103 protein-coding genes and 3 pseudogenes (2 of these 106 only partly in view) are annotated in these 115,343 nt (G+C 70.4%); 31 read left to right on the top strand and 75 right to left on the bottom strand.

Annotation, left to right across the window (positions count from 1 at the left end):
• Window positions 1-314: the 5' portion of a tRNA pseudouridine(55) synthase TruB gene (gene truB, locus SALPAC6_RS0111770; RefSeq protein ID WP_026189581.1), read on the bottom strand. It extends 622 nt beyond the left edge of the window; only the first 314 of its 936 coding nucleotides appear in the window; the start codon lies at window positions 312-314; the stop codon falls past the left edge of the window.
• A gap of 83 nt (window positions 315-397) precedes the next feature.
• On the opposite strand from truB, the gene SALPAC6_RS0111775 reads away from it, so the two are divergent.
• Window positions 398-712 (top strand): hypothetical protein, encoded by a 315-nt coding sequence (locus SALPAC6_RS0111775; RefSeq protein ID WP_018253618.1) that lies wholly within the window; start codon window positions 398-400, stop codon window positions 710-712.
• Window positions 713-783: 71 nt separating this feature from the next.
• Here the strand turns inward: SALPAC6_RS0111775 and SALPAC6_RS0111780 are convergent, their stop codons facing one another.
• The 11 genes from SALPAC6_RS0111780 to rimP form a co-directional block, all read right to left on the bottom strand.
• Window positions 784-2,112, bottom strand: a complete 1,329-nt coding sequence (locus tag SALPAC6_RS0111780; RefSeq protein ID WP_018253619.1) for an MATE family efflux transporter — start codon at window positions 2,110-2,112, stop codon at window positions 784-786.
• Window positions 2,113-2,240: 128 nt separating this feature from the next.
• A complete protein-coding gene (locus tag SALPAC6_RS30125) occupies window positions 2,241-2,378 on the bottom strand; it encodes a hypothetical protein (RefSeq protein ID WP_018253620.1) in 138 nt (45 codons plus the stop codon).
• A gap of 225 nt (window positions 2,379-2,603) precedes the next feature.
• On the bottom strand, window positions 2,604-2,813 hold the full coding sequence (locus SALPAC6_RS0111790) for a DUF6186 family protein (protein ID WP_018253621.1): 210 nt from the start codon (window positions 2,811-2,813) through the stop codon (window positions 2,604-2,606).
• Window positions 2,813-3,220 (bottom strand): hypothetical protein, encoded by a 408-nt coding sequence (locus SALPAC6_RS0111795; protein ID WP_018253622.1) that lies wholly within the window; start codon window positions 3,218-3,220, stop codon window positions 2,813-2,815. The genes SALPAC6_RS0111790 and SALPAC6_RS0111795 overlap by 1 nt, the downstream gene beginning before the upstream one ends.
• A 121-nt stretch (window positions 3,221-3,341) precedes the next feature.
• Complete coding sequence (locus tag SALPAC6_RS0111800; protein ID WP_018253623.1) at window positions 3,342-4,382, bottom strand: DHH family phosphoesterase; 1,041 nt, start codon at window positions 4,380-4,382, stop codon at window positions 3,342-3,344.
• Window positions 4,379-4,849 (bottom strand): 30S ribosome-binding factor RbfA, encoded by a 471-nt coding sequence (gene rbfA, locus SALPAC6_RS0111805; RefSeq protein WP_018253624.1) that lies wholly within the window; start codon window positions 4,847-4,849, stop codon window positions 4,379-4,381. Before rbfA ends, SALPAC6_RS0111800 begins: the two co-directional genes overlap by 4 nt.
• A 156-nt stretch (window positions 4,850-5,005) precedes the next feature.
• A complete protein-coding gene (locus tag SALPAC6_RS0111810) occupies window positions 5,006-5,299 on the bottom strand; it encodes a DUF503 domain-containing protein (protein WP_018253625.1) in 294 nt (97 codons plus the stop codon).
• Window positions 5,300-5,385: 86 nt separating this feature from the next.
• Window positions 5,386-8,385 (bottom strand): translation initiation factor IF-2, encoded by a 3,000-nt coding sequence (gene infB / locus SALPAC6_RS0111815; protein ID WP_018253626.1) that lies wholly within the window; start codon window positions 8,383-8,385, stop codon window positions 5,386-5,388.
• A gap of 93 nt (window positions 8,386-8,478) precedes the next feature.
• Window positions 8,479-8,811, bottom strand: coding sequence for a YlxR family protein (locus SALPAC6_RS27630; RefSeq protein ID WP_026189583.1), 333 nt, complete (start codon window positions 8,809-8,811; stop codon window positions 8,479-8,481).
• A gap of 15 nt (window positions 8,812-8,826) precedes the next feature.
• A complete protein-coding gene (gene nusA / locus SALPAC6_RS0111825; RefSeq protein ID WP_018253628.1) occupies window positions 8,827-9,870 on the bottom strand; it encodes a transcription termination factor NusA in 1,044 nt (347 codons plus the stop codon).
• A complete protein-coding gene (gene rimP, locus SALPAC6_RS0111830; RefSeq protein ID WP_018253629.1) occupies window positions 9,867-10,523 on the bottom strand; it encodes a ribosome maturation factor RimP in 657 nt (218 codons plus the stop codon). The genes nusA and rimP overlap by 4 nt, the downstream gene beginning before the upstream one ends.
• Window positions 10,524-10,761: 238 nt before the next feature.
• Between rimP and SALPAC6_RS0111835 the strand changes: the two genes are divergently transcribed.
• The 3 genes from SALPAC6_RS0111835 to SALPAC6_RS0111845 all read left to right on the top strand — a co-directional run bounded on the left by SALPAC6_RS0111835 (window position 10,762) and on the right by SALPAC6_RS0111845 (window position 12,180).
• Window positions 10,762-11,196 carry a hypothetical protein gene (locus SALPAC6_RS0111835; protein ID WP_018253630.1) on the top strand — a complete coding sequence of 145 codons (435 nt, stop codon included), beginning with the start codon at window positions 10,762-10,764 and terminating at the stop codon, window positions 11,194-11,196.
• The gene (locus SALPAC6_RS0111840; protein WP_018253631.1) at window positions 11,193-11,636 is read left to right on the top strand and encodes a ferritin-like domain-containing protein; all 444 of its coding nucleotides are present in this window, start codon (window positions 11,193-11,195) and stop codon (window positions 11,634-11,636) included. Before SALPAC6_RS0111835 ends, SALPAC6_RS0111840 begins: the two co-directional genes overlap by 4 nt.
• Before the next feature lie 73 nt (window positions 11,637-11,709).
• Complete coding sequence (locus tag SALPAC6_RS0111845) at window positions 11,710-12,180, top strand: nitroreductase family deazaflavin-dependent oxidoreductase (RefSeq protein ID WP_018253632.1); 471 nt, start codon at window positions 11,710-11,712, stop codon at window positions 12,178-12,180.
• A gap of 12 nt (window positions 12,181-12,192) precedes the next feature.
• On the opposite strand, the gene SALPAC6_RS0111850 is transcribed toward SALPAC6_RS0111845, so the two are convergent.
• From SALPAC6_RS0111850 to pcaF, 5 genes are all read right to left on the bottom strand, one after another.
• Window positions 12,193-12,906 (bottom strand): VIT1/CCC1 transporter family protein, encoded by a 714-nt coding sequence (locus SALPAC6_RS0111850; protein WP_018253633.1) that lies wholly within the window; start codon window positions 12,904-12,906, stop codon window positions 12,193-12,195.
• On the bottom strand, window positions 12,903-13,760 hold the full coding sequence (gene map, locus SALPAC6_RS0111855; RefSeq protein ID WP_026189585.1) for a type I methionyl aminopeptidase: 858 nt from the start codon (window positions 13,758-13,760) through the stop codon (window positions 12,903-12,905). Before map ends, SALPAC6_RS0111850 begins: the two co-directional genes overlap by 4 nt.
• Window positions 13,761-14,092: 332 nt before the next feature.
• Window positions 14,093-16,255, bottom strand: a complete 2,163-nt coding sequence (locus SALPAC6_RS0111860; protein ID WP_018253634.1) for a putative bifunctional diguanylate cyclase/phosphodiesterase — start codon at window positions 16,253-16,255, stop codon at window positions 14,093-14,095.
• Window positions 16,256-16,260: 5 nt separating this feature from the next.
• On the bottom strand, window positions 16,261-17,079 hold the full coding sequence (locus tag SALPAC6_RS0111865; protein WP_018253635.1) for an SAM-dependent methyltransferase: 819 nt from the start codon (window positions 17,077-17,079) through the stop codon (window positions 16,261-16,263).
• Between the two features lie 158 nt (window positions 17,080-17,237).
• A complete protein-coding gene (pcaF, locus tag SALPAC6_RS0111870) occupies window positions 17,238-18,443 on the bottom strand; it encodes a 3-oxoadipyl-CoA thiolase (protein ID WP_018253636.1) in 1,206 nt (401 codons plus the stop codon).
• 318 nt (window positions 18,444-18,761) lie between these two features.
• Here pcaF and SALPAC6_RS0111880 point away from each other — a divergent pair, with 318 nt between their 5' ends.
• Complete coding sequence (locus SALPAC6_RS0111880; protein WP_018253638.1) at window positions 18,762-20,069, top strand: dicarboxylate/amino acid:cation symporter; 1,308 nt, start codon at window positions 18,762-18,764, stop codon at window positions 20,067-20,069.
• Between the two features lie 125 nt (window positions 20,070-20,194).
• Here the strand turns inward: SALPAC6_RS0111880 and SALPAC6_RS0111885 are convergent, their stop codons facing one another.
• Window positions 20,195-23,809: an ATP-binding cassette domain-containing protein gene (locus SALPAC6_RS0111885; protein ID WP_018253639.1), complete on the bottom strand. Its 3,615-nt coding sequence runs from the start codon at window positions 23,807-23,809 to the stop codon at window positions 20,195-20,197.
• Between the two features lie 523 nt (window positions 23,810-24,332).
• Here SALPAC6_RS0111885 and SALPAC6_RS0111890 point away from each other — a divergent pair.
• A complete protein-coding gene (locus tag SALPAC6_RS0111890; protein ID WP_026189586.1) occupies window positions 24,333-24,914 on the top strand; it encodes a hypothetical protein in 582 nt (193 codons plus the stop codon).
• A gap of 107 nt (window positions 24,915-25,021) precedes the next feature.
• Here the strand turns inward: SALPAC6_RS0111890 and SALPAC6_RS0111895 are convergent, their stop codons facing one another.
• Together SALPAC6_RS0111895 and SALPAC6_RS0111900 are read right to left on the bottom strand one after the other, a co-directional pair.
• Window positions 25,022-25,531 carry a DinB family protein gene (locus tag SALPAC6_RS0111895; RefSeq protein WP_223874223.1) on the bottom strand — a complete coding sequence of 170 codons (510 nt, stop codon included), beginning with the start codon at window positions 25,529-25,531 and terminating at the stop codon, window positions 25,022-25,024.
• A 166-nt stretch (window positions 25,532-25,697) separates the two neighbouring features.
• A complete protein-coding gene (locus SALPAC6_RS0111900; RefSeq protein WP_025620241.1) occupies window positions 25,698-26,345 on the bottom strand; it encodes a maleylpyruvate isomerase family mycothiol-dependent enzyme in 648 nt (215 codons plus the stop codon).
• A gap of 424 nt (window positions 26,346-26,769) precedes the next feature.
• On the opposite strand from SALPAC6_RS0111900, the gene SALPAC6_RS0111905 reads away from it, so the two are divergent.
• Window positions 26,770-27,762, top strand: a complete 993-nt coding sequence (locus SALPAC6_RS0111905) for a MerR family transcriptional regulator (RefSeq protein WP_018253644.1) — start codon at window positions 26,770-26,772, stop codon at window positions 27,760-27,762.
• Window positions 27,763-27,845: 83 nt separating this feature from the next.
• On the opposite strand, the gene SALPAC6_RS0111910 is transcribed toward SALPAC6_RS0111905, so the two are convergent.
• The 6 genes from SALPAC6_RS0111910 to SALPAC6_RS0111935 form a co-directional block, all read right to left on the bottom strand.
• Window positions 27,846-28,685: a GNAT family N-acetyltransferase gene (locus SALPAC6_RS0111910; protein WP_018253645.1), complete on the bottom strand. Its 840-nt coding sequence runs from the start codon at window positions 28,683-28,685 to the stop codon at window positions 27,846-27,848.
• 157 nt (window positions 28,686-28,842) lie between these two features.
• The gene (gene ispG, locus SALPAC6_RS0111915) at window positions 28,843-30,015 is read right to left on the bottom strand and encodes a flavodoxin-dependent (E)-4-hydroxy-3-methylbut-2-enyl-diphosphate synthase (RefSeq protein ID WP_018253646.1); all 1,173 of its coding nucleotides are present in this window, start codon (window positions 30,013-30,015) and stop codon (window positions 28,843-28,845) included.
• 9 nt (window positions 30,016-30,024) lie between these two features.
• Window positions 30,025-31,275, bottom strand: coding sequence for a M50 family metallopeptidase (locus tag SALPAC6_RS0111920; protein WP_018253647.1), 1,251 nt, complete (start codon window positions 31,273-31,275; stop codon window positions 30,025-30,027).
• On the bottom strand, window positions 31,275-32,486 hold the full coding sequence (dxr, locus tag SALPAC6_RS0111925; protein ID WP_026189588.1) for a 1-deoxy-D-xylulose-5-phosphate reductoisomerase: 1,212 nt from the start codon (window positions 32,484-32,486) through the stop codon (window positions 31,275-31,277). The genes SALPAC6_RS0111920 and dxr overlap by 1 nt, the downstream gene beginning before the upstream one ends.
• A 99-nt stretch (window positions 32,487-32,585) precedes the next feature.
• Window positions 32,586-32,810, bottom strand: a complete 225-nt coding sequence (locus SALPAC6_RS0111930) for a DUF397 domain-containing protein (RefSeq protein WP_018253649.1) — start codon at window positions 32,808-32,810, stop codon at window positions 32,586-32,588.
• Between the two features lie 4 nt (window positions 32,811-32,814).
• Entirely contained in the window at window positions 32,815-33,696 is an 882-nt protein-coding gene (locus tag SALPAC6_RS0111935; protein ID WP_026189589.1) for a helix-turn-helix domain-containing protein, read from the bottom strand.
• Between the two features lie 253 nt (window positions 33,697-33,949).
• Here SALPAC6_RS0111935 and SALPAC6_RS30130 point away from each other — a divergent pair, with 253 nt between their 5' ends.
• The 4 genes from SALPAC6_RS30130 to SALPAC6_RS0111955 all read left to right on the top strand — a co-directional run bounded on the left by SALPAC6_RS30130 (window position 33,950) and on the right by SALPAC6_RS0111955 (window position 35,365).
• The gene (locus SALPAC6_RS30130) at window positions 33,950-34,153 is read left to right on the top strand and encodes a hypothetical protein (RefSeq protein ID WP_018253651.1); all 204 of its coding nucleotides are present in this window, start codon (window positions 33,950-33,952) and stop codon (window positions 34,151-34,153) included.
• A gap of 5 nt (window positions 34,154-34,158) precedes the next feature.
• Window positions 34,159-34,425 carry a hypothetical protein gene (locus tag SALPAC6_RS0111945; RefSeq protein WP_018253652.1) on the top strand — a complete coding sequence of 89 codons (267 nt, stop codon included), beginning with the start codon at window positions 34,159-34,161 and terminating at the stop codon, window positions 34,423-34,425.
• Between the two features lie 291 nt (window positions 34,426-34,716).
• The gene (locus tag SALPAC6_RS0111950) at window positions 34,717-34,956 is read left to right on the top strand and encodes a DUF6289 family protein (RefSeq protein ID WP_018253653.1); all 240 of its coding nucleotides are present in this window, start codon (window positions 34,717-34,719) and stop codon (window positions 34,954-34,956) included.
• Window positions 34,957-34,978: 22 nt separating this feature from the next.
• Complete coding sequence (locus SALPAC6_RS0111955; protein WP_018253654.1) at window positions 34,979-35,365, top strand: VOC family protein; 387 nt, start codon at window positions 34,979-34,981, stop codon at window positions 35,363-35,365.
• Between the two features lie 104 nt (window positions 35,366-35,469).
• Here the strand turns inward: SALPAC6_RS0111955 and SALPAC6_RS0111960 are convergent, their stop codons facing one another.
• Entirely contained in the window at window positions 35,470-36,174 is a 705-nt protein-coding gene (locus SALPAC6_RS0111960) for a carbon-nitrogen hydrolase family protein (protein WP_018253655.1), read from the bottom strand.
• A 20-nt stretch (window positions 36,175-36,194) separates the two neighbouring features.
• Complete coding sequence (locus SALPAC6_RS0111965; protein WP_020493576.1) at window positions 36,195-36,923, bottom strand: Clp protease N-terminal domain-containing protein; 729 nt, start codon at window positions 36,921-36,923, stop codon at window positions 36,195-36,197.
• Between the two features lie 140 nt (window positions 36,924-37,063).
• Here SALPAC6_RS0111965 and SALPAC6_RS0111970 point away from each other — a divergent pair, with 140 nt between their 5' ends.
• The 6 genes from SALPAC6_RS0111970 to SALPAC6_RS0111995 all read left to right on the top strand — a co-directional run bounded on the left by SALPAC6_RS0111970 (window position 37,064) and on the right by SALPAC6_RS0111995 (window position 42,637).
• Window positions 37,064-37,588: a PadR family transcriptional regulator gene (locus SALPAC6_RS0111970; RefSeq protein WP_018253657.1), complete on the top strand. Its 525-nt coding sequence runs from the start codon at window positions 37,064-37,066 to the stop codon at window positions 37,586-37,588.
• On the top strand, window positions 37,585-38,313 hold the full coding sequence (locus tag SALPAC6_RS0111975; RefSeq protein WP_018253658.1) for an ABC transporter ATP-binding protein: 729 nt from the start codon (window positions 37,585-37,587) through the stop codon (window positions 38,311-38,313). The genes SALPAC6_RS0111970 and SALPAC6_RS0111975 overlap by 4 nt, the downstream gene beginning before the upstream one ends.
• Complete coding sequence (locus tag SALPAC6_RS0111980; RefSeq protein WP_018253659.1) at window positions 38,310-40,523, top strand: ABC transporter permease; 2,214 nt, start codon at window positions 38,310-38,312, stop codon at window positions 40,521-40,523. Before SALPAC6_RS0111975 ends, SALPAC6_RS0111980 begins: the two co-directional genes overlap by 4 nt.
• 166 nt (window positions 40,524-40,689) lie before the next feature.
• Entirely contained in the window at window positions 40,690-41,964 is a 1,275-nt protein-coding gene (locus tag SALPAC6_RS0111985; RefSeq protein ID WP_018253660.1) for a cytochrome P450, read from the top strand.
• Between the two features lie 11 nt (window positions 41,965-41,975).
• Complete coding sequence (locus tag SALPAC6_RS0111990) at window positions 41,976-42,182, top strand: (4Fe-4S)-binding protein (protein WP_018253661.1); 207 nt, start codon at window positions 41,976-41,978, stop codon at window positions 42,180-42,182.
• 68 nt (window positions 42,183-42,250) lie between these two features.
• Window positions 42,251-42,637: a GntR family transcriptional regulator gene (locus SALPAC6_RS0111995; RefSeq protein WP_223874221.1), complete on the top strand. Its 387-nt coding sequence runs from the start codon at window positions 42,251-42,253 to the stop codon at window positions 42,635-42,637.
• 610 nt (window positions 42,638-43,247) lie between these two features.
• On the opposite strand, the gene SALPAC6_RS29385 is transcribed toward SALPAC6_RS0111995, so the two are convergent.
• Window positions 43,248-43,706 (bottom strand): hypothetical protein, encoded by a 459-nt coding sequence (locus SALPAC6_RS29385; RefSeq protein ID WP_162561477.1) that lies wholly within the window; start codon window positions 43,704-43,706, stop codon window positions 43,248-43,250.
• Between the two features lie 297 nt (window positions 43,707-44,003).
• Here SALPAC6_RS29385 and SALPAC6_RS0112005 point away from each other — a divergent pair, with 297 nt between their 5' ends.
• Window positions 44,004-44,240: a hypothetical protein gene (locus tag SALPAC6_RS0112005; RefSeq protein ID WP_018253663.1), complete on the top strand. Its 237-nt coding sequence runs from the start codon at window positions 44,004-44,006 to the stop codon at window positions 44,238-44,240.
• A gap of 60 nt (window positions 44,241-44,300) precedes the next feature.
• On the opposite strand, the gene SALPAC6_RS0112010 is transcribed toward SALPAC6_RS0112005, so the two are convergent.
• A complete protein-coding gene (locus SALPAC6_RS0112010; protein WP_026189591.1) occupies window positions 44,301-45,497 on the bottom strand; it encodes a helix-turn-helix domain-containing protein in 1,197 nt (398 codons plus the stop codon).
• A 180-nt stretch (window positions 45,498-45,677) separates the two neighbouring features.
• On the opposite strand from SALPAC6_RS0112010, the gene SALPAC6_RS27645 reads away from it, so the two are divergent.
• Window positions 45,678-45,944, top strand: a complete 267-nt coding sequence (locus tag SALPAC6_RS27645) for a hypothetical protein (protein ID WP_018253665.1) — start codon at window positions 45,678-45,680, stop codon at window positions 45,942-45,944.
• A 34-nt stretch (window positions 45,945-45,978) separates the two neighbouring features.
• Here the strand turns inward: SALPAC6_RS27645 and SALPAC6_RS27650 are convergent.
• A pseudogene (locus SALPAC6_RS27650) lies at window positions 45,979-46,209 on the bottom strand (tyrosine-type recombinase/integrase); the annotation flags it as partial.
• Between SALPAC6_RS27650 and SALPAC6_RS29390 the strand changes: the two are divergent.
• Entirely contained in the window at window positions 46,108-46,323 is a 216-nt protein-coding gene (locus SALPAC6_RS29390; RefSeq protein ID WP_162561478.1) for a hypothetical protein, read from the top strand. The pseudogene SALPAC6_RS27650 and the gene SALPAC6_RS29390 sit on opposite strands and share 102 nt — an antisense overlap.
• 323 nt (window positions 46,324-46,646) lie before the next feature.
• On the opposite strand, the gene SALPAC6_RS0112025 is transcribed toward SALPAC6_RS29390, so the two are convergent.
• Together SALPAC6_RS0112025 and SALPAC6_RS0112030 are read right to left on the bottom strand one after the other, a co-directional pair.
• Window positions 46,647-47,066 (bottom strand): Imm10 family immunity protein, encoded by a 420-nt coding sequence (locus tag SALPAC6_RS0112025; protein ID WP_223874222.1) that lies wholly within the window; start codon window positions 47,064-47,066, stop codon window positions 46,647-46,649.
• Between the two features lie 2 nt (window positions 47,067-47,068).
• Entirely contained in the window at window positions 47,069-54,934 is a 7,866-nt protein-coding gene (locus SALPAC6_RS0112030) for an RHS repeat-associated core domain-containing protein (protein WP_018253668.1), read from the bottom strand.
• Window positions 54,935-55,371: 437 nt separating this feature from the next.
• Here SALPAC6_RS0112030 and SALPAC6_RS0112035 point away from each other — a divergent pair, with 437 nt between their 5' ends.
• Both SALPAC6_RS0112035 and SALPAC6_RS25815 read left to right on the top strand, forming a co-directional pair.
• Complete coding sequence (locus SALPAC6_RS0112035; RefSeq protein ID WP_018253669.1) at window positions 55,372-58,506, top strand: DNRLRE domain-containing protein; 3,135 nt, start codon at window positions 55,372-55,374, stop codon at window positions 58,504-58,506.
• 123 nt (window positions 58,507-58,629) lie between these two features.
• A pseudogene (locus SALPAC6_RS25815) lies at window positions 58,630-60,256 on the top strand (phytoene desaturase family protein).
• A gap of 93 nt (window positions 60,257-60,349) precedes the next feature.
• Here SALPAC6_RS25815 and SALPAC6_RS0112045 read toward each other — a convergent pair.
• Window positions 60,350-61,939: a Rieske 2Fe-2S domain-containing protein gene (locus SALPAC6_RS0112045; protein WP_026189592.1), complete on the bottom strand. Its 1,590-nt coding sequence runs from the start codon at window positions 61,937-61,939 to the stop codon at window positions 60,350-60,352.
• A gap of 187 nt (window positions 61,940-62,126) precedes the next feature.
• Between SALPAC6_RS0112045 and SALPAC6_RS27655 the strand changes: the two genes are divergently transcribed.
• Complete coding sequence (locus SALPAC6_RS27655; protein ID WP_080636034.1) at window positions 62,127-62,399, top strand: DUF2631 domain-containing protein; 273 nt, start codon at window positions 62,127-62,129, stop codon at window positions 62,397-62,399.
• 92 nt (window positions 62,400-62,491) lie between these two features.
• On the opposite strand, the gene SALPAC6_RS27660 is transcribed toward SALPAC6_RS27655, so the two are convergent.
• The 8 genes from SALPAC6_RS27660 to SALPAC6_RS0112090 form a co-directional block, all read right to left on the bottom strand.
• Window positions 62,492-63,670, bottom strand: coding sequence for a DivIVA domain-containing protein (locus SALPAC6_RS27660; RefSeq protein ID WP_026189594.1), 1,179 nt, complete (start codon window positions 63,668-63,670; stop codon window positions 62,492-62,494).
• 51 nt (window positions 63,671-63,721) lie between these two features.
• Window positions 63,722-64,840 carry a 23S rRNA (adenine(2503)-C(2))-methyltransferase RlmN gene (rlmN, locus tag SALPAC6_RS0112060; protein ID WP_018253674.1) on the bottom strand — a complete coding sequence of 373 codons (1,119 nt, stop codon included), beginning with the start codon at window positions 64,838-64,840 and terminating at the stop codon, window positions 63,722-63,724.
• Window positions 64,841-64,968: 128 nt separating this feature from the next.
• Entirely contained in the window at window positions 64,969-66,285 is a 1,317-nt protein-coding gene (locus SALPAC6_RS0112065; RefSeq protein WP_018253675.1) for a phosphatidate cytidylyltransferase, read from the bottom strand.
• A 305-nt stretch (window positions 66,286-66,590) separates the two neighbouring features.
• Complete coding sequence (gene frr, locus SALPAC6_RS0112070; protein ID WP_018253676.1) at window positions 66,591-67,148, bottom strand: ribosome recycling factor; 558 nt, start codon at window positions 67,146-67,148, stop codon at window positions 66,591-66,593.
• A gap of 68 nt (window positions 67,149-67,216) precedes the next feature.
• Window positions 67,217-67,984: a UMP kinase gene (gene pyrH / locus SALPAC6_RS0112075; protein WP_033661548.1), complete on the bottom strand. Its 768-nt coding sequence runs from the start codon at window positions 67,982-67,984 to the stop codon at window positions 67,217-67,219.
• A 152-nt stretch (window positions 67,985-68,136) separates the two neighbouring features.
• A complete protein-coding gene (gene tsf, locus SALPAC6_RS0112080) occupies window positions 68,137-68,964 on the bottom strand; it encodes a translation elongation factor Ts (RefSeq protein WP_018253678.1) in 828 nt (275 codons plus the stop codon).
• A gap of 90 nt (window positions 68,965-69,054) precedes the next feature.
• Complete coding sequence (gene rpsB / locus SALPAC6_RS0112085) at window positions 69,055-69,921, bottom strand: 30S ribosomal protein S2 (protein WP_018253679.1); 867 nt, start codon at window positions 69,919-69,921, stop codon at window positions 69,055-69,057.
• A 434-nt stretch (window positions 69,922-70,355) separates the two neighbouring features.
• Window positions 70,356-71,306 carry a hypothetical protein gene (locus SALPAC6_RS0112090; RefSeq protein ID WP_026189595.1) on the bottom strand — a complete coding sequence of 317 codons (951 nt, stop codon included), beginning with the start codon at window positions 71,304-71,306 and terminating at the stop codon, window positions 70,356-70,358.
• Window positions 71,307-71,627: 321 nt separating this feature from the next.
• Here SALPAC6_RS0112090 and SALPAC6_RS0112095 point away from each other — a divergent pair, with 321 nt between their 5' ends.
• The 4 genes from SALPAC6_RS0112095 to SALPAC6_RS0112110 all read left to right on the top strand — a co-directional run bounded on the left by SALPAC6_RS0112095 (window position 71,628) and on the right by SALPAC6_RS0112110 (window position 75,917).
• Complete coding sequence (locus SALPAC6_RS0112095) at window positions 71,628-71,984, top strand: YraN family protein (RefSeq protein WP_018253680.1); 357 nt, start codon at window positions 71,628-71,630, stop codon at window positions 71,982-71,984.
• Window positions 71,985-71,999: 15 nt separating this feature from the next.
• Window positions 72,000-73,520: a YifB family Mg chelatase-like AAA ATPase gene (locus SALPAC6_RS0112100; RefSeq protein ID WP_018253681.1), complete on the top strand. Its 1,521-nt coding sequence runs from the start codon at window positions 72,000-72,002 to the stop codon at window positions 73,518-73,520.
• A 19-nt stretch (window positions 73,521-73,539) separates the two neighbouring features.
• The gene (locus SALPAC6_RS0112105; protein WP_018253682.1) at window positions 73,540-74,862 is read left to right on the top strand and encodes a DNA-processing protein DprA; all 1,323 of its coding nucleotides are present in this window, start codon (window positions 73,540-73,542) and stop codon (window positions 74,860-74,862) included.
• Window positions 74,863-74,939: 77 nt separating this feature from the next.
• Window positions 74,940-75,917 carry a tyrosine recombinase XerC gene (locus SALPAC6_RS0112110; RefSeq protein ID WP_018253683.1) on the top strand — a complete coding sequence of 326 codons (978 nt, stop codon included), beginning with the start codon at window positions 74,940-74,942 and terminating at the stop codon, window positions 75,915-75,917.
• A 150-nt stretch (window positions 75,918-76,067) separates the two neighbouring features.
• On the opposite strand, the gene SALPAC6_RS0112115 is transcribed toward SALPAC6_RS0112110, so the two are convergent.
• From SALPAC6_RS0112115 to ftsY, 21 genes and pseudogenes are all read right to left on the bottom strand, one after another.
• On the bottom strand, window positions 76,068-77,309 hold the full coding sequence (locus SALPAC6_RS0112115) for a nucleoside hydrolase (protein WP_018253684.1): 1,242 nt from the start codon (window positions 77,307-77,309) through the stop codon (window positions 76,068-76,070).
• A gap of 619 nt (window positions 77,310-77,928) precedes the next feature.
• Window positions 77,929-79,771 (bottom strand): annotated as a pseudogene (locus SALPAC6_RS25830) (LamG domain-containing protein); the annotation flags it as partial.
• 326 nt (window positions 79,772-80,097) lie between these two features.
• The gene (locus SALPAC6_RS0112125) at window positions 80,098-80,646 is read right to left on the bottom strand and encodes a M23 family metallopeptidase (protein ID WP_026189596.1); all 549 of its coding nucleotides are present in this window, start codon (window positions 80,644-80,646) and stop codon (window positions 80,098-80,100) included.
• Between the two features lie 216 nt (window positions 80,647-80,862).
• Window positions 80,863-81,186: a DUF2469 domain-containing protein gene (locus tag SALPAC6_RS0112130; RefSeq protein WP_018218957.1), complete on the bottom strand. Its 324-nt coding sequence runs from the start codon at window positions 81,184-81,186 to the stop codon at window positions 80,863-80,865.
• Window positions 81,183-81,995 (bottom strand): ribonuclease HII, encoded by an 813-nt coding sequence (locus SALPAC6_RS0112135; protein ID WP_018253687.1) that lies wholly within the window; start codon window positions 81,993-81,995, stop codon window positions 81,183-81,185. Before SALPAC6_RS0112135 ends, SALPAC6_RS0112130 begins: the two co-directional genes overlap by 4 nt.
• Before the next feature lie 165 nt (window positions 81,996-82,160).
• Window positions 82,161-82,802 carry a signal peptidase I gene (gene lepB / locus SALPAC6_RS0112140; RefSeq protein ID WP_018253688.1) on the bottom strand — a complete coding sequence of 214 codons (642 nt, stop codon included), beginning with the start codon at window positions 82,800-82,802 and terminating at the stop codon, window positions 82,161-82,163.
• A 10-nt stretch (window positions 82,803-82,812) separates the two neighbouring features.
• Complete coding sequence (lepB, locus tag SALPAC6_RS0112145; protein ID WP_026189597.1) at window positions 82,813-83,685, bottom strand: signal peptidase I; 873 nt, start codon at window positions 83,683-83,685, stop codon at window positions 82,813-82,815.
• A gap of 178 nt (window positions 83,686-83,863) precedes the next feature.
• Window positions 83,864-84,220: a 50S ribosomal protein L19 gene (gene rplS / locus SALPAC6_RS0112150; RefSeq protein WP_011905211.1), complete on the bottom strand. Its 357-nt coding sequence runs from the start codon at window positions 84,218-84,220 to the stop codon at window positions 83,864-83,866.
• 142 nt (window positions 84,221-84,362) lie between these two features.
• The gene (gene trmD, locus SALPAC6_RS0112155) at window positions 84,363-85,136 is read right to left on the bottom strand and encodes a tRNA (guanosine(37)-N1)-methyltransferase TrmD (protein ID WP_018253690.1); all 774 of its coding nucleotides are present in this window, start codon (window positions 85,134-85,136) and stop codon (window positions 84,363-84,365) included.
• Between the two features lie 124 nt (window positions 85,137-85,260).
• Window positions 85,261-85,803 carry a ribosome maturation factor RimM gene (gene rimM / locus SALPAC6_RS0112160; RefSeq protein ID WP_018253691.1) on the bottom strand — a complete coding sequence of 181 codons (543 nt, stop codon included), beginning with the start codon at window positions 85,801-85,803 and terminating at the stop codon, window positions 85,261-85,263.
• The gene (locus tag SALPAC6_RS0112165; protein ID WP_011905208.1) at window positions 85,803-86,063 is read right to left on the bottom strand and encodes an RNA-binding protein; all 261 of its coding nucleotides are present in this window, start codon (window positions 86,061-86,063) and stop codon (window positions 85,803-85,805) included. Before SALPAC6_RS0112165 ends, rimM begins: the two co-directional genes overlap by 1 nt.
• On the bottom strand, window positions 86,038-86,481 hold the full coding sequence (rpsP, locus tag SALPAC6_RS0112170) for a 30S ribosomal protein S16 (RefSeq protein WP_018253692.1): 444 nt from the start codon (window positions 86,479-86,481) through the stop codon (window positions 86,038-86,040). The genes SALPAC6_RS0112165 and rpsP overlap by 26 nt, the downstream gene beginning before the upstream one ends.
• Window positions 86,482-86,804: 323 nt before the next feature.
• On the bottom strand, window positions 86,805-87,452 hold the full coding sequence (locus SALPAC6_RS0112175; RefSeq protein WP_026189598.1) for a DUF402 domain-containing protein: 648 nt from the start codon (window positions 87,450-87,452) through the stop codon (window positions 86,805-86,807).
• 186 nt (window positions 87,453-87,638) lie between these two features.
• Window positions 87,639-89,045, bottom strand: a complete 1,407-nt coding sequence (gene proS / locus SALPAC6_RS0112180) for a proline--tRNA ligase (RefSeq protein WP_018253694.1) — start codon at window positions 89,043-89,045, stop codon at window positions 87,639-87,641.
• A gap of 134 nt (window positions 89,046-89,179) precedes the next feature.
• On the bottom strand, window positions 89,180-90,259 hold the full coding sequence (locus SALPAC6_RS0112185; protein ID WP_018253695.1) for an amidohydrolase family protein: 1,080 nt from the start codon (window positions 90,257-90,259) through the stop codon (window positions 89,180-89,182).
• 137 nt (window positions 90,260-90,396) lie between these two features.
• Window positions 90,397-91,941, bottom strand: a complete 1,545-nt coding sequence (gene ffh / locus SALPAC6_RS0112195; protein ID WP_018253696.1) for a signal recognition particle protein — start codon at window positions 91,939-91,941, stop codon at window positions 90,397-90,399.
• 166 nt (window positions 91,942-92,107) lie between these two features.
• Window positions 92,108-94,402 carry a [protein-PII] uridylyltransferase gene (locus tag SALPAC6_RS0112200; RefSeq protein WP_018253697.1) on the bottom strand — a complete coding sequence of 765 codons (2,295 nt, stop codon included), beginning with the start codon at window positions 94,400-94,402 and terminating at the stop codon, window positions 92,108-92,110.
• 27 nt (window positions 94,403-94,429) lie between these two features.
• Entirely contained in the window at window positions 94,430-94,768 is a 339-nt protein-coding gene (locus SALPAC6_RS0112205) for a P-II family nitrogen regulator (RefSeq protein ID WP_018253698.1), read from the bottom strand.
• Between the two features lie 60 nt (window positions 94,769-94,828).
• Entirely contained in the window at window positions 94,829-96,202 is a 1,374-nt protein-coding gene (locus tag SALPAC6_RS0112210) for an ammonium transporter (protein ID WP_018253699.1), read from the bottom strand.
• A 194-nt stretch (window positions 96,203-96,396) separates the two neighbouring features.
• On the bottom strand, window positions 96,397-97,254 hold the full coding sequence (locus tag SALPAC6_RS0112215) for an aminoglycoside phosphotransferase family protein (protein WP_018253700.1): 858 nt from the start codon (window positions 97,252-97,254) through the stop codon (window positions 96,397-96,399).
• Window positions 97,255-97,264: 10 nt separating this feature from the next.
• Window positions 97,265-98,464 carry a signal recognition particle-docking protein FtsY gene (ftsY, locus tag SALPAC6_RS0112220; protein WP_018253701.1) on the bottom strand — a complete coding sequence of 400 codons (1,200 nt, stop codon included), beginning with the start codon at window positions 98,462-98,464 and terminating at the stop codon, window positions 97,265-97,267.
• Between the two features lie 143 nt (window positions 98,465-98,607).
• On the opposite strand from ftsY, the gene SALPAC6_RS0112225 reads away from it, so the two are divergent.
• A complete protein-coding gene (locus SALPAC6_RS0112225) occupies window positions 98,608-100,344 on the top strand; it encodes an alkaline phosphatase D family protein (protein WP_018253702.1) in 1,737 nt (578 codons plus the stop codon).
• Window positions 100,345-100,416: 72 nt separating this feature from the next.
• The gene (locus SALPAC6_RS0112230) at window positions 100,417-100,944 is read left to right on the top strand and encodes a DinB family protein (protein ID WP_018253703.1); all 528 of its coding nucleotides are present in this window, start codon (window positions 100,417-100,419) and stop codon (window positions 100,942-100,944) included.
• A gap of 3 nt (window positions 100,945-100,947) precedes the next feature.
• Here the strand turns inward: SALPAC6_RS0112230 and SALPAC6_RS0112235 are convergent, their stop codons facing one another.
• The 3 genes from SALPAC6_RS0112235 to SALPAC6_RS0112245 form a co-directional block, all read right to left on the bottom strand.
• Window positions 100,948-101,571, bottom strand: coding sequence for an HAD family hydrolase (locus SALPAC6_RS0112235; protein WP_018253704.1), 624 nt, complete (start codon window positions 101,569-101,571; stop codon window positions 100,948-100,950).
• On the bottom strand, window positions 101,568-105,164 hold the full coding sequence (gene smc / locus SALPAC6_RS0112240) for a chromosome segregation protein SMC (RefSeq protein WP_018253705.1): 3,597 nt from the start codon (window positions 105,162-105,164) through the stop codon (window positions 101,568-101,570). The genes SALPAC6_RS0112235 and smc overlap by 4 nt, the downstream gene beginning before the upstream one ends.
• A 391-nt stretch (window positions 105,165-105,555) precedes the next feature.
• Window positions 105,556-105,750: a hypothetical protein gene (locus tag SALPAC6_RS0112245; protein ID WP_012181397.1), complete on the bottom strand. Its 195-nt coding sequence runs from the start codon at window positions 105,748-105,750 to the stop codon at window positions 105,556-105,558.
• A gap of 373 nt (window positions 105,751-106,123) precedes the next feature.
• Between SALPAC6_RS0112245 and SALPAC6_RS0112250 the strand changes: the two genes are divergently transcribed.
• Complete coding sequence (locus SALPAC6_RS0112250) at window positions 106,124-107,551, top strand: CAP domain-containing protein (RefSeq protein WP_033666355.1); 1,428 nt, start codon at window positions 106,124-106,126, stop codon at window positions 107,549-107,551.
• A gap of 82 nt (window positions 107,552-107,633) precedes the next feature.
• Here SALPAC6_RS0112250 and mutM read toward each other — a convergent pair whose 3' ends face one another.
• The 8 genes from mutM to rsmD all read right to left on the bottom strand — a co-directional run bounded on the left by mutM (window position 107,634) and on the right by rsmD (window position 112,983).
• Window positions 107,634-108,497 (bottom strand): bifunctional DNA-formamidopyrimidine glycosylase/DNA-(apurinic or apyrimidinic site) lyase, encoded by an 864-nt coding sequence (gene mutM / locus SALPAC6_RS0112255; protein ID WP_018253707.1) that lies wholly within the window; start codon window positions 108,495-108,497, stop codon window positions 107,634-107,636.
• Window positions 108,490-109,248, bottom strand: coding sequence for a ribonuclease III (rnc, locus tag SALPAC6_RS0112260; protein ID WP_018253708.1), 759 nt, complete (start codon window positions 109,246-109,248; stop codon window positions 108,490-108,492). The genes mutM and rnc overlap by 8 nt, the downstream gene beginning before the upstream one ends.
• On the bottom strand, window positions 109,245-110,225 hold the full coding sequence (locus tag SALPAC6_RS0112265; RefSeq protein ID WP_018253709.1) for a fatty acid synthesis plsX protein: 981 nt from the start codon (window positions 110,223-110,225) through the stop codon (window positions 109,245-109,247). The genes rnc and SALPAC6_RS0112265 overlap by 4 nt, the downstream gene beginning before the upstream one ends.
• Window positions 110,226-110,339: 114 nt before the next feature.
• A complete protein-coding gene (rpmF, locus tag SALPAC6_RS0112270) occupies window positions 110,340-110,513 on the bottom strand; it encodes a 50S ribosomal protein L32 (protein WP_012181392.1) in 174 nt (57 codons plus the stop codon).
• Between the two features lie 5 nt (window positions 110,514-110,518).
• Entirely contained in the window at window positions 110,519-111,082 is a 564-nt protein-coding gene (locus SALPAC6_RS0112275) for a YceD family protein (protein ID WP_026189600.1), read from the bottom strand.
• A gap of 146 nt (window positions 111,083-111,228) precedes the next feature.
• Window positions 111,229-111,726, bottom strand: coding sequence for an SPFH domain-containing protein (locus SALPAC6_RS0112280; RefSeq protein WP_018253711.1), 498 nt, complete (start codon window positions 111,724-111,726; stop codon window positions 111,229-111,231).
• A gap of 208 nt (window positions 111,727-111,934) precedes the next feature.
• Complete coding sequence (gene coaD, locus SALPAC6_RS0112285) at window positions 111,935-112,423, bottom strand: pantetheine-phosphate adenylyltransferase (RefSeq protein ID WP_018218927.1); 489 nt, start codon at window positions 112,421-112,423, stop codon at window positions 111,935-111,937.
• The gene (gene rsmD, locus SALPAC6_RS0112290) at window positions 112,420-112,983 is read right to left on the bottom strand and encodes a 16S rRNA (guanine(966)-N(2))-methyltransferase RsmD (RefSeq protein WP_026189601.1); all 564 of its coding nucleotides are present in this window, start codon (window positions 112,981-112,983) and stop codon (window positions 112,420-112,422) included. Before rsmD ends, coaD begins: the two co-directional genes overlap by 4 nt.
• 336 nt (window positions 112,984-113,319) lie before the next feature.
• Between rsmD and SALPAC6_RS0112295 the strand changes: the two genes are divergently transcribed.
• Window positions 113,320-114,519, top strand: coding sequence for a hypothetical protein (locus SALPAC6_RS0112295; protein WP_026189602.1), 1,200 nt, complete (start codon window positions 113,320-113,322; stop codon window positions 114,517-114,519).
• A 137-nt stretch (window positions 114,520-114,656) separates the two neighbouring features.
• Here SALPAC6_RS0112295 and recG read toward each other — a convergent pair whose 3' ends face one another.
• Window positions 114,657-115,343, bottom strand: the end of a protein-coding gene (gene recG, locus SALPAC6_RS0112300; protein ID WP_018253713.1) for an ATP-dependent DNA helicase RecG. Its footprint extends 1,515 nt past the window's final position; 687 of the gene's 2,202 nt are visible here — the last part of the coding sequence; the start codon falls outside the window, past its right edge — the gene reads right to left on this strand; its stop codon occupies window positions 114,657-114,659.

Below are 115,343 nucleotides of genomic sequence, written 5' to 3' on the forward strand. Positions count from 1 at the left end.
ATGACATCCCCCTCGGCGTCGTCGGTGACCGTCGCCTGCCCCAGTCGAATCGTGGCGGTGTAGCTCTTGCCGGCCCCGATGACGTAGGTCAGCAGCCGGGTTGCTCGGCCCACGCCGACGACCAGGACCCCGGTCGCCATCGGATCGAGCGTGCCACCGTGCCCGACCCGCCGGGTCCGGGCCAGCCGGCGCACCCGCGCCACCACGTCGTGCGATGTCATGCCGCCCGGCTTGTCGACCACGATCAGTCCGTCTGCGCTCACGACCGCCAAGCCTGCCAGACGGGCTGGCTCGGCCGGCACCGGGACGCCCACCTGGCCAACCAGACCGCCCACCTCCACCACACATGGACGCCGGCTGCTACCAATGGGCTGATCAACCACGGGAGGGTTAGGCAATGTCGCGCCAGCGTCAGGATCAGGACCAGCAGCGGTCTCCCCGACTGCACCAACCGGAGCAGCCGCCCAGCCTCCCCGCCTGGATGCTCGACCCACCGCCCCCGCGGCGAACGGCCGGGGATCGGATCGTCGAAGTGCTGCTCACGCTCCCGGGCGCCGCCGCCCTACGCCGGCGGTGGCAGGTGTGGCAGGGCCGACGTCGGCTGTACCAACGCTTCCCGAACACGATGAAGGTGGCCGGCTTCATCGTCTCCTTCGCCGTGACCCTGGGGCTGGTGATGGCCGTGTACGTCCTGCTACCCAGGTTGTCCTGACCCGAGTGGTGAGCCGCACGGGCCGGCGGTTGGGCCTGTCCGACGGGCCCGGCCCGGAGCACGCCGGCGACTCAGGTCCGGGTGGCGCCGACGACCGCCCAGCGACCGGAGCGCAACCGCAGCAGCAGGGCGAACAGCCGGAGCACCACAAAGAACGTGAGTCCCGCCCAGATCCCACCGAGTCCGAGGTCCAGTCCGTACGCCAGCCAGATGGCCGGCAGAAATCCCCCCAACGTCGCCACGATCGTGAGATTCCGCAGGTAGCGGATGTCCCCCGCGCCGATCAACACTCCGTCCAGGGCGAAGACAACGCCCGCCAGCGGCAGCATCGCGGCGAACCAGGGCCAGGCCACCATCGCCTCCTCGCGGACCTGCCCGTCGGCGCTGAACCAGCCCGGGATCACTCCGGCGCCGGCGGCGAAGACCAGCGCGAACGCCACGCCGCAGCCGGCGCCGAGCCACCCGATCCGGCGGGCCAGTCCGCGGGCGCCGGCCGCGTCGTCGGCCCCCAACGCGGCGCCGACGAGGGCCTGCGCGGCGATGGCGAGCGCGTCGAGCACCAGGGCGGTGAAGAACCAGAGTTGCAGGACGATCTGGTGGGCGCCGACCGCCGCCGCGCCGAAGCGGGCAGCCACCGCGGTGGCGGAGAGAAAGCTCGCCTGGAAGGCGACGCCGCGGATGAGCAGGTCCCGGCTTAGCACAAGCTGCAGGGCGAGGACCCGGGGCCGGGGGCGGAGGGCCACCCGCTCGGAGACCAGCGCCCCGGCGAAGAGCGCACCGGAGATCGTCTGCGCCACGACGTTGGCCACCGCCGATCCGGGCAGGCCGAGCCCGACGGGGTAGACCAGCACCGGGCAGAGCACCGCGGAGAGCAGGCTCGGGCCGAGCACGAACCACAGCGGCCGACGGGTGTCCTGGACGCCCCGCAGCCAACCGTTGCCAGCAGCGGCGAGAAGCAGCCCGGGTGCGCCGAGCGCCGCGATCCGCAGCCACTGTGCGGCGGCCTCCGCCACGTCGTTGTCCGCCCCGACGAGGGTACGGGCGAGCACGCCGCCGCCGGCCTGCATGCCGACCGCGACGAAGACCCCTACCGCGAGCGCGAGCCAGGAGGCCTGGACCCCCTCGGCAACGGCGGCGGTGCGGTCGCCGGCCCCGAACCGCCGGGCGGAGCGTCCGGTGGTGCCGTACGCGACCACCGTGCCCAGCCAGGCGATGAGCGTCAGCACGGTGCCACCGATCGCCAACGCGGCGAGCGGAACCCGGCCGAGGTGTCCCACCACCGCCGTGTCCACCAGCACATACAGCGGCTCGGCGGCGAGCACCACGAGGGCGGGCAGGGCCAGCGCGGCGATCCTGCGGGGCGGGGCGGAGCGGGATGCGGTGGCAGTCGGCGAGTTCATCGTCGTCGACCCTGACACGGACCCCGTAAGGACTTCAACCCCGATTCGCCACTTACCAACGACTACCGGTGCCGGACGACGGGCGGCCAGCGCCGCCCGTCGGGGAGGGCGTCAGCCGATCGGCGACGTCACTGGCGCGTGTCCATCGACGTCTGCAGCGCACGGCGCAGCTGCTCACGCGCCTCGTCAGCGGTGTCGGGCTTGGGCTTGTTCGACATGGGAACCCCTTCCAGGGCGCGAGCCACCAAGGCAGTGGTGGAACTCATGGGCAAGGTCTGCCACCCGCGGGCGTCCGGGGTCGCCGGAGCAGCACACGGAGCAGTGAGCCCGGGTCGGTCCGACCCTGGAGAGCAGCGACGCCGGGTACGGGCCCACCGCTCACGACCAGCACCGTCAGCACGGCATCGGTCAATACCCAAGCTATCGTTCAGGTCTGCCCACCGCGGGCTGTTCCCACCATCCGGGCGGAGCCACAGCGCGACGACGGCACCTCAACGCGCCAGGAAGTGCCAGCCCAGCCACCACCAGAAGCCGAAGACCCCGATCCGGCCGACCGGCACCGAGCCGACCTCGTACCGCATCACGTACGCGCAGACCTCACCCAGGGTGGGGATCCGGGACCCCTCCCGGCGGGCCGCCAACTCCACGGCGACGAAGAGCGCCACCGCCACCAGGAACCCGCCGATCGCCAGTGTCCGCATCATCGCCGCACCAACCCCCAGAACGCAGACAACCAGGCCAGCCAACCCGCTGAGCGGATCACCCCGTCCTCCAGCAGTGGATCCGCCAGCCGGGAGAAGGTCGGGAACTCGTCACCCGCTGCGGCCACGAAGGTCGCCCCCTCGAAGACCACAAACACCACCACCGGCAACGTCCACCACACCACGCCCTGGTCCAGCCGAACCGGTGCGGGCCGCCGGGGCACCCGGTTACCCAGGCCAAGCCAGATCAGGACACCACCGGTGCCGAGCGTCCACAGATTCGCCTCAATCGAAAAGGACGGAAACCGGCCACCCACCAACGACAGGCAGACGAGCACCGGCACGGCGACAGCGGGACGATCCCAGGCGCGCGGCGCCTCGATTGTCATGTCACGGGGCTGTTCCATGCCGCAATTCTGCCCACCGCCACCAACGGCGGGAAGACCGAACCCCCGTAAGCTGACCCTGATCTTTGTCGACAGATCATCAGCCGAAAGGCCAGGTGACAGCTAACCGAAGGGCCGACCCTCAACCGCCCGTCGGGGCGAGCAACGCCCCGGTCAACTCCCGCCGGATGGCCTCCACCACCTCGTCAACGCTGCCCCGGCCGGTGAAGCCGGCGGCGAGCCGGTGCCCGCCGCCGCCCAACGCCATCGCCACCCGGCTCACGTCCACCGCGCCCTTGCTCCGCAACGACACCGCCCACTCGCCATCGGCGGTCTGCTTCACCACGCAGCTCACGTCGGCCTCCGCCGTGCACCGCACCGAATCGATCAGCGCCTCCAGCACGTACGCGGGCTGCCCGTGCCGGGCCAGGTCCTCCTGGGTCGCCCAGGTCCACACCAGGCCGTGACCATCCGCCGCGGCGGGCTCCAGCCGGGCCCGACCGACCACCTCGGCGTAGAGCCGCACAGCACCGAACGGGCGGGTGTCCAAGACGCGACGAGAGATCTCACCGGGGTGGATGCCCGTGGCCAGTAGCCGGGCCGCGAACCGGTGCACCGCCGGCGTGGTGGCCGCGAACCGGAACGAGCCGGTGTCGGTGGTCAACGCCACGTAGAGACACTCCGCGATCTCCGCGTCGAGCGGCACCCCCAGCCGGTCAAGTAGCTCATCCACGAGTACCGAGGTCGCCGCCGCCCGCGGGTCGATCAGATTGATCGCACCGAAGCCGGGGTTCGACGCATGGTGGTCGAGCACCACCGTGCTGCCGGCGGTCGTCAGCCGGTCAGCCAACTCCCCCAACCGAGACTCGCTCGCCGCGTCGAAGCTGATCAAAAGGTCCGGATCGGCGACCACCTCCGCCGCCGGGACCAGCAGCTGCTCACCGGGCAGCCCGCGCAACGGCTCCGGGAGCTGCGGCGGGCCGGGAAAGGTGGCCTGCACCTGTCGCAGACCGAGCCGATGCAGGCCGAGCGCGAAGCCGAGCATGCTGCCGAGCGCGTCGCCGTCCGGGTTCACGTGACAGACCAGCAGCACCCGCCCCGCGGCCGGCACTGCACGGACCGCGGCCACCGCCGCCGCCCAGTCGGCCTCCACCGGCGCGGACCCGGCGGCGGAATCGCTCACCGTTGGTCCCCGCCCGGCCGCGACACCTCATCCTCGACGGCCTCGGACTCCTCCTCCAGCCGGTACGGCTGGGCCTCACCCGCATACTCGGCCCGGGTGGCGAGGCGCTGCACCTCGGCATCCGCGTGGCGCGCCTGGGCGAGCAGGTCGTCAATGTGCTTGACCTGGTCCTGCACGTCGTCCAGGACAAAGGTCAGCGTCGGCGAGTGACGCAGCCCCAGCGCCTTCCCGACGGTGCTGCGCACCATACCTTTGGCGCTCTCCAACGCCGCGGCAGTGCTCGCCTGGGCAGCCGCGTCACCGAGCACCGTGTAGAAGACCGTGGCCTCGCGGAGGTCGGCGGTGATCCGCGCGTCCGTGATGGTGATCATGCCAAGCCGCGGATCCTTGATCTGACTACGCACCACCGACGCCACCAGCTCACGCACCCGCTCCGCGTGCCGGCGCACCTTGGCCGGATCCGACATCTCGCCACCTCCAGGCGTACCGCTCCCGGCCGTTGGGCACCTGGAGCGCCCAAGCCGCCGGCCAACACCACGAACACTACCCGCGCCGCCGGTCCACCCCGTACGCGGCCGGTGCGATGACCGCCCACGGGGCAGCCCCGCAGCGGCGTCAGTGGATCAGTCGTCCGCGCCGTACAGCCGCCGACGCACCGACAGGAGTTCCACCTCAGGACGGGCGGCGACCAGGCGCTCACACGAGTCGAGCACCTCGCGTACGTGGGCCGCCGTCGCGGAGACCACCGCGACGCCAATCTCCGCCCGCCCGTGCAGGGCGAGCGCACCCATCTCGGCGGCGGAGACCTCGACGCGGCGCAGCGCCGCCACAATCGGTCGAACGTAGGACCTCTTGGCCTTCAACGACCGGGAGTCGCCCGGCAGCAGAAGGTCGAATACCGCAGTTCCGGTGTACATCGTCCCGGAGACTACGGACGAACCCGGACATGATCAAGGGGTTTACGCAGCATGGCGTAAACCCCTTGATCTGTGTCCCTACCGGATCAGGCGCGCGCCTTCTCCCGCATCTCGAAGGTCTCGATCACATCGCCGACCTGGACGTTGTTGTAACCGCCCAGGGTCAGACCACACTCGAAGCCCTCGCGTACCTCGGTCGCGTCGTCCTTGAACCGCTTGAGCGAGCCGATGGTGAGGTTGTCCGCCACCACCGCGCCGTCGCGCAGCAGCCGAGCCTTGGCGTTGCGCCGAAGCAGGCCCGACCGGACGATACAGCCGGAGATGTTGCCGACCTTGGACGAACGGAACACCTCGCGGACCTCCGCGGTGCCCAGCTCGACCTCCTCGTACTCCGGCTTGAGCAGGCCCTTGAGCGCCGCCTCGATCTCCTCGATGGCCTGGTAGATGACGGTGTAGTACCGAATCTCCACGCCCTCGCGGTCGGCCATCTCGCGGACCTTGTTGGCGGCCCGCACGTTGAAGCCGATGATCGTGACCGCCTCCGACGAGGCGCTCGCGAGCATGACGTCGCTCTCGGTGATCGCCCCAACGCCCCGGTGGATGATCCGTAGCTGGACCTCCTCGGGGATGTCGAGGTTGAACAGGGCATCCTCGAGCGCTTCCACGGAACCGGAGACGTCGCCCTTGAGCACCAGGTTGAGCGAGGTCTTCTCGCCCGCCTTGAGCTGCTCCATGAGCGTCTCGAGGGTGGCCCGGCCACGGGAGTTGGCGAAGGCCGCCGCCCGCCGCCGCGCCTGCCGCTGCTCGGCGATCTGCCGCACGGTGCGGTCGTCCTCGGCGGCCAGGAACGTGTCGCCCGCCCCGGGCACCGCGGTCAGACCCAGCACCAGCACGGGACGAGACGGACCCGCCTCGGCGACCTGGTTGCCGTTCTCGTCGAGCATCGCCCGAACCCGGCCGTGCGCCCCACCGGCGACGATCGAGTCGCCCGCCCGCAGGGTGCCCTTCTGCACCAGCACCGTCGCCACCGCGCCCCGGCCCTTGTCCAGGTGCGCCTCGATCGCCACACCCTGCGCCGGGCCGTCCGTCGGAGCGGTCAGCTCCAGCGACGCGTCCGCGGTCAGCAGGACCGCCTCGAGCAGGCTGTCGATCCCGGTACCCGGCTTGGCCGCCACGTTGACAAACATGGTGTCGCCGCCGTACTCCTCGGCGACCAGTCCGTACTCGGTCAGCTGCTGGCGGACCTTGTCCGGGTTGGCATCCGGCTTGTCGACCTTGTTGACCGCCACCACGATCGGCACGTCGGCCGCCTTGGCGTGGTTCAACGCCTCGATCGTCTGCGGCATCACCCCGTCGTCGGCCGCGACGACCAGGATCACGATGTCGGTGACCTGGGCACCACGGGCACGCATGGCGGTGAACGCCTCGTGACCGGGGGTGTCGATGAAGGTGATCGCCCGGTCCTGGTCCTCGTGTGGGACGTGGACCTGGTAGGCGCCGATGTGCTGGGTGATGCCACCCGCCTCGCCGGCCACCACGTTCGCCTTCCGGATCGCGTCCAGAAGCTTCGTCTTACCGTGGTCGACGTGACCCATGACGGTCACCACCGGCGGCCGGCTGACCAGACGGTCCTCCGCCACCTCGGCGTCCAGGTCGATGTTGAACTGCGCGAGCAGCTCGCGGTCTTCGTCCTCCGGGCTGACGATCTGGACGGCGAAGCCCAGGTGCTCACCCAGGAGCAGCAGGGTGTCATCGGAGCAGGACTGGGTCGCGGTCACCATCTCGCCCAGGTTGAACATCTCCTGGACCAGCGAACCCGGGTTGGCGTTGATCTTGTCGGCGAAGTCCGACAGCGAGGCGCCTCGGGACAACCGGACGGTCTGACCCTGCCCCCGGGGCGCGCCCGAGGACATGGTCGGAGCCGACAGGTTGTCGAACTCCTGTCTGCGCTGCTTCTTCGACTTGCGACCGCGGGTCGGCCGGCCACCGGGACGCCCGAAGGCACCCGCGGCACCACCACCGCGGCCACGGCCACCGCCACCGGGACGGCCACCGCCGGGGCCGCCGCGGAAACCACCGCCGCCACCACCGGGGCCGCCACCGGGGCCGCCACGGAAGCCACCGCCACCACCGCCGCCACCGCCGGGGCTGCCGCGGAAACCACCGCCGCCGCCACCGCCGCGGAAGCCACCGCCGCCACCGCCACCGGGGCGGCCGGCGCCGGAACCGGGACGACCGGAACCAGGACCGCCGGGGCGGCCGGGACGCTGGCTTGGCATGGAGGCCGGGCTGGGCCGCGGCGGCATGGACGCCGGGCTCGGCCGCGGCGGCATCGAGGCCGGGCTCGGCCGCGGACCACCCGCACCGGCGGCCGGGGGACGCTGCTGGCCGCCCTGAATACCGAACGGGTTGTTACCGGCGCCACGCGCCGGCGGACGACCGCCGGACCGGGGGCCGGGGCCCGGAGTGGGCCCGCCGGACCGTCCGGCGGCCGGAGATCCGGGCCGGGGCGGCATCGTGCCGGGACCGGGGCGGGGACCCGGACGCGGACCACCCTCGGTGGGCGGCTCCCGCCGGACGTTCTCCCGCTGCTGCTGCCGGGCAGCCTGCGCGGCCTTGACCGCGGCCTCCTGCTCGGCCTTCAACGCGGCGGCACGCGCCTCGGCGGCCGCCACCTCGATGTCGTGGGCGCTCGCCGGCTTGGCGGCCGGTGTCGCGGACTGCGGCGGACCCGGAACCGGACCCTTGGGTTTCGGGCCGGGCGTCGGGGCACCCGGCCGCCGCGGCGGCATGGGCTTGGCCGTGACGCGGGGTCCGCCCGGGGGCGGACCCGGGGTCGGGGTCCGGGAAGGGGTCGGAGTCGGGGTCGGGGTCGGGGTCGCCGGGGTCGCCGCCGCCGGAGCCGCCGGCGCGGGCGAGCCGGCGTTGTTGACGAACGCGTTACGCAGCCGTCGGGCGACCGGCGCCTCGACGGTGCTGGACGCGGACTTCACGAACTCGCCCATCTCCTTGAGCTTGGCGAGAACGGTCTTGCTTTCGACCCCGAGCTCCTTGGCGAGCTCGTGTACGCGGGCCTTTCCTGCCACTGCACTCCTCATTCCGAGGTCGTGCGGGCAGCACCCGCAGCGACCTCACTCGTGCACTTGAAGCCTGGTCATTTCTGCGACTTCATCGTGTGCTCATGTCGGTCGTCCTACCTTGCTAGCGACCCGCGTCCGGTCGGGTTGGCCGGACGTCGTGGCTGGCGCATCGATATGCTTCGCAAGCTCACCGTGGTCGGGGACCCCGGTGACGCGCAGCGCCCGCCCGAAAGCACGACGCCGCACCGCCTGCGTAAGGCAGGCCGGATCTGGGTGCACGTGCGCCCCCCGACCCGGCAACCTGCGGGCCGGGTCGGGACGAAGGCTGTGACCAGCCCCATCACCCACCGCGACAACCCGCAGCAGTTCCTTGGTTGACGCTCGAGACCGGCAACCCACACAGGTGCGCTCCGGCAGCGCGCGTCGTACCACTGGGAAAGTCTACCCCTAGCCCCCGGAGATCGCGCGGCCCGGCTCCGGGACGTGATCGGCGTCGGCGGCGCCCGCCGGGCGTGCCGGCTCGACGTCGGAGCGAATGTCAATCCGCCAACCGGTCAATCGTGCGGCAAGCCGGGCATTCTGCCCCTCTCGCCCAATAGCCAGTGAAAGTTGGAAATCCGGCACCGTCACCCGGGCGGTACGGGAAGCCAGATCAACCACCTCCACCCGGAGGGCCTTAGCTGGCGAGAGTGCGTTACCGACGAAGGCCGCCGGATCCTCAGACCAGTCAATAATGTCGATTTTCTCCCCATGCAGCTCGCCCATGACCGCCCGCACCCGCTGCCCCATCGGCCCGATGCAGGCGCCCTTGGCGTTCACCCCCGCCGTGGTGGAGCGGACAGCGATCTTCGTACGGTGACCTGCCTCACGCGCGATCGCGGTGATCTCGACCGTGCCGTCGGCGATCTCCGGCACCTCGAGGGCGAAGAGCTTCTTCACCAACGCCGGGTGCGAGCGGGACAGGGTCACCTGCGGACCACGCACGCCCTTGGCCACGTGCACCACGACGCAGCGCACCCGCTCGCCGTGCGCGTACTGCTCACCGGGGACCTGCTCGGACTGGGGCAGCACCCCCTCCAGCTTGCCCAGGTCCACACTGACGATGCCCTTCTCGGCACGCGCCTCGTGCGCCTGGACCACCCCGGTCACCAGGTCCCCGTCCCGGCCCACGTACTCGCCGAAGTGCACCTCGTCGGTGGCCTCCCGCAGCCGCTGAAGAATCACCTGCTTGGCGGTCATCGCCGCGATCCGACCGAAGTCGTGCGGGGTGTCGTCCCACTCCCGCACGACACCGCCGTCGGGCTCCACCTCCTGCGCGAAGACCAGGGCCGCGCCCGTCTTACGGTCGATCTCCACCCGTGCGTGTAGCTGCGCACCCTCGGTGTGCCGGTACGCGGTCAGCAGCGCGGTCTCGATCGCCGCGAGAATCGTGTCGAACGGGATCTCCCGCTCACGCTCCAGTGCGCGCAGCGCCGCGAGGTCGATGTTCACCTCTCCTCGCCCTCCACATCATCGTCGTCGTCGAAATCGCCGGCCTCGTCGGCGCCGTCAGCGCCATCCGCCTCGCCGGGGCGGGTGAACTCGACCTGCACCCGTCCTGGGCCCAACTCGGCGTAGCGCCACCCCGCCCGACCGGCGTCGGTCTCCAACACCACCTGCTCGTCGTCCGCCTCGACCACCCGACCGGTGACCTGGCGGTCACCAGCGTCCGCCCGCACCGCGACCCGGACCAGGCGGCCGGTGTTGCGCCGCCAGTGCCGGGGGAGGGTGAGCGGACGGGACACGCCCGGCGAGCTGATCTCGAGCTGGTACTCCCCGGCAACCAGGTCCCCGTGCGCCTCCTCGGCCGCGTCCAGGGCGGCGGAGACAGCCCGCGAGACCTCGGCGACGGCGTCCAGGTCGATCCCGCCGTCGGCGTCAACAATCACCTGCACCACGTGGCGCCGGCCGGCCCGGGAGACCGACAGCTCCTCCAGGTCGTATCCGGCCTCGCCGACAACTGGTTCGACCACCTCGTGCAGCCGGGCCCGCCGGCTGGCGAGATCACCGCCACGGCTGACCCGACCGGCGCCGCGCTGGCCGCCCGTATGCCGCGGTCGCCCCGTCGGCCCGGTGGGCCTGGTGGCCCGGCCACGCTGGCTCATCTAGCGCCCCTATCTGCTGTTGGCGGCGCCCGGTCGGTCGCCATAGCTACACGCCACCGGGGCGGACGCGCCGGTGGTTGCGCAGAGCGTAACGCGCCGTCCGCCAGTCGGATGGGCCGGCGCACCGACTCCGGCCTCCGCGGAGGTGGCCGGCATGGTGTTGACTTGGGCGGTGATAGGCAAAATGACGCAGCGGGACCCGCTTCCGGACGGAACAATGAGACATTCCCGACGAAGAGTGCTACGAGTAGGTGCCCTCCTGGCCCTCGGCGGCACCGTTCCCTCACTCACCGGCTGTGAGCCGTTCAACCGGGAACCGCCCCCACCCGACCCACTCGCCCCCATGGTGGACGAGGCGCTCGCGCTCGCCGCGGCCTACCGGGACGCCGCCACGACGCACCCCACGCTGGCCAGCCGACTGACGCCGATCACCGAAGCACACGCTGCGCACGCGGCGGAGCTGGCCCGGATCACCAAGGTAGCCCTACCGTCGGCCACCCCGACCGCCAGCACCCCCGCCGACTCCGACGCGACACTCACCGGGCTCCGCGAACTCGAGCGGGCGGCCGGCGAGTCGGCCACCCAGGCCTGCCTGGCCGCACCGGCCGAGCGGGCCGCGCTGCTCGCCAGCATCGCCGCCGCCCGCGCCAGCCACCTGGAGGCGCTGCAGTGAACACCCGCACCCCGGGCGCACGCTCCGCCCACGCCGCGGCCCTGACCGCCGAATACGCCGCCATCTGGGCCTACGGCCCGATCGGGGTACGCCTGACCGGTCCCGCCCAGGAGGCGGCCCGCGACGCCGAGGCGACACACCGGCGCCGCCGAGACACGCTGGTGCTGCGCCTCACCGACGCTGGCGACAGCCTCCCGGCCGACCAGGCCGGCTACGCCCTGCCGTTCCCCGTCACCGACGAGCCGAGCGCCCTCCGGCTCGCCGTTGAGGTCGAGGAACGTACGGCGGGGTTCTGGCAGGCGGCGGTGGCCGCCACCAGCGGTGCCGAACGCGAACGTGCGCTCGCGGCGCTGGTTGACTGCGCGGTGCGGGCAACCCGCTGGCGGGCAACCGCGGGGATCACCCCCCTGACCACGCCCTTCCCCGGAAGGACTGCCTGACCCGTTCGTCGACGGGTCGCCGACCATGGGGCCGGAGCATCAAACCGGGCCGCAGGTCGGCAGAATATTCCCCATGTCCATTCTGGGTTCCCTCACCCGCCGGGTCGGCCACCACCGCTGGTTCGGCACCGCCGCCCGGCTCCTCGTCCCAGTTGACCGCGCGGTCGGGCGACTCAGCCGCGGGCGAATAATCGCCCTCGGGCTCCTCCCGTCGCTGGTCATCACCACGACCGGCCGTCGCTCCGGCAAGCCCCGCAGCAACCCCCTGCTGTACGTGCCGGACGGGGACGGCTACGTGGTGGTCGGGTCGAACTGGGGACAGACCCACCAGCCCGCGTGGGCGTTGAACCTGCTCGCCACCCCCCATGCCGAGGTGGACATCAAGGGGCACCGGTTTTCGGTACGCGCCGACACGCCCGAGGGCGCCGAGCGAGACCGACTCTGGCAGTTGCTGGTGACCGAGTGGCCGGCCTACCAGACCTACGTGCAGCGGGCCGGCGACCGCAAAATCCACATCTTCCGGCTGGTGCCCGTCGCTGGGTAACCGGAACTCTTCCTACAACCCACCCTGGATACCGATCAGGGCGCCGATGCCGTAGGTCGCGGCGGCGGCGAGGCCACCGAGCAGCAGCTGACGCAGGCCCGCCGCCCACCAGCGCCGGCTGGTGAACCGGGCGACGATCGCGCCGGCCAGGAAGAGGCCGAGGCCGCCGACGCCGAGCGCCAGCCAGAGACTGGTGCTGCCGACCAGGTAGGGCAGCAGGGGCACCAGGGCGCCGACGGAGAAGCAGACAACCGACGAGATCGCCGCCACCCAGGGGCTCGGCTGGTCGTCCGGGTTGACGCCCAGCTCCTCCCGGACGTGCACCCGCAGGGCCTCCTCGGGATCGCGCCGCACCACCTCCGCGACCTGTGTCGCGAGCTCCCGGGGCAGGCCGCGGGCCACCCAGGTGTCCGCCAGTTCGCGCGCCTCCGCCTCGGGATGCCGTTCCAGCTCCCGCCGCTCCTTGGCCACCTCCGCGGCGACCTGTTCGTTGGCCGACCGAACGCTGGTGTATTCCCCCAGCCCCATGGAGATGGCGCCGGCAACCAGGCCGGCGGTGCCGGTGAGGAGCACGGCCCGCGCCGACACCCCGCCACCGCCCACCCCCGCGATCAGGGCGATGTTGGTGACCAGTCCGTCCATCGCCCCGAACACCGCGGGGCGCAGCCAGCCGCCGGAGAGGTCCGGGTGGTGTGCCTCCCGCAGCGCCGCCGGGGTCTCGGTCACGGCAGGGTGAGAATCTCGTAGCCGTCGTCGGTCACGAGGATCGTGTGCTCGAACTGGGCGGTCCACTTCCGGTCCTTGGTCACCACAGTCCAGCCGTCATCCCACATGTCGTACTGGTAGGTACCGAGGGTGATCATCGGCTCGATGGTGAAGGTCATGCCGGGCTCCATCACATCGGTGGGCCGAGGGCTGTCGTAGTGCGGCACATAGAGCCCGCTGTGAAACGCCTCGCCGATGCCGTGCCCGGTGAAGTCACGCACCACGCCGTAGCCGAAACGCTTCGCGTACGACTCGATCACCCGACCGATCACGTTGATCTGCCGACCGGGCGCGACCGCCCGAATGCCTCGCATCGTCGCCTTGTGGGTCCGCTCGACCAGCAACCGGACCTCCTCGCTCACCTCACCCACGCAGAAGGTGGCATCGGTGTCGCCGTGCACCCCGTCGAGGAAGGCGGTGACATCGACGTTGATGATGTCACCGTCCTGAAGGACCGTCGAGTCGGGGATGCCGTGGCAGATCACCTCGTTCAGGCTGGTGCAGCAGGACTTGGGGAACCCCCGGTAGCCCAGCGTCGACGGGTAGGCGCCGTGGTCACAGAGGAACTCGTGCACCACCTTGTCGATCTCGTCGGTGGAGACGCCCGGCTTGCAGTGCTCGCCCGCGAGCGCAATGGCCTGCGCCGCCAACCGCCCGGCGGCCCGCATCCGCTCGATGGTCTCCGGAGTCTGCACATGTGACCCACGCCATTGTGTGGGCTCCTTCTTGCCCACGTACTCGGGTCGGGGAATGTGAGCAGGCACCTGCCGCCAGGGAGTGAGCGTGCCGGGGGTCAATGGCGCACGGACGGTCATGGCGCAAGCCTAGCGCCGCGACATCGCTTCGCGCCCATCGCGCCCCGGGCCGCCGCGGACGAGCACGCGCCGCCCGAAATGAGTTGCCGCACCGCCCGACCCGGCCGCATCCTGACTGCGGTGACCAGGCCCGATCCGGACGGGTCAGCGCCGGGCGACTCGGCAACGCCCGGCGGAGCGGTGGCGCGGAATCCGACCTCTCTCTCACGTACGGTGATCCGCCGTACCCGACGGGTTCCGCGCCGCCGCTCCCCCGCCCCGCGCCGCCGCCTCCCCGCCCACGCCGCACCGCCGGCCCACGGCGGCGAACACTCGGTTGGCGGGAAGTGCCCTCAGGTGCCCTGCCCCCGGAGCCGGGCCGTGATCTCACCCGCCGGCCCCGGCGCGCCGAACCAGTAGCCCTGCCCGGTGTCGCACCGCAGTGCCCGCAGCCGCTCGGCCTGCACCCCGGTCTCCACCGCCTCCGCGGTGATCGACAACCCGAGCGCCCGCGCCAGCCGCACCAGGGCGTCCACGATCTGCTCGTCCCGATGGCCGGCAGCCCGCTCTGTTCCGCCCTCGCGCAGCCCTTCCACGAACGGACCCGCCAACTTCAGCGACCGGATCGGCAACCGGCGCAGATACGCCAGATTCGAGTAGCCGGTGCCGAAGTCATCGATTGCCAGCCCCACCCCCAGCCCGGCGATCCGGTGCAACGCCCGCAGCGGCTCCCCCGCGGTACCCATCACGGCGCTCTCGGTCAGCTCCAGCTGCAGGAGCTCGGCGGGGAGACCACTGTCGGTCAACGCCTCCGCCACCGTGTCCACGATGCCGGGCTGTTCCACCTGACGCGCGGCGAGGTTGACGCTGACGACCAGTCGAGCCTCCGGAACCTCGCGTCGCCAGGCGTCGGCATCCCGGCACGCCTGGCGCAGCACCCACTCCCCGAGTTGGACGATCAACCCGGTCTCCTCGGCCAGCCCGATGAACCGGGCCGGGCCGAGCCGGCCCAGCTTGGGGTGCTGCCAGCGGACGAGCGCCTCCACGGCCAGCATCGAGCCGTCCCGCAGGGAGACGATCGGCTGGTAGTCCAGCACGAACTCACCCCGCTCCAAGGCAGCCGGCAGCCCGGCCGCCAACGTGGATCGGGCGATCTCGCGCGCGCTTCGCTCCCGGTCCCAGATCGCCCACCGACCACGCCCCTCGGCCTTGGCCCAGTACAGCGTGGTGTCGGCCGCCTTCATCAGCTCCGACGGGTCGGTCGTGTGCACCGGGCACTCGACGATGCCGACGCTCGCCGAGACCATGAGCTGGTGGTCACCGATCCGAATCGGTGCGGCAACGGCCGCGAGTGCGGCCTCCGCGACCCGCACCACGTCATCGAGGGACTCCCCGTCGTCAACCAGGATGACGAACTCGTCGCCCCCCATCCGGGCCACCAGGTGCCCGCATCCGGCGACGCAGTCCGACAGCCGGTCGGCGATCACCACGAGCAGTTGGTCGCCCAGATCGTGACCGAGGCTGTCGTTGACCGCCTTGAACCCGTCCAGATCCAGGAAGCAGACCCCGACCGGGCGGCCGGCATCGGCGTTGTCGAAGACCACCCCGAGGGTCTCGAAGAAGAGGGTCCGGTTGGGCAGTCCGGTGAGCGGGTCGTGCAGTGCCTGAAACCGAAGCCGCTGCTGGAGCTCGTAACGCTCGGTGATGTCCTCGACCACCGCGACGGTGAACCGGGGACGGCCGTCGTCATACCGGACCAACGACACCGCCAGGTCGGTCCAGACGGCCGTGCCGTCCTTGCGGTAGTACCGCTTCTCGAGCCGGACGGAGTCCCGCCTGCCCTCGACGATCTCCTGGTACATCTCCCAGATCCCGGCCGCGTCGTCGGGGTGGTACAGCGACGACACGTTGCGCCGCCGCAGTTCCTCGATCGTGTAGCCGAGCATGTCGGCGAAGACCTGATTGACGTCGACGATCTGGCCATCGACCAGGCCAATGCCGATACCGATGGCGGCACCGGAGAAGACCGCGCGGAACCGGGCCTCGCTGTCCCGCAACGCCTGCTCCACCTCGTCCCGCGCCTGCCAGGCCGAGCGGGCGATCCGCTCCTGTTGGGCGAAGGTACGGTCCCGCAGCGCGCCGGCGAATCCGGCTGCCAGCGCGCCCTGCAACGCCGCGACCCGGGTCACCACCTCCTCCGTACCGACCAGGTCGGGCAGCACCCGGGCGAGGAACCGGTCACCGAGCGCCCGGACCGACCAGTCGAGCACCGCCGGCTCGGTCAGGTGCGCCTCGGCCAGCGCCTGGCCGACCTGGGCCGCGGGCTGGGACGAGAAGGGCTCGGCGCGCAGCGCCTGGGCCAGCCGGACGGTGTGCAGGTGCAACAGCCGCTGGGTCTCCTCGGCGCTGAACGGGACGAAGCCGAGCCGGCGTACGGCGCGGGCCCACTCGGCCGCGTACCCCTGGGCGCCGGCCTGGCTGCGGTCGCGCCCTCCGGACTCCAGGACGACGGCCACCGCGATCAGCCGACCGATTGGTCGTGCCGGGCAACCCCGCCGAAGGCGCCGAACTGCGCCGGATTGTCGTCCACATCGGAGGCAGAGTCCGGCCGCCACAACGGCATGTGGACCACCCCCGGCTCCAGGAGGGTCCAGTCCCCGAAGAAGCCGGTGATCTCGGCACGGGAGCGCAGGGTGATCTCGGTGTCGGTACGCGCCGACAACCGCTGGGCATCGAGCATCTCCCGCGGCTGGTCCTCGAATGTGGAGTGTGAGATCACCAGGCAGCTTCCGGGCGCGGCGGCGGCCCGGAGCGTGGCGAGGAGATCGCCCGGGCGATCGACGTCGCCGATGAAGTGCACCACCCCGGCGAGCAGGATGCCCAGCGGCCGGTCGAAGTCCAGTAGGTTCAGCGCCCGTGCCCGCGCCAGGATGTGCTCGGGATCGCGCAGGTCGGCGTGGATCACCCCGGTCTGGTCGTTACCCACCAGCAGGTCCCGGCTGTGCGCCACCGCGACCGGGTCGATGTCGACGTAGACGATCCGGGCGTTGGGGTTGACCGACTGGGCCACCTCGTGCACGTTCCCGACGGTCGGGATGCCGGAGCCGATGTCGAGGAACTGGTCGATGCCGTCGTGCAGCAGCACCCGGACCGCGCGGCGGAGAAACTCGCGGCCGGCGCGCATGGTGCCGGCGAGGTTCGGCGTCATGCTGGCGATCTGCTCGGCGAGCTGCCGATCGATCTCGAAATTGTGGGCTCCGCCGAGAAAGTAGTCATACACCCGCGCCGCGCTCGGGCGAGAAAGGTCGATCTCGGCGGGAAGTCCGTCCTGCTTCTGCACAGTGCTATACCCCAAGTCCTCGCCACGGTGCGGGAGGGACCGGTGTCGCGACGCATGCGGACACGCGGAGGCCACCGGCCGACCCGCGGATCGTTTAGATGCAGACAACTGTAGGCGTGCGTCAGCCTGGGCGGGAGGGCGCAGGAGGGGGCCACTGATCACCCCACGGACTCCAACAGCAGCGAGATGCCCTGGCCCACCCCGACACACATGGTGGCCAGCGCCCGCCGGCCGCCCCGGCGACGCAGTTCCAGCGCCGCGGTCAACGCCAGCCGGGCCCCACTCGCGCCGAGCGGATGCCCCAACGCGATCGCGCCCCCGTTGGGGTTGACATGCTCGGCGTCCGCCGGCAGACCCAGTTCCCGCAGGACCGCCACCGCCTGCGCGGCGAACGCCTCGTTCAGCTCGACCACGTCCAGGTCGCCCACCCCCAGGCCGAGCCGGTCGAGGAGCCGGCGGGTGGCGGGCACCGGACCGACGCCCATCACCCGCGGCGGCACACCGGCCGCAGCGGAGCCGACGACCCGGGCCAACGGGGTCAGGTCGTACCGCGTCAGTGCTGCCTCGGAGGCCACCAGCAGCGCCACCGCGCCGTCGTTGACGCCGGAGGAGTTACCGGCGGTAATCGTGCCCCCCGCCCGGAACGGGGTGGGCAACGCGGCCAGCTTCGCCAGCGACGTCTCCCGCGGATGTTCGTCAACCTCGACCAGCGTGGTCCCCCGCCGGCCGGCCGGAGCCGACACCGGCACGATCTCCTCAGCGAGCCGACCGTCGGCCTGGGCCCTGGCCGCGCGCTGCTGGGAGCGGTACGCGAACTCGTCCTGGGCAGCGCGCGCGACGCCGTACTCGGCGGCCACGTTCTCCGCGGTCTCCGGCATCGAGTCGATGCCCCACCCCTGCTCCAGCAACGGGTTGACCAGCCGCCAACCGATGGTGGTGTCGTAGACCTCCGCGTTACGGGAGAACGCGGTCTCGGCCTTGGGCAGTACGAACGGTGCCCGGCTCATGCTCTCGACCCCGCCGGCCAGCACCAGATCGGCCTCGCCGGCGACGATGGAGCGGGCGGCGAGGGCGAGGGCGTCCAGGCCGGAGCCGCAGAGCCGGTTGACCGTGCTGCCGGGCACCTGCTCGGGCAGCCCGCCGAGCAGCGCCGCCATCCGGGCCACGTTGCGGTTGTCCTCACCGGCCTGGTTCGCGCAGCCGAGGAGCACGTCGTCGGTCCGGGCCCAGTCCACCGTCGGATACCGGGCGACCAGCTCCCGGATCACGTGCGCGGCCAGGTCGTCGGGGCGGACGCCGGCGAGCGCCCCGGCATACCTCCCGATCGGGGTACGGACACCAGCCACCAGATATGCCACCGTCATCGCGAGTCCTTCGGGGGTGGGAAGGTCGGGGGGTGGAACGGACCCGGATCCGGGCGACGCTCCGGCGTCAGGATATCGACGCCCGGACCGGCGGGGTTGACGGTGCAGGCGCCCGAGCCACCTTAGTGGGGAGCGTCACCAGCCCGCTGCTCCCCAGACAGCGGAGAGCCCTGTAACGTCATCCGGCAATGACCAACGTCTGGAATCTCACCGTGCGCTTGTACGTCGACCTTCGACGGCAGGCCAGCGGTATCTGTCCGGCGCGGCCGCTCCGCTGACGCCGCCCGTACTTTTTCGTTTTCCAGACTTGGACCTTTCATGCGCAAGATCCCTTTTTCCGTGCAGATTCTGCTCGGCCTCGCCCTCGGTGTGGCCCTCGGCTACCTCGCCCGGGCCGGTGAGCTGACCTGGCTGGCCAGCGGCCTCGACATCGTCGGTGGCCTCTTCGTCCAGCTACTCAAGCTCGCCGTGCCACCCCTGGTCTTCACCGCCATCGTGATCAGCGTGGTCAGTCTGCGGGGCGTGGCCAACGCCGCCCGGCTGGCGCTACGCACACTGCTCTGGTTTGGTGCCACCGCGCTCATCGCGGTCAGCATCGGCATCGGCCTCGGTCTCCTCACCAACCCCGGCCAGGGGGTCACCCTGGACCTGGCCGACGCCACCGCCCCGACCAGGACCGGCTCCTGGACCGACTTCCTCACCGGCATCGTCCCGACCAACCCGGTCGGCGCGTTCGTCGAGGGCAACGTCCTCCAGATCGTCTTCCTCGCCCTCGTCATCGGCGCGGCGGCCCTGCTGGTCGGCCCGCCCGCCGAGCCGTTCGTCGAGCTCAACCGAGCCCTACTGGAGATCGTCCAGAAGGCGTTGTGGTGGGTGATCCGGCTCGCCCCGATCGGGACCCTGGGCCTGATCGGCAAAGCCGTCGCCACCTACGGCTGGGACCTGCTGGCCCCGCTGGCCCGCTTCACCACCGCCGTCTACGTCGGCTGCGCGATCGTGCTGTTCGTGGTCTACCCGCTGTTGCTGCTCGGCGCCGGCCGACTCAACCCGCTGCGCTTCTTCGCCGGTGCCGGACCGGCGATCCAGCTGGCCTTCGTCTCCCGCTCCTCGGTCGGCACCATGCCGGTGACCCAGCGCGCGGTCGAGCGGCTGGGGGTCCCCCGCGAGTACGCCTCGTTCGCGGTCCCGTTCGGCGCCACCACGAAGATGGACGGCTGCGCGGCGATCTACCCGGCCCTGGCCGCCATCTTCGTGGCGCAGGTCTTCGGGGTGGAGCTGGGCGTCACCGACTACCTGCTGATCGCCTTCGTCTCCGTGGTCGGCTCGGCGGCGACCGCCGGGCTCACCGGCGCGATCGTCATGCTGACGCTGACGCTGAGCACGCTCGGCCTGCCGCTGGCCGGCGCGGGCCTGCTGCTGGCCATCGACCCCATCCTGGACATGGTCCGCACCGCGACCAACGTCGCCGGGCAGGCCCTCGTGCCGACGATCGTGGCGGCCCGGGAGGGCACCCTCGACCGGACCGCGTACGACTCGGCCGGCCGGCGGAGCCTGGTTGACGAGGACCCGGTGGAGCGCGATTCCTGGCCCGGCCAGCGCGAAGAGCCGGCCCTGGCTCCCGCCTGAGCGGATCCCCCGCCCGGCCCCGCCCCGGTACTGGGGGCGGGGCCGGCGTCGGTGCTGGGGCGGGGGCCGACGTCGGTCCCGACCGACCCGACCGGCACCCCGCGCCCCAGCACCGGGGCTTCCCGTCAGCCGGCCAGGTGCGACCACTGGGCCGCCAGCTCACACCAGCGGCCCTGGGCGGCCACCCGGCCGTCGTCCAGCACCAGGACGTGGTCGGCGCGGAGCAGCGCCGCCCGTTTCGAGGTCGACCCCAGCACCGTGACCCCGTGCCGTCGCAGCGCCGCCCAGAGCGCCAGCTCCGTGGTGACATCCAACGCGGAGGAGACGTCGTCGGCGACCAGCAGCTCGGTCCGCGGGGCGAGCGCACGGGCCAGCGCGAGCCGCTGCAGCTGCCCGCCCGAGAGCCGGGTGCCCTTGTGCCCGATGACCAGCCCGAGACCGGCTCCGGAGGCCGCCAGGTCCGGCTCGAGCTGGGCGGTGGACGCCGCCGCGGCGGCGTCGGCCGGATAGCCGAGGGTGATGTTGTCGGCGACCGTCCCGGAGAGCACCCGGGGCTGCTGACCGACGTAGCCGACCTGGTGCGGGCGGAGAAACAGCTCCGGCTCGGTCACCGGCACGCCGTTCCACATCAGCCGGCCGGTGTGCGGCACGATCCCGGCGAGGGCCCGCAGCAGCGACGACTTGCCCGAACCGACCGGACCGACCACCAGGACGAGCTGGCCGCGTTCGATCGTCAGGTCGACATCGCGGACCGCCGCCACCCCGTCCGCGTGCCGGACCCCGAACCCGGCCAACTCGAGCCGACGCAGCGGGTGCCGCGCCGGCGCCGGCGGCACCGGAGCGGTACCGGCCGCCGGGTCGACCCCCGGCAGCGCCGCCGAGTACGCCGGCGCCCCGGTCATCGCCACCGTCCGCTGGGTCCATACCCGAGCCGACGGCACCTGGGAGAGCAGCGACGCCGCGGTCCAGGCGATCCAGCGCGCCGCGACGAGCGTGGAGACGGCGACCAGGGTCGCGCCGGCCGACAGAACACCGGCCAGGAACAGCGCCCACGCACCGATCGGTAGCAGCCCGCTGACCAACGACGGCGTGGAGCGGGACCACACCTGGGTGGTGATCTCCCGACGCTGGCGCTCGCTCCGGATGGCATCCAGGTCGGCGAGATGGTCGAGCACCGGCCCGGTCGCGCCGGCCAGCTTCACCGTCCGCGCGGCGGAGAGCCCGGAGACCAACGCGGTCGCGTACGCGGCCCGCGCCGTCACCGTCCCCCGTGCGCTGCGCTCCAGGGCCGGGCCGAACAAGGCGGCCACCAGCGCGGACACCACCATCGTCCCGAGGAAGAAGAGTCCGGGTACGACGCTGCCGGAGATCACGGTCATCGCCACCAGCAGGACCAGGCCGAAGAACTGGTCCACCATGTTGTCGGCGAGCTCCACGACCCGTTCGGTGTCACCGCCCTGGGCGACCACCTCGGCGGGGGTGTAGCCGCTGACCCGCCGGTGCCCGGTCTGCCCATGCACCAGCCGAAGGTTGATCCGCAGCATCTGTCGCACCCACCAGTTCTGGAACCACAGCGCCGAATACCAGTGGATGGGCAGCGTGACCAGCAGCCCGGCCGCGATGCCGAGCGCCGGCAGCAACGGCTCACCGACGCCGTCGACCACATCCGCCCAGAGCCACGGCAGCACCGGGCCGTCCAGGCCGACCAACACCAGCACCACGAAGGGTGCCATGGCCGCCAGCCCGTACCGTGGGTCGTTGCCGAGCAGCCGGAAGACCTCCCGCAGCGTTCGACCAAGGGACGCCACTGGTGGGGGCGAGGTATCCCCAGCCGCCGGCCGGCGTTCCTCGGCCGACGGCGAGACGTCCACGGGGACCGGCGCCGTGGACGTCGCCGGGGCGGGTTCGGGCCCGGCGTCCGGCTCCGGCCCGTCCAGCAGCCCAACGCCGACGCCGACGCCGACGCCGCTACCGCTGGTGGGGCCGGGACCACCACCGCCGATGCCGACCTGAACGGGCGCGTGGACGCCGGTGCTGACGGGGGTGCCGGCCGGGGTGACAGCGTCGCTGATCACGCCGTCGCTGATGGCCAGCAGTTCAGCGAAACGACCCGACTCCCGCAGCGGCCCGGCCTCCAGTACCGCGCCGTCGGCCAGCACCACCACCTCGTCGCAGTGCCGGACCGAGGAGAGCCGGTGCGCGATGACGATGCCGATCCGGTCGCGCAGCAGCCGTTCGGTGGCCGCCTGCACCCGCGCCTCGGTGACCGGGTCGAGCCGGGCGGTCGCCTCGTCCAGGATCACCACGTGCGGGTCCCGCACCAGAATCCGGGCGAACGCGACCAGTTGCTCCTGTCCGGCCGAGAGGACGTGCCCGCCCTCACCGAGCCGGGTCCGCAGCCCGTCGGGGAGTTCGGTGGCCCAGCCGTCGAGGCCCAGTTCGCGCAGGGCGTCGGCGGCGGCGTCGAGCAGGTCCGGGTCGAAGAGGGCGATGTTCTCGGCGAGGGTGCCGGCCAGGATCTCGGTACGCTGTGGCACCACCGCCACCCATTGGCGCAGCTTCTCGACATCGATGTCGCGCAGATCGCGGCCGCCGAGCAGGACCGTCCCGGCCGGCACATCGACCGCCCGGGTGAGCACCTTCGCCAGCGTGGACTTACCCGAACCGGTCCGGCCGACCAGGGCGTACGAACGGCCACGGGTGAAGGTGAGGTGGATGTCGCGCAGGGCCGGCCCACCGCTGCCCTCGGCCACCGGGTACTGGAAGGTCAGACCCCGCACCGCCAGCTCGCCGTCGACCGGCGTCAGCCCGCCCACCGGCTCCTGCGGAGAACCCGCCAGCAGCCCTACGCGACCCCAGGCACCGAGCATGTACTGGATCTCCGGCACCAGCCGGCTGACGTGCTCGACGGTCACGCCGAAAGCGACGGCGAGCAGCCACACGGCGGTCAGCCGGGCGCTGTCCACCCACCCGTTGGCCAGCGCCCAGGCTCCCGCGAGCACCACCGCGGCGATCCCGACGCTGGTGACGCCGACCGCGGTGGTGGCGACCCGGGTCGACATCCGCCACACCGGCATCGCCCGGGCGAGCACGGCCGCCGCCCGGGTGGCCCAGAGCCGCAACACGTACGGCTGGGCGAGGCTGGTCCGCACGTCATCCTGGCCGTGGACGGCCTCCTCCATCACCGCAGCCAGGTCGGACCAGGCCGCTTCCTCGGCCATCCGGGCCGGAACAATGCGGGCGGTGGTCCGGCGCAGGCCGACGGCGAGGACACCGACGAGCAGCAGCATGGTCAGCCCGGCCGGCCACCAGACACCTAGTGCGACGACCGCGGAGAACAGGCCCGCGGTCAGCATCTGGGCGATGCGGATACCCTGCGATCGGACCCCGGCGGCTACGTCATAGACGTCGCCGTCGATCCGGTCAAGCAGCTCGCCAACCGGTGTCGCCTCCAAGGTGGGCAGGTCCTGCCCGAAGGCGACCCGGCAGAGCCGGCGCCGGACGGCGGCGGACCAGTCGGCGGACACCCCGGCCAGCACCAGATCGACCACGAGAGCACTGATCACGGCGGCGATCAGCGCCACCGCGAGCAGGGCGAAGGCACCCACTGAGCGGTGCACCAGAACCGGCCCGGCCAACGCGGCGGCAGCGGCCTGACCGCTGGCGCCGAGCAGAACCAGGATGCCCACGATCGTCATGCGGCGGGGCGCGGTGGCCCACAGGTCACGGAGCAGGCGCACGGGAAACCCTTACGACGAGCGGCGTTGGAACGCCCAGCCTCGCCCGGCGGGGACCCGTCGCTCAACGCATTTTGGCCCTGCCGACCGGGCGCACCCCGTCGGGACGCCAGCCAAGCTGACTGCGAGTACCGGATTGGCAGCAGACCGCGCTGCGCGTTGTCTGGGGCTCTTCAGCGCACAGTTCACTGGTGTCCGATTGATGCCCGCTTGCGGTGTGACCGCAGGCATCGTGGTGGTGGAATCCCGGCGGGCGTGGGGGCGTTACACCCTGCGTACGGCCGTGGAGGTGCCCCCGCGTGAGCGGGTGACGCCGGGTGCGGGTCGCCGGGAATGGTGGTGGCCGGTCGGTCGTTACATCTGGACCCGGCGTTGTGCGTGTGCCCCTGGTGAGGCCCCGCGGTCGCCGCCCTCTTTTTCTTGTGATCTTTTGAGCGCCGGACGGTGCTTGCACCCCTTTTGCCGCCTGACCCCCCTGGGGGCGTGTGTGTGGGGTGTCGACCCCCGAATGGAGCATCCCCCCATGATTAACATGATTCTGCGTCGTAGTGTGCTTGGTGTTGCTGGTCTGGCCCTGTCCACCGGTGTCGTCGCCGGCCCGCTGGCCACCCTCGCCGACAGCGTCCCCACCCCCGCGGCTGCTGCTGTGGTGGCGGAGAAGCCGGACAGTGGCACGCTGATCCCGCACGGCACTCAGGGTGAGCAGTCGCGCATCGAGCTGGGCGAGGAGCAGACCGGCAACGTGAAGGCCATCATCGAGGCGACGAAGAACGCCGACATGGACGAGCGGGCCGCTGTGGTGGCGATCGCTACCAGTTTGCAGGAGTCGAAGTTGGAGAACCTGGGTCACCTGGGTGACCGCAATGACCACGACTCGCAGGGCCTGTTCCAGCAGCGCCCGTCGTCTGGTTGGGGCACGGTGGAGCAGATCACCGACCCCGAATACTCCACCACCGCGTTCCTGGACGGTTTGAAGCAGGTTGAGGGCTGGCAGGACATGCCGTTGACCGAGGCCGCGCAGACGGTGCAGGTGTCGGCGTACCCGTTCCACTACGCCCAGTGGGAGACCCAGGCCGCCGACCTCGTCGCCGAGCACTGGACCAGCTGACCCACCGCAGATAAGACCTAACCCACACAAGGGGGAAAGAAGCTGTTGGCCGGCACCCGAAACCGGGTGCCGGCCAACAGCCGTCTCCGGCTGGCCTGGACACCTAACTACTGCCCTCTGCGCCCATCGATGCGCTCGCGAAGCAGGTCGGCGTGGCCCAGGTGGCGGGCGTACTCCTCGATCAGGTGGACCAGGACTTCCCGTAGCTCCACATCGTCTGCTCCCCGGGCGTCCAGCTCCGTTCGCGCGACGAACTCGTCAGCGGCATCGCACTGCCGCTGCCACTCCTGGAATGCCGCCTCGACGTCGGAGTCCGTGGGCACCGGAAAGGTGAACTCTTCGCTGTGCACCCCGTTGGGGCGGAAGGGGCGCGGACCGCTGTCGCCCTGCATCACCCGCTGGAACCACCCGTGCTCGACCGCGGCCAGGTGCCGGACGAGCCCCAGCAGCGTCAGCTCCGACGGAGGCACCACGGGGTTCGCAAGCTGCTCCGGTGTCAGCCCCGCGCACTTGAGCCGCAGCGTCTGCCGCTGAAAGTTCAGATAGCGGAGGAGCACGTCTCGCTCGCCGTGGACGGTGCCCTGGTCCCGCGGGTCCTGTGCGGGCGAGACGAACATGTTCTGCCAGCCGAAGCCCTTGCCCTCCCATTGATCACTCACGAATGAAGTCTGCTCGACTGGGCCGGGGCCAGGCAACAGCGCCCACAGGGCTCGCCGGGGATGGCCAGCCCTGGAGTGCCGAGCGCTCGCCTTCGGCCCGGCGTGATCGCGGGCGCCATCTGGGTCACCGTCCGGAGGTGACGCGCTCGATGAGGGTCGCGGCCCCGGGCCCGGTGAGCTCGTCGGGTGCAACCGGCCGACCGGAGACCGCCAGCAGGAGGGAGAGAGCCGCACCCCGCACCTCGGGCCCGACTCCACTGTCCACGGCAGCATCGGAGCTGACCAGTCGCAGCCCACTCGCACGCTCCTTGCCGCCGCCCAGCTGCACCGTCGTGCGTAGTTGGAAGGTCAGCGCCGCCGCCACCTGCTCGACCGGGTATTCACCGCGAAGCCCAACTGCCCGTCGGATGTCCTCGCCGTGCACGAATGCCTCGACGAGGCGGGTGACGATCGCGGCCGGTGGGGTGCTGGTGCGGGTCACGACCGCGCGGAGGGCGGCGAGGGTGTCCACCGGGTCCTCGCGCCGTTCGCGGGCGAGCCCCACCGCATTCTGGCGGTCGAAATCGAAGCGGGCGGTGACCATGTCTCGGACGAAGCGGAGCCGCGTCGTCTTCGCGGTGTCGACCAGGTGCGCCACGACGTCGTGGACGTCCCACCCGGGGCAGGCGGTCGGGGCAGCCCACTGCTCAGGCCCCAGGGTCTCGAGGCTGCGCACGAGAGCCGCGCGTTCGTGGTGAATGACAGTCCACACCGCAGCATGCCGGCTATTCATGGCGCCACCCAAGCAGCAGGGGCTGACACTGCCGGGTGGGCCGGCGGAGTGTCAGATCTCGTCACAAAGGTGGGTCCGTTCTGCGGATGATCCTTCCACAACTCACCGTGTTGGCCGTGCACCATCACCGGCCTGATGTCCTCGCCGAGCTCGAGCTCGGGACGTGGGCGCCGGTCACGAACGCTCAGGGAAACCACCACTCTCCCCGTCCACATCCTGGTACCCCGCGTGGAAGCGCCCGTCGTGAGAGCCTGCAGTCCCGCCCACCGCTGCCGGGGTTCGCCGGACGCGTCGGCGATCTCGGTCAACAGACGGTGGCGGGCTGGATCAGCACCTCGTCGGGGGGCTGGTCGACCGGGGGCCGTCGGCGGGTACTGGACCAAAACTTGCGTCTCAAGCTGCTGGAGGTTGCAAGGTGAGCCTCATGGACATGAACAAGCTGTACCCAATCGGGGATGTCGCCCGGCGGACCGGCCTGAGCATCAGCGCCGTCCGGTACTACGCGGACGTCGGTGTCGTCACGCCCTCCGCTAGTACCGCGGCCGGCCACCGCCTGTACGACGTGTCGGCCATCGCTCGGCTGGAACTGGTCCGGACGCTACGGGAGCTCGGTGCCGGCCTGGGCGAAATCCGGCGGGTGCTGGCCGGTGAGGCGACGTTGCGCGAGTTGGCCGCCACCCACCTGGCCCTGTTGGAGCGACAGGAGGCGGGGCTGCGCAGGCGTCGCGCGGTGCTGTCGACGATCCTCAAACAGGACTCCACGGCCGAGCAGGTATTGCTGATGCACAAGCTGGTCGGACTGTCGGACGAGGAGCGCCACCAGTTGATAGACGAGTTCTGGACCGAGGTCTGCACCGATTGGGAGCCGCCGGAACGGATGACTGAGTGGTGGCGGGCGGCGCGGCCGGAACTGCCCGACTATCCCGCCACAGCCCAGTTGGAGGCGTGGATCGAGCTGGCCGAGCTGGTCCAGGACAACGAGGCGCGGCAGGCCGTACGCCGTCAGCTGTACGAGGCATGCACCACCGGGGCCGGGCCGCTGATGACCTCGTCGCCGATGCTGGACAGCCTGGAGGCGGCCACGCCGATCAGCCAGGCCGCGATGGACGCGTCGCGAGAGCAGGTGCCACCGGACTCGCCACGGGGGCGGGAGATCGCCGACCAATGGATCGGGTGGTTGACCGGCGTCTTCGCAACGTCAGACAGCCCCGGGTCACCCGACACTCCTGAGTTCCGGATCCAGGCGGCTGACCACATGCTGGCGGGCGCGGAGTGGGACCGCACACCGCCCCAGCCGGAGGGACCGTTCGACCGGTACATGGCGTTGGTCACGACCGTGAACAACGCGCCGCAGGAGCAGTTCCCGTGGGAGTGGCTAGCCGCGGCACTGCGCGCATCCGCCCTGCCTCCTCGCTGACGCTTCGCGGCGCAGGGTCGTGCCGGTATTCAGCCGGAGCTGCCGGCGGGGGCTGATCCAGCGGCTGGCTGCGGGTTACTCGCTCAGAACAAGACGGTGGCCAGGGTGCCCACCGGGCGGAAGCCGCAGCGCTCGTAGACCCGCCGGGCGGCCCGGTTGAAGTCGTTGACGTAGAGGCTCACCGTGGGCGCGCAGCGGTGGAGCGCGTCCCGGACGACGGCGGCCATCGCCGCCGCCGCGATCCCCCGGCCCCGCCACTCGGGGGCCACCCAGACCCCCTGCACCTGGGCGGTGCGCCGGGTCACCACCGCCAGCTCGGCCTTGAAGACGACCTCGCCGTCAATGAAACGGACGTATGCCCGACCGGCCCGAACCAGGTCCTGGACCCGACGGTAGTAGCCGCGCCCGGCGTCCTCGGCCAGCGGCGAGACACCGACCTCCTCGGTGTACATGGCCACGGCGGCCGGGAAGAGCCGGTCCACCTCGCCGCGGCGTACGTGACGCACCTGCGGGTCCGGGGCCACGGCGGGCACGGTGTCGGTGGCGAGCAACGGCTGGTTGGGGCGGACATCGCGGGCCGGGCCCCAGGTCGAGCCGAGCCGCTCCCAGAGGCCGAGCACCGCGTCGGCCCGGCCGACGATCGACGAGCAGAGCCGCTCCTGCCCGGCGAGCAGGTCGGCGTAGGCGGCGATGGCCGGCTCGGTCGCGAGCACCGGGGTGAGGTTGCCGCCCAGCCAACAGACGGATTCCAGGCTTCGACGGGGACCGTAGCCGAGGACCCGTCCCTCGGACCGCCACCAGCCGAGCCCGCGCGTGGCGACCCGCTCGGCGACCTGTGCGCCCGCATACGGGTCGAGGTCGAGCAGCTGCTCGACTGCGCGACGCTCCGATTCCCCGAGTTGCCGTACCGGCGTCGTCAGCACGGTTTTCAGCCTGCCAGATCAGCGAAGCCGGCGTGAGCCGACCGGCCTACTCGACGGTCCACCGACGGGCTGCGCTTCTCTTCCGCGTGTCGCCCCGGCTGCTGCCGAACGCCGGAGAGCGGAATGCGGACTCCGCTCCCAGCCGATCCCGGTGGGGTCAGTGCACGGTCACGGTGGCGCCGCCGGCCAGGCTCCGCAGTTCCTCGGGGAGCTCGGCACCCATCTCCTCGGCGAGGCGGAGCGCCTCCTCGATGAGGGTCTCCACGATCTGGCCCTCCGGGACGGTCTTGATGACCTGGCCCTTGACGAAGATCTGGCCCTTGCCGTTGCCGGAGGCCACCCCCAGGTCGGCCTCCCGGGCCTCACCGGGGCCGTTGACGACACAGCCCATCACGGCGACCCGCAGCGGCACCGGCAGGCCCTCCAGACCGGCCGTAACCTCCTCGGCGAGCTTGTACACGTCGACCTGGGCCCGGCCGCAGGACGGGCAGGAGACGATCTCCAGACCGCGCTCGCGCAGGCCGAGGGACTCCAGGATCGCGGCGCCGACCTTGATCTCCTCCACCGGTGGGGCGGAGAGCGACACCCGGATGGTGTCGCCGATCCCCTCGGCGAGCAGCGCGCCGAAGGCCACCGCCGACTTGATGGTGCCCTGGAACGCCGGCCCGGCCTCGGTGACCCCGAGGTGCAGCGGGTAGTCGCACGCCTCGGCGAGCTGCCGGTAGGCCCGGACCATCACCACCGGGTCGTTGTGCTTCACCGAGATCTTGATGTCCCGGAAGCCGTGCTCCTCGAAGAGCGAGCACTCCCAGAGCGCCGACTCAACCAGCGCCTCCGCGGTCGCCTTGCCGTGCTTGGCCAGCAGTCGCTTGTCCAGCGAGCCGGCGTTCACACCGATCCGGATCGGTACGCCCGCGTCGCCGGCGGCCTTCGCGATCTCCTTGACCTTGTCGTCGAACTGCCGGATGTTGCCCGGGTTCACCCGCACCGCCGCGCAGCCGGCCTCGATCGCGGCGAAGACGTACCGGGGCTGGAAGTGGATGTCGGCGATCACCGGAAGCTGCGACTTGCGGGCGATCGCCGGCAACGCCTCGACGTCGTCCTGACTGGGTACGGCGACCCGGACGATCTGGCAACCGGCGGCGGTCAGCTCGGCGATCTGCTGGAGCGTGGCGTTCACGTCGGCGGTGAGCGTGGTGGTCATCGACTGCACCGACACCGGTGCGCCCCCACCGACCGGCACCGAACCGACCATGATCTTGCGGCTCGCGCGACGGGGCGCGAGCGGCGGCGGCGGTACGGCGGGGATACCGAGACTGACAGCGGTCACTTCAGGCACTCACCTTGTGAAGAGCGTGATCGGATTGACGACGTCCGCGGTGATGGTCAGCAACGTGAACGCGCCACCGATCAGGATCACCGCGTACGTCACGGGCATCAGCTTGAGATAGTCGACCCGGCCCGGGTCGGGGCGGCGCAGCCCGGCGTAGACCCAGGAGCGGGCCCGCTCGAACCAAGCGATGGCGATGTGGCCGCCGTCCAACGGCAGCAACGGCAGCAGGTTGAACACGCCGATGAAGAAGTTCAGCGAGACGAAGAGCATGAAGAAGAGCAGCCAGGCGTCATTCTCCACCGCCTCGCCGCCGATCCGGCTCGCGCCGACCACGCTGATCGGGGTGTCCACCTCCCGCTCGCCACCGGTGATCGCCGTCCAGAGCGCCGGGACCTTCTGCGGAATCCGCTTCATCGCCTCGTACGTGTTCACCGCCATGGTGCCGGTGAACTCGGCGGTGCCGCCGATGGCGCCGATCGGGCCGTACTCGATCCGGCTGGGGGTGCTGGGGATGAGCCCGACACCGAGCGCGGCGACCGGCCCGACGGTGCCCTCCGGGTCGTCCAGCGGCGGGCGTTGGGTCTGCCCGAGCGTCACGGTCGTGCTGCCCGGCTGGTCGTCGCGCAGGTACTCGACCTGCGCCGGCTGCCCCGGCTGCTGGGCGCGCAGGGCGACGAGCAGGTCACCGTAACTGGTGACGGGGGTGCCGTTGACCGCGGTGATCTGGTCGCCGTCGCGCAGCTCGCCCTGCGCGGCCGGGCTGGCCGGGTCGGCGTCGGTGCAGGCGCGGGCCTCGTTCTCCGGGACGACGCAGCTGGCGAGCTGGATGACCGCCGGCTCCTGCCGGACCTGCGCCAGGGTGCTCGGGAAGTTCGGGTTGGGCAGACCGGCGGTGATCGCGATGATCCAGAGCGCGATCAGGGCCAGCGCGAAGTGCGTGATCGAGCCGGCGGACATCACGATCGTCCGCTTCCAGACCGGGAACCGCCACATCGCCCGCGGCTGGTCGGCCGGGTCGACATCGTCGTCCTGCGGGGTCATCCCGACGATCTTGCAGAAGCCGCCGAGCGGGATGCCCTTGAGGCCGTACTCCGTCTCGCCCCGCCTGAACGACCAGAGGGTCGGGCCGAAGCCGACGAAGTAGCGGGTCACCTTCATGCCGAAGGCCTTCGCCGTCAGCAGGTGCCCCGCTTCGTGCAGACTCACCGAGATCAGGATGGCGAGGGCGAAGAGCGTCACCCCGAGCAGGTAGGCCATCAAGTTCCTTCCACTGACTTCTCGATGATTGTCTGCGCGTGCCCGCGCGCCCACGACTCGGCCGCGAGCACGTCCTCGACGGTACCTGGTTCACCGAAGTCAGGAGCCTCGGCCAGCACCTGCTCCAAGGTGTCGACGATGCCGAGGAAGGGCAGCCGTCCGGCGACGAACGCCGCGACGCACTCCTCGTTGGCCGCGTTGTAGATCGCCGGGCGGCAGCACCCGGCCTCGCCGGCCGCCTTGGCGAGCGCGACCGCCGGGAAGGCCACGTCGTCCAGCGGCGCGAACTCCCAGGTGTGGCTGGTCGTCCAGTCAACGGCGGGGGCAGCGTCGGCGACCCGGTCCGGCCAGCCGAGGCCGAACGCGATCGGCAACCGCATGTCCGGCGGACTGGCCTGGGCGATGGTGGAGCCGTCCACGAACTCGACCATCGAATGGATCACCGAGGTCGGGTGGACCAGCACGGTGATGTCGGCGTACGGCACGTCGAAGAGCTCGTGCGCCTCGATCACCTCCAGCGCCTTGTTGACCATCGTGGCGGAGTTGATCGTGACGACCGGCCCCATGTTCCAGGTCGGGTGGGCGAGCGCCTGCTCCGGTGTGACCTGGGTCAACTCGTCGCGCCGCCGCCCCCGGAACGGGCCGCCGCTGGCGGTGACGAGCAACCGGCGCACCTCGGGGCGGGACCCGGAACGCAGACACTGGGCGAGCGCGGTGTGCTCGGAGTCGACCGGGACGATCTGCCCCGGCCGGGTCACCGCGGCCCGCACCAGGGGGCCGCCGGCGACCAGCGACTCCTTGTTGGCCAGGGCCAGGGTCCGCCCGGCACGCAGCGCGGCCAGGGTCGGCGCGAGCCCGAGCGAGCCGACCACGCCGTTGAGCACCACGTCGCTTCGCCACTGGGCCAACTCGGTCATCGCGTCCGGCCCGGCGATGATCTTCGGCAGCTTGACCTCGCCCCGGGACCAGCCGCGGCGGCTCGCCTCCGCATAGAAGGCGAGCTGGAGATCCTGTGCGGCGGACGCCCGCGCCACGCCGACCGCCTCCACGCCGAACTCAAGGGCCTGCGCGGCGAGCAACCCGACGTTGCCGCCGCCGGCGCCGAGCGCCGCCACCCGGAACCGGTCCGGGTTACGGCGCACGATGTCGATGGCCTGGGTGCCGATCGAACCGGTGGAGCCGAGCAACACGACGTCGCGGGGAGAAGTCACCCCGCCATTGTTCCCCAGCCGGTTCGGCGCTCGCCGGGAGCCTCAGCCGACGCGCCGAAGGCCGGTGCCGGCACCTCGCCGACACCGGCCAACCGCAGCTCAGAGCTGGTGGTCCCGCTCCCCACTCGGGACGGCGGCGACGAACCGGGCCCAGGCCGCCGAGCCGAAGCTCAGCGCCGGCCCCGGCCGATCCTTGCTGTCCCGTACCCCGACGACGCCATCCCGCGCGCCAACGACGCCGTCTCCGGTGCCGGCCGGGGCAGCGAACGCCGCCACCTCGACGCAGTCACCCTCGCCACCGGATCGGGACGACTTACGCCACACCCCGTCATGCCTCATCGGTCATCTCCCTCGCAATCGCCGCGATCAACTCACGGGACTCGTCAACACCCCGCGTTCGCTCGCTGAGCGAGCGCCAGGTGTCCTCGTAGGTCTGGATCTCGTGGGCCTTGTCCAGGTAGACCGCCCCGCACGGCCCGTCCGTGTAGATGGTGGTCGGCTCCGGCTCCCGCACGTCGGTCGGGAACTCCAGCATGGTGAAGGTGCCCGCCTGCGCCCAGCGGAACACCCCGGCGCTCAGCGGCAGCACCCGGAGGCCGACGTTGTGTCGCTCCCCGCTGACGAGTAGCGCCTCGAGTTGGCGCACCATCGCCGACCGGTCGCGCAACGGCCGCCGCAGCACCGCCTCGTTCAGCACCACCTCAAGCTGGGGCGCCCGCGGGATCGCCCGAACCAGCAGTCGCTGCCGGTGCAGCCGGACCTCCACCTTCGCCTGGCGCTCCGCCGCACTGAGCTGCGGATGATCGGTGGCGATCACCTCGGTCATGTACTCCACGGTCTGCAACAGACCAGGAATCAGGTTCACCTCATATTTTCGGATCCGGGTCGCGGCGGCTTCCAGGCCGACGTACAGCTTGAACCAGTCCTTGATCGCCGAACCGTAGCTGTGCCACCAGCCGTGGGCCTTGGTCTCCCGGGCCAGCGCCCGCATCGTCTCGATCGTCTCCCGGGCCGCCCCGTAGACCCGGCACATGGCCTCCACATCGTTGGGGTGCATGGGGACCTGGCCGGTCTCGTACCGCCAGATCCGGGGCGCCGACCACTCCAGTTCCTTCGCGGCGGCCGACACCGTGACATACGCGTTTTCTCGAAGCTCTCTCAGATATCTCCCGAGTTGCCTACGCGGAACGGTGCTCCCCGAGTCCTCCACGCCATCTCCTTTACTGTCGTCGCGTTAGGCACCTCATCCCTTGGTCCGCATCCTCCCGCGAGACATTGCCATCAATCCAGGGTTGCAATAAATCTTGTCTGAGACCGGCCACATATCGGCAGCGGTCGCCCCGGGGCGGGCACCCTCCCCCCACCTCATCCAGGTGCCCGCCCCGGCCTTGACAGCAACCAGAAGGAGCACCCGTGAACGCCATCGACGACGGTTCGGCCACACACCCGAAGGCGGCCCGAAGATGATCTACCTGAGCCAGGGCCGGCTGCGCGCGAACCAGGTCCGGAGTGTCCCCGCGAACACCGAGGCAGAGCGGATCCGGCAGGCCCTGCGCCAGTGGCAGTCCCGACACACCGACTGCTGCCACCACACCGACGCGCCGCGCACTCGCCGGGTGGGCAACACCAGCACGCACCGCACCCCCGGCACGGCCAACAGCGGGTAGCGCCGATGGCCGCGCGCTGGGTCCTGCACCTGCCCACCACCCTCACCAACCAGGACGATGCGGTACGCCTCGCCGCGGCGCTCCGCGACCCCCTCACGCACGTCACCGTCCTCGACTTCGGCGAAACCACGCTCAGCGAGGAAGACCGCCAGCTGCTGCGGACCCGGGTCTGGTGCGATGCCCGGCTCGACGAAGCAGGCCGCTGCCGCCGCCGCGCCGACCACGCCGGGCCCTGCGGTAGCGCCGCAAGGCAATGCGGCTTACGCCGTTGATACCGCTGAAGCCACCGGCTTTAGCAATTTGGCGTGGAGCAATAGAACTCGCGATCGCACCATAGTAGACAATGCCCCCACATTGCCTACCCGGCCGCTCCCCGCGTGGGCCGCCCCGAAACCCGGCGCCACCGGCAGGAATGTCGCTGGATTCGGACAAATCCTGCGCCGCGTAAGGCGCCGGGAAACAACGTGTACACGAAAAGCTGAGTTGTTATTTGTTTCACACTGTAATGCTTACGGCACCGTCGACTCTCGATTGATCAACCGCAGCACCGGAGGTGCACCACCATGATCCGACGTCTCTTCGTCGTCCTGGCCTTCCTCGCCACCGCCGTCCTCGTCTCGCCCGCCGCACCCGCGTCGGCTCGCGCCTGCACGTTCGGCCACGAGTGCTACACGACCTTCTACTCCGACCCGTCGCACACCACCATGGTGGGAAGCCTCCACGAGGACTGCCAGGGTGAGCCCACCATGGTCGGCAGCCGCAGCGGCTTCAAGACGTTCCAGGAGTATCCCTGCCCACAGTGAACCCCGGAGTACCGTCTCCGCCATGAGCACCGACGCCACCTCGGCAGCCACGGCCCGCTACGTCGCCGTCACCTTCGACTGCCCCGACCCGATCGCGCTGGCGCGCTTCTACAGCAGCGCTCTCGGCCTGCCCATCACCTACTCCTCCGACGAGTTCGCCCTCCTCGGCGAGGAGGGCGTTCCCGGACTCGGCTTCAGCCGGCTGGCCGGATACACGCCTCCTACCTGGCCGGACCCATCCCAGGAGAAGCAGGCTCACCTCGACCTGGCCGTTGACGACCTCGACGCCGCCCAAACCCGACTACTCGCCCTGGGCGCCACCGAGCCCCCAACCCAGCCGCAGCCGGATCGATGGCGAGTGCTGCTGGACCCCGCCGGTCACCCGTTCTGCATCACCACCGGCGTCTGAGCGAGCTGCACTCAGCCCCGACCGGGCGTGGTCCAGCGCCACTCACTGTCAACCAGGAGGAACCACCAGCCACCTGCGGATCACCCCGTGCTGACCCGGCCGCGTCAGCGCACCCTCCTGGCGAAGACCGTGCGGGCCAGATCATCGGGGGCTGCGCTCGCCTCGGCGACCAGCTCCCCGGCAGCGGACCAGATGCCCGAGCGGCCGGACGTTCGGGCGAAGCCGCCACCGGTCGGGCCGGCGAAGGCCGCAGTGGCCGCCCAGATGCCGTGGTCGGCGGCGACCCGACGGGCCCGCTCACCCAGCAGCTCGGCCTCGTCCTCGGCGTGCACGACCCCGGCCACATAGCCGTCAATCCCGAGCGCGGCCGTCTGCGCGGCGTGCTCGGGGACGCCGGTGTCACGGCAAACGGCGAGCCCCAGCCGCCATCCGTCCACGTCGATCACGGCCGGCTCGCCGGGGACGAAGTGGAGAGTCTCCGGACCGTGCAGGTGGACCTTCCGGTAGGCCACCCGCGCGCCCTCCCCGTCCACCGCCAGCACGCCGATGCCCGGCCCCGGCACCGGGGCGCCGACGAGTGCCAGCGCCCCGGTGTCGGCACAGGCGTTGACGATGGGGGCCAGCCGTTCGTCGCCGGGGGCGACTGGCAGCGCGTCCAGTTCGTAGCCGGTCAGCGACATCTCGGGAAACACCACCACTCGCGCGTCCGCCACCCGGACAGCCGCCGCGTGCGCCTCCGCGTTGACCAGCACGTCGTACGCGACGCACCGTGGCTGTGCCACCGCGATGCTCAACGACTGCCCTGTCATGTCTCCCCTCTCTGCCTCGCCTAGCTCTTGCGGGCGAGCGCGGCGAGTGCACCCTGGATCGCGGCCGCCAGCCCCTCCTTCTCGAGGCCGAGGCCGGTGAGCACGCCGTCGCCGCCCTCCTCCTCGAGCAGGGCGAGCACGATGTGCTCGGTACCGAGGTAATTGTGGCCGAGTCGAAGCCCCTCCCGGAAGGTGAGCTCCAGCACCTTCTTGCCCCGTGCGTCGTACGGGATCAGGTCCGGGACCTGCGCGACACGCGGCGGCAGGGTCGCCGCGACCGCGTCCCGGAGCCGGTCCAGGGACACCCCACGCGCCTTGATCAGCTGCGGGGCGAGTGCGTCCGGATCGACCAGCAGACCCAACGCCAGGTGCGCCGGACCGATCTCGGCGTTTCCGGCGGCGCGCGCCTCCTCCTGGGAGGCGACGACGACGTTGCGGGCCCGGGTGGTGAACCGGCTGAAGCCGCCATCCGACTCCAGCGCCGCGGCCGTCGCCACCTTTGCCACCGAACGCTTCTGGGCGGCCTGCTTGCTGACGCCCATGCTGCGACCGATCTCGGTCCACGAGGCGCCCGAGCGTCGGGCCTGGTCAACGAAGTGGCCGATCAGATGGTCGGCCACTTCGCCGAGGTGTTCGCCGGCCAGGACCGCGTCGGCGAGTTGGTCCAGCGCGCTGGTGCGCCCCTGCTTGATGTGGTCGATCAGCTCGTCGAGGCGTACCGGGTGGGTCGTCATCAATGGTTCCGTCATGCGTCAACCATAGGTTGACGGAGACTTGCCGTCAACCGTAAGTTGACGATCCGCCGCGACCCCTGCGGCCACCGCCCCCGGCGGACCACCAGCCACAGTAGGTTGCACGTGTAGATGTCGCGTGTATAGAGTCCCGGGGCGTGGATAACACGACAACCCTCCTCGGTCTCCTCGGCACCGGTGCGAGCTACGGCTACGACCTGAAAGGCCGGTACGACCGCTGGTTCGGGCTGAAGAAACCGCTGGCGTTCGGGCAGGTCTACACCACCCTGACCCGGCTGATGCGCAACGGCTGGATCGTCGCGATCGGCGCCGAGGCCGGCGCCGGCCCGGAGCGCAAGCGCTACGGGATCACTCCCGCCGGCCGCGCCCGGGTGCTGGAGTGGATCTTCACCCCCGAGGTGCCGTCGGAGACCCTGCAGAGCGACCTCTTCGCCAAGACAATCATCGCGCTGCTCCTCGGCGACGACGCCGGCCGGCTGCTGGACCTGCAACGAAGCCGGCACATGGCGCGGATGCGGGAATTGACCAACGAGAAGCGGGGAGCGGGCCTCGCCGTCGTCCTCGCCTGCGACCACGCCCTGTTCCACATCGAGGCGGACCTGCGCTGGATCGACCTGACCGCGGCCCGCCTCTCCCAGCTACAAGCCGAGGTAAAGAAGTGAACAAGGTGGAGACCATCAGTACGTCGGCGCGCGCCCCCGAGGGCGGGTCGGCTCCCCTCCTGCGGGCGCGGGGGCTGCGGCTCGCGTTCGGGCTGACCGAAGCCCTGCGCGGCGTCGACCTGGACTGCCACGCCGGCGAAATCATCGCCGTAACCGGCCCGTCCGGGTCAGGAAAATCCACCCTCCTCCATGTGCTCGCCGGGGTCCTGGTCCCAGACGAGGGCACCGTGGACTACGACACGGTTCGCCTCACCGACCTCAACGAGACGGGCCGGTCCCGGCTCCGCCTGGACAAATTCGGATTCGTCTTTCAATACGGGCAGCTCCTGCCCGACCTGACCGCGGTGGACAACGTGACGATTCCCCTCCTGCTGGCCGGCGTGAAACGCCGCGAGGCCCGCCGCCGGGCTGACTCCTGGCTCGACCGGCTCGGCCTGGCCGAGTGCTCCCGAAAGCTGCCGGGGCAGCTCTCCGGCGGGCAGGCGCAGCGGGTCGCCGTCGCCCGAGCCCTGGCCACCACGCCGACCATGCTCTTCGCCGACGAGCCGACCGGATCACTGGACTCACTCGCCGCCGAGACGGTGATGCTCGCGCTCACCGAGGCGGCGCGAGACGCCAACACGGCCGTCATCCTCACCACCCACGACCCACGTACGGCCGCCTACGCCGACTGGGAAGTCGTCGTCCGCGATGGACAGATCACGGTCGGAGGGGCGTACCGATGAGGCTGTTCACCCTGACGAGACTCGTCACGGCGGAGGGCCGCGGGGCAGCCGGGCGGCTGGTCGGCATGGCCGGCGGCATCGCGGTCGGGGTCGCCCTACTGCTGCTGCTCCTTGGCGCCTACGGCGGAATCACCTCTCGCTCCGAACGCCTCAGCTGGCCCGACCTGCACCACGGCGAGTTGACCCAGGTCCCGGACCCCGCTGCCGCCGCGCCGACCGCCGGGTCCGTGCTGGCGGCGACCAGCCTGGAGCACTTTGACGGGAGGGAAATCGTCAGAGTCGACATCGTCGCGACGCCGGACTCGACCGTGGTCGTACCCGGAGTCGGGCAGCCCCCGGCGGCCGGCACCTATCACGCCTCCCCCGCGTTGACCGCCCTCATCGAGGCGAACCCCACCGACATCCTCGGTTCCCGGTACGGCACCCGGGCCGGCTCCATCGACGAGGCGGGCCTCGCGGGCCCGGACTCCCTGGTTGTCGTGACCGGGACGACGACCGAGAACCTACGCTCATCCGGGTATGGCAGGGCGGGAAGCGTCCTCCTCGGCGGGGGCGCCTGGTCGGTCACGGAGTTCCGCGGGGTTTCCTATCCCAGCAGCAACTACCGCACCATCACCATCATCGGCGCCATCGCCATTCTGCTCCCCGTCCTGATCCTGGTCGGCATCGTCACCCGCCTCGGCGCGGCCACCCGCGCCGAACGCTTCGCCGCCCTACGCCTCATCGGCGCCACCCCCCGCCGGGTCGCCGCCATCGCCGCCACCGAAACCGGCGTGACCAGCCTCGTGGGCGCCCTGGCCGGGGTGGCCCTGGCGTGGCTGCTCATCCCGGTCGCCGCCCTGGTCGAAATAGACGACGGCCGACTGTTCCGCACCGACCTGACCGTGCCGCCGAGCACCGTGCTCATCGTCGTCGCGAGTGTCGTGGCCGGCTGCACCGCCGTCGCCGGGTGGCGCACCAGCCGGGCCCGGATCGGGCCCCTCGGTGGCAGCCGGGAGCGAACCGAGCGCCGCCCCACCGCCCTCGGCATAGTGCCGCTCATCGCCGGTGTGGTGGTGCTGCTGGGCGCCACGACCGCCGCCCTGCGGCACACCCCACTCCCCCATACCGACCGGATCCTCATCGCCGGTTTCGTCCTGCTCCTGGTCGGGCTGATGGCCGCCGGGCCGGTGCTCACCTACTGGATCGCTCGGATCGCGGCCCGCGGTGCGCACCGCACCGCCGGGGTGATCGCGATGAACCGCATCCAACAACACCCACGGGCCACCTTCCGCGCGGTCAGCGGCCTGGTCGCCGCCATCTTCCTGGTCTCGGTCTTCTCCGCCGGGATCACCACCGTCGCCGAGGAGTCGCTCACCGAAGACTCCGCGCATCTCTCGCCCACCACCCTGATCGCCTCGCTCAGCTCGCCGCCGGACGATGCCAGCGCAGCGGCGTCCGGGATCACCGCGGTCACCGCCGCAGCATCCCGGATCGCCCGCACCGACGGAGTCACCGCGACCGCGATCGGCTACTCCCACCCCGAGAGCGGATCCGTCTTCACCGCCGCTGACGCCGCCCTCGTCGGCTTGCCCACCCCCGAGGGCGCCAGCCACATCCAGGTCACCGGCGGCTTCTTCGGCGACGGCCCGCTGGTCACCCGCCCAGCGGCCACACCGGACCCCAGGCCGGGGATTCTGGTCGTCGCCACCGACGGCACGACGCATTCGGTCGAACGCGCCCGCACCGCAATCCTCGGTAGCAAGCTAGACCTGTCATCACCACCCAGGACCCAGGCCGACCACGAGAGCGCCCGGCTGCACACCTGGGCCGACCGCTACGCCAACCTCGGCCACCTGGGCGTACTCGTGGCCACCCTGATCTCCGCGGTCTCCCTCGCCGTCTCCAGCATCGCCGCCATCCTGGACCGCAAACGGGTACTCGGCCTGCTCCGCCTCATGGGAATGCCCGCATCGACCGTACGCCGTGTCATCGTCGCCGAAGCCGCCCTGCCGCTCGCCACGGTCTTCGCGCTCTGCGTCGGACTGGGAATCCTCACCGCCTGGTGCCTCATCGCCGGCCTCACCGAAGGCCGACGAACAATCACCTGGCTGCCCCCGTCCTACTACCTGATCCTCGCCACGAGCCTCGCGCTCGCCGCGACCGCGGTGATCTCCACTTTCCGTACGGCGCGCACGAGCACCACCATCGAAGCGACCCGGATCGGATAGGTGTCCACTGTCGGCCCGCCCGGGCCGGACCAGACCTCCGGCCCGGCCGGCCGGTAGACAGACCAGCCAAGCCATCGACGGTCAGGCATGGACGGAGCGCCACCGTCCGGCTAGCCTGAGGCCGAGCGGACGGGACAACATCCACTTCTGCGAGGTGACGATCGCCATGCCAGAGACTGCCTCGATCACTACGACAGGGACCGCCTCGACCGCTACGACCGGTGCTGCCTCCGGCAAGGTCACCGACGCCGAGTTTCCCGTCGCACGTGGATGCCCCTTCAGCACACCCGCCGAATACGAACAGATCAGGGAACACTCCCCGATCGCCAAGGTCCGTCTGACGACCGGCCGCGAAGCATGGTGGATCGCCGGACACGAGCTGGGACGCACCGTCCTGGCCGACCGGCGATTCTCCTCCGACCGCCGCAGGGACAACTTCCCGTTCGTCAGCACCGACCCGGAGACCAGAAAGCAGTTGCAGGACCAGCCCACCTCCATGCTCGGCATGGATGGCGCCGAGCACGCCCAGACGCGGCGGGCCCTGATGGGCGAGTTCACCGTCCGGCGGATGGCCGGGCTGCGGCCACGAATCCAGCAGATTGTCGACCAGCACATCGACGAGATGCTGTCTTCCGAGCAACGCTCCGCCGACTTGGTCGAAGCGCTGTCGCTGCCGGTGCCGTCGCTGGTCATCTGCGAACTACTCGGCGTCCCCTACGCCGACCACGACTTCTTCCAGGGCCTCACCGGCCCCTTGCTCCGCCACACCACACCGCCAGAGGCTCGGGGTCGGATCCAGGAGGAACTGAACACCTACCTCGGCACCCTGATCGACCGCAAGCTCACCGACCCCACCGACGACCTACTCGGCCGGCAGATCGCCAAACAACACGCCGCCGGCACCTTCGATCGCACGAGCCTGGTCAGTATGGCCTTCCTCCTGCTCATCGCCGGCCACGAGACCACCGCGAACATGATCTCCCTCGGCGTCGTGGGGCTGCTCCAACACCCCGACCAGCTAGCCATGATCAAAAATGACCCGGAGAAGACACCACCGGCCGTCGAGGAGCTACTGCGCTACTTCACCATCGCCGACACGGTCACCGCCCGCGTGGCCACCGAGGACGTACAGCTCGGCGACACCACCATCAACGCCGGCGACGGAGTCGTCATCTCCGGGCTGGCCGCCGACCACGACCCGACGGTCTTCACCGACCCAGACCGGATCGACCTCGAACGCGGCGCGCGCCACCACGTCGCCTTCGGCTTCGGCCCGCACCAGTGCATCGGCCAAACCCTGGCCCGCATGGAGCTGCAAATCGTCTTCGACACCCTGTTCCGCCGCATCCCCACCCTCCGCCTGGCCGCACCGCTCGACGACATCCCGTTCAAGTCCGACGCGTTCGTCTACGGCGCCGAAAAACTCCCCGTCGCCTGGTAACGGAGGACCACATGCGAATCGACGCGAACACCGACGTCTGCATCGGGGCCGGCCAGTGCGTCCTGACCGACCCGACCGTGTTCGACCAGCACGACGACGGCATCGTCATGCTCGTCACCAAACACCCCGAAGGCGAAGCCGCCCACCGCGCCCGCGAGGCCGTCGAACTCTGCCCGTCAGGCGCGCTCTCCCTGATTGAGGAACCAGGCGACAGTTAGCCCGTGTCTGCCTGCACATCTCCACCGCGTTGGTGGAGCTGTCCCGCCGGGCCGACCAGGCTCCTACCTTGCGCCTGCGCATCGACCAGATCCGCGTCGGACGCCTCAACCCCAACGACCCACTACCGTCCGCCCGCAAGATGGCCGACCTCTACGCCGTGGCCTCCATGACCGCCCAACGCCCGCTACGCGAACTCCAACACCGGCGCATCACCTACAGCGTCGCCGGCAAAGGCACCTTCGTCCACCCCGACGCCTTCGACCTCCTACGCGGCGGTGTCCTCCGCGAACCCATCGACGACCCCGACCTCCGACACCGAGTCGCCGCCTACCTCACCGACCAACAAGCCATCACCATCCGCTACCACCACGCCCGCACCACCGACGACAAGAACGCAGCCCTACACGACCTGCTACGCCACGCCGACACGACAACGACCTCATCGACGAAGTGATCAAATACCAAGCCGACCTAGGCCACTTCGCCCAACAGCCCGCACACCTCCGCAGGCCCAGCAACGACGACCAGCCCGCGCCGCCCGCCAAGCGTCCCCGCAGCAGCCGCAACCGCGCACCAAAGCAGTAAGCCAGCCAGACCAAGGCCCTCGGCCAAGATCCGACTGGCTCAAAACTGCTTTACAGGATCAAGAACGGCCCGGCAGAGCCGGGTCGCGCACGCGCTACAGCCGTACCGGCCCCGCGCGCACGCCCACCAACACGCAACCGCTCGTTCAGGGCCGGTCGATCCACCGGCAAAAGGCCGCGACGATCCCTTCACAATCACCCCGGCGATCACTTCCGGGGATCGACGCCGCGCCGCTACGCGGCACGCCACCGAAGGTCTCAGGCACGGCCCTGACCCCGCGAACAAGCATTGATTGATCTAGATCAGACAAATGCCGCTGACGGCAACCGTGACGGCAACGCGGGCTAACGACCAGGCACCGTGGTAGACGTTCGCCACTATGCGTAGTGGCATCCGAATCCACCTCAGCCACTTTCTGCACCAAGCCAAGGCTTAACCCAGTCGATTCGTACTTGCGAACCGAAAGGCCCATCGGCAGCCTACTCGATGCGATCGAAGCGCTCTCGAGTCTTGGCGATATTGCTAATAGCATCAAGCAGTGCTTGCCTCAGAGAACGCTCCTCAGAATCAATTCGTCCCACCTTCCCACCAGATTCCTCACATGCATTGATATAAGGCACCCAGGCCTCGTAGACGCGATGGAGCTGTTCGTTTGTCGTCAGCGACAACACCGCCAACTGATTCGGCGATGAAACTCTTCTCTTCGCCTCGGATCCAAACCACATACTGAAGCGAGCACTTTCGCTCAATAGCTGTCCAACCAAATCGATGAGGTCATTCCCTAAGGCGCTACTCGATAGCATCATGATCGGCAGGTCAACTCGGACCACCCCTGTCGGAACTCGCAATTCCGCAGGTGGAGACCATCCTGATGGGACTTCGTCCAGCCACTCCCAACCATCCGGCAAGGGCATTGGATTTGCCTCCGTATCTGTCAAGAGTCGTTGCGGCGACTATGCGTGCTGCCGAAGTAGCCACTTGGTAATCGCGACGCTTCCCTCGTCTATCGGAACCCCCTTAACTCCCCCTTGCCGCAGCACCTCGGCACAGTAGGTGATACAACTCCTAGTCATTTCATCATAAGCTCCCAGATCCTGCCCGAGTGTCACGTCCTGGTAGGACCTTGCGCGGCTGGCATTCGGGAGAGGAATACGAACGTCAAGCCTAAAGTTAGACAGCTCACCCGCGAACTCCTGAGCAACTGCACGTGTTCCGGGTCTACCAGCCTGCTCAGTATGAAGAGCATCATCGCCATGCCGGACAGTAATCGAAGCATGACCCGCCTGCCGATCAAGATGCACGATCGCTTCGCCGCCGCAGTTGTGGACGAGGACCGGGGTGTTGCCGGCGATCACATAGTACGTGTGGCCTTGCTACGGTGGCTGCGGCGATGTCATGGGTTCGGTCTTGGCGGTGAGCTGGGCTTTCGCTCAACCGCCGGTCGGCGGTTCATCGTTTGTGGGCGGTTTTGACAGCAGTCGTGACAGCAACGTGGGGGCACGTCGGGCTGCGCGGGGCGACGGGCTGGGTGTCTACTCGGTCGGTCTGGTGGTGTTGGCGGGCTTCTTCTTCTGTGCGCGGCGGTTGATGAGGCGGTCGACGGCGGTGATGCGGCGGTGCAGGCGGGTGGAGCCGGCGTCGATGGCGGTGGTGTCGATGCGGTGCAGGACGGCGCGGGCGGCGTCGAGGTTGCCGGCTTTGGCGTGGCCTTCGGCGAGCCAGGTTTGGTAGAGGGCGACTTCGCGGGCGTGGTCGTGGTTGTAGCCGGCGAGTGCTCGGGTGAGTAGGGGTTCGGCGGCGGCTGGGGTGCCGAGTTCGATGAGGCAGCGGGCGGCCATGACGTCGATCTCGGTCTGGTTGAGCCAGTACACCCATTCGGGTTCGGCGTTGCCGTCGGAACGCTGGTCGTAGGCGTCGTTGACGGCGTCGAGGGCGCGGCGGGTGGTGTCAGTGTCGCGGGCTCGGGCGGCGGCCCAGGCGAGGCGTTCCAGCAGCAGCGCCCGCACGAGCGGGGTGGCGTGCGGGGTGCCGGTGACGGCGGAGCGGGCGATGAGCAGGGCGTCGTCGCGTTTGCCGATGTTGGTGATCTGGTAGGCGAGGCTGGACAGCAGTTGCGCGCCGAGTGCCCGGTCGCCTGCCGCGTCGGCGGCGGTGACGCCGGATAGGTAGAGGCGTTGCGCGTCGGAGTAGTTGCCGGCGTCGCTGGCGACCCAGCCGGCGAGTTGGGCCAGTTCACCGATCACGGTGTACAGCCGTCTACCGGAGGCGTCGGTGTAGGAGGCAGTGCGGGCGAGGTGTTCGGCGTGGTCGAGTTCGGCGCGGATGACGGGGAGCAGGGTGCGGCTGCCGACCGTGTCGTCCAGGTGGCGGAGGTCGATCACCCGGGCTTCCAACGTTCGGATCAGGGTTGCGCCGATGCGGCGGCCGGCGCGTAGGCAGCCGGTGGCGGGCGGGTGGTTGTCCAGGAGCCATTCGTGGGTGCGGCGGACCGGGTCGGCTGGGGTGCCGATCGGTACACCGAGGGCATGTTCGTAGCGTTCAACGATATCGGGAGTCGCCTGGCGGCGGCCCGTCTCAACGAGGCTGAGGTAGGGCTTACTGAAGTGGGTGAGAGCGGCCATACCGGCGAGGCTGTGTCCGGCGGCTTCACGGGCGGCTCGCAGGTGAGCGCCGAGGCCGGCGGGGGTGTCTGTAGACGGGGGAAAACCCTCGCCTGCTTCCATGGTCATCTGTCTCCCCTGATCCTGGGTGGCAGGCCCAGCGGGGACGTGCATCGAGTCCGAACCTGGCTGGCGCCCGTTTCGGGAGGGCCGGGACCAGGGGTTTGGCGATCGGCACTCGCCTCGACCCCAGTGCTGCGGCCCGGTCCTCCCACCGTAGCCCACGACGCCGCCGAAAGGGTGCCAGCGATGACGATGCATCTACCAGTTCGTCCCGTATGGACGTGCGCCGGGTGCGGGCAGGTATGGCCGTGCCTGACCCGCAAACATCAACTGCTGGCCGAGTTCGCCGGCGCGCGGGTATCGCTGATGCTCTACCTCACCCAGTTCTTTGTCGAGGCGTGCGTGGACATGCCCACCACTACCACGGGAACGCTGTATCACCGGTTCTTCGCCTGGCCCTACGAACCAACCGACGCCCCGCCAGGTAGAAAGGGCGCCCCGCCGGGGTGGTAATCCCGGCGGGGCGCGTGCTGTCGGTTGATGGGGTTCAGTTGTCGGAGCAGGTGTCGTCGTCGGGTTGGTCGGCTTGTAGTGCCTGGTTCATGGACTCGACGACGTGGCGTTGCAGGCGAAGCCGGACGTGGGAGTAGATGTCGGCAAGGGTGTGGATCTACGCGTGGCCGAGCAGGTCCTTGATCGTCACCAGGTCCACGCCCTGTTCCAGCAGCAGCGTGGCGCAGATGTGTCGCAGGTCGTGGAAGCGGATATAGCGGACGTCAATGGCCGCGCCATCGCCGCCATGAACCAGACCCCGTTAATCAGCGACAACCCGGCACTCAACCGCCGCTGCGGCGTCCTGTTCGCCATACTCCGCAACAAGATCCCCTACTAACCACGGGCGACCAGCCCCATCCCCGCCTGACCAAGACCATAGCGACACCCGCAGCAACAAACGGCTCGCCACCATACCCGCAACCGACCACATCGATCAACTGCGATCAGCATCGCCAGGCCGAAGGAGCCGGCGTCAGTCGCGAATCATCGAGGCTAGGCCAGGACACCGATCAGTGCCTCAAACCACCCCACCAGAACCCATCACCCCAGGTTAGCGCGCCGCGCCCCAAAACTCCGAGGCCCAACGACCAAAATTAGGTCATATGCATTGCTCTGAACGGCCAGCATCAGCGTGAGGGGTGAAACTCGCTCACCAGGTTTCTATTCGGAAAAATTCAGCCCGATCAGTTCTGGCCGCTTCTCGGTGGAACCCCAGTCCAAGATCTCACCAAGTTTCGTCGACAAGTTCGCAATGTCGGCTCCTGAATCACGGAGTTCCACTTCCACGAGAGCCGGGATTTCAAGAATCTCCGCGTCCTCAGCTGTGAACTCCAGGGCCAGTAGCGTGCCGTTAAGCTGCACGCGCCGCAGACAGCCGTAAACCGTGAACCCCCGCTCGTTCGAGACGTTATAGGAGTCCATTCCAGACTGTACTTCTTGCTCGTCTGGCTCATAGGTGGATCGCTGAATCGAGAGAGACCTCTGAACGCCAGCGCCATCAACCCCCCTGACGCCTACCTCCAGGGACTCCTCATCCTCGTAGTCCTCAAAGAACCCGACCTCCGTGGCGGTAAGTCTCATCGCTAGCCCCTCGCCTTCCATGTTCCGGCGCCCTTGACCCCGTCCCATGTATATGTAACCGATACTCCCAATTCCCTGACCATGCGGTTCATCGCCCCCTTACACCTTGAACAGGGCGGAAGCTGGCCTCGCATCGTCACCGCGTCACCAGGACTCAACGGGTGCCTACCAGCGAATGGATCGTTCGGAAGTGAAACCTTCGGCCCTGTGGAGGCACCCGCCATACGCGAGAACCGATGCTCCGTGTGCGTGAAGGCGGAATTGTTGGGATATCCGAGAGCAGCCTCCTCCGGAGTCATGTCACCGCTCTCCAAGTTCACATCGACACGCGTGCTCCCGTCAGGAGCTGTCGCGGTGATATCGCACATGTGGCCGCTGCCACCGGTGTTGTGAACCAGGACCTGAGTTGTCCCTGCCACGACATAGTACGTGTGGATGTTGGCGACGGTGAGGTTGTGGACGGTGGCCTGCAGGACATCCCAGCGGTCGATCGCCGTGATCTGCACGTACGTGCCGGAGCTGGTCCGCAGCCACTGGCCGGAACGCAGGTCGGTGGCGTCGATCCACTCACCCAACTCCGGCACCCAGAACGGGTGACCATCGGTCGCGGTGATCTCGGCGGTCTCCGAGCCACGGTCGCCATCGGTGTCGATGGTGACCTTCACCAGCTTCTTGACGCCGTCGCCCTTGATGGCCGCGGTAACCGTCTCGGCCACGGTCTCACCCGTCTCCGGGTCGGTGACCAGGACGTCGTCACCCGGCTGAACATCCTCCACCGGCTTGGTGGAGCCGTCGGCCATCAGGACCCTGGTGCCGGGAACGAAGCTGTTGCCCTTGCAGTCGGCGCCGCTTGAGCCGCCGTTGCTGCGCGCCGTCGCACCGGAGTCCCCGCCGCCCTTGGAGTCACCCTTACCCGAGCCACCACCGGACTTGCCCGAGCCACCACCGGATTTGCCCGAGCCACCACCGGACTTACCGGACTTGCCGGCACCGCTGGAGGCCGCGGACGACCCCTTCGGGTTGGACTTCGCCTGGGCATTCTTCTGGGCCGAGTTGCCCGTCTTCTTTGTGGCGTTGACCGCCTTATTACTCGTTGTTTGCGCCTTTTGAGCAGCTTTCTTTTTCGCAGCCTGGGCGGCCTTCTTCGCTTTCTCGATGGCCAGCTTCTTGGCGTTGAGTGCCGCTGTCTCCGCCGCCTTGGCTGCGCGTAGCACCCCTTCGGCGACACGCTTCGCCGTACGCCATGCCTGAATCGCGGAGATAGTCCGGTTGACTGCCTTGAGCACCCCTGGGATCTTGGTCACCTTCGTCCACGGAATCGCCCCGACGATGAGGCTCCCGCACGCCCACATGTCACCGCCGAAGCAGTTCATGGCGTCGTTGATGCCGATGAAATCTCTCAGGACACCCCAGGCCGCGCTGAGAATCACCGACGTCAACGAACGGTTCATGTCGGACTGGGCCTGGGCGACCTGCGCCGCCGACAGGCCCGCGCCCGCGAGCGCCGCCGCCTTCTCCGAGGCGGTCAACGACACCGCCAGACCCGTCGGGTCGGAGTGGGTCACCGGGTTGTTGTGGGCGTACGCGTACCCGTTGGACTGCATCGGGTCCGCGATGTCCAGCACCGGGTCGGCGGAGAGGAACCGGCCCACCACCGGGTCGTAGAGCCGGGCGCCGAGCGGGGTGTAGCCAGAAGCGTCGTCCCGGTCCGCGCCGAGGAACCCGGTGTGGGTCTGCATGTTGACGCCGAGCGGCGTGGTACCGCGCTGGTTACCGAACGGATCCTGCTTACGGACCCGCACCGGCATCTCGCCCTGGAGGCCGACCTCGGCGTACGGGCTGCCCTGATGGTCACCGGCGAGGGCGACGAGCCCCGTACTGCTGGTGGCGAGTTGCGCGTACCGCATCACCACACCACCCGGTGCCGGGTAGGAACGCTGGACGTTGACCTGCGCCCCGCCTCGCCGCACGGCCAGCACCGACTCGCCGAGCTGCAGCGTCGCGTGCTGGTCCTGAATGGTGAGCAGGCGGCTACCGCCGGGCCCGTAGAGGTGCCGGGTCTCGTTCTGCGCCTCCCACTGCTGCGCGGCGGAGTCCGGGTCGCAGGTCACGAGCACCAGCGGGGTGCGGTCGGCGGTGGCCTCGTCCTTGACCCCGAGGCACAGGCCGGAGGTGGGGTGTTTGAGCTGCCCGGTGGAGAGGCGCTCCAGGTGCTGATCGGTCGACCCGGAACACTCCTTCGTGGCGAAGGCTGACCCGGCCGTGGTGCCGGCGGGCTGGGCGCACCAGTCGTCGTACACGGACAGGGTGCCCAGGTTCGCGTCAGCCTGGCCGGGGACGGGACCGAAGGTCCACTTCTGCGCGACCGTGTCATTGCACGGGTACAGCTGAACCGCCTCGCCCGGGATGGCCCGGCTCAGGTCGATGCACTTGTCGGCCAACCCGACGTAGGCGGTCTTGCCCCTGCTGCCCGCGCCGGTGATCCGCTCGACCTTGCCGTCGTAGGTCCAGGAGAGCACCTGCTGGTCGCCGTTCTCCACGGAGGTGACGACCTTGGTCTCGCCGGTCAGCTCATACAGTCGCTCGGCGACGGCGGTGACCTCCGCGCCGTCCAAGGTCACGTAGTCCTTGGTGACCTTGGTGAGGGTGCGCGGCTGCGTGCCGTCGGCCTTGCCGTACTCGTAGCTGGTGGTGGCGTCCTTGGCGGTGTCGCCGGTGAGGTCCTTCTCCACCAGCTTTGTGCGGTTGCCGAGCAGGTCGTACTCGTACTCCTGCCAGTAGCCGGCGCCGTCCGTGCCCGCGGTGACGGTGTCGCCGGCCGGGCTGGCGGCGCAGGACTCCTGGTCGGTCGCCGTCCACGCCGTGGTCAGCTGGCCGATCGGGTCGTACGTGAAGCACTGCCGCTCCTCGAGGCCGAGGGAGCGCTCACGGATCGAGGTGACGTTGCCGGCGTCGTCGTACCGGTAGGAGCGGTGCGACACCAGGTTGGCGGCGACGATGCTCTGGTCATCGGTCTGCTCCCGGTGGACCTGCTGGTCGGTGAGGGCGCCGCTGGCGTTGTCGTAGGAGGCGGTGGTCCACACCCGGTACGGCTGGGCGCCGAGGGTGGAGCGCAGCACCTGCCCGTACGGCGAGTAGACGGTTTCGGCGCCGTACCAGTCCTTACCCGACACCGACAGGGGCAGCCCGTCCCTGGTGTAGCGGGTCAGCAGCTTCTCCGCGGGGAGAGTCCCGACAGCCGGCAGCATGGTCGACTCGGGCAGGCCGGTGTCGGTGTACGTGTAGTCGTACCGGTAGGTGGTGTCCAGGCCCCAGGTGTCGGCGATGGACTCCGGCAACGTCAGGGTGGTGGAGGTGGGCTGGTAGTTGTCGGTGTACCCACCGATCGCCTGGGTGTACGGCAGTCCGTCGGTGTAGCGGGTGGCGGTCGCCGGCAGCCCCTTGCCGCCCGGGGCGCTGTCGTAGGTGTAGGCCGCCAGCAGAGTGCCGTCGCTGACCCCGAGCCGCTGCTCGGTGGGGCGGTGCAGCTTGTCGTAGCTGTTCCAGACGGTGATGTTGCGGCCGTTGGTGACGCTCTCCTGCCGGTCGAACCGGTCGTACGTCACCTGGGTAGTGCCGCTGTTGGGGTCAACCGCGGTGACGAGTCGCCCGCGCTGGTCGTACGTCCAGGTCCACGGGTGGGCCTCGTCGGCGGAGTTGGTGGCCTGCACCAGGTTTCCACGCGCGTCGTACTCGTACCGCATCGAGGTGAACTCGGTGTGGCTGCTGTCGGTGAAGGTGTCCAGCCGGGTGGTCCGGCCCATGGCGTCGCTGAAGATGCGGTAGGACGCGGCGCCCGCCGGGTTGACGACCGTCGAGTGGTCCTCGCCGTAGGTGTAGCTGGTGGCCCGCGCCGGCATCTCGACGCCGTCCAGGACCGGCAACTCCCGGGTGACCCGGCCGAGACCGTCGTAGGTGTAGCGGGTGGCGTTGGGGACGGCGGTGTCGGCGAGCGGCGTGAAGAGCTGCCCGATCGGTGATCCGTCGGCGTGGTAGGCGTTGCGGGTCTGCCACACCTCGCCGGAGTTGTTGTAGAGCGTGTCGGTGATCAGACGACCGCCGCCGGTGGCTTCCGTCTGGCTCTGCCGCTCCCGACCCATTCCGTCGTAGAGCGTGACCGAGGTCTCGATCCGGCCCTCGTGCCCCCGCGCGAAGGTGGTGATGTACGGCGGCTTGCCGTCTGGGACGGCGTACTCGGCCCGGAAGTCCGGGACGGCCGCGGCGGAGGGGGTACGGCCGGGTGCCCACGCCTCGACGAGCCGGCCCAACGGGTCGTACCTCGCCTCGCTGACCAGACCGTTGACGTCGGTGGTCGTGAGGGAGACGGCCCGGCCCGGCTCCACCTCCCGGGTCTGCCGGTGGCCCAGCGCGTTCTCCTCGGAGACGGCGAAGGCCTGACCGGTGGCGGGGGTGTAGGTGATCGTGGACGTCTCGCCATCCACGTCGGTTCGGGTCACGACGCGGCCGATGGCGTCAAATCCGGTGGTGCCGTCGGCCTGGAAGCCGGAGCCGTCGCCCTTCAGCGACCAGGTCTGGGTGGCGAGCCCGCGGGTGCCGTCGCCAAGACCGACGCCGTAGTCCGCGCCGTCGTAGGCCACCCGGCTGGCGGAGCTCAGCGTCGTCAGATCGTCGAAGGTGGCGGCGGCACAGGTCGTCGGGCTGGAGCGGACCTGCTTGGTCAGCCCGATGAGGTTCTTGTCCAGCCGGTGGTGGTACTCGAGGAAGGCGCACGACTCGTCGCCGGTCTGCTCGGTGTCGCCGAGGGATTCGACGTGCGTGGGCAGACCATGGGTCGTCTCGAAGGTGGTCTTCGTCTCGACGACCCGCTCGGTGCGGGTGTCGTCGCCGGTGCCGGAGGAGCGGGCATAGGCCACCTGCCGCGGCTCGGTGACCCGCCAGGCCTCCAGCGGGCTGAGGCCGTCGTCGCGGTCACGGCTGGCGAGAAGCTGGGCGGCGGGGTACGTGACGCTGCGGGTCAGCCACTGCTCGTCGGTGTCCTCGGCGCTGGTGTAGGTCAGCTCCTCGGCGATTCGGCCCGCGAAGGGCTTGCGGTCCTTGGCGATCTCAGCGCCGGTGATGTCCCGCACCGACACGGTGTCGCCGAGCCCACGGAAGTAGCGGGTGACGGTCTTGGTCTGCGCGCTGCCGATGGCTGGTTCGTCGTCACCGGTGCGGACGGCGACCTGCGCGAAGCCGGCGAACTGGGAGTACGTGCGGGTCGACTTCTTGGTGAACTCCCGCTCGGCGAGCCGCCAGGCCGGGGTCCCGTAGTCGTAGCGGGTGACGGTGGCGACGGAGGCGCCGTCGATCGCGGGCAGCTCCTCGATGCTGTCGACGACGTACTTGTGGAACCAGTCGATGTCCTCGGCTTCCGGGTCCGGATGCCAGTACGACGGATAGCAGAGCCGGGTGTTGGCCCTCAGGTCGGCGGTGTCGTCCTTGCCGGGCAGGTTGGTGCCGGTGGCGCAGTCCCCGGTGGGCTGCTTGTAGCTGATGACCGTCTCGCCGCCGTACTCGTTGATGACCCGGGCGATGCGCAGTCGGGAGAAGCCGGGACGGTGGTCCTGCTTGACCCGGTTCGGCATGTCCTCGACGTTGTGCTCGAAGCGCACCGGGTTGAGGGTGACCTTCTCGTCGGTCGTGCCGTTGCGGGCATACCCGGTACGGGTGATCGACTCCAACCACAGCGCGGTGTTCGGCCCGGTCAGCAGGATCGGGAAGGACTGCGTGAGCTGGTACTCGTCCACCGCCCGCAGCGTGGTGTCGCCACTGCGCCGCTGGGCCGAGGTGGTGATCTTGTCGAGGCGTTTGCGGGTGAAGAAGGCCGGCCCCGCGTTCCAGCACTTCTCGCCCGCGGCGCACCGCAGGTTGGCCGGGGTGTCGTACCAGATCCGGTAGTTCCCGGGGTTGGAGCTGGTGAAGTTCTTCTCGCTACAGGTCAACTCCCCCTCGTCGAAGCAGCGCTCGGCGACGGTGAATCCGACCCGGGCCAGGGGTGCTGCGCTGAAGAGGGTGTCCCGACGTTGCCCGTAGTCGATGCGGGAGAGGTAGCCGCCGCGGTCGTACTTGACCGGGTCCTTGAAGTTGAAGTTCCGGGCGTAGTAGTTGGTCTCCTTGCCCCACCACAGGGACATCGCGTTGCCGTGGATGTCCTCGACGTAGTCGAGACCCCATCGCCAGGCCTGGGTGCAGAACGAGCCGGCCCAGTTGCCCGCCTTGTAGCAGGGCTCGCCGGCGTGGTTGCCGTAGACCGGCACGGTGAGGACCGAGTTCGTCACCGGGTCGTCGGCGCCTGAGCCGTGGTCGGACCACCCGGGAAGTCGGTGCAGGCCGAAGTGGTAGCGCGTGCCGTCCCGGGTGGTGATGACCCAGTACTCGCCGTCCGCGTCCCCGTTGGCCCGGCTGGTGTCCGTGCGCAGCTCCACCGTGGAGCCGTCGCCGTTTGCGGTGAACCAGCGCTGCTTGTCCTTGTCCCAGACCAGCTCCGTGGTCATGCCCCCGAGCGACAGTGTCGCGTTCGGCGAGCCCCAGCAGAGGTCGGCGGTCCGGTGCTTGGAGTTGTTCGATCCCGGCTTCTTCGAGTCCTGTCGGCAGTTGGCGTAGCTGCGGGTGATCGCCCCCGCGTTGTAGTCCCAGCCGTCACCGATCCAGGACGCCTGGTTGTTCGTGGCGGAGGTACGGCCGTCCACCGACTGCGAGGAGTAGGAGAGGTTCACCTTCGGCATCAGGCCACCGGCGGTCTCCGGCACCTGCACCTGGTACCCGTAGGTGAACGCACCAGAAGAGGAGCCCGCCGCCCAGGATCCCGAGGAGAGCAGGGGCGTGGCGGTGAAGTCACCGGCCGTGGAGGCGCCGGTGTCCAGCACACCCACCACACTCGAGCTTGTCGAGGACGTGATGGCGCTCGTCGCGGCAACGGCGCTCTCGGCGGCAGCGGCGCTCGTCGCGGCGTCGGCGCTCTCAGCGGCGGTGTTGCCGCCGAGCAGTGAGGCGACGGGGACCGTACCGGTGACCACCCGCCGGGTCGGCTCGTCCTCCGCCGCGGAGTTGTTGGTGGGCGCCTCGTCGGCCGGCACCAGCTCGACCTCACTCGGCACAGGCCGCGCGGCGGCCGGGCCGGTCAGGTCAGTCGGGGCAGCGGTCCGCGCCGGCATGCCGCCGCCGGTGCCGCCAGTGGTCGCACAGTCCCCGCTGTCCGGGTCGTCATAGACGCAGTCCGGCAGCAGCACGACCCCGAAGCGGTCGGCCGCCTGCGGGCCGTACAGGTCGGCGAAGGGTGTGTAGTCAACGCTGAGCGCGACCTCGGCGGCCGGGTCCGCGGTCTCCGGCGGGGTGAGCTTCATGATCAGGCCGGCGACCCCCGCGTCCTGCGACGCCTCGGGCGCGGCCAGGTCCACATTCCAGGTGCCGGCGAGGTCGGCTGGGTCGCCTTCCTCTGGCACACCGAGGGCGATCGGGAGGTCATCGACGGGCCGGCTGTCGCCCGCGGCGAGACCGGTCAGGTCCACCACGCCGCTGTCCTGCTGCCAGGGGTCAACCGCCTGCGGCACGTACGGGTCGATCGGCACCTCGGGGGCGGTGGTCAGGTCCGTCTCGGCACCCTCGTCCCGGTCGACCCGCTCGATCTCCGGCAGGTCGGGCAACTCGACCTGCTCTCGGGTCATGCCCGATCCGGGTACCGCGAACGCGGCGGCGGGCAGGCTGGTCACCGCCAGGGTTGCCGTGAGCGCCAGGACGAAGGCTCGGCGGGTCGGCCCCACCAGGCGGCCCAACTCCGTCGGGGTCCGCCGGCCGGAGGGCCGTCGGAACAACAAACCGGTACCACGCATACCCGTCGACTCCCGCGAGGACGAAAGAGAAGGCACGGCTTAAACCGCGCAGAACACGCGTCGGGCGCGACACGTGCGTGTGCACTCTGCGGCATAAGCCCGCCCTGCTCAAGGCGGCAGTCAAACCAAGATCCAAAAAGAGGTGGTCTTGGCCACAGGACACTCCTGACACAAAGCGGATAAAGATCAAATAGCCGGGCACGGGAATATGAATTAGGCCAAGCTCCGCATACAGCACGGGCAAAATAGCTCCTAAGGGCGGATTTAGCCTGACCCCACCATTGAGCGACAACGCTGGGTCACAGGTCAATAACGTTCGCGGTAACCCAACTCGCTCGTTTCCGTGCGATCGTGTGCCCGCGTTCTGCCCCCGACCCACCGACGGGGCTGCTTGCCGCGCCTTTCTGTCCGCCTGGCCCCCACGGGAGGGGATCGCCGTGACCGCGCCTCGCCTGCTCAGTCCGTTCGTGCGTACACGCACCCGGCTGACCCTCACCCTCGGTCTCCTCCTGACCGCCGTCGTCGCCGCCCTACTGCCGTGGTGGCCGGGAAGCGACGAATCCCCGGAGGGGGTCTCCCGCATCGCGGCCGTCCCGCTCAAAGACGAGGCCGCGGCGATGGCGCAGGCACTCCGTACTGGCGAGGAGGTGCTGGTCGAGACCGCCACCACCGCCACCGCACTGACCTGGGCGCTGCCCAACGGACAACTCCGCTCCACCTTCAACGCCACGCCACAACGGACGAAGAACGCCGCCGGCCGGTGGTCGCCGATCGACACCACGCTGACTCGCACCGACACCACCCCGGGCGGCCTCGATATCCGGCCGGTAAACGCCCCTACCCCTGTCCGATTCTCCGCCGGCACCAGTGCGGCCGGGCAGCCAAGCAGTTCGGGTGGCTCCGGCGGCTCGGGCGGGGGTCAGTCTCCCGTTGGTGACGATGAAACCGTCCTGGCCGAAGCGGAGATGGACGGCCACACCGTCGCCTTCACCTGGCCCGGGCACCTGCCGGAACCGGTCCTCGACGGCCCCCGGGCGCTCTACCCCGATGCCCTACCCGGCGTTGACCTGCTCGTCGTCGCCCGCGACGTGGGCGGATTCAGCCAGTTGCTGGTCGTCAAGAACCGCGCGGCCGAGACAATCAAGGCCGCCAGCGCGGTGACCTACGGGCTGACATCACAGACCGCGCGCTTCCGCCACGACCCGGTCACCGGGGGGATCCAGATCCTGGACCAGACCGACCAGGAAGTCGGCTCGATCCCCACCCCGTTCGCCTGGGACTCCGCTGGCCAGGAGAGCCCGGATGCCGAAATCCGCACCGCGGTCGACACGCCCGCCGACGTGCTGAACCTCAGCGGTCTCAGCGGCAACGAGCCCGGTGCCCGCAGCGCCCAACTCCCCACCCGGGTGGACGGCGACGGCACCGGCGCGCTCCGCCTGCACCTCGATGCCGCTGCCACCGGGCTCCTGACCAATCCGGAGACGCTCTTCCCCGTCTTCCTGGACCCGACGCTCAACAGCGGGGTGGTCGACTGGGCGACCGTCTACTCGCAGTACCCCACCACCAACACCTGGAACGGCACCAACTTCAACAAGGGAACGACCGTCGCGCGGGTGGGGTACGAGGAGTGGACGCCGCTCCGGACCCGCTCGTTCTGGCGGATGGGCTTCAGTAGCTCCCTGCGCGGCGCTACGGTCAGCTCGGCGACCTTCAAGGTGTACAACGAATACTCCTCGAGCTGCAGAGAACGGGAGATGCAGCTGTGGCTCGTCGGCGCCATCTCCTCCGGCACCACCTGGAAGGCCCAACCCAGCTACATGACCCTGCAGCAGAAGAAGTCGTTCGCCCACGGCTACAGCGGCTGCAAGAGCAATGGGGACTACGTAGAGTTCAACGTGAAGAACGCGGCCCAGCAGGGGGCCGACAACGGGTGGTCGAACATCAACCTGGGCATGCGGGCCACCAGCGAGTCCGATACTTGGACCTGGCGCAAGTTCACGGCGAAATCCGCGACGCTTACGGTCACATACAACCGCAAGCCCAACACCCCGACCAGCCTCACCACCTCCCCCGGGGGCGCATGCACCCCCGGCGGGGTCAGGGTCGCCAAGACCGACCTCACCCTGTCGGCGACCGCCACTGACCCCGACGGCAACCTGAAGGGCCTGCGCTTCCGCTTCTGGAAGAGTGGTGCCACCGTCCCCACCGGCACCCTGGTCACCGCCACCAGCGCCGGCAGGGCCAGCCTGACGATCCCCAGCAGCACCCTGGTTGACAAGGGCGTCTACCTGTGGAACGTCCGGGCCGAGGACACCTCCGACGCACACTCCGACTGGAACCCGCCCGTCACCCCCTGTCAACTCATCATCGATGCCTCGGCGCCACCGGCGCCCGATGTCAGCAGTGACGTCTTCCTGGAAGCCACCCCCGACGGCGCCACCTGGGCGACCGTGAAGTTCGGGGAGACCGGGCCGATCACCTTCACCGCCGCGGATGCAGCAAAATTTAGCTACGCCTTTGAGGCGATCGACACCACGTACGTAGATGCCACCGACGGCACCGCGACCGTGCCGGATCTGAAACCCCGGCACGCCGGCCCCACCACCCTGCACGTCTACGCCTACGACGATGTCGGCAACAAGAGCGCCCGGACGGACTACTACTTCAACGTACCGCCCCGCGATGCCGTCGACGGGCCCGGAGACACCGGTGGCGATGGGATCCCCGACCTGCTCCTCATCGACTCCACCGGCAACCTACGGAACTACGCGGGTGACGTGGACGGCGAACTGTACGCCTGGCAGGCCGCCTCCTACACCGGATCAGGAGCGCTCAACCCGACCGGCCACTGGTACGACCCGGAAACGGGCGAGGCCGCACTGATCACCAAACACTCCGACGTGTACCCGGGTGACGGCTCCACGGACCTGTTCGCCCGAACCCCGGACGGCGGCTTCTGGCTCTACCCCGGCGACGGATACGGCACCTTCAACGTTGACGACCGACTCCGCGTTCTGCTTCCGCCAGACACACCCGACCCCACGACCTGGACCCAGATCAAGGCCCTCGGCGACATCACCGGCGATGGGCTGCCTGATCTGGTCCTGCGGGCCGGGACAGCGTTCTGGACGCTGAGCGGCTACACCGGCGCCAGCTTCCAGGAAGCCATCCTGATGAACGGGAACGTTTGGGAACGCCGGGAAGTCGTCAACGTCGCGGACATCGACCTGGACAGCACACCGGATCTGCTCTGGCGCAACCTGGACAACGGCAACATGTACGTCCGCCACGGGAAGCCGGGCGCAGTAGCCGGCAGCGTCGATCTGGATTCGATAAAGCTCGCGGCGAACTCCCAGAATGGTGACGTCCGCTACGGCATCAGCTGGACGGAAGCCAACGTCAACGCGGTGATCGGTATCCCTGATGTGAATGGGGACAGTGTCCCGGACCTGTGGGCCCGATTTGGGGAGGACGGCATGATGCGGATCTACCACGCGTCCACCACCAATACCCACGCCCCAGTGAAGATCGTGCTGGGGGACAACTGGAACAGCGTCAAGGCCTTCGGCTGAACGCGTCGCGCGGGCCGGCAGTCACTGACCGGGCCCGCGCGGCTCCTCCCACCGCCGCGCCACCCCCACCACGCGCGACGGTGGGGGTGGCCAGGCAGCTAGATCGACCGTTATCTTCGCTGCATGGATCGGCAGGAGACCTCGACGTTGCGGGCCCGACCGCAGACCACGCTCCCGCGACGGGTGGACGTCGCCGTCGTCGGCGCTGGGCACAACGGGCTGGTGTCGGCGGTCCTGCTGGCCCGAGCCGGGCTGGACGTGCTGGTGCTGGAGGCGGCCGACGTGGTCGGCGGCGCGGCCCGCACCGAGACACCGTTTTCCCGGGTGCCGGGGCTGCGCCACTCCACCGGGTCGTACCTGCTCGGGCTGATGCCCCCCGGAGCTGCTCGCCCGGCTCGACATCCGCATCCCGGTGCTGCGGCGCGACCCGCACTACTTCCTACCCACCCCGGGCGGGCCCGGCTCGCCATACCTGCTCTTCGGCCGTGACCCGAGCGCGACCCGGCAACAGTTGGCCGAGTTCTTCTCCCCCGCCGATGTCGCCGCCGACGCCGCACTCCAGGCCGAGCTGGCCGCGCTGCGCGCGGACCTGGCGCCGGCCTGGCTGGCCGAACCGCTGCCGGTCGAGGAGACCGCCGAACGGTACGTCCGACCGGCACTGCGCCAGATCTTCGTCGACCTGGTCCGCGGCTCGGTCGTCGACTCTCTGGCCCGCTTCGACTTCCGCTCCGAGCTGCTGGTCAGCATGTACGCGGTGACCGACGGCCTCTCCGGGGTCAACGCCGGCCCGGACGACCCCGGCACCGGGCACAACTTCCTGGTTCACAACATGTGCAGAATTCCCGGCTCCGACGGCACCTGGATGATCGCCAAGGGGGGCATGGGCGCCGTCTCCCGGACCTTCGCCGACGCCGCACGCGCCGCCGGCGCCACCATCCGCACCGGTACGCCGGTCAGCGCGATCACCCTCGACGGGGGCGCCGCCTCCGGTGTCCGGCTCGCCGACGGGCAGAGCGTCGCCGCGTCCGTGGTGCTGGGGGCCTGCGACCCGTACCGGCTGATGGAGCTGCTCCCCGACGGTGCGCTCCCGGTGTCGCTGGCCGACCGGATGGCGACGGTGCGCCGCCCCGGCACCACGCTCAAGCTCAACCTGGCGCTGACCGGGTTGCCGCGCTTCTCCTGCCTGCCGGAAGCCGCCCCCAGCCCGTTCGGGTCCACCATCCACCTGCTGCCCGGCTCCGCCCCCGGCGACACCCGGGACACGCCGCTGGCGGGGCTACGCGCCATGTGGGCCGACGTACGGGCCGGGCGGCTGCCCCAGGAGCCGACGATCGAGTGGTACCTGCACACCACCGTCGACCCGACGCTCTCCGACGCCGCCGGGCACCACTCGTCGGCGCTCTTCGTGCAGTCGGTGCCGTACGCGTTGGCGGGGCGTACCTGGGAAGAGGCGCTACCCGGGTACGTGGCGCGGCTGGTGGCGATCTGCGAGCGGTACGCCCCGGGCACCGGGGCCCTGATCGCCGACGCCGTACCGCTGGCCCCACCGGACATCGAGGCGCACTTCGGCATCACCGGTGGGCACATCCACCACGTGGACAACACGGTGTCGTTCACCGACCGGATGCCGTACGTCACCGGGATCGACGGCGTGTACGCGGGCAGCGCCGGCTGTCACCCGGCCGGCAGTGTCATCGGTGCGTCCGGCCACAACGCGGCCCGGCGCATCCTCACCGACCTCGGACGGTGAGGATGCGCGGGGTCTAACAGCCGCCGCGCAGCCGGAGCTGTGCGGGACCGGTGTTCTTCGTCAAGCGGGCCGCGGCGCGGGGCCGAACGGCGCTCAGGTCGTCGTCTCGGCGACCGGGGCGGGGGTCTGCTCGTCGGCGCGCTGGGCACGGATCTTGTGGCCGACGCTGGTCAGGCACCGCCCGCTGGCCAGATCGAAGCGCCAGCCGTGCAGCTGGCAGGTGAGCTGGTCGTCCGCCACGATGCCGAACCGGCTCAGGTCCGCCTTGAGGTGCGGGCAACGCCGCTGCACCACCCAGTCGCCGAGGGTGATGTCCTCCGCGTCGACCGCCCGCTCGTGCTCGTCGTACCAGCCCTCGGCGTACTGCAACCGCTCCTGGGAGAGGCACTTGAAGAAGGCGTAGACGAACTCGTTGTACTGGCCGATCCGCGCCGCGGAGAACCGGCAGGACAGGAAGAGCGAGTTGACCCAGTCGACCTCGCCGATGTGCAGCAGGTGCTCGATCAGTGCCCGCTCGGTGCGGAACCGGTAGCGCACCTTCTCGTCGGCGTACGGGCGGACCTGCTTGCCGGGGAAGTCCACCACGATCGACTCGACGGTCTCCGTACCCGCGTCGTCAACATCGACCAGGTCGAAGCGGACCGGGCCGCCGACCCCCTTGGCCAGATAGATCGACTCGTTCAGCAACGGCTCGATGCGGCGCTGCATCTCCGCCAGGACGTCCACCTCCGGGTGCCGCCAGGACGCCTTCTCCGCCGCGATGATCGGCCGCTTGCGCTCCCGCATCTCTTCGAGGTGGGCGACCTTGTTGGCGAAGAACTCCGCCACCGGCACCGGGTGGGTGGTCTCGCAGCCGTCGGCGGTGACCTCGGCGACACTGCCCGGCAGCAACACTACCCCGTTGGTGCCGCCGACCTTGGCGTACTCGTCCAGGAACACCGACTGGTCGGGGAAGATGTTGCCCTCGTCGCCGTGGATGTCGTTGAACTGCCACAGCGCGTCGTCGAGGAAGCACGGCGGGCCGGCGATCGGGAAGACGTGGTCGGCCTTCAGGTCATCGATGTAGCGCCAGGTCCGGTCGAACTGCCGGTCCCGCTTCTGCTTGCCGAACGCGGTCTTGGCGGCGTTCGGCAGCTCGTAGACCATGGGATACCAGATGGCCCCGGAGAACTGGAGCATGTGTGCGTGCACGTGCCCCAGATCGGTGAAGACGCTGAGGTCGGTGGGGCGGGCGTCGTTCTGGTTGAGCAGCCGGACCCCGTCGTGCTCCACCCACAGCGACGAGTCGCCGATCGGCCCGTCGGTCGGGCTGGTCAGGGCCTGGATCATGACCTTCAGGCCGCCACCCAGGTCGATGACCTCCTCGTTCGGCGCCTTTAGGAACTGGGTGAACCCCAGCTCCCGAAGCTCGTTTTCCATCTCCGAGGTCGGGAAGGCGGGCAGCAGCACGGTAGCCCGCTTCGACACGTACCGCTTGAGGTGCGCCGCGTCGAAGTGGTCCCGGTGCAGGTGCGAGACGTAGAGGTAGTCAACGTCGCCCAGCGCCGCCCAGTCGAGTTGGGAGTTGTCGGGGAACGGAAACCACGAGGCGAAGTACGCCGGGTTGACCCACGGGTCGCACAGGATGCTCCCCGCGGGAGTGTCGATCCGCATGCTGGCGTGCCCGGTACCGGTCACTCGCACCGCAGTTCCCCCTTTAGCAGACATTACAAGGTTCACGTCAGAACCTACCGGAGCCACTCTCACCACCACACCGCGACGCCCGGTAGTGCGTCCATGGGCGACAACGCCCTTCGAGGGACCGACACGGGCTCCCGGCGTGCCAGCGACTCCGGCCCGGGAGATGGTCGGACCCAGCGCCGGGGCCGGTATGAGGCGTGCCAGACTTACCGCAGATCAGATCACGAGGGAAGGACCGACAGTGGCAGGAAGCGAGCCGGTTACGTCTCCGGACCAACACAAGCCCGGGCACCGCAGGTCCGGACGGTTAGGCGCGGTGGTCGTCGCGCTGTCGCTGCTGGCAATGATCTGCGGTAACCACGAGGGCAGGGTCGAGGACCTCTGGCTGGTCGGCCTCGCCGTTCTGCTGCTGGCCATCGTCGTCGGTGACATCGTGCTCCGGCGCAGCGGGCTGCGCCCGTAGCCCGCACGTCAGCCACAAGACCGTGGCCCGCTCCCAGACTCAGGGAGCGGGCCACGGTCTTGTTCCGGGTCGACCCGGCGCTGTTCCGGGGGTCAACGACCGAGCAGAACGTCCTGCACATTCTTCAGGGCGGCGTCAACCTCCTCCTCGAAGTAGCCGCCTTGGACCAGGCCGAAGCGGAGCGTGCCCAGGTCCCGCGGGTTCACCGGCATCGGATTCCGCCCCTGCATCCCGCCGAGCAGGCTGTCGAAGAAGCGGTCGACCTGGTCCGGGTCGTACCCGCTGCCGAAGCGACGAACCTGGAAACTGCGGCGAATCTGGTCGACCCGGTAGAGGTCGCTGCCCGGCGGGCCGGCCATGGGCGGATCCCCCATCGGCGGGCCAGCGACCCCGGGCGGAGCCGCCATCGGCGGGCCAGCGACCCCGGGCGGAGCCGCCATCGGTGGATTGGGGACCGCCGGCGGGCTACCGAAGCCGGGCTGCGGCGAAGGCGGCCCGGGGGGCGCGGGCGGGCTGGGAGGCCCGGGGGGGCTGGGAGGCCCGGGGGGGCTGGGGACGGCCGGCGGGCCGCCGAAGCCAGGCTGCGGTGCGGGCGGACCGCCCAGCTCCCGCCCTCGCTCCGGCATCCGCATCTCGGTCGTCATGTCGGCACGCCCGTGTCGACCAACCTCGAACCCGTCAAACCGCGGTTCCTCGGGGCCGTAGCCGCCGGCAGCCGGACTCCGCGGCCGACCGCCGGGACCGTGCGGGGCCGCCGGACCGCGGGGCGGCTCGTAGCCGCCGCGGGGGGCATCGTAGCCGCCGGAGAAGGAGCCGGTGCTGTCGTCGTACCGGCCGTACGGGCCGCCGGGCTGCGCCGGCATCAACCGGGGTGGCATCGGCTGCTGCTCCGGGGGGATGCCCCGCTCGTCGTGTCTCGGTGGACCCATCTGGTCCGGTGGACCCATCCGATCCGGTGGACCCATCCGATCCGGCGGGCCCATCCGATCCGGCGGGTGGGGGGCGGCGGCCGGGGCCGAGAGGCCGCCCTGCTCCTCCAAGTCGGCAAGCTGCCGTTCGACCCGGTCGAGGTGAAGATCGACCTGCCACTCGTCATAGCCGTTGAATCGGACCCGGAAGACGACGTCGTGAACCTCCTGCGCGGACACGGGTGCGCCCACCGGTTGCCCGTCCAGCGTGGCCTCGACCCGGTCGAGGAAGACATCTACCTCGTCAACCTTGTATCCCCGGCGTAGCGACTTACGCCGGAAACGCTGACCCTGACTCGCCACTATGTCTCCTGGTCTCGTTCGCTCCACCGGGTCTCCCCGGCCCCCACGCTCTCATTGCCCCTCGGCCGCAGCCAGCTGACCACACGCTCCGTCGATCTCACGTCCCCGGGTGTCCCGCACTGTCGTGGAGACCCCGGCGGCCCGCAACCGCCGGACAAACTCCCGCTCGACCGGCTTCGGGCTCGCATCCCAGCGGCTACCCGGAGTGGGGTTGAGCGGGATCAGGTTCACGTGGGCCAACCGGTCGGCCAGCAGCCGCCCAAGCATGTCGGCTCGCCACGGCTGGTCGTTCACGTCCTTGATCATTGCGTATTCGATCGACACGCGACGTCCCGTGCGGGCCGCGTACTCCCAGGCCGCCCCCAGCACCTCGGACACCTTCCAGCGCTGGTTGACGGGCACGAGTTCGTCGCGCAGCTCATCATCGGGCGCATGCAGCGACAACGCAAGGGTCACGGAGAGGTCTTCGCTGGCCAGCCGCCGGATAGCCGGGACCAGACCCACCGTGGAAACGGTGATGTGCCGCTGGGACAGCCCCAGCCCTTCCGGCGCGGGTGCCACCAGCCGGCGAATCGCCGCCAGCACCCGGTTGTAGTTGGCCAGTGGCTCCCCCATCCCCATGAACACCACGCGAGACAACCGCGGCGGGGACCCGGCGACAGCGCCAGAGGCGGCCACGCCGGCCAGGTAAACCGCTTGATCAACGATCTCAGCGGTGGAGAGGTTGCGGGTCAGGCCCGCCTGGCCGGTCGCGCAGAAGGGGCAGGCCATCCCGCATCCCGCCTGGCTGGAGAGACAGACCGTCACCCGGTCCGGATAGCCCATCAGCACGCTCTCGACCAACGAGCCGTCGTGCAGCCGCCAGAGCGCCTTGTGGGTCGCCCCGTCGTCACACGCCAGCTCCCGCACCGGCGTCAACAGGGTGGGCAGCAACTGGTCTGCCAGCTTCTGCCGAGTGGCCGACGGCAGGTCAGTCATCTGCTCCGGATCGCGGACCAGGCGGCCGAAGTAGTGGGTCGACACCTGCCGAGCCCGGAACCGCGGCTCGCCCAGCTCGGCGACCAGATCCTGGCGACCGCCGAGATCGAGGTCGGCGAGGTGTCGCGGGGGCATCGCCGCGCGGCGGGCGGAGGCGTCGGGGTTGACCGGGGTCAAGGGCAGACTCGTCATGACCCATCCAGTCTGTCACGCCGGAACCGGAGGCCGCCGCTGTGGATCCGCCAGCCTCGCCCCGATTCGGCCGACAACGCTGATGGAGGCGGGGCGTGCCCGGCGGCGGGCACCGGGTAGCCCACGACTCAGCCCGTCACCGGGACGAAGAGCGCAAGCAGCAGGTACGCCGTCGGGAGGGCGAAGAGAACCGAGTCGAGCCGGTCCATCAGGCCGCCGTGCCCCGGCAGCAGGTTACTCATGTCCTTCACCCCGAGGTCTCGCTTGATCATGGATTCGGCCAGGTCGCCCAGGACGGCCGCGGCGGAGACAGCCACCCCGAAGAGCGCTCCCCACCAGGGCGCCACATCGAAGAACAGCCAGATCAGCAGGGCGCCACCGAGGGCCGCGGCGCCGAGCGAACCCGCCAGCCCCTCCCAGGACTTCTTCGGGCTGATCGTCGGGGCCATCGGATGCCGACCGAGGTTGGCGCCGGCCGCGTACCCACCGGTGTCGGAGAGCACCACCGCGGCCAATGTCACCAACACCCGCAGCGCACCGTCCTCCGCCGCCGCCATCAGCGCGGCAAACCCACCGAGAAACGGTACGTAGACAGCGATCAGGGTGGTCGCGAGGGCGTCCCGGCGAAACCCGGCCAGCCCGTCACCCAGTCGCCACACCAGGGCGCCGAACACCGTGACGACCAAGCCGAGGGTCAGGGCATCGGGCCCGGCGAACCAGGCCAGTCCGGTCACCAGCACGCTCCCCGCGGCCAGCGGAACCAGCGGCGGGTGGAGACCCGCGCGACCGACCGCTTGGGTCATCTCCCAACAACCGACCGCCAGCGCCCCCGCGACGACCACCACGAAGGCGAACGGGTAGAGGAAGAGGGGCACGAGGACAAGGGCACCGAGGCCAACCCCCACTCCGATGGCCGCCGGTAGGTTACGGCCGGCCTTGCCGGACGACCGCTGTCGGGCCGCGGCGCCGGTGGCACGACGCCGTCCCGGCCCACGCCGCCCCCGCGGTGGCGGCTGCGCGGCCGGGTCCTCGTCGGAGACTGGCCGAAGCTGGGTCGTGGGGTACTCGGACCCGGCCGGGGTGTCCCGGACCGGAGCCTGTTGGGCGGTCGGACAGTCCCGGTCGTCGGCGGGGGCGTGGCGGCCGTTTCTCGGGAACTGGTCGGGCCCACCCGCCGGCTCCGCCGGTGACCAGCCATGCCGGCCGGTGTCGCCACGGTCATGATCGGGGGGCTCTCGACGCCCCACCATCGCAGCGGCGTCCCGGGGCGCCGCACCGGGGGCCGCCTGCGGAGTGCCCCGCGACTCGGCGGGTCGGTCCGGGGAGACGGCGAACCCGCTGCTCCACTCCTCCGGCTCGAGCTCCCGCTCGGGCCACTGCGCGGCGGAGGCCGGCCGTCCCCCACCGTGTGGTTCGGCGCTGCCGGATGACTCAACGGGGGACATCACGCACCGGGAGGAGAGACGAGACCGACAACCAGACGCACAACCACAACCATGTCCCCTACCCGAATGATGTTCCCTCTGGTTGACCGACGGGTCGGCCGGTCGATCCCCGCCATTCACCGCCGGGTGCCCGAGAATCGAGCCGAGCCTACTGCACTCGCCACCCCGGCATCCGCAACCGCCTCCACCGCCCAGGCCAGCCACCGGGACGGCCGGTGCGGTGCCGAGCCGCGACAGAAGGGCGGCACCGGCGGCCCCGAAAGGGGCGTGGTCGCCGGTGCCGCGTCAGCAGTCGGGCAGCGAGGTCAGACCTCGAGCAGCTCGGCTTCCTTGTGCTTGATCAACTCGTCCACGGTGCCGACGAAGCGCTGGGTCAGATCATCCAGCTCCTTCTCACCACGGCGCCCGTCGTCCTCGCCGACCTCACCGGCCTTGACCAGCCGGTCCAGCTCCTCCTTGGCCTTGCGGCGGATATTGCGGACCGCCACCTTGGCCTCCTCCCCCTTGTGCCGCACCACCTTGATCATCTCGCGGCGACGCTCCTCGGTCATCTGCGGGAGGAGAATGCGCAGCTGGTTACCCTCATTGTTGGGGTTAACCCCAAGATCGGAGTCGCGGATCGCCCGCTCCATGGCGTTGGTCTGCGAGGTGTCGTACGGCTTGATGATGACCATACGGGGCTCTGGCACCCCGATCGACGCCATCTGCGGCAACGGGGTCGGACTGCCGTAGTAGTCGATGATGATCTTGGAGAACATGGCGGCGCTGGCGCGACCCGTACGGATGGCCCCGAACTCCTCCTTGGCGTGTTCGATGGCACGCCCCATCTTCTCCTCGGCCTCGAGGAGGGTTTCGTCGATCACCGTTCTCCTCGCCTCCTTCTATGCTCGTCGTGGCTGGTCGTGTCGGAGGACCGTCGAGGTCGAACCGCTCAGGTGGTGATCAGGGTGCCGATCTTGTCGCCACCCACGGCCCGGGTAATGGTGTCGTCGCCCTGGGCGCCGAAGACCAACATCGGCAGGCCGTTCTCCATGCAGAGGCTGAACGCGGCGGCATCGGCGACCCGCAGATTTCGACGAAGTACCTCGGAGAAGGTGATCGAGTCGAACTTGCTGGCGGTCGAGTCGATCCGCGGATCCGCCGTGTAGACGCCGTCCACCCCGTTCTTGCTCATCAGCACCACATCGGCGCGGATTTCCAGGGCACGCTGCGCGGCGACGGTGTCGGTGGAGAAGTACGGCATGCCCGCACCGGCCCCGAAGATCACCACCCGCCCCTTCTCAAGGTGCCGGATGGCGCGCAGCGGAATGTAGGACTCGGCGACCTGGGCCATCGTGATGGCACTCTGCACCCGGGTCTCGATGCCCTCCTTCTCCAGAAAGTCCTGGAGTGCGAGGCAGTTCATCACCGTACCGAGCATGCCCATGTAGTCGGCCCGGGCCCGGTCCATCCCCCGCTTCTGCAACTCGGCGCCCCGGAAGAAGTTGCCTCCACCGACCACCACCGAGACCTGCACACCGCGCCGGACCACGGTCGCGATCTGCTGGGCGATGGCCTGAACAACATCGGGATCGACACCGATCGAACCCCCGCCGAACACCTCGCCGGAGAGCTTCAGCACCACCCGACGCGCGCGGCCAGGAGGCGGTGCCGTCGGATCCTCCGCCAGCAGACTCCGGTCACTCACAACCTGTGTCATCCTCCCCGCCCTTCACCATGCGTACGCCCCACACGCCGCGAATTGCCGCCACCGACCCTATGTGACGAGGAGGCCGCGGTGCTTGACACGTACACCGGCGACCTCCTCGTCCACGTTCCCGTCCCGAGCGCCGGCAAGCGCTCGGGCTCGGCTCAGGCCTGGCCGACCTCGAACCGGATGAAGCGGGTGACCTCAACCCCGGCCTCGGCCAGAACCTGCCGCACCGGCTTCTTGTTGTCGGTGACCGACGCCTGCTCCAGCAGGACGAAGTCCTTGAAGAAGGAGTTCACCCGACCCTCGATGATCTTCGGCAGCGCCGCCTCGGGCTTGTTCTCCTCCCGGGCGGTCTGCTCGGCGATACGCCGCTCGGACTCGACGATCTCCGCCGGCACCTCGTCCCGGCTCAGGTACTGCGGGCGCATCGCGGCGATCTGCATCGCCACACCCCGCGCGTCGGCGTCACCCGCCTCATCGGTCTTGCCGGTGTACTGCACCAGCACACCGACGGCCGGCGGCAGATCCTGCGCCTTACGGTGCAGGTAGACCGCGACGGTGCCGTCCAGCTTCGCGAACCGGTTCAGCACCAGCTTCTCGCCGATCTTGGCGGACTGCTCCTGGACCAGCTCGGCGACGCCCTTGCCATCGATCTCACTGGCCAGCAGTTCCTCGGCGTTGCTCACGCCGGTGCGCTCACCGTGCTCGACCAGCTGCTGGGCCAGCGCGACGAAGCTGTCGGTCTTGGCGACGAAGTCCGTCTCGCAGTTCAGCTCCAGCAGGGCCTTGCCGGAGTGCGCGACCAAGCCGTTGGCGGCGGTCCGGCCAGCCCGCTTGCCGACATCCTTGGCGCCCTTGACGCGCAGAACCTCGACAGCCTGGTCGAAGTCGCCCTCGGCCTCGATCAGCGCCTTCTTGCTGTCCATCATGCCGGCGCCGGTGAGGTCGCGGAGCTTCTTGACATCCGCGGCGGTGAAGTTGGACATGACTCTCTCTTCAGTGGTGAGACTGCGGGTGGGATGGTCTGGATGAGGATGTACCCGGACCCCGGCCGAACGGCCGGGACGGGTAGACGGTCACTCCGCGGCGGCTGCCGCCGGCTGCTCGTCGGCCTTGGCCGGCTGCTCGTCGGTCTTCGCCGGCTGCTCGTCGGTCTTCTTCGGCTCCTCGAGCAGCTCGCGCTCCCACTCGGCCAGCGGCTCGTCGGTGGCGACGCCCGCCTCCGGCTTCTCGTCGGTGCCCCGACGGCGACCGGAACGGGCGATCAGGCCGTCGGCGACTGCGGCGGCCACAACCTTGGTCAGCAGCTCCGCCGAGCGGATCGCGTCGTCGTTACCCGGAATGGGGTAGTCGACCTCGTCCGGGTCGCAGTTGGTGTCGAGCACCGCGATGACCGGGATGCCCAGCTTGCGGGCCTCGTCAACGGCGATGTGCTCCTTCTTCGTGTCGACCACCCAGATCGCGGCCGGGAGCTTCTGCATGTCCCGCAGACCCCCGAGGGTGCGCGACAGCTTTCCCTTCTCGCGGTTGAGCTGCAGGGTCTCCTTCTTGGTGTAGCCGGCCGCGGTGCCGCTCAGGTCACCGAGGGCCTCCAGCTCCTTCATCCGCTGGAGCCGCTTGTACACCGTCTGGAAGTTGGTCAGCATGCCACCGAGCCAGCGGTGGTTGACGTACGGCTGACCGACCCGGGTCGCCTGCTCGGCGATCGCCTCCTGCGCCTGCTTCTTGGTCCCGACGAAGAGGATGCTGCCCCCCTCGGCGACCGTCCCGCGCACGAACTCGTACGCCTTCTCGATGTAGTCGAGGGTCTGGCGCAGGTCGATGATGTAGATACCGTTGCGCTCGGTGAAGATGAAACGCTTCATCTTCGGGTTCCAGCGCCGGGTCTGGTGCCCGAAGTGGACACCACTCTCGAGCAGCTGGCGCATGGTCACGACGGCCATGGTTACTCCTTGCGTCCCCTGGTTGTTCCGCCCGGCCGGCGGCTGGGCGTCCTGGCGCCCGGTCGTCGGCCGTGGTGGGCCCGACCCAAAGGTCGGGACCAGGGAGCCGCCGCCCCACGGCAAGCCGCGGAGAGGGCGCGCGAGGTCGACCGCGCAAGGCGGTCGCCAGTCGACCAGTGTACGCCACCGCCCACTAACCCCGCGTTCGGGAGCAAGGGCCGCAACGCCGGGATTGTCGTAGGCCCCACCGCGGCCGGGGCCGGCGTTGACTGGCCGGGCCGACCGGGTCGGTTGCCGGCCACCAGACAGGGTTAGCGGCTGCCGGATCAGAGTTGACCGGCCGGCAGGGCCAGGGCTGACCCGGCCAGCCGGACCAACCGGCGTCGGCGGGCCGGGCAGGCCCGGATGAACCCGCAGCCAGCCCGACCGGCAGATCAGCCGACCGCGAGCGCCGCCGCCACGAAGAGCACCAGGCCGGCGATGAGATGGGCCGTCGGCGGACGCAGCCAACCGCGACCATCCGGCCACGACAACCCACCGGCACGCAGCCCGTACAGGCCCACGGCGAAGATCGGCACCCCGCCGACGAGGAACATCCCGGCCAGCACGTTCGCCACCACCAGTTCCCCGGTCAACCCGTCCAGCAACACCCGCAGCGCCGGCACCTCGAAGGCCAGCACCAGGACGGCGAAGATGACCGCGAACATCGGGCGACGCGTCCGATAGACACCGTCGCTCGCCGCAGGAGCCGGCGTCGCCGCAGGAGCCGGCGTCGCCGTGGGCGACAGATCACCGCGCGGCCCGACCGGCGGCATCGCTCCGGTCGGCTGCTCCAACGGGTTCACCGCCTCGTCGGCGGGGCGCTTCGGCTCCACGATCGGGTACCCGCCCAGCGCGCCCGGCCGCCCCGGCTCCGCGACCGGACCGGCTCCACCGAAGGCGTCCGCGCTGGAGGCCGAGAGTTGGTCACGCGCCTCCCGCGAGCGCCGCCCCGGCCGGTCGGCAGCGGTGTCGCCGGTGCTCTCCGGATCGGCAGCCCGCCGCGAGCGGCTCGGCCGGTAGCCCTCAGTCTCGGACCGGGCGTCGCCGTACGCACCCATGGCGCTGAACCGTCCGGAATCGTCCTCACTGACCTGAAACGCACCGGAGTCCTCCGGACTGGCGAGCCCTCCCCGTCCGTCGCCAAAGTCCCCGTACCGACTCTCCCCGCCACCCTGCTCGAGGCCCCGGGGGTCCCCCTCGCTGTAACGGCGCTCACCCCGCCACGTCGGCTCCTGATAACCCCGCTCCCGATCGTCGTGGTACCAACGCGACTCCTGATCTTCAGTGAAACTCCGTCGTCCGTCCACGTCGGCACCGTATGCGACCGACTGCCCGGACGCCATTCGCCGGGTAGTCGGCCCCAACCTGCACCAATCCACCAATCCTTGGTCACCCAGCCATCACTCTCCGTGTTCAACACAGTGGTCCGCTCCCACCACACGTCGGGGTAGGCCACGATCACCGCCGAAGGCGATCTCCTTGGCCCGGCGAGAGCATGATCGCCGCCCCCAGCCCGGCCGACGCCCTCAGCACGACGGGCGTTTGATCAGCACCGATAGCACGGCGAGAGCGTGATCGTCCGTGCGTCCACAGGCGCCCCCGTCGTCCACAGGCCCGCCCCGCCCGGACCACGGCCCGGAGCCGGCCCGGGCACCGTGCCGGGCATGAGCAGACACCACCAGTCGGTGGGCGCATACGGAGAACGCTGCGCCCTCCGACACCTGATCACGGCAGGGCTACAGCCGGTGGCCCGCAACTGGCGCTGCCCACACGGCGAGATCGACATCATCGCCTGGGACGGCCCGGTCCTCGCCATCTGCGAGGTCAAAACCCGACGCACCGACACCTTCGGCACCCCCGCCGCGGCCGTGACCGGCACCAAGGCCCGCCGGCTACGTCTCCTCGCCGCCCACTGGCTCGCCGAGACCGGCACCCGGGCCGACGAGGTCCGCTTCGACGTGCTCTCCATCCGCCTCACCGGTGGCCCGCCCCGCGTCGAGCACCTGAAAGGGGCCTTCTGACATGGGAGCGCACCAATGAGCTACGCCCGGGTCTGCTGCGTCGGCCTGGTCGGGGTCACCGGGCATGTACTGCAGGTCGAAGCCGACCTCGCCCCCGGCCTGCCCACCGTGGCGATCACCGGCCTACCGGACACCGCCCTGCACGAGGCGCGCGACCGCGTCCGGGCCGCCGTGGTCAACTCCGGTCGGGCCTGGCCCAACCGCCGGATCACCATCAACCTGCTCCCCGCCACCCTGCCCAAACACGGCTCCAGCTTCGACCTCGCGATCGCGGTAGCGGTGCTGGGCAGCGCCGGGGAGCTACCACTGGCGCCGCTGGATCAGGTGGTGCTCCTCGGCGAGCTGGGCCTGGACGGCACCGTCCGGCCCGTCCGCGGCGCCCTGCCCATGGTCGCCGCGGCGGCCCGCGCCGGCCACCACCGGGTGGTCGTTCCTCTCGACAACGCCACCGAGGCGGGCATGATCCCCAGCATCCAGGTCCACGCCGTCCACAGTCTCCGCCAGTTGGCCGCCTTCCTCACCGACGGCACCCCCCTGCCGCAGCCGCCTCCAGCCACCCCGGCGGGCCCAGCCTCCACCCTCGACCTGGCCGACGTCGCCGGACAGAGTCTGGGCCGGCGCGCCCTGGAGATCGCCGCCGCCGGCGGCCACCACCTCGCCCTACTCGGCGCGCCCGGCGCCGGCAAGAGCATGCTCGCCGAACGGCTCCCGTCGGTCCTGCCCGAGCTGCCCGACGACGCCGCGATGGAGGTGACCTCGCTGCACTCGATCGCCGGCCTGACGCCCACCGGTGGGCAGTTGATCCGACGACCACCGTTCCAGGCGCCGCACCACACCGCCACGGTCTCGGCGTTGGTCGGTGGAGGCTCCGGCCTCGCCCGCCCCGGCGCGGTATCCCTGGCCCACCGGGGCGTGCTGCTGCTCGATGAGGCTCCCGAATTCGATCGGCGCGCTCTCGACGCCCTCCGGCAGCCGCTCGAGCACGGCCGGGTCCGGTTGGCCCGCTCCCGAGGCGCCGCCGAATACCCGGCCCGGGTGCAGCTCGTCCTGGCCGCCAACCCCTGCCCCTGCGCCAAGCCGGCCGGGGACATCTCCTGCGACTGCACGCCACTCGCCCGACGCCGCTATCTCGGCCGCCTCTCCGGCCCGCTCCTCGACCGGGTCGACATCCAGGTGACCGTGCGGCCGGTACGCGCCGCCGAGCTGATGCAGGTGAGCTCCGGCGGTGAGCCGTCACGCGTGGTGGCCGCCCGGGTCGCGGCAGCCCGCGCGGCGGCCGTCGACCGCTGGTCCCGCCTCGGCCGACGGAGTAACGCCGAACTGCCCGGGCCGGTGCTGCGGCGGCCACCCTGGTGCCTACCCGGCCCGGACATCCGGGAACTACGTGCCCGGCTCGACCGGGGATCACTCTCGGCCCGGGGCTTCGACCGGGTTCTCCGGTTGGCGTGGACGATCGCCGACCTGGACGGTCGGCAGCGCCCCGACGCCGAGGACGTCCGGGAGGCGATCGGCCTGCGCACCGGGGAGGCCCTGTGACCAGGCGGGGAGAGGCCCTGTGACCGCTTGGGGAGCAGCCGGCGAAGGCTCCGGGCCGGCGGGACATCCGGAGCCGGCCGGGATACGACACCCGACGGGTGACCGATCCGCGGCGGCGCGCGACGCCGACCGACTCGCCCGAGTGGCGCTGACCTGGATCGCCGAACCAGGTAACCGGTCCGTCTTCAGCTTGGTCGAGCAGCACGGTGCGGTTGGCGCGCTGACCCTGCTGCGGGAGGGCGGCGCTCCCGAGGACGCCCTGCGGCAGACCGTGGCAGCCCGACTCTCGGCCGGAGACCCGCTGGCCGTAGCCGCAGAGGCCGTGGAGCGCGCCGACCGCCTGGGCGCCCGGCTGGTGACGCCGGTCGACGACGAGTGGCCACCGCCCGTCGCCGACCTACACCGCCTCGTGCTGGCGGGTTCGACCCGCCGGGTCGACCGGGAGACCGCCCCGCCGCTCTGCCTCTGGGTGCGGGGTGGGCACCCCCTGGCCGAGACGCTGGACCGGTCGGTCGCGGTGGTGGGCGCCCGGGCCGCGACCGGCTACGGCCTCCACGTGGGCACCGAGCTGGCGTACGGACTGGCCGAGCGGGGTTGGACGGTCGTCTCGGGCGGGGCGTTCGGAATCGACGCCGCCGCACACCGGGGGGCGCTGACCGCCGGCGGGCTGACCGTCTCCGTGCTCGCCTGCGGCCTGGACCGGCCCTACCCGACGGGCAACACCGCCCTCTTCGACCGGATCGCCGAGACCGGGCTGCTGGTCAGCGAGTGGATACCGGGAGCGGATCCGCTGCGGCCCCGGTTCCTCATCCGCAACCGGGTGATCGCCGCGGCGACCCGGGGCAGCGTGCTGGTCGAGGCCGCCGCCCGCAGCGGAGCGACCCAGACGATGCACCGTGCCCTGGCGATCGCCCGGCCGGCGATGGTGGTGCCCGGCCCGGTCACCTCCACCATGTCCGTCGGGGCGCACGAGCTGCTTCGGCAGTACCCGGAGGCCCGGCTGGTCGTCTCCCCCGCGCAGGTGCTCGAGGAGGTGGGTCGCATCGGCGGGGACCTGGCACCGCAGGTCCGCGGGCCCGCCCGGGTACGGGACCAGCTCGACGACGAGTCCATGATGGTATTGGAGACGCTGCCCCGGCGAGGCGTACGCGGAGTTGACGACATCGCCGCCCGGTCCGGGGTAGGGGCCCGGACAGCGCTGCGCAAGCTGGCCCTCCTCGAGGAACTGGGCCTGGTCAGCCGACGCGGCGACGGGTACGCGCTCTCGCCCCCGTTGACGCGGCAGGAACCGCTGACGTTTCAGGAGCCGTCGGGGCCGCAGGGGCCGGCAAGGCGCCCGTAGGCTGATCGGGTGCACGCCCACAAGCAGCTCACCATCGGCCCGCCGGGCCGGCCCACCAATTGGTGCGAGGCCCGCCGGTGAAGCGAGGCGAAGCGACCCGGGCCCGGCACGCGGCGCTGCCTGCGCCACTACGCGAGGCGGCGGACGACTTCGCGACCCACCTAGCCCAGGTCCAGAACCGCTCCGCCCACACCGTGCGGGCGTACGTCGCCGATGTCATCAGTCTGCTCGACCACGCCGTACGGGCGGGAGCCCAGAGTCCCGCTGACCTCACGCTGGCACAGATCCGCAGCTGGCTTGCCCGGCAGCGCACGACGGGAGCCGCCCGGACCACACTGGCCCGAAGGTCCGCCGCAGCCCGCACCTTCAGCACCTGGGCGCACCGCGACGGCCGACTACCGACCGACGTCGCCGCCGGCCTGGCCAGTCCGCGCGCCCACCGGGAGCTACCCGCCGTACTCCCGGTTGATCAGGCCGCCGCCCTGGTGGAGGCGGCGCACGCGGCACCCCCGGAGCAGCCGACCGACGACGTCCCGCCAGGGACCGCCGACCCGGCCCGGCTGCGAGACCGGCTACTGCTGGAGCTGCTGTACGCGACAGCGGTCCGGGTCAGCGAGGCGTGCGGCCTTGACGTCGCGGACGTGGACCCGGGCCGGCGGGTGCTCCGGGTGTTCGGCAAAGGGGGTCGGGAACGCAGCGTGCCGTACGGAGTTCCGGCGCAACGGTCACTCGACGCGTGGCTACGTCACGGCCGCCCCCGGCTGGTCGGCGCTCGGTCGGCGAACGCGCTGCTGCTCGGGGCGCGGGGCGGCCGGCTCAACCCGACCACCGCGCGGGGGATCGTCGGCCGGTACGCGACCGCGGCGGGCCTGCCCCGGACCAGCCCGCACGGGCTGCGGCACGCGGCGGCGACCCACCTGCTGGAGGGGGGCGCGGACCTGCGGGCGGTGCAGGAGCTCCTCGGACACTCCTCGCTGGCCAGTACCCAGATCTACACCCACGTGTCGGTCGAGCGGCTGCGGGCCGCGCACCGCCAGGCCCACCCTCGTGCGTGAACCCGACGGCCCGTCCACGGTTACGCCCCCACGCCATGTGGCGTGGGGGCGTAACCCGTGCTTGGCAGGCTCCCGCTACTCAGGTCGCAGCTCTGAACCGCCCTACCGTCGACTCAGCGCTTCGCCCGAAGTGTTCGCTCCACGGAAGGCTCACCAGGCCGCCCGGTCGGCGCCTTCGCCGGTCGGGGCGGTGCCGTCGTCGGTCTGCACCGCACCCTCATCGGTCGGCACCGCCTGCTGGTCAGTCCGCACCGCACCCTCACCGGTCGATGTAGCAGCACCCTCATCAGTCCGCGCAGTGCCCTCATCCGTCGACAAGGTGCCCTCGTCAGTCAATGCAGCAGCACCTTCGTCAGTCCGCGCGCTGCCCTCGCCGGTCGACAAGCCGCCCTCGTCGGTCTGCATTGAGCCTTCATCGTTGCGCAGAATCTCCGGATGCTTCCACCCGACTTCGCCGCCAACTGCCTGCAGAATAGCCTGTTGGTAGCGGCCTGCCGCTTCCTTGCTCGTGAAGCCCGTGCACGAGGTGACCTGCCGGGTGTCAGTGATCTCAGGCGAGAACCAGTCGTAGATGTCTGTTTCTCCGGCCTCCGCTGTCGCTGGCGAACCGGTCTTCAGCCGGTAGCCCACCTGCTGGCAGACCTGGTCCTGCGGCCGAATCAGGTGCCATGCGGCGGCTGCGTCAAAAATCGGGTACGCGGGACCAAAGTCCATCTCCTTCAGCATTTCCAGGCGCGGCATCGAGGACTCACCGTAGAAACGCGCCAGCGGATCCGGGCTACTGGCCAGCCGCTCCAACTCCGGGATCGGGATCGGCGCCAGCGAGGAGAGGTCGAAGGTGATGGCCGTAAAAGGAATAGACGTCTGATCTAGGATAATCTGCTCGGCGCGAGGGTCCATGATGTAGTTGAAGTCAACCAACGGGGTTCCGAACACCTCGAACACCGTTGTCGGCTTGCTGCCAACGAGGGCGACAATTCGGGAGATGAGGGAGGCCTCCTCCGGAAAGTTCATAGCCAGACACGCCACGTCGGTCAACGGACCGATCGCCAGGATCGTCAACCCGCCGGTCTCCCGCAGCTGGTCGGCCATGAACCGAACACCATCGTTGACGCAGGTGCCGGTCAGATCCGCACCACCGGTGGTCTGCTGGGCCTCGACCGGCAACCAGACCTCCGCCCCCTGCACCACGGGTATATCCGCACCGAGTGCATCAACCGTCGCCTGGGCGGTTACCACGGTCGGCCTGACCATCGAGTTTCCCATGGTCGTCACAACGCCTCGCACATCAACGCCATTAGCCAGGGCGAGGGCGAGCGCGTACGAGTCATCAATATCGGGAACCGAGGTGGACATACCGTTACGGGCGCCCGTGGTCAGCCCCATCGACATGTCAGTAGAGAAAATCACGGGTTCACGGATACGATCACCCGGATATTGGGGCTCCTCATAGTAGTAGGGCGGGAGAGCACGGCTACCGTCATCGGGAGCACCCCAACCCTCGTCCTGCACCGCTGGAGAAGCGCCCGGCGTTAACGGCGACGCGGGTTCCGCGAGCGCGCGTGGCATACTGCCCGCGACCCCGACAGCCACGGTGCAGGCGAGCGCCCCGGCAGCAATCGTGGACGCACTCCTGAACGTCGGACGTACCATTTTCCACATCAGCATCACTTCCTGGGTGTGAAGAGTTGCGCCTCGGAACCCCCTTGCTCTCAGCCGGCGCAGTGGACTCGACGTTCCGCCGACACCAAGCGATACCGGTAGTGCACACCCGTACGACACCTGAGCCAGGTGCAGCAGCTATGCGAGGTTTGTTCACGAGCGCTGTCAGTCATCACAGTATCCAGGCTTTGGGCGGTATTATGGGTTTGCCTCGGGTTTGACCGGATCGGGTAGCCCGTTCGGGGGACGGCACCACATACACCGACACCCGGGTGTCGACCTGCCCCACGCCCGCAGCCGAGGCGAGCCGAATGGCGAACCTGCCACAAGCCAGCCCCTGATGGGGCAACGCGCCATCAGGGGGCCTACCCAGATACACGGCGGAGTCCACGTCCGGTGGGCTCGGGCTCGACTTGTCGTACAGGAACTGGCAGACATTGCGGGAGCCGTAACTGCTCCACGGACCCCAGCTGGTGTTGTCGCTGGCGCGTACCTCCCACGAGATGGGCACGTTCTCTGCGATGTGGCTCGGCACCGTGTACGAGAAGGCCAAACCGCTGGCTTTCAACGGTGTGATGTAACTACGCGACTGGGCCGTCCCACCGCTCGGCGTCCAGGTCACCTTGAACTCGGCCTTGATCTGCTCGGTGTGTGCCGAGGAGTGGTCCGGATTCCGTAGCACGCGTTCAGCCTCAGCGGTACGTCGACATACGGTGCGCCCGCACCGTATGTCGACGTACCGCCCACTGGGAGACATGGTGAGCTCGCTGGCGTTCGCGATCAGTGCGCGGTTGTAGCGGACCGAGAGGACACCATTGCTACAGAACCGCTCGGTGTGCAAGCCACTGGCCTCGTTGACTGACCGCAAACCGAGGGTCACCGTGCTCCACCCCTTGGTCGCCGCCTGCTGCACCGCCGCTTTCGCGTTCCACTCGGTTCTGGTTGGTGGAGGTGCAGGTCGACCTGGTGCTGGTCGGAGAACTGGTGGCAAGGCGTGTGGCACCGGACCAACTGGAGCCACCAGGCTGGTTGTTCCAGTTGGTGGAGGAGCTGATCCCGGCTGGCATCAGGTAGAGCGCGGCGGCCCGAGCCGTGGAGTCGTAGACGTGCTGCAACGTCACCTTGAACGTCGCCTCCAGGATTGTCCTGCCGAAATACGGGGTGCCGAGCCGGTAGAACAACCACTTGACCTTGGAGTTGAAGCACGAGTTGGGGCAGCGCCCGATCCGTTCGTACGGCTCGCCGTCGAACTTCCAATACTCCTCGTTGGGATACCCGCTGTCGACCATCGCCCAGCCGCTGTTGGTGCTGCTCTGCCAGACCGGGTCGATGTAGAGCGGAAAGGACGCCGTCGGGTCGGTCAACATGCCCTGATCCGGCGTCAGCACCAGCATGTTCTCGGTGTATTCCAGCTCGACCGGCGCCACTTTCGACGTATCACCCGGGCCTTGTGCGGAAGCAGCGCCAGGATCGGCGGAGGTACTGCTGGCGGAGGGCAGGGCCTCGGTAGCCAGCACCCCACCGGCCTCTTCGGGTCCACTGTCCCACATGGTCGGCGCGTCAGCCTGTAGGACCGGGTTGTTGGTGGCCGGGTCCAACGCCACCACGCCTCCGTCCGGGGTTTCCTCGATCGTCAACCCGACAGTGGTGACTCTGAACCGAAGGTCCTGCAGCTCTGGAAGCTCGGCCGCCGCCGGCGTCTTGACCACCAGTACGTGGGAGAAGCCCTCGACCGTCACGTTCGTGACCAGGTCCACGTCCGGGAGCACGTCCGGATACGTCGCCTGGCTGCCCACGACGACCGGCTCAGGCAGCGGCCCGTGCGGCCAGGTCAGGGTCATGCTCTTCTGATCCCGCGTCACCACCATCAACGGCACGTCGCCGCCCGGGGACAGCTGCATCACGAGCAGCGCCGCCGTTGGCCCGTTGGCACCATCGGGTTGGGCCACCAGCGTGGCGTCGGCGGGAACCCAGTCATCCCCCTGAATGACCCGGATCGGCCGTGCATGATCGTTGGCGATCAGTGTGCCGTCCGGCTGCGCGAACACGTCCCAGTACTCCGTGCGGAGCGCCAGCACCTCCACCGGCTGGTCGAGCTCCTTCGCCGCTACCAGCGCCTCCGCCTCGGTGTCCCGGACCGGATCCTCCGCCAACGCGGCGGTCGGGACCAACGGCGCCACATGAACGAACAGCGGCCGTCATCCGACGCGCCACAGACCCTCCCCCGCACGGTCTTCATATTTTGCAAACAGGAACCTTAGGAACACCTTTCCCAATACGCAAGAACAACTACAAACAGGGAGGATGAATGGTCAAAAACGGATGAATCGGTTATTCGCAACTACGCAATGTAAGATCAGGTTAATCACTAATAAGTAATTATTAAATGACTTCCTGCTTCCACAGCAGGCCTATGCTGTCAATGTAGTTAAAGGAAGATGAAAGCCCTGTATTTTACCAAAACGCCTGATAACACCCTGCAAGTCCTCAGACGCCGACCCACTGGTCGGCATGTCCGCTACCGAGGCGCACCGTCGAGTGGCAGCAGCCGCACCGACCCCCGACCGAGCAGCGCCAACGGATCCAGGTAGGTGTCGCCTCGACGCAGACCCCAGTGCAGGCACGCCGGAGCCAGACAGCCCGGGTGCCCAGCCCGCAGCAGACCGATCGGCACTCCGGCCAGGACCGGAGTGCCGACCTCGACATCGGAGTGCACCGGCTCATAGGTGGTCCGCAGGCCGGCGGCGTGGGTCACGGTGAGCACCGGGCGGCCAGCCACGGCACCGGCGAAGGTGACCACACCATCACCTGCTGCCAGCACTGGCGCGCCGGCGTCGGCCGCCAGGTCAACGCCGCGGTGGCCGGGCAACCAGGGCTGCGGCGGTGGGTCGAACCGTCGCACGACCGGCGACTCCCCGGGCAGCGGCCACCGGAAGGTGGGAGGCGCCCCGGGCGACAGGGAGCCCACCACCAGCGACCTGGGCCCGACCACCGGCGGGGCGGGCACGGCGGGCGTGGTGGTCAGCCCGGCGCTGAGCAGGATGGCGAGGATCGGGGACGGCTCCATGGCGGCAGCCTGCCCGGACGGCCGGTCGGCTGCCACCCTCCAACCAGCTCACCTGTGGACAGCCACCAACCCTGTGGAGGGGAGCACGGGAAGCGATTCGATCTGCTAGACGAGGCCGGCCTGGGCCCGCTGATGGAATCGGGTGACGTGCGGTCAGGGCGGCGGAGCTGGACCCGCCGGGGGGGGGGAACGGGAGGGGTCAGCGAGGTTCGGAGGTCAGTTGCCGAACCCGGAGTCGGCCGGCAGCGAGATATCCGGTTTCTCCAGCTCTTCTACATTGACATCCTTGAACGTCATTACCCGGACGTTCTTGACGAACCTGGCAGGACGATACATGTCCCAAACCCAGGCGTCGTGCATCTCGACCTCGAAGTAGACCTCACCGTCCGAGTTACGCACGTGCAGGTCGACCTGGTTCGCCAGATAGAACCGACGCTCGGTCTCCACGACGTAGGAGAACTGGCGGACGATGTCGCGGTACTCCCGGTAGAGCTGCAGCTCCATCTCCGTCTCGTACTTTTCGAGATCTTCCGCGCTCATCCCATCCCGCCTTCCATGGCCACATCATTCCCCACCGACGCCGCAGCCCAGGGCCGCTCGCCCAACGCCACGCCGACGGTACCCTTTGCCGCCCCAGCGCGTTCCATCGCCTCGTCGGCCGCGGGGACCAGCGGTCGTCGGGCCCGGGGCGGGGCCCCGTGCCGGCCGGAGACGGTCGCGACATTGACGTACGAGAACCGGTGTTCCGGGCACGGCCCGCGTTCCCGCAGCGCAGCCGAGTGCTCGGCGGTGATGTAGCCCTTGTGCTCCGCGAACCCGTAACCGGGAAACTCCAGGTCCAGCCCCACCATGATCCGATCTCGGGTGACCTTGGCCAGCACGCTGGCTGCGGCGACACAGGCCGCCACCCGGTCGCCCTTCCAGACCGCCAACCCGGGCACATCCAGCCCGTCCACCCCGAAGCCGTCGGTCAGCACGTACTCCGGCGGGGTGGCCAGCGACGCCAGCGCACGACGCATCGCCGCCAGGTTGCACACGTGCAGTCCGCGCAGGTCCACCTCCGCCGCCGGGATCACCACCACCGCGTAGGCCGACGCCCGAGCGACGACCTCCGCGTACACCCGTTCCCGGCTGGCGGGGGTGAGCAGCTTGGAGTCGGCGAGCCCGGCGACTTCCCCGGGCCGCCCCGGGGGCAGGATGGCGGCGGCGGCCACCAGGGGGCCGGCACAGGCACCCCGGCCGGCCTCGTCGGCACCGGCCACCTGCCGAAATCCGCGTCGTTGCAGGGCACGCTCCAGCGCGTAGAGCCCGCCGTCGCGGCGGACGACGGTACGCGGTGGCGTCAGCATGACCCACCCCTGTCCACGCTCACCCACGGCTCGACGACCAGGTGACGGCCGGGCGCGGCGACGAGCAGCACCCCGGTGGGGCTACGGAGGGCGTGGGCGACGGTCACCGTCCCAGCCTGCCAGACGCCCTCGCCATCGCCTACCGGGCCTACCCGGCCCACCGGATCAGGTTCCGGGCCGGGGAATGGGGCCGTACTGCTCGGGGACGCTCAGCCAGCGCGCCCGGTCCAGCGGCCAGAAGATCGTGAAGGCCCGACCGACGAGACGGTCCTCGGGGATGGTCGCCTCCTGGACGTCCTCCCCCGACTGTTGCCAGTGCTGCAGCGAGTCGCCCGAGGCCGACCGGTGGTCGCCCATCACCCACAGCCGCCCCCGCGGGACGGTGATATCAAAGTCCCGATCAGCGGGCTGGTCCCGCTCGCCGCCGACGGAGTAGAGGTACGGCTCGTCCAGGGCAACCCCGTTGATCGTGATCCGCCCCTGCTCGTCGCAGCAGACCACGTGGTCGCCGCCGATGCCGACGACCCGCTTGATGAAGTCCTCCCCGTCGGGGTTACCGCTCCACGAGGTCGGCGCCTTGAAGACGACCACCTCGCCTCGCTCCGGCGGGCGAAAGTCGTACACCAACTTGTTGACCAGCACCCGATCGTCGATCTGGAGCGTGTTCTCCATCGACGGAGACGGGATGAAGAAGGTCTGCAACACAAAGGCACGTACCAGCACCGCGACCAGAATCGCCACGCCCAGGAGAATCGGCAGCTCCTTCCAGAAGGAGTTGCGGGACTTGTCGGTCTGCTCGTCAATCACGGAATGGAGCCTACGTTGCCGAGCTGGGCGGCACCGGACGGAACGCGCGAGAACTGAGCCACGCGGCCGGAAGCGGAAGGAACAGCAGCACACCACCGTCGGGGCTCGGCCCGACCGGCCGTGGCCCGCTGTCCGGGGAACCCGCCGGTGCGGGAACATTGGCGAAGGCCTCCGGAGTGGAGAGTGCACCCCACCGCGACGATGGCCACACCACGCCGACCGCCCGTCCGACCACATTGTCGATCGGCACGGGGCCCTGACAGCGGGCGTCCTGGGATACCAACCGGTTGTCGCCCAGCACGAAGAGCTGCCCGGGTGGGACGACCACCTCGTCGAAGCGACGCGCGCGGCACTCACCCGGGTTCGGCGGGAGGTCCAGCGGCGAGTCACGCCACACGTACGGCTCGTTGATGGCGATGCCGTTGACGCGCACTCGCCCCTGCTCGTCGCAGCAGCTCACCCGGTCGCCCGGCAGCCCGATGACCCGCTTGATGAAGTCCTTCTCGCCGGGGCCGCCGACCCCCACCAGATCGCCGACGGTGGCGGTGAGCCGGCGCAGGAATCCGGGGTCGGGCTCCTCGTCGAGCGGGGCGGCCCACCGCTGCGGGCCGCGGAAGACCACCACCTCGCCCCGCGCCGGGTCCCGTACGTCGTAGACGACCTTGTTGACCAGCACCCGGTCCCCGACGAGCAGCGTCTCGGTCATCGAGCCGGACGGAATGAAGAACACCTGAAGCAGGAAGGTCCGGATCAGCACCGCGAGGCAGAAGGTGACCGTCAGCAGCAGCGGCAGCTCCTGCCAGAGCGGCAACGGGCGGCGGCGTCGCCGGGCCCGGCGACGGCGTGGATCGACCGTGCCGTCCTCGTCGCGCGTCCGCACCACGCCTCCCCGGTCCGCAGAAACGACACTACCGCCCGGGGACCTGGTCGAGGCCTCCGGACGGCAGTGAACACCTGCCCCACCGCTGGGCGGGGACATCCGGCTGCGCCGGCACGTCCCGTATGGTGCCCTCCGGTTCGTACACCATACGCGCAGCTCAGAACGGGTGGTGCAGCACGATTCAGCTCGGCTGCTTCTCCCGCTTCTCCTTGATCTTCGCCTTCTTGCCACGCAGCTCACGGAGGTAGTAGAGCTTGGCCCTCCGGACATCACCTCGGGTCACGACCTCGATGCGGTCGATGGCCGGGCTGTTGACCGGATAGGTGCGCTCGACCCCCACCCCGAAGCTGATCTTGCGGACCAGGAAGGTCTCCCGCAGACCGTCACCCTGACGACGGATGACGACGCCCTGGAAAATCTGGACCCGGGACCGGTTTCCCTCGACGACCCGTGCGTGCACCTTGACGGTGTCACCGGCGCGGAAATCGGGAAGGTCGGTCCGCTTCGACTGGGCGTCAAGCGCGTCCAGGATGTTCATCGCTGCGTCCTCGCGAGCTCACGGCGCATCGTCAGTCGATGCGCGAATGGGTGATTCTGACCCCCGGATGGTCGCCGGCACTCGCCGGCCCCGGTCGAGGGTCCTCGCAGCCATCCACGGCGCGGTTGACTGCGGCAACCCCCTATTTTGCCACATCGCCGGGGGCAGCCGGGAACCCGGCCTGCTCCAACGTCACCCGGTCCTGCCGGTCCAGGCGCTCCGGAGCCAGTGCGGCGATCATGTCGGGGCGCCGGGCGACCGTCCGCACCAGGGCCTCATCCCGACGCCAGCGGGCGATCTTCCCGTGGTCCCCGGAGCGAAGCACCGCCGGCACCTCCTGGCCCCGCCAGGCAGCCGGCTTGGTGTACATCGGCGCCTCCAGCAGCCCGTGCGCGTGCGACTCCTCGTCCAGCGAGCCAACGTTGCCGAGCACCCCGGGCAGCAGCCGGGTCACCGCCTCCAGGATCACCAGCACCGCCACCTCACCACCGAAGAGCACATAGTCACCGAGGGAGACCTCGGTGACCGGCATCCGACTCGCGGCATGCTCAAGCACCCGCTGGTCAATCCCCTCGTACCGGCCACAGGCGAAGAGCAGGTGCCGCTCGGCGGCCAGTTCGTGGGCCAGCGCCTGGGTAAACGGAACACCGGCCGGCGTGGGCACCAGCAGCCGGGGTGGGTTACCTCCCGGCGGGGCGAGCGCGTCCAGCGCCTCCCCCCAGGGCTCCGGCCGCATCACCATCCCCGGCCCCCCGCCGTACGGCGTGTCGTCAACCGTCCGGTGCACGTCGTGGGTCCAGGTACGGAGGTCGTGCACCGCCAGCTGGAGGGTGCCGCCGGCCCGGGCCCTGCCGATCAGCGACAGGTCCAGCGGAGCGAAGTACTCCGGGAAGATCGACACAACGTCAACGCGCATTGTGGGGGCTCCAGAAGCTGTGCGGGCCGGACGGCCTGACCACACCGGATACCGCCCGGGAATCGAGCTGGCCGCCGGGCGGAGGTCAACCAGATCGGCGGGTCAGAGGTAACCAGGCGGCGGGTCAGAGGTCGAGCAGGCCGCCAGGCGGATCCACCACCACGCGACCACCGGCGAGATCAACCTCGGGAACGATCGCCTGGACGAACGGAATCAACACGTCCCGGCGGCCGGGACGGCGCAGCACCAACAGGTCCGCGGCGGGGGCGTGGTCAATCCGGGCGATCTCCCCCAGCCGTTCCCCCGCCGGGGTGACCACGGCCAGGCCGACCAGCTGGTGGTCGTGGAACTCCTCCGGGTCCGTCGGCGGGGCCACGTCGGTGCGGTCCACCCCGACGAGGGTGCCGCGGAGCGCCTCGGCGACGTTGCGGTCGAGCACACCCTCGAACGCCACCAGCAGCATCCGCCCCTGATGCCACCGCGCTGCCTCGACGGTCAGTTCACCCGGCACCCGGTACGCACCGGGGTGGGCGGGCACGTTCGCCCCGGGCTCGGTGCGCAGCACCGAGCCCGGGGCGAACCGCGTCTCAGGTTCGTCGGTCCGCACCTCCACGGTCACCTCACCGCGGATCCCGTGCGGTTTGCCGATCCTGCCGACGACGAGCATCAGTACGAGTCGACGATGTCGACGCGTACGCCGCGTCCACCGATGGAACCGATGACCTGGCGCAGCGCCTTCGCGGTCCGCCCGGACCGCCCGATCACCGTGCCGAGGTCCTCCGGGTGCACGCGGACCTCGAGCCGCTTGCCCCGCCGGGAATCGACCAGCCGGACCCGGACATCGTCGGGGTTGTCGACGATGCCCTTGACCAGATGCTCCAGCGCTGGACGCAGTGCCACGTCAGCCCTGCTCGCCGGAGCCCGCACCGGCCTGCTCCTCGGTCTTCGGCGCCGCCTCGGCCTTGGCGGCCTTCTTGGCCGGCTTGGTCGGGGTCTCCGCCAGACCGGCGGCGGCCTTCGCCTCAGCCTCGTAGGCCGCCTTGCGGTCGACCTGCTCGGGGGCGACCTTCAGCGGCTCGGGGGCCGGCAGGCCCTTGAACTTCTGCCAGTCGCCGGTCTTCTCCAGCAGGCGCTGCACCGCCTCGCTCGGCTGCGCGCCCACGGAGAGCCAGTACTGCACCCGGTCCGACTTGACCTCGATCACCGAAGGGTCGTACTTCGGCTGGTAGATCCCGACGAACTCGATCGCCCGGCCGTCACGCTTGGTGCGCGAGTCGGCGATGACGATGCGGTACTGCGGGTTGCGGATCTTGCCCATCCGCAGGAGCCGGATCTTTACGGCCACAGTGTTTTCGCTCCTGTTGTTTCCACCGACCCTGGACGGGTGGTGCACGGGTGAGCGCGCACTCCGGCACAGTGGGGTTGGGCCGGAGACTGCTCGGGTGGACTGACGTGGTGCCCGGGTAGAGGGCGCCGGACCCACGCCGGATACCAGCCAGCCATTCTGCCAGATCGGACCGGGAGGCCTCACATCGGACCGGCCCCGGCCCACCATTCAATTATGACGAAGAGCACACTGATCCGGTCGGGGCAGGCCGACCAGACTCACGCCGGTCGGTTCCGACGGCCGAACGGGCGCCATCGGTTCCGACGGCCGAACGGGCGCCGTCAGCGGGCCGGCGGCCGGTCCCACCCGGGCGGCAGCTCCAGCGGTGCCGTCCACGCGGGCGGCGGCACGAAGTCACACCAGGTGCCGTCGAACGGGAACTCACCCGCCTCGGCTCGGGCGATCACCCGCTTCCCCTCGGCCCAGACCGCGTCCGGGTCGGGCACCCAGTAGTGCTCCGGGAAGTCGAGCCGCTCGGCGAACTCGTCCTCGTCCTTCCACGCCCAGCGCCGGTCCGCGTGGATCAGCACGTCAAGATCCTGGTCCACCACGTCAACGCCGGCGAGCCCACCGTCGTCCCAGCGCACACCGTGTTCCTCGAGGTTGACGTACCAATGGGCGAAATGCCCTTGCTCGTCCTGGAAGAACCAGACCGAGTGCGCGGCTCCAACCGGCAGGAACTTCAGCAGGGGTGGCCCCTGCCACCGAGCGAGCGTCAGCCGGTACGCCGAGACGATCCACTCGGCGAAGGGAACAGCCCGCATCCCGACTCCGGCGTCGGTGGTCTCGCTGGCCACCAGGGAGCCCCGGGGGATCCACAGCAGCAGCCCCCGGTCGTCATCACTGACCACGCGCGCCGGACGAACCCAACCGATCCGCCCCCGCCGCACGTTGCGGTGCACCACCAACCGCCCAGGTTCGAACCTCACCTGCCCGACCCTACCGCCCGCCGACGGCCGGTCGGATCGCCGAGTCCACCCCACCCGACGACCGGTTGGAACGCCGGTGGCCCGGTTCGCTCCGCTCGCTGTCGAGCTGCCCCGTCTGTGCGCCCGAACCAGCTCGGGCCGGACCGGGTCGGTGGCGGCACCGACCCGGTCCGGTGCGGGCGTAGCTCAGTAGGCCCGGGACAGGATGGCGACCAGGTCCGGCTCGTCCTCGCTGTCCGGCACCGAGCCATCGGCCCGGATCAGGCACCGCACGGTGACGCCCTGGGCGTTCGCCTCCGCCTCGCCCTTGGCGCCGACCACCGACCACGGCACCCGGGCCCAGCCCGTCGCCGCCGCCTCGATCGCCTCGGCGAGCGTCCCCACCTCGCGGGTCCGCGCCTGCCGGGTGGCGAGCGCCTGGTCGTGCAGCGCCTGCTGGTCGGCCTCGAGCGCCGTACGCACCACAGCGACCACGTCGGCCACCGGAACCGGGGACTTCGCGCCGTCCGTCCGCCGGACCACGACCGCGTTCCCCGCGGCCAGGTCGCGGGGGCCGATCTCGACGCGGATCGGGTAGCCGCGCAACTCCGCGTCCACCGCGCGACGCCCGAAGGGGGTGTCGGTCCGGTCGTCGAGGGCGACCCGGACACCGGCATCCCGCAGCGCGTCGTGCAGCCGCGTCGCGGCCTCGCCGACCCCCTCGCCGTCCTTGACGACCATCACGTACGCCTGGACCGGCGCGAGCTTCGGCGGCACCCGCAGGCCGTTGTCGTCACCGTGGCACATGATCAGACCACCGAGCATCCGGGTGGAGGTGCCCCACGAGGTGGTCCAGGCGTACTCCCGACCCCCCTCGGCGGAGGTGTAGCTGATGTCGAAGGCGCGGCCGAAGTTCTGCCCCAGCTCGTGGCTGGTGCCCAGCTGGAGCGCCTTGCCGTCACCCATCATGCCCTCGAGGGTGTAGGTGGCGGTCGCACCCGCGAACCGCTCCCGGGCGGTCTTGAGGCCCACCTGCACCGGGATGGCGAGGACGTTGACCATCAGGTCCTCGTACGCCTCGTGCAGAATCCGTCGCGCGTAGGCGCGGGCGTCCTCGCGGGTCGTGTGCGCGGTGTGCCCCTCCTGCCAGAGGAACTCGCTGGTCCGCAGGAAGATGCGGGGGCGCAGCTCCCAGCGGACCACGTTCGCCCACTGGTTGAGCAGCAACGGCAGGTCCCGGTACGAGTCGACCCACTTGGCCATGAACTCGCCGATGACGGTCTCGCTGGTCGGGCGCACCACGACCGGCTCGGCGAGCTGCTTGCCGCCGCCGTGGGTAACCACCGCCAGCTCCGGCGAGAAGCCCTCGACGTGCTCGGCCTCGCGTTTGAGGTGGCCCTCCGGGATGAAGAGCGGGAAGTACGCGTTCTCCGCGCCGGCAGCCTTGATCCGGTTGTCCATCTCGGCCTGCATCCGCTCCCAGATGGCGTAGCCGGCTGGTCGGATCACCATGGTCCCCCGGACCGGGCCGTTGTCGGCCAGCTTCGCCTTGGCGATCAGGTCCTGGTACCAGCGGGGGAAGTCCTCCGCACGGGGAGTGAGCACGCGCGCCATGACCGCACATCCTATGTGCCGCCGGGGCGGTCGCCGCCAGCGGGCGGTCGCTCCACCCCCCGCCGGCGGGGGCGGAGCTCGCCATCGTGGACTACAAGACCGGCCGGGCTGGACCGCCGACCCGCCTCGGTGGATCAGCGCAGGACCCGGCCGCGGAGGACGACCCGGTCGGGGGCCCGGACGACGCGGAGGTCCCGCCGCGGGTCCTGCGGGTAGACGACCAGATCGGCCAGGCCCCCCTCGACCAGGCCGGGGAAGCCGAGCCACTCGCGGGCCCGCCAGGAGGCGGCGGCGAGGACGTCCTCGGCCGGTATCCCCGCTTCTTCGTGCAGCAGCAGCATCTCCTCGGCGGCCAGCCCGTGCGCGATGCCACCGCCGGCATCCGTGCCGACGTAGATCGGCACGCCGGCCTGGTGGGCGGCGCGGACCACCTCGGGGAAGCGGTCTCGTAGGGCGAGCATGTGGTCGGCGTAGCGGGGAAACTTCGCCCGCGCCTGGTCGGCGATGCCGCCGAAGGTCCTTATGTTGATCATGGTGGGTACGAGCGCGGTGCCCTGCCGGGCCATCACGTCGATCAGGTCCAGGCTCAGGCCGGTGCCGTGTTCCACCGAGTCGACCCCGGCCCGCACCATGATCTCGACGGCGGACTCGGAGAAGGTGTGCACCGCGGCGCGGGCCCCGGCGGCGTGCGCGGCCCGAACCGCGGCGGTCATGGTCTCCGCGTCCCAGGCCGGGGCGAGGTCGCCGACGCCGCGATCGATCCAGTCGCCGACCAGCTTGACCCAGCCGTTGCCGGCGTCGGCCTGCGCGGCGACGGTCGCGGCCACCGCCGCCGCGCCGACCTCCACCCCGACGCCGCGCAGGTAACGCTTCGGCGGGGCGACGTGCCGGCCGGCCCGGGCCAGTCGCGGCAGGTCCGTAGCGTCGTCGAGCTCCGGATACGGGTACGGGGAGCCGGCGTCCCGGATGGCGAGCACCCCGGCGTCACGGTTGACGTGGGCCAGCTCGCGGGCCTGGTCGAGCGAGGTGATCGGCGTCCCGCCCCGCGCGATGCCGATGTGGCAGTGCGCGTCGGTCAGGCCGGGGAGCACAAAGCCACCATCCGCGATGGTCTCCGCGCCGGCCACCGGCTGGAACGTCACCCGGTCACCGACCAGCCAGATGTCCCGGACCTCGTCTTCGGGCAGGAGCACACCGCGCACGTGCAAAGCCATAGACTCAGTCCTACCTGATCGCCCGCCGGGACATGCGGGCAGGCCACCGCCGACGGGCCACGACCGGCGCCGCATCGGCCACGGCCGGCGCCGGAACAGCCGCGATCAGCACCGACCTGGCCCCGTTTCGGTCCCGGTCAACGGGGGTGTTGATCACCCTTACCGAGCTTGTTGAAGTCGATCTTCGGGAGCTTGAATCCCGGCGGTAGCCCCTGGCCGGCCAGGTCGTCGGGGCCCAGGCCGGGCGGCAGCTTCGGCATGCCAGCGGGGAAGCCGCCCCGCGCCCCCGTGCCCGCCCGCGACCGACCGCCGCCCTTCCCGCCCTTACGCTTGTTCTTCGGCGACTTGGTCGCCTTTCGGCGCCCTCCGGGCAGGCCCATCATGCCGCCCATCTGCTTCATCATCTTCTGGGCGTCGGTGAAGCGGTTGAGGAGCTGGTTGACGTCCATCACGGTGACCCCGGAGCCGTTGGCGATGCGGGCCCGACGCGAACCGTTAATGATCTTCGGGTTGGTGCGCTCGGCCGGGGTCATCGACCGAATGATCGCGGTGATCCGGTCGAAGTGCTTGTCGTCCACCTCGGCGAGCTGGTCTTTCATCTGCCCCATGCCGGGCATCATGGCCAGCACGTTGGCGATCGGCCCCATCCGCCGAACCGCGATGAGCTGGTCGAGGAAGTCCTCCAGGGTGAACTGCTCACCGCCCATCAGCTTGGCGGTCATCTTCTCTTTCTGATCGACGTCGAAGGCCTGTTCGGCCTGCTCGATCAGGGTGAGAACATCGCCCATGCCGAGAATCCGGCTGGCCATCCGGTCCGGGTGGAAGACATCGAAGTCCTCCAGCTTCTCGCCGGTGGAGGCGAAGAGGATCGGCTGGCCGGTGACCTCCCGGACCGACAGCGCGGCACCACCACGGGCGTCACCGTCGAGCTTGGAGAGGACCACACCGGTGATGCCGACGCCGTCCCGGAACGCCTCCGCGGTGCGCACCGCGTCCTGGCCGACCATGGCGTCGATGACGAAGATGACCTCATCCGGGTTGACCGCGTCCCGGATGTCGGCCGCCTGCTGCATCATCTCGGCGTCGATACCGAGGCGGCCGGCCGTGTCCACGATGACGATGTCCCGGGCAGCCCGACGGGCGTGCTCGATCGAGGCGCGGGCCACCTGCACCGGGTCACCGACGCCGTTGCCGGGCTCCGGGGAGTACACCTCGACGCCGGCGCGACCACCGAGCACCTGGAGCTGCCCGACGGCGTTGGGGCGCTGTAGGTCGGCGGCGACCAGCAGCGGCTGGTGACCCTGGCCGCGCAGCCAGCTTGCCAGCTTGCCAGCGAGGGTGGTCTTGCCGGAGCCCTGGAGACCGGCCAGCATGATCACGGTCGGCGGTTGCTTGGCGAACTGAAGCCGCCGCGCCTCCCCGCCGAGGACGTTGACCAGCTCCTCGTTGACGATCTTGACGATCTGCTGGGCCGGGTTCAGCGCCTGGGAGACCTCGGCGCCCCGCGCCCGCTCCTTGACCCGCGCGATGAAGCCCTTGACCACCGGCAGCGCCACGTCCGCCTCCAGCAGCGCGAGCCGGATCTCGCGGGCGGTGGCGTCGATGTCGGCGTCGGTGAGCCGTCCCTTACCGCGGAGCTTGGTGAAGATCCCGGACAGGCGGTCACTCAAGGTGTCAAACACGCGAACATCCCGTTTGTCAGAGTTCTGGTGAGCACGAGCACGGCCGGACGAGCTGTCCAGCCACCGCTAGGGTATCCGGCCCGCGATGCACCCGCTTCCGGCCGGCACACCCGACGCACCCGACGCCGCCCGCGGACCCGCCATCCGGCGGACACAATTCGCCCCCTCATCGCGCCGCAGCCAGGACAGCGGCGGAGATCCGCGCCTGGGTCTCGGCGTCCAGCCCGGCACCGACCAGGTAAAACGCGTCCACCACGGCGGCGCCGAGGGTGGAGATCCGCGCCGCCCGCAGCTGAACTCCCACCTCGTCCAGCGCGGCGCTGACCCGGTGGAGCAGGCCAGCGGCGTCAGCCGCCCGCAGCTCCAACACCACCGCGTCGGTGGCGGCCTCCCGGTACCACCGCACCTGGGGCGCGGGCCCCGCGCCACCGGCGGTGACGGCCCCACCCCGCAACCGCTGAATCACCGACCCGTCACCGGCCACGGCCCGGCGTAGGTCGGCGCCGAGCGCTACCGGATCCGGCGCGAGGCCGTAGCGGGGTTGGACCCGGAACTCGACCAGTGCCCGCCCGGACACCGTCGAGGCATCCGCGGAGATCACGTCGAGCCGGTGCAGGGCCAGACAACCGGCCACCGTCGTGAGCAGGCCACGCCGGTGGGCCGCCGCCACCGCCACCTCGTCCCCGGTCAGCCGGACAACCGGCAGCGGGCCGGCGACCAGGGCCGGATCCGGAACGGGCGGTTCGGGTGGCCGGCCGGTGTCCAGTGTGGTGCGGACCCGCGCCACCAGATCGGCGACGAGCCGTTCCTTCCAACGCGACCAGGCGGCCGGTCCGGTGGCCGCCGCGTCGGCCCGGACCAGGGCGTGCAGCAGCTCCAGCGTGGTGGTGTCGACGACCTTCGCCGCCACGCCGGCCACGGTCACCGGATCGGCCAGGTCGCGACGGGTCGCCACCTCGGGCAGGAGCAGGTGCAACCGGACCAACCGCCCGATCAGCGCCACCTCGGCCGCGGGCAGGCCGATCCGGGCGGCGACCGCCGTCGCGATCGGCGCACCGACCTGACTGTGGTCACCGGGTAGCCCCTTGCCCACGTCGTGCAGGAGGGCACTGAGCAGGAGCAGGTCCGGCCGGTCCACCTCCCGGGTACGTCGGCTGGCCTCGTACGCGGTCTGCACCAGGTGCCGGTCGAGGGTGAACCGGTGCACCGGGTGGCGCTGGGGCAGGCTCCGGATCCGGGTCCACTCCGGCAGCCAGCCGTCAACCAGCCCGTACCGGTCGCACGTCTCCCACGTCGACACCAGCCCCGGCCCTGCGCCCAGGAGCGTGACCAGGGCGGTGCGCGCCGCGGCCGGCCAGGGATTCGGCAGCGGTGGGCAGTAGGCGGCCAGCCACTCGCAGGTGGCCGCCGCGATCGGCAGACCGGTGGTCGCCGCCGCGGCGGCGACCCGCAGGGACAGGCTCGGCTCCGGGCGTACCCCGATCACCGCGCGGGCGAGCACCAGCTCACCGTCGTGCTCGACCACGTCCCGGGCCACCGGCCGACGGAGCGGTCGCCCGTCGGCGCCCCGGCGCCGGGCGCGGAGCCGGTCGGCTGCCCGGAAGGCGTCGTCCAGGGCGTGACTGACGGTCCGGGCGTCGTTGGCGACCCGGCGCAGTAGCAGGTCCCCCTCGTCCACCGGCTCCGCCGCCGGGTCGGCCCGCGGCTGGCGCAGCCCGAGCAGGGCGGCGACCCCGGCGCGTTCCGGGGCGACCAGCCGGTCCACCCGCCGGCCGGCCCGCAGGTGCAGCGCGTCGCGGGTGTCCAGTAGTCGCAGGTGGGCGGCGCGGACCGCGGGCCGGAGCGCGGTGGTGACGCCGGCGCGGGCGATCGCTCGGAGGAGCCCCACGTCGCGAAGCCCACCGGCGGCCTCCTTGAGATCCCCCTCGAGCAGGAAGGCCAGCTCCCCGTGGGCCGCCCAGCGGGCCTCGGTCAGCTCACGCAGCCCCGGCAGTCGGCGCACCGCGCCCCGCCGCCAGTGGTCGGCGGCCGAGCGAACCAACCGGTCGGCCAGCGCCTCGTCACCCGCGACGAAGCGGGCGTCGAGCAGGCCGAGAGCCACCCGGACATCATCCTGGGCGACCACGAGGGCCTCGGGGACGGTTCGTACCGAGTGGTCGAGCCGCAGCCCGGCGTCCCAGACCGGATACCAGATGCCGGCGGCCAGCTCGTCCACCTCGGGCACGTCGGCGTGCAGCAGCAGCAGGTCGAGGTCCCCGTACGGGGCGCACTGACGACGGCCGAGCCCGCCCACCGCGACCAGCGCGACCCCGTCCCGCCCGGGCAGCAGCCCGGCGAGCCAGTCGTCGATGGATGCGGCCCGGGCCGCCCGGGTGCCGGCGTCGATCCCGCCGGGAGCACCGCTGACCTCGTTGACCAGGAGGTCCGGTCCGGCCGTACGCTTCTTGATCAACGAGGTCATCGGTGCCCACTCCCGCCGGCGGGGCGCCTACACGGCGTCGAGGCCGCGTTCACCGGTACGGACCCGGACGACCTCCTCGACCGCGGTGACCCACACCTTGCCGTCACCGATCTTGCCGGTCCGGGCGGCGGCGACGACGGCGTCAACGATCTTGTGAACATCCAGCTCGTCGGTGAGTACCTCCACCCGGATCTTGGGCAGAAACTCCACCGTGTACTCGGCACCCCGATACACCTCGGTGTGCCCCTTCTGACGGCCGTACCCCTGGACCTCGCTGACGGTCAGGCCGGCCACACCGAGCGCGTGCAGGGCCTCCTTCACCGCGTCCAGCTGGTATGGCTTGATGACCGCGGTCACCAGCTTCATGTCCAACCCCTCCATTCCCGGAACGTTAACCAGCGACCTGCCCGACGGCGGGCCCGCCGCTCACCGCCGACCACCCGCCGACGAGGCCGACGCGACCTGCTCCGCGGCGCTGCTCTCCCCGGCCGGCTTCCCGCCGGCCAGGCCCGCCGCCGCGAACGCGCCGCCACCGGCGGCACCAGCGGCGGGAGAGAGGTCGTAGCCGCTCTCGGCATGCTCGGCGATGTCGATCCCCGCCACCTCGGCCTCCTCACCGACCCGGAAGCCGATCGTCTTCTCCAGGACGAGGGCGAGGACGAACGCCACCGCGAAGGAGTAGCCGGTGACGATCACCGCGCTGAGTGCCTGGACGCCCATCTGGGCCACCCCACCCCCGTAGAAGAGGCCCTCGTCACTGACCAGCGAGCTGACCGACGACGTGCCGAAGAGACCGATCCACAGGCAGCCGATCCAGCCACCGACGAAGTGCACGCCGACGACGTCGAGCGAGTCGTCGAAGCCCAGCCGATACTTCAGACTCACGGCCAACGCGCAGCCCGCACCGGCGACCAGGCCGAGCAGCACCGCGGCCCACGGGGTGATGAAGGCGCAGGCCGGGGTGATCGCGACCAGCCCGGCGATGGCGCCGGAGGAGGCGCCGACCAGGGTCGGCCGGCCGTCCCGCGCCCGCTCCACCAGCAACCAGCCGAGCACGGCGGCGGCGGTCGCCACCTGGGTGTTGACGAAGGCCAGCCCCGTGGTCAGGTCCGCGGTCAACTCGGAGCCGGCGTTGAAGCCGAACCAGCCGAACCAGAGCAGGCCGGCACCGAGGGCGACCATCGGGACGTTGTGCGGCTTCATCGTCTCCCGGGGCCAGCCGAGCCGGCGGCCCAGCACCAGCACCAGGGCCAGCGCCGCCGCCCCGGCGTTGATGTGCACCGCGGTGCCACCGGCGAAGTCGAGCGCGCCGAGCTCCGCACCGATGAATCCGCCGCCCCAGACCCAGTGGGCGACCGGGAAGTAGACCAGACTCGCCCAGCCGACCACGAACAGCAGCCAGCCGGAGAACTTGGCCCGGTCCGAGATCGCACCGCTGATCAGGGCGACGGTGATGACAGCGAACATCATCTGGAACGCCATGAAGACGTAGAGCGGGATGCCGGTCTCGCCCCACAGGTCGGTCTCCGCCATGAAGGTCTTGGTGCCGAGGTACTGGCCGAGGTCGCCGATGACCCCGCCCTGATCCGTGCCGAAAGCGGCGGAGAAGCCGTAGAACAACCAGAGAATGCTGACGAGCCCGATCGCGGAGAAGCTCATCATGATCATATTGAGGACGCCCTTGGCCCGGTTGAGGCCGCCGTAGAACAGCGCCAGTCCAGGCGTCATGAGCAGCACGATCGCGCTCGACACCAGCAGCCACGCGGTGTTGCCGGTGTCGATGGTCGGTGCGTCAGGCACGCTGGCCTCCTAAGGTGAGGTTCCCTCCCTAACGGCTTCCGAGGCAGCGCTGCCCGTCCACCGGTTACCCGGAAGCCTGCTCGTTCCCTGTTTCCGGTAGCGTCACCCATCGATTTCCAGGCGGTGACGACCTGTTTCGTACGTGTGAAGAAGGCCGGATCCATCCGGACGGATGAGGTCGCGGCAGCCGACCGTCAGCGCAGGGCGCCCTCCAGGGCGTGCCGCTCGTACTCGAGCAGGCGCAGATCCCGCATCGGGCGGCGCAGGTGCCCCCGGTTGACGATCCGCACGAAGGCCGGATCCCCGGCCGCGGCCATCCGCCGGATGCCCTCCACATGGTCAACGATCCGCTTGCGGATGGTACGGACCAACCGATGCCGGTCGCGCGGGAGGAGCCCGTACGCGTCGGCGAAGAGCCGCAGCCGCCGCGGCCGGTCCGGACGCCGCCACCCGAGGGTGATCGAGTCACGGTCGGCGAAGACCGGCACCCAGGTCCAGGCCGCGTACGCGACGTCGTAGATGCGGGATCCCGGCGAGGCGAGATCGAAGTCGATCATCCCAAGGGTGCCGTCCGGGCGCCAGATGACGTTGTGCGGGGCGACATCGTGGTGGCAGATCACCTCGTTCTCCGGCGACGGGCCGAAGGAGCGCCACACCGCCCCCTCCGGCAGGACGAGGCCGTACTGCGCGTCGTGAAACATCCGCAGCATCGTGGCGACCGTCACCAGCGCCTCGTCGGTGACCCAGTGCGGGGCCAGCGGGTACTCCCCGCACTCCCCTTCCAGGTACGACAACACCTCGCGGTTACGCTCGTCCATCCCCAGCGCCCGGGGGGCGCCGGTGAAGCCCACATACTCCAGGTGCCGCAGCAGGGCGTGCACCGACGGTGTCCACGGGCCGGCGTTGCGCCGGACCGTGTCCCCGACCCGGACCACCGTGCTCACGTTGCCGCCGCGCAGCGGGATCTCCTGGGCCATCACATAGGGCCGCCCGAGGCGGGACGTCGGGCGGTGCGGGTCGCGCCACCCCGCGTGGGCGCGATCGTTGGTCATCACCGTGGGGTTACGCGTCCGGCCCGGTCTCGGCGCCCAGCAACGCGTCCACGAACTGCGCCGGGTCGAACGGAGCCAGGTCGTCCTTGCCCTCACCGAGACCGACCAGCTTCACCGGGATGCCCAGCTTGCGCTGCACGGAGATCACGATGCCGCCCTTGGCGGTGCCGTCGAGCTTGGTGAGCGCGACCCCGGTCACGTCCACCGCCTCGGTGAAGACCCGCGCCTGTTCCAGACCGTTCTGGCCGGTGGTGGCGTCGAGGATCAGCAGCGTCTCATCGATCGGACCATGCTTCTCCACCACCCGCTTGACCTTGCCCAGCTCGTCCATCAGGCCGACCTTGTTCTGGAGCCGGCCGGCGGTGTCGACCAACACCGTGTCCACCCCGGTCTCGATCCCGCGTTTGACCGCGTCAAAGGCGACACTGGCCGGATCGGCCCCCTCCGGACCCCGGACGGTCTCCGCCCCGACCCGGCCCGCCCAGGTCTCCAGCTGGTCCGCGGCGGCGGCGCGGAACGTGTCGGCCGCGCCGAGGATCACACTTCGGCCATCCGCCACCAGCACCCGAGCGACCTTGCCGCAGGTGGTGGTCTTCCCGGCCCCGTTGACCCCCACCACCAACAGCACCGCCGGCACGCCGTCCTTCGGCGCCGTGTGCAGGGCGCGGTCCAGCTCCGGATCGAGGGCGTTGACCAGCTCGGCGGCGAGCAGCGTACGCAGCTCAGCCACGGTGCGGGTGCCGAGCACCCGGGTCCGCTCGCGGAGCCGGTCAACGATCTCCCGGGTGGAGTCGATGCCGACATCCGCGGTGATCAGGCTGTCCTCGATCTCCTCCCAGGTCTCCTCGTCGAGGCGGTCCCGGCTGAGCAGGCCCAGCAGCCCCTTGCCGAACACGTTCTGCGAGCGGGACAGCCGGGAGCGGAGCCGAACCAACCGTCCGGCGGTCGGCTCCGGGACCTCCACCGGGACCTCAACCGGGACCTCCGGCACCGGGGGAGCCGGCGGCGGCTCGACCAGGATCCCGGTGGACGGCTCCGCCTCGGCCGCCTCGACCGGCGGTCCGGCGAGGTCCTCCTCGGCGCCGGTCTCGACCTCCGTCGTCGGCAGCGGGGGCTCCCGACGGCGGCGCAGCTTCGGTGCCACCAGCCCGACGGTGCCGAGAATCAGCACGCCGAGCAGGGCGAGTGCGATGAGGAGGTAATCCGTCATGCCCGAAATCCTGTCAGACGCGGGCGACTGCGTCTCCACCACTGCACCCCCACCGGAAACCGGCGGGCAATAGGCTCGTCGCACCCACTGCTGCACCCCGCCGGCCGGGTAGCAGGGACGACACGCTCATCGGGAGGCCCACCATGCCCGCCGCAGACCTGCTCGTCGGCCCGCTGCTGCGCCGGGTGGTCGGCACGCGGGCCACCATCTGGGTGGAGACCAGCGCCCCGGCGACGGTCACCGTCCGTACCGCCGACGGTGCCACCGGCACCGCACCCACCTTCTCCGCCTACCAGCACCACTACGCCCTGGTCGTGGTCTCCGGGCTGAGCCCCGACACCGCCAGCAGCTACGAGGTGCTGCTCGACGGGGAACCCGTCTGGCCGCTGCCCGGCCCGTACCGGCCCAGCGTCATCCGCACCCGGGCCGCCGACGACCGGGACCAGCCGGTACGCCTGGTGTTCGGCTCGTGCCGGGAAACCACCCAGCACGCCACCGCCCGCCGGCTGCCGCCGGACGCGCTCGACGCGTACGCCCGGGGGCTGGCCGCCACCCCCGACCCGGCGGAGCTGCCCGACCTGCTGGTGCTCCTCGGGGACCAGGTGTATGCCGACGAGACCTCACCGACCGTACGCCGGCTACTCCGGCGGCGTCGCCGACGGCCGGTGGGCGCGCCGGTGGACCAGGTGGTCAGCTTCGACGAGTACACCAAGCTCTACCTGGAGTCGTGGCGCGCGCCGGAGACCCGCTGGCTGCTCTCCACCGTGCCGAGCGTCATGATATTCGATGACCACGAGATCGTGGACGACTGGAACACCTCCGCCGCCTGGCGCGCGGACGCCCGCGCCCAGCCCTGGTGGGGCGAGCGCATCAGCAGTGGGCTGGCCTCCTACTGGGTCTACCAGCACCTCGGCAATCTCGCGCCGGAGGAGGTCGCGGCCGACCCGCTCTACGCGAGGGTGACCGCCGCGGCGGACGCCACCGGCGTACTGCGCGACTTCGGTCACCAGGTCGACCGGGAGTCCGACCTCGCGCACGATTCCGAGCGGCGGCCGGCGGTGCGGTACCAGTGGAGCTTCGCGCTCGATGTCGGCCGCACCCGCCTGGTCATGCTCGACAACCGGTGCGGCCGGGTGCTGGCGCCGGGCCGGCGGGCGATGCTGCCGCCGGCCGAGTGGTCCTGGCTGGTTGACCAGGCCCACGGCAGCTACGACCACCTGGTCCTGGGCTCGTCCCTGCCCTGGCTGTTGCCGCCCGCCATCCACCACGTGGAGGCGTGGAACGAGGTGCTCGCCGACTCCCACCGCCACTGGGTGGCCAACGCGGCGGAGAAGCTGCGCCGCGCTGTCGACCTCGAGCACTGGGCGGCGTTCCGGCGCTCCTTCGACGCGCTCGGCGCCCTCCTCGCCCGCATCGGTGGCGGCACGCCGGACGGGACGACCCGGCCTCCCCGTGAGCCGGGGCAGCCCGGGCAGCCGGCGGCGAGCGACCCCGGCGCCCCGCGGCCGGCGTCGATCAGTGTCCTCAGCGGCGACGTGCACCACTCGTACGTGGCTCGGGCCCGATTCGCCGATCCCGCGGTGATCACCCCGGTCCACCAGCTCACCTGCTCCCCGCTGCACAACCAGGTGCCGGACGCGATGCGCCTACCGCTGCGGCTGGGCTGGTCACCTGCCCTGGCCATGGCCGCCCGAGCACTGTCTCGCACCGCCGGGACCGGCCGGCGGCCGCTGCGCTGGACGAAGCTGGCCGACCCGTACTTCGGCAACGCCATCGGCACCCTGCGACACGACGGACGGGCGGCCGAGGTGACGATCGCGGGCACCACCAGCGCGGGTGCGCTACAGGAGGTGATGCGCCACCAGCTCACCAGCGGCTGACGCCGACGCCGCGGTCCCGGCTCGCCGGGTAATGCGCTCGCCCCGGACCCGGACCGGCGCGAGGATACGGGCATGATCTGGAAAGCACCTGAGATCGACCGCCGACCCGAGCCCGACCACGGCGCGGAACGCGCCCTGCTCACCGGCTGGCTCGACTACCACCGGGACACGTTGCTGCACAAGTGCGCGGGCCTGACCGCCGATCAGCTACGCACCGCGAGCGTCGAACCGTCCCCACTCTCCCTCCTCGGCCTGGTTCGGCACCTGACCTACGTCGAGCGGGCCTGGTTCCGGCAGCGTTTCGCCGGGCAGGACCTGCCCGACCTATTCGACTTCACCGCTGATCCGGACGCCGAGTTCCGGGTGGAGACCGCCGACCCGGAGGCCGATGTCGCCGCGCTCCGGGCCGAGATCGCGGCCGCCGACGCCGCCGCCGCCGGGCGCGACCTCGACGAGGAATTCACCCTGCACCGACGGGACGGCAGCAGCCACCGGCTCAGCCTGCGCTGGGTCTACCTGCACATGATCGAGGAGTACGCCCGGCACAACGGGCACGCCGACCTGATCCGGGAACGCCTCGACGGTGTCACCGGAGACTGACCGTCAGCCGGCCGGAGCCAGGGCGGCCCGCAGGTAGCGCAGGTCGCCGGGGCCGCTCCAGCGGTGCGCCGACAGGCCGGCCACCCGGGCCCCCGCGACCACCCGGTCGTCGTCGTCAACGAGCAGCACCCGCGACGGCGAGGTGCCCAGCGCCTCGCAGGCCGCCTGGAAGTACTCCTTCGCCGGCTTGTGCACGCCGACGACCGACGAGTTGACCACGACATCCAACTCACCCTCGAGCCCGAGGGCGGCGAGGTCGGCATCGAGTACGTCGGTGGCGTTCGTGGCGAGCCCGACCGGAACCCCGGACGCCCGGACCTCCCGGACGAACGCCAACACCTGCGGGTCGACCTCGCCCCGGTAGCGCTGCCACTCGTGCACGGCCGCCTGGGCCTGCTGCTCCCCCACCGACGAGGTCAGCGCCGCGGCCACGCTGGCCGTCCACTCGGCGTGGTTCACCCGGCCGGTCAGTACCGGCTGGAGCAGCCCCCAGGACATCGCGATCTCGCCGAGGACACCGTCGGTGAGCCCGTACGCCCGCTCGACGCCGGCGGCGACCGCCGGGTCCCAGCGGCGCAGCACCCCATCGAAGTCCACCAACAGCGCCGTCGCTCGTTCCCGACTCACTCGTTATCCTCCTGCCCGCCCCCGGCTCGGTCGAGCCGCTGGCTGATTACCTGGGTAACCCCGTTTCGCATGGTCACGCCGTAGAGCGCGTCCGCGACCTCCATCGTCCGCTTCTGGTGCGTGATGACGATCAGCTGGCTCTTCTCCCGCAGCTGCGTGAGCAGCGTGAGCAGGCGGCCCAGGTTCACGTCATCGAGCGCCGCCTCCACCTCGTCCATGATGTAGAAGGGGCTGGGCCGAGCCCGGAAGATCGCCACCAGCATCGCCACCGCGGTCAGCGACCGCTCCCCGCCGGAGAGCAGCGACAAGCGTTTGATCTTCTTGCTCGGCGGGCGGGCCTCCACCTCGACGCCGGTGGTGAGCAGGTCGTCCGGTTCGGTGAGCACCAGCCGCCCGGCACCGCCGGGGAAGAGCACGCTGAAGACCTGCTCGAACTCCCGGGCAGTGTCGGCGAACGCACTGGCGAAGACCGCCAGGATCCGGTCATCCACGTCCTTGACCACGGTCAACAGATCCCGCCGGGTGGCCTTCAGGTCCTCCAGCTGCTCGGAGAGGAACTTGTACCGCTCCTCCAGCGCCGCGAACTCCTCCAGCGCGAGAGGGTTGACCTTGCCGAGCAGGGTCAGTTCCCGCTCCGCCTTGGCGGCCCGCTTCTCCTGCACCGCCCGCTCGTACGGGACCGGCTCGGGCACGGGCTGGCCGTCCCGTTCGGCGGCGGCGACCTCGGCGTCGGTCGGCGGAACCGGCTGGGCCGGACCGTACTCGGCGATCAGGGTCGCCAGGTCCAGGCCGAAGTCCTCGGCCGCCTTCGCCTCCAGCTGCTCGATCCGCAGCCGTTGCTCCGCGCGGGCGACCTCGTCGCGATGCACCTGGCCGGTCAGCCGCTCCAGCTCCGCACCGAGGCGCTTCGCGGCGCCGCGCACCTCGGCGAGCTCGGCCTCCCGGGCGGCGCGTTGACTGGCCACGGCGTCCCGCTGCTGCGCCGCCTGGCCGATGGAGACATCGAGCCAGGCCAGCGCCGTGTGCGCTCCGGCGGCCACCGCCCCGGCGACCGCGGCGCCCCGGGTACGCACCGCCCGTCGCGCCGCCGCCCGCTCCCGGGCGGCCCGCTCGGCCGTGGCCTGCCGGCGTAGCGAGTCGGCCCGTCCGGCGATCGAGGCGACCCGCTCCTCGGCGGTGCGCACCGCCAGCCGTACCTCCATCTCGTTCTGCCGGGCTCGAGGGAGGGCCGCGGCGAGCTCGTCGCGCTCCTCCGTGGCGGGTTCCGCGGCCACCGGCGCCTCCTCGGCCAGCCGCAGCCGCTCCGCCAACTCGGTCAGGGTGGCGAGGTCCCGCTCGCGGGCCTCGGCCGCGCGGGAACGGGCCGCACCGAGCCGTTCGGTCTCGGCCCGCGCCGACCGTGCCGCGGCCCCCAGCTCGGCGAGGCGACGAGCGGCGGCGTTACGGTGACTCTCGGCCTCCCGCTTCGCGGCGGCGGCCTGCTGCACCGCCTCCTTCGCCACGGCCACCTCGGCCCGCGCCTGCACCAGCTGCTCGCGTAGCTGCGCAGCGGTCCGCTCGGCGGCGGCGCGATGGGTACGCGCCTCCTCCACGGCGGCCTGCACCTCGATGAAGCTCGGCGCCTTGGCCGACCCGCCAGCGGCGGCGTACGCCCCGAGCACGTCCCCCTCCGGGGTCACCGCTCGCAGCTCGGAATTGTCGCCGACGACCTCGGCGGCGGTGGCGAGATCGGGAACGAGGACGACATCCCGCAGTGCCCGGTGTACGGCGGGACGGATCTGTGGGGCGCACTCCACGAGGTCCGGCGCCCACTGGGCCCGGTCCGGCAGCTTGGGGCGTAGCGCGTCGGCCGGGCCGGTCATGCCGGGGCCGGCCGGGCTGCCCACCAGCAGACCAGCGCGACCGGCGTCGGAAATCTTGAGTAGGCGGATCGCTTCGGCCGCCTCGTCCACGCCGCTGATCGCGACGGCGTCGGCGAGCCCATCCAACGCAGCGGCGAGGGCCGCCTCATGCCCGGGCGAGACGGTGAGCAGCCCGGAGAGGCCGCCGAGCAGCCCCGGCACCTCACCCGCCCGAGCGAGTAGGGCGCCCGCGCCGTCCTTACGGCGCAGACCCAGGGCGAGCGCCTCCTCGCGGGCCTTCCAGGTGGCGGCGTCCTTCTCCGCGGATCGTTCCGCATCACTGCACGACCGGACCCCCGCCTGCGCCTGTTCCTGGGCGGCGACCGCCTCGGCGTGGCGGTCGTCCAGGCCGGCGTTGTCCCGATCGGCCTCGGTGGACTGCTCCTGCACCGCGTCCAGCTCGGCCTGGGCCCGCTCCGCCCGGGCCAGGGCGTCGGCGTACGCGGTGGTGAGGCGCTCGATCTCCTCACCGGCGGTGGCGGTGCGGGCGCGGGCGGAGTTGACCTGTCCCGCCAGCCGGGCCAGCCCCTCCCGCCGGTCGGCGATGGCCTTCGCCGCCGCCACCAGCTCCCGCTCGGCGGTGGCGAGCTGCCGCTCCAACTCCTGCCGGTGCTCCACCGCCTCCGCCAGCCGGATCTGGTCGTCGGTGAGCGCCGCGCGAAGCTCCTCCTCCTGCTCGCGGACGTGCTCCGCCTCCGCCTCCAGCTGGACCGGGTCACGACCTGACCGCTCGTCGTCGGGTGTGGCGCTGAGGTGACGCCGCCGCTCCCGGGCAAGCTGCTCCATCGACCGGAACCGCTCCTGCAGGGCCGAGAGCCGGTACCAGGTGTCCTGGGCGGCGGCGAGCAGCGGGGCGTCCTCGGCGAGCGCAGCCTCCAGCTCGCCGAGGCGGGCCTGCACCTCGGCATGCTCGGCCTCGACCCGCTCGCGCCGCTCGCGCAGCGCGGTCTCGTCGGCGATCTCCTTGGCCAGGGTGCTGCGGAGGGTGGCGAGGTCGTCGGCGAGTAGTCGGAGCCGGGAGTCCCGCAGGTTCGCCTGGATCACCGCGGCCCGGCGGGCCACCTCGGCCTGCCGGCCGAGCGGCTTGAGCTGGCGGCGTAGTTCGGCGGTGAGGTCGGTGAGCCGGTTGAGGTTGGTCTGCATCGCGTTGAGCTTCCGCAGCGCCTTCTCCTTGCGCTTGCGGTGCTTGAGGACACCGGCCGCCTCCTCGATGAAGGCCCGCCGGTCCTCCGGCTTGGCGTGCAGCATGCCGTCGAGCCGCCCCTGCCCGACGATGATGTGCATCTCCCGGCCGATACCGGAGTCGCTGAGCAGCTCCTGGATGTCGAGCAACCGACAGGAGTCGCCGTTGATCTCGTACTCGCTCTCGCCGGAGCGGAACATCCGGCGGGTGATCGAGACCTCGGTGTACTCGATCGGCAACGCGCCGTCGGTGTTGTCGATGGTGAGGGTCACCTCGGCGCGGCCCAGCGGTGCCCGCCCGGCGGTGCCGGCGAAGATGACGTCTTCCATCTTGCCGCCCCGCAGGGCCTTCGCGCCCTGCTCGCCGAGGACCCAGGCGATGGCGTCGACAACGTTCGACTTGCCGGAGCCGTTCGGACCCACCACGCAGGTGATGCCCGGTTCCAGCTTCAGCGTCGTCGCTGAGGCGAAGGACTTGAAGCCCTTGACCGTCAGGCTCTTGAGATGCACCTTCTCGATCCTCGTCCGGTGGCCGCCGTACCGTCGCCCGGCTGCGCGGACCTGGTGAACCCGCAGACTAACCCGCAGCGGGCAACCACCGCGCACGCGACCCGCCTGCGGCGCCCGCCGCCGGTCAGATCCGATTCAGGTTTCACACCCGAGCCGATCAAGAAAAACGGTGACTCGGGACGTTGTTTCGGCGCCCCTACACAGATCAGGTGACCTGAGACACAGGTGAGCGGAGACAGATAGTAGCCGCCCAGGTGACCGTACACAGGTGACGATTCACACCAGGTGACGGCGTACACAGAACCGCGCGCCGGCACGGTCGTGTCGGCGCGCTTCTTACCTGATGCGATTCAGTTTTCTGCGGACTGCGGATCAGTGCGGACCCGGTGGGTCAGGTCAGCGCGGGCTCGGCGAGACGGAGCAGGTCGTCCGCCTCGGCTGCCGCCGCCGCGAGCCGATCGTTCTCGGCACGCAGCCGCGTGATCTCGAACTCGAGTGCCTGAACCGTGGCACGCAGTCGGGTGACCTCGTCGAGCAGGCGCCGATCGGGCGCCGCACCTACGTGGCCGTACAGGGCCTTCGCCATGTTGACTCCTTGATATGCGCTGCCGGAAAAGCCGGCCAACGCGCGCCCAGTTAGTACGCGACTGTCAATCCAGCAAATTCTGGGCATGACCGGGCGCGACTGGCGACACCTACATATTGAGCCGGCACCCCCTCCTTCGTCAAGTTGCTACAGGCCGTGAACCATCTCCACGTCGACCTGTCCACCTAACGGGGGTTGCCTTTCGGCGCGGACATACGCTGTCCGGACCACCCAACTGTACGCACTACTTCTGCGAACTCCCCACCCCTGGGGTCCTGGATCCCCTTAACTCTTTCTTAGCCACGTTGCCGCAGGCGACGGCTGCGACGTAGCGTCGCCCCGGCCCGCACCTCAACCCGTGGAGGCGACCGTCGTGGACGGCTGGAACGACCCGAGGAACCCGGACGGCAGCCGTCGGCAGCCCGAATCGGCGGCCGACGAGCCAGCGTGGCCGACGGACCGCCCGGAGCCACGCTCCGCCTATCTGTTCGGTGACGAGCCGGACGGCCCCTCCGACGGCTGGGCGCAGCCCACCAACCAGTGGGGGCAGCCCACCAACCGGTGGGACCAGCCCGCCAACCAGTGGGAGCAGCCCACCAACCGATGGGACCAGCCCGCCAACCGATGGGGCCGGCCCGCCGACGAGTGGGACCAGCAGCAGCCGACCGCGCGCTGGGGGCCCGACGCCGAGCCAGTCCGGGGCTGGGGAGCGGCGGAGCACCCGCACTACGGACGCACCGGCGACCCCCACCACGAACAGCCCACGCGAGGCTGGGAAGCCACTCCGACCTGGCAGCACGGGGAGCCCACCCAGAGCTGGCAGCAGGACCAACCGGGCGACTGGCGCGACCAGCGATTCGCGGGCGGGCAGAACGAGGCCACCGGTAGCTGGCACGGCGCGGCCACCGGACGGCCCGAGCCCACCGGCCAGTGGCCGGGCCCGAAGCCGACCGGCTCCTACGCCGACGAACCGACGGCCAGCATGCCGCCCGTCGCGGAGGCCGCACCAATCGGTGACCTGCCGGTTGGTGACGATCGGCCCGGCCGGCGGAACCGACGACCGCTGCTCATCGGCGGAGCCGCGGCGGCAGCCACGCTGGTGGTGAGCCTCGGGGTCGGCGCCGTCACCCTCTCCGGCGGCGGCGACAACGCCAGCCCCACCTCGGCCATCGACGACATCGTGGCGACGAACCCGACCGAGGAGAGTGCGCTCTCCAGCCCGACGCCGACCTCGGCCAGCCCCAGCGCCACACCGACCACGACGTCGCCCACACCGTCGCCGTCGGTCACGCCGAGTCGCAAGCCAAGCCCGACGGCATCGCGCTCCACCGCCACCTCCCGGCCCACCCCGAACCGCACCACCGCGCCCCCCACCAGTAGCACCACCACGCCCGCGAATGGCAGCGGCAACGCCGACGTCAGCGAAGACGCCGCCGAGGTGGTTCGCTTGGCCAACGTGGAGCGCAAGGCGGCCGGCTGCGCGGCGCTGAGCATCGACGACAAGCTGATGACCGCCGCCCAGCGGCACAGCCAGGACCAGGCCGACAACAAGAAAATGTCGCACAACGGCAGCAACGGCAGCAGCCCCGGCGACCGACTCGACGACGTCGGCTACCAGTGGCGCACCTACGGGGAGAACGTCGCCTGGAACCAGCAGTCGCCGGCCGCGGTGATGAAGGCCTGGATGAACAGCCCCGGCCACAAGGCGAACATCCTGAACTGCTCCTTCACCGAGATCGGGATCGGCATCGCGAGCAGCAACGGACCCTACTGGACGCAGGTCTTCGCCGCGCCCCGTTGACCACGGGTCGTCGGCCGTCCCGTCCCCACCGGGTGCCCGGTTGAGCAGCGCCGAACGGCGTCCTCAACCGGGTGCCCTCGGTTCAGCCGCGAGTCGATGCCGGCCCACGCGGCCGCGGCTGGCAGCGCGGGCAGCTGAACGACGAGCGGTTCATGAACGCCTCGCGGCGCACCGGCGCACCGCACCGCCGGCACGGCTGGTCCGCCCGCCCGTATACGTTCAGCGCCCGGTCAAAGTACCCGCTCTCGCCGTTGACGTTGACGTACAGGGCGTCGAAGCTCGTTCCGCCCTCCTTGATCGCCTCGCCGAGCACGTCCCGGACGTGCCCGAGCAGGCGCAGTGCGGCCGGGCCGGTCAGCCCGTCGGCGGGCCGGGCACCGTGCAACCGAGCCCGCCAGAGGGCCTCGTCGGCGTAGATGTTGCCCACGCCGGAGAGCAGCGTCTGATCCAGCAGAGCTCGCTTGATCTCGGTACGGCGGCGGCGCAGCGCCGCGACGAAGGTGGCGTCGGAGAACTCCGGGTCCAGCGGGTCCCGGGCGATGTGTGCGATCTCCGTGGGCAGCTCCGCACCCCCGGCGCTGACCGACAACCCGCCGAACGTGCGTTGGTCAACGAAGCGCAGCTCGGGTCCGTCATCAGCGAACCGGAACCGGACCCGGAGGTGGGTTTCGTCCGGCGCCCCAGCCGGCTGCAGGAGTAACTGTCCCGACATCCCGAGGTGCCCGATCACCGCATCGCCGCTGTCCAGCGGTAGCCACAAATACTTTCCGCGCCGCCGCACGTCCCGGATCGTCGTCCCGACGAGCACGTCGGCAAAGTGGGCGGCGCCGCCCGGGTGTCGACGCACCGCGCGCGGGTGCAGCACCCGCACCTCGGCGATCCGCCGCCCGATCACCCACTGCGCCAGCCCCTGCCGGACGGTCTCGACCTCCGGCAGCTCAGGCACTGCCGGCCGTCCCGCTGCCCGCGCTGGCCGGCTCCTGCTCCGCCTGCTCGGTCAACATCCGCCAGGCCGCCTCGGCGGCCCGCTGCTCGGCCTCCTTCTTGCTCCGCCCCTCCGCGCCGCCGTACCGCCGGCCGGCCACCACCACCCAGGCGGTGAAGGTCTTCAGGTGGTCAGGCCCGGTGCCCTCGATCCGGTACTCCGGGACGCCCAACCCCTGCGCGGCGGTCAACTCCTGCAGGCTGGTCTTCCAGTCCAGCGCCGCGCCCCGCCCGGCCGACTCGGCCATCAGCGGGTCGAAGAGACGGTGGATGACGCTCGCCACGGTCTCCAGGCCGCTCTCGAGATAGATCGCACCAAGCAGCGCCTCCAGCGTGTCGGCGAGGATGCTCGCCTTGTCCCGCCCGCCGGTGCTCTCCTCCCCCTTGCCGAGCAGCAGGTACGGGCCGAGGCCGGTGGGCCCCAGACCGCGGGCCACCTCGGCGAGGGCCCGCATGTTGACCACGCTGGCACGCAGCTTCGCCAGCTGCCCCTCGGGCAGGTCCGGATGGTTGTGGAACAACGCGGTGGTGATCACCACGCCGAGCACCGAGTCGCCGAGGAACTCCAGCCGCTCGTTGGTGGGCAGACCGCCGTTCTCGTACGCGTACGAGCGGTGGGTCAACGCCCGCTCCAGTAGCTCCGGGTCCAGCGCCACGCCGAACGCCGCCTCCAGGTGTACGACGGCCGGCCGCCGACGCTTGTCGATGTTCATGATGTGCGTACCTCGGTGTCGGTGATGCGGTCGTAGCGGTCCGGGTGAGCTTCCGCGCCGATCTCGGAGAGGAGCACACGGACCTGGTCGGCGGCCCCACGCCGGGCCAGGTGGGCGGCCAACGCGATACCCGAGGCGATGTCCCCTCCGTGGGCGGCACCATGGCAGACCACCACCGTGCCAGCGACGCCGAGCAGGGCAGCGGCCCGGGGAGCCCGGCCGCCAGCCGGTGGGCCACCGGTCAGTGCGTACGCGCCCTCGATCGCCTTGAGCAGCACGTTACCGGTGAATCCGTCGGTAACCACCACATCGGCGCGCGCGCCGGACGCAACGTCGTACCCCTCGACCAGCCCGACGTAGCGGGCGGCGCACGGCAGCGGCGCCGCGGCGAGGGCGGGATCGGCCAGGCGTCGCGCCCGGTCGCCCTTACCGGGCTCGGTGCCGATCGAGAGCAGCCCGACCCGCGGCGACTCGACCGCATGCGTGACGGCGGCGTACGCGGCACCGAGCGCCGCGTGCCGGGCGAGAGTAGCGGGGCGGGGCTCCAGTGAGCCGCCGACGTCGACGAGGACCACCGGGCCGTTCACCCCGGGCAGGGTGGCGGCCAGGGCCGGCTGCCGCACGTTGGGCCAGCGGCCCAGCCCGAGGGCCGCGGCGGTGACGGTGGCGCCGGTCGAACCGGCGGAGACGAGCGCGTCGGCGGCGCCGTCGAGGACCGCGTCCACGGCGACGCCAACAGTGGAGTTGGCGCGCGCGGTGGTGTGGTCGCCCCACTCGGCGGGGCGACCAGTGATCCGGGCGCGCTGCGTCGGATCGAGGTCGGCGGTCAGCTCGCCGAGCGTCTCGGGCGGGCCGATGAGCAGGACATGTAGGTCGGGGTCGGCACGGACGGCCCGCAGAGCGCCGTCAACCACGACGGCGGGAGCGTCGTCCCCGCCGAGGAGGTCGACGGCGATCCGCACGATGCCCGGCTCCACCGGGACCTCGACCGGAACAGGCCAGCCGGCGGCGATGGGAGCCGGGACATCGGGCGAGCGCCGGGGCGCACGCGCCGCCCGACCAGAGGTCGGGGGCGTCACTCGTCGTCCAGGTCAGACCTCAAGGACCTGACGGCCGTTGTAGGTGCCGCAGACGGAGCAGGCGGCGTGCGGCAGCTTGGCGGACTTACACTGCGGGCAGGCCACGGTCGCAACCGCCGCGGTCTTCCACTGCGCCCGACGGGACCGGGTGTTGCTGCGCGACATCTTGCGCTTGGGGACGGCCACGGTTCTTACTCCTCTTTACGGGTCAGTTGCGACAGGGCCGCCCAACGTGGGTCGACCTGCTGGTGGCTGTGATCGGCCGGCAGCTCGGCCCAGCCCACCCCGCAGTCGGGGCACAGGCCTGGGCAGTCCTCCCGGCAGAGCGGGTTGGTCGGCAGCGTCAACACCACCGCGTCCCGCAGCACCGGCTCCAGGTCGATCAGATCGCCCTGCATCCGGCCCACCTCGTCCTCGTCGGCCGTCATGTCCGTGGTGCTGTTCTCGTACGCGTACAGCTCCTGGACCGGGACGGCCGCGACATCGTCGATCTCGCGCAGGCAGCGGCTGCACTCGCCCCTGATGGGACCACTGATGGTCCCGGAGACGAGCACCCCCTCGGACACCGACTCCAACCTCAGGTCGAGGTCGAGGTCAGCACCAGCCGGCACGCCGATCAACTCCACGCCGAGGTCCGCCGGTGCCGCCGCCACCCGCCGGACCGTACGCAACGCGCCAGGCCGACGCGGCAGGTCCCTCGTGTCGAGGACCAGCGGCGACCTGGGGTCGAGTGGTGCAGGCGTGTGCTTGGGCATAGTTAGACTCCGGCCGGTGGGAGGGCCGACACCCGAGGTTACCTGGGTGGCCGCCGCACCGTCGAACCGGGGGCGCTTCCACCCCGCGGCAGTGGCGTACCGCGCCCGCTCCGGCGCGGCTCCACCCGCGGCCCTGGCTGCCGGCCCTAGAAATTCAATGGCCGTTCGGCCTCTTCTCCGCTGAACGTGCCGATCTCCCGGAGCGCGTGCATCTTGTCCCGACCCCGCTCGATCGAGGCGAGGGCTCGGGTAAGGAACTGCTCGAAGTTGGCGAGCGCGGTGTCGACGTAGTCGTCCACCTCGTCCCGGAGCCGCTGCGCCTCGGCCCGCGCCTCGGCGACGATCCGCGCCCCCTCGTGCTCGGCGGAGACGGTGATCTCGTTCACCGACACGAGCCGGGCGTGCTCCGTCTCCCCCTCGGCGATGATCCGGTCGGCCTCACGCTTCCCGGCCTCCATGATCTTGTCTCGCTCATCGAGCAGCGCGGCGGCCCGGCGCAGGTCCGCGGGCAACTCGGCGCGTAGTTCGTCGAGGACAGCGATCATCTCGCCCCGGTCGAACATGCAGTTGTTGCGCGACATCGGCACGGAGCGGGCCTGCTCCACCAAGGTGATCAGTTCGTCGATTCGATCGAGCGGGTCCACTGGTACCTCACTCCTGTCGTTCGTCGGCCGATCTCCATGATGCGGGTTGAACCCCGGATTCGGCGCCCCCACACATGATGCGTTGTGCCATCCACCGGTGCATCATGCCCCCTCCCGGCGCGTCGCCGGGAGGGGTCGACCTCGGCGGACCGAAACCGAGACACCGTCCACAGAACCGAGATGTCAACGACGAGACACCAACGACGGGTCAGGGACGCGACGGCGGGTCGAGGCGGGCCAGCAGGGCTTCGCGGACCACCTCCGGCACGTGGGCGGAGATGTCACCACCCCACTTCGCCACATCCTTGACCAGACTCGAGGAGAGGAACGAGTAGAGCGGGTTGGTCGGCATAAAGAGCGTCTCCACGCCGGCCAGGCCGATGTTCATCTGGGCCATCTGCAACTCGTAGTCGAAGTCACTGACCGCCCGGAGCCCCTTGATCAGGACACTGGCCCGCTGGGCGTGACAGAAGTCCACCAACAGACCGCGGAACGACTCCACCCGAACATTGTCGTACGACGAGATCACCTCGCGAAGCATGTCGATGCGCTCGTCAACGGTGAACAGACCGGTCTTCGACTGGTTGATCAACACTCCGACGATCACTTCGTCAAAGAGCCGGCTGGCCCGGCCGATGATGTCGAGATGACCATTGGTGACCGGGTCGAACGAGCCGGGACAGACCGCACGCCTCATGATCGGCGACCGTACCAAAGAATGGTTTCGCCGTACCGGCGGCTGCGCTCCCCGGTGACACCTGGCACCCAGCCGATCGGGCCGCTGCGACTCGACCGCTCCACGACGATGAGGGCCCCGGGCGCCAACCACCCGTTCTCGGCGAGCGCGGCGAGCACCGCGGAGACCTCCTCGTCCGGCACCGGGTAGGGCGGGTCGGCGAAGACCACGTCATACGGGCCCTCTTCGGGGCCCGCGGCGAGCACGGTGGCGACCTTCCCGGCAACCAGGCGGGCCGCCGGACCGGTCCGCAGTGCGGCCATGTTCGCCCGGATCGTCCGGGCGGCCCGCGGGTTCGACTCGACCAAGAGCACGTGCGCGGCACCCCGGGAGAGCGCCTCCAGCCCCACCGCCCCGGACCCGGCGTAGAGGTCGGCGAAACGGGCCCCCTCCAGGTCGGCCGCCGCCTCAACGGCGCTGAACAGCGCCTCCCGGACCCGGTCGGAGGTCGGCCGCGTGCCGGCGCCGGGCGGGGCGGCGATCCGGCGTCCACCGAGCGCGCCCGCCACGATGCGCGTCAACGCCTGCTCCTGGTCATGGTGCGACGCTACGTCACCTGTACCGGCCCGAGCACGTCCGGGCCGAACCGGGCCAGAAGTTACCCGACTCCGCACATCGGACAGTTATCACCCGACAACCCTCCGCCAATCAATGATCACGAATCGACAACATCACGCGAACCCCCTCATCCCGGCCCCCGAGATTGATCAAAAGCCAGTACAGTCACCATTTGTGCGCCCGCTCCGGCGAGCGCAGCCTGTGCCCAGGCGAGCGCCGTGAGCCCGCGGTCCACGCCAATGTCGCCGCTATCTCCCGCCCGCCGGGCACGTCGTCCAATCCCTCATTCAGGAGCAGACGTGAACCGTCTCCATGCCCTATTCCGACGTGTCAGCGCCGTCGCCGCGGGCACCCTGCTCGGCCTCACCGGAGTGGCAATCTTCGCCGCCCCCGCCAGCGCCCACCACAGCAACGTCACGGGCACGGCCAAGTGCGACGCCGCCACCGGCGAGTGGGTTGTCACCTGGAACATCAAGAGCGAAAGCACCCCGGATAAGGTCAAGAAGTTCAAGCTGGCCGAGGTCGTGGCCAAGACCTACGTCGGCGGGAAGGCCACCAAGGTCACCATCCCCGACCTCCCCGTCACCGACGGTGAGAAGTACCCGTACAAGGTCAAGAAGACGCTGACCGCCAAACAGCGGGTGCCCGGCGACGTTCGCATGGCGTCGCTGGCCATCAAGGTCACATGGGACAACGGTTACACCGAACAGCGGTGGAGCAAGGCGACGGTCAATTTCTGCGGCACCTGCGAGGCGCCGAAGCCGACGCCGACCCCGTCGGCCTCCGAGCCGCCGACGCCGACGCCGACGCCGACGACCTCCGAGCCGCCGACGCCGACGGCCCCCAACCCGACGGCGAGCATCCAGGCTGACTGCGAGGGCATCGCCCACGTCACCCTCAACAACGCCGACGACGCGACCGCCCCGGCGAAGTTCACCGTCAAGGGCGGCGACGACATCATCGAGCAGGTGGAGGTCAAGCCCGGCCAGAGCACCACGGTGGAGGTTCCGGCGGAGCAGGCGGCCACGATCACGGTGACCGTCGAGGGCCGCACGAAGCCGCTCTTCGAAGGTGCGCCGGAGCCGGCCGACGACTGCGTCAAGCCGGGCGAGCCGACCGGCGCCTACAAGTCCACCTGTGACGAGCTGATCTTCGAGATCAACAACCCCGAGGACGGCGAGACCACCACCGCGACCTTCACCCCGAACAAGGGTGAGCCGCAGACGCTGACCGTCGAGCCGGGCATGAGCGGCACCGTGTCCTTCCCGGCCGAGGAGGGCCTGATCGTCACGCCGAGCGGCGAGGGCATCGAGAACCCCGAGCCGATCGCCTGGAAGAAGCCGGCGGACTGCACTCCCGGTGAGGGCGGCGGCGAGCCGGGCCTGCCGGTGACCGGTGCCGCGGCTGGCGGCATCGCCGCCGGCGCCGCCGTGCTGCTGGCCGTCGGTGGCGGCCTGTTCGTCATGGCCCGTCGTCGCAAGCTCCGGTTCACCGCCTGAGCTAAGGGTTACTGACCGCTGAGGGCGGGCCGACCGGCTGGTCGGCCCGCCCTTGGTCATTGGGCCCGTCCGGGCAGCAGCACGACCGCATCGTCCGCAGACCGGTGCCCGTCCGGCGCACCGCCGCCGTGACGCGGCTACCCCTTCTCCAGATACTCGGCGCGGTTCGCGTCCACCAGGGCCGCCACCGACGCCGCCAACGCCGGATGGCGCACCAGCTCCGGATCCTCCTCGACCAGGTTGCTCGCCTCGGTCCGGGCATCGCGGATCAGGTCCGCGTCCCGTAGCAGCGACAGCAGCCGCAGGTGCGAGCGGCGACCGGACTGGGTGGCGCCGAGCACATCGCCCTCGCGGCGCTGTTCCAGATCAAGCTCGGCGAGCGTGAAACCATCCGTTGTCGACCCCACCGCGTCCAGCCGCTCCCGCGCCGAGCTGCCCTCCACCGCCTCGGTCACCAGCAGGCAGAGCCCCGCCGCGGAGCCACGGCCGACCCGACCGCGCAGCTGATGCAGCTGGGACACCCCGAACCGGTCCGCGTCCAGCACGATCATCACGGTGGCGTTCGGAACGTCCACCCCGACCTCGACCACGGTGGTGGCCACCAGCACGTCCAGCTCACCAGCGGCGAAGGAACGCATCACCGCGTCCTTCTCCTCCGCGGGAAGCCGACCGTGCAGCACCCCGATCCGCAGCCCGTGCAGCGGCCCCTCGGCGAGCAGCGGCGCCACCTCGGTCACCGCGAGCGGTGGCCGCCGCGCGGTGTCGTCCTCCGGCGCCGCCTCCTCGTCGGAGGAGGGGCCGTCGCCGATGCGCGGGCAGACCAC

The sequence above is a fragment of the Salinispora mooreana genome (assembly GCF_000379065.1).
GTDB classification, from domain to species: Bacteria; Actinomycetota; Actinomycetes; order Mycobacteriales; family Micromonosporaceae; genus Micromonospora; species Micromonospora mooreana.

What these genes read in the sequence shown, in the direction of transcription:
- SALPAC6_RS0112090 (WP_026189595.1), bottom strand. Translation starts at nt 71,306, where the DNA reads ATGGCGTCCGGGCAGTCGGTCGCATACGGTGCCGACGTGGACGGACGA.
- SALPAC6_RS0111950 (WP_018253653.1), top strand. Translation starts at nt 34,717, where the DNA reads ATGATCCGACGTCTCTTCGTCGTCCTGGCCTTCCTCGCCACCGCCGTC.
- SALPAC6_RS0111795 (WP_018253622.1), bottom strand. Translation starts at nt 3,220, where the DNA reads ATGGAACAGCCCCGTGACATGACAATCGAGGCGCCGCGCGCCTGGGAT.
- SALPAC6_RS0112230 (WP_018253703.1), top strand. Translation starts at nt 100,417, where the DNA reads ATGATCTGGAAAGCACCTGAGATCGACCGCCGACCCGAGCCCGACCAC.
- SALPAC6_RS0112205 (WP_018253698.1), bottom strand. Translation starts at nt 94,768, where the DNA reads ATGAAGCTGGTGACCGCGGTCATCAAGCCATACCAGCTGGACGCGGTG.
- SALPAC6_RS0111900 (WP_025620241.1), bottom strand. Translation starts at nt 26,345, where the DNA reads ATGAATAGCCGGCATGCTGCGGTGTGGACTGTCATTCACCACGAACGC.
- SALPAC6_RS0112125 (WP_026189596.1), bottom strand. Translation starts at nt 80,646, where the DNA reads ATGGAGCCGTCCCCGATCCTCGCCATCCTGCTCAGCGCCGGGCTGACC.
- rplS (WP_011905211.1), bottom strand. Translation starts at nt 84,220, where the DNA reads ATGAACATCCTGGACGCGCTTGACGCCCAGTCGAAGCGGACCGACCTT.
- SALPAC6_RS0112030 (WP_018253668.1), bottom strand. Translation starts at nt 54,934, where the DNA reads ATGCGTGGTACCGGTTTGTTGTTCCGACGGCCCTCCGGCCGGCGGACC.
- rpsB (WP_018253679.1), bottom strand. Translation starts at nt 69,921, where the DNA reads ATGGCCGTCGTGACCATGCGCCAGCTGCTCGAGAGTGGTGTCCACTTC.
- tsf (WP_018253678.1), bottom strand. Translation starts at nt 68,964, where the DNA reads ATGTCCAACTTCACCGCCGCGGATGTCAAGAAGCTCCGCGACCTCACC.
- map (WP_026189585.1), bottom strand. Translation starts at nt 13,760, where the DNA reads ATGACCGTCCGTGCGCCATTGACCCCCGGCACGCTCACTCCCTGGCGG.
- ftsY (WP_018253701.1), bottom strand. Translation starts at nt 98,464, where the DNA reads ATGACGGATTACCTCCTCATCGCACTCGCCCTGCTCGGCGTGCTGATT.
- proS (WP_018253694.1), bottom strand. Translation starts at nt 89,045, where the DNA reads ATGGCGCGCGTGCTCACTCCCCGTGCGGAGGACTTCCCCCGCTGGTAC.
- SALPAC6_RS0112275 (WP_026189600.1), bottom strand. Translation starts at nt 111,082, where the DNA reads ATGCCCAAGCACACGCCTGCACCACTCGACCCCAGGTCGCCGCTGGTC.
- rnc (WP_018253708.1), bottom strand. Translation starts at nt 109,248, where the DNA reads ATGAACATCGACAAGCGTCGGCGGCCGGCCGTCGTACACCTGGAGGCG.
- SALPAC6_RS0111945 (WP_018253652.1), top strand. Translation starts at nt 34,159, where the DNA reads ATGGCCGCGCGCTGGGTCCTGCACCTGCCCACCACCCTCACCAACCAG.
- SALPAC6_RS30125 (WP_018253620.1), bottom strand. Translation starts at nt 2,378, where the DNA reads ATGAGTTCCACCACTGCCTTGGTGGCTCGCGCCCTGGAAGGGGTTCCC.
- SALPAC6_RS27655 (WP_080636034.1), top strand. Translation starts at nt 62,127, where the DNA reads ATGAGGCGTGCCAGACTTACCGCAGATCAGATCACGAGGGAAGGACCG.
- pyrH (WP_033661548.1), bottom strand. Translation starts at nt 67,984, where the DNA reads ATGACACAGGTTGTGAGTGACCGGAGTCTGCTGGCGGAGGATCCGACG.
- rimM (WP_018253691.1), bottom strand. Translation starts at nt 85,803, where the DNA reads ATGCTCGTCGTCGGCAGGATCGGCAAACCGCACGGGATCCGCGGTGAG.
- SALPAC6_RS0111920 (WP_018253647.1), bottom strand. Translation starts at nt 31,275, where the DNA reads ATGGCCTACCTGCTCGGGGTGACGCTCTTCGCCCTCGCCATCCTGATC.
- SALPAC6_RS0112130 (WP_018218957.1), bottom strand. Translation starts at nt 81,186, where the DNA reads ATGAGCGCGGAAGATCTCGAAAAGTACGAGACGGAGATGGAGCTGCAG.
- SALPAC6_RS0111905 (WP_018253644.1), top strand. Translation starts at nt 26,770, where the DNA reads ATGGACATGAACAAGCTGTACCCAATCGGGGATGTCGCCCGGCGGACC.
- SALPAC6_RS0111990 (WP_018253661.1), top strand. Translation starts at nt 41,976, where the DNA reads ATGCGAATCGACGCGAACACCGACGTCTGCATCGGGGCCGGCCAGTGC.
- SALPAC6_RS0112095 (WP_018253680.1), top strand. Translation starts at nt 71,628, where the DNA reads ATGAGCAGACACCACCAGTCGGTGGGCGCATACGGAGAACGCTGCGCC.
- SALPAC6_RS0111780 (WP_018253619.1), bottom strand. Translation starts at nt 2,112, where the DNA reads ATGAACTCGCCGACTGCCACCGCATCCCGCTCCGCCCCGCCCCGCAGG.
- SALPAC6_RS27645 (WP_018253665.1), top strand. Translation starts at nt 45,678, where the DNA reads ATGACGATGCATCTACCAGTTCGTCCCGTATGGACGTGCGCCGGGTGC.
- pcaF (WP_018253636.1), bottom strand. Translation starts at nt 18,443, where the DNA reads ATGACGGTGGCATATCTGGTGGCTGGTGTCCGTACCCCGATCGGGAGG.
- SALPAC6_RS0112065 (WP_018253675.1), bottom strand. Translation starts at nt 66,285, where the DNA reads ATGTCCCCCGTTGAGTCATCCGGCAGCGCCGAACCACACGGTGGGGGA.
- SALPAC6_RS0111965 (WP_020493576.1), bottom strand. Translation starts at nt 36,923, where the DNA reads ATGACGGAACCATTGATGACGACCCACCCGGTACGCCTCGACGAGCTG.
- rbfA (WP_018253624.1), bottom strand. Translation starts at nt 4,849, where the DNA reads ATGTCGGATCCGGCCAAGGTGCGCCGGCACGCGGAGCGGGTGCGTGAG.
- SALPAC6_RS0112010 (WP_026189591.1), bottom strand. Translation starts at nt 45,497, where the DNA reads ATGACCATGGAAGCAGGCGAGGGTTTTCCCCCGTCTACAGACACCCCC.
- SALPAC6_RS0111845 (WP_018253632.1), top strand. Translation starts at nt 11,710, where the DNA reads ATGTCCATTCTGGGTTCCCTCACCCGCCGGGTCGGCCACCACCGCTGG.
- SALPAC6_RS0111790 (WP_018253621.1), bottom strand. Translation starts at nt 2,813, where the DNA reads ATGCGGACACTGGCGATCGGCGGGTTCCTGGTGGCGGTGGCGCTCTTC.
- coaD (WP_018218927.1), bottom strand. Translation starts at nt 112,423, where the DNA reads ATGAGGCGTGCGGTCTGTCCCGGCTCGTTCGACCCGGTCACCAATGGT.
- rimP (WP_018253629.1), bottom strand. Translation starts at nt 10,523, where the DNA reads ATGAGCCAGCGTGGCCGGGCCACCAGGCCCACCGGGCCGACGGGGCGA.
- SALPAC6_RS0112135 (WP_018253687.1), bottom strand. Translation starts at nt 81,995, where the DNA reads ATGCTGACGCCACCGCGTACCGTCGTCCGCCGCGACGGCGGGCTCTAC.
- SALPAC6_RS0111960 (WP_018253655.1), bottom strand. Translation starts at nt 36,174, where the DNA reads ATGACAGGGCAGTCGTTGAGCATCGCGGTGGCACAGCCACGGTGCGTC.
- SALPAC6_RS0112245 (WP_012181397.1), bottom strand. Translation starts at nt 105,750, where the DNA reads ATGGCGAAGGCCCTGTACGGCCACGTAGGTGCGGCGCCCGATCGGCGC.
- SALPAC6_RS0112185 (WP_018253695.1), bottom strand. Translation starts at nt 90,259, where the DNA reads ATGGCTTTGCACGTGCGCGGTGTGCTCCTGCCCGAAGACGAGGTCCGG.
- SALPAC6_RS0111980 (WP_018253659.1), top strand. Translation starts at nt 38,310, where the DNA reads ATGAGGCTGTTCACCCTGACGAGACTCGTCACGGCGGAGGGCCGCGGG.
- SALPAC6_RS0111955 (WP_018253654.1), top strand. Translation starts at nt 34,979, where the DNA reads ATGAGCACCGACGCCACCTCGGCAGCCACGGCCCGCTACGTCGCCGTC.
- SALPAC6_RS0111810 (WP_018253625.1), bottom strand. Translation starts at nt 5,299, where the DNA reads ATGTACACCGGAACTGCGGTATTCGACCTTCTGCTGCCGGGCGACTCC.
- SALPAC6_RS30130 (WP_018253651.1), top strand. Translation starts at nt 33,950, where the DNA reads ATGATCTACCTGAGCCAGGGCCGGCTGCGCGCGAACCAGGTCCGGAGT.
- rlmN (WP_018253674.1), bottom strand. Translation starts at nt 64,840, where the DNA reads ATGACGAGTCTGCCCTTGACCCCGGTCAACCCCGACGCCTCCGCCCGC.
- SALPAC6_RS0111775 (WP_018253618.1), top strand. Translation starts at nt 398, where the DNA reads ATGTCGCGCCAGCGTCAGGATCAGGACCAGCAGCGGTCTCCCCGACTG.
- SALPAC6_RS0112200 (WP_018253697.1), bottom strand. Translation starts at nt 94,402, where the DNA reads ATGACCTCGTTGATCAAGAAGCGTACGGCCGGACCGGACCTCCTGGTC.
- trmD (WP_018253690.1), bottom strand. Translation starts at nt 85,136, where the DNA reads ATGCGCGTTGACGTTGTGTCGATCTTCCCGGAGTACTTCGCTCCGCTG.
- SALPAC6_RS0112005 (WP_018253663.1), top strand. Translation starts at nt 44,004, where the DNA reads ATGAAGAGCATCATCGCCATGCCGGACAGTAATCGAAGCATGACCCGC.
- SALPAC6_RS0111880 (WP_018253638.1), top strand. Translation starts at nt 18,762, where the DNA reads ATGCGCAAGATCCCTTTTTCCGTGCAGATTCTGCTCGGCCTCGCCCTC.
- SALPAC6_RS0112115 (WP_018253684.1), bottom strand. Translation starts at nt 77,309, where the DNA reads ATGTCGATGGGGCTGACCACGGGCGCCCGTAACGGTATGTCCACCTCG.
- SALPAC6_RS0112225 (WP_018253702.1), top strand. Translation starts at nt 98,608, where the DNA reads ATGCCCGCCGCAGACCTGCTCGTCGGCCCGCTGCTGCGCCGGGTGGTC.
- SALPAC6_RS0112025 (WP_223874222.1), bottom strand. Translation starts at nt 47,066, where the DNA reads ATGAGACTTACCGCCACGGAGGTCGGGTTCTTTGAGGACTACGAGGAT.
- SALPAC6_RS0112215 (WP_018253700.1), bottom strand. Translation starts at nt 97,254, where the DNA reads ATGACCAACGATCGCGCCCACGCGGGGTGGCGCGACCCGCACCGCCCG.
- SALPAC6_RS0112100 (WP_018253681.1), top strand. Translation starts at nt 72,000, where the DNA reads ATGAGCTACGCCCGGGTCTGCTGCGTCGGCCTGGTCGGGGTCACCGGG.
- SALPAC6_RS0111895 (WP_223874223.1), bottom strand. Translation starts at nt 25,531, where the DNA reads ATGTTCGTCTCGCCCGCACAGGACCCGCGGGACCAGGGCACCGTCCAC.
- SALPAC6_RS0111985 (WP_018253660.1), top strand. Translation starts at nt 40,690, where the DNA reads ATGCCAGAGACTGCCTCGATCACTACGACAGGGACCGCCTCGACCGCT.